Below are 115,343 nucleotides of genomic sequence, written 5' to 3'. Positions count from 1 at the left end.
GTATCGCCTTTATATCTCTTTCTGATTTACTTCCAAATATCTTGGCTAAAAATCCTAACATGTTTTTGTGTTTGTATAAAAATTAAATGATTGCCCACAACAACCAATCCAGTCTGTGAACACCGGTGCCTGAGGGGATTTAACAACCGCCAATGCGGCCACGCGTATCAATGAATAAAGATTTAAGGACTGTTATTTTTGGGCTTAGCGCGAATGGTAAGGTCGGCGACAATACTATTACGATGCGTATATTTTAGCAGACGAAGCGTTGGCTGAATGCCAATGGTTGACAGTGCGCTGTATGATAAGAAGAAGGGGTAAGTATGTGCATCGCCACTGCGCTCTGCCCGTGCGGCTACTTCATAAGCTGCAGATTGCTGCTTATTGCAATATTTTTCGGCAACAAGCCTAAGCCCTTCAACACGCTCGGCTTTTGCCAAATGTGCAAGACTGAAAAATACAAGAGATAGAGTAACAATATGTCTCATGCCGCCGGCAAATCTAATTTTAATCTTTCACATACCGAAATCTAAGCGGTATATTTGCGGTTTAGCGACATTTAAACCACACACACCAATGAATATATTGTTATTAGGATCAGGAGGCAGAGAAAGCGCATTTGCGTGGAAAATCAGTCAGTCGGAACATTGCAGTCAATTGTTCATTGCCCCAGGAAACGGCGGCACCGGCGCTTACGGCAAGAATGTCCCCCTGAACATTAACGACTTCGAGGCAGTTAAACGTCTCGTAACAAAGGAAAATATTCAAATGGTCGTTGTAGGCCCGGAGGAACCACTGGTTAAAGGCATACACGATTTTTTCACAAACGATCCGGCAATTGCGCATATTCCTGTAATTGGGCCAAAAAAAGAAGGCGCTATCCTTGAAGGCAGCAAGGACTTCTCTAAGCAATTTATGGCACGTCATGGTATACCCACGGCAAGTTCGCGCTCCTTCACTAAGGAAACGCTTGCAGAAGGCATCGCTTATCTGCAGGATCATGCCCTCCCCGTGGTATTGAAGGCCGACGGGCTTGCGGCGGGGAAAGGCGTACTTATTCTGGAAAACACAGCAGAAGCCCAACAGGAACTGGAACTCATGCTTAGCGGCAAATTTGGCGAGGCAGGCACAACAGTGGTTATAGAAGAATTCCTGACAGGTATCGAATTGTCGGTATTTGTCCTTACAGATGGAGAAAATTATGTAATACTGCCTGAAGCAAAAGATTACAAGCGGATAGGACAGGGAGACACTGGCCTGAATACCGGCGGAATGGGATCGGTATCGCCGGTTCCATTCGCGGACGAAGCCTTTCTCAGCGAAATAGAGCAAAGCATCATCATTCCGACAGTGGAAGGGCTTAAGAAAGATGGAATAGACTATACCGGCTTTATCTTTTTCGGTTTGATAAAGGTGGGTGACAAACCTTATGTGATCGAATACAACTGCCGGATGGGTGATCCGGAAACGGAGAGTGTGATACCCCGAATTGAAAGCGACCTTGTGGAACTGTTCATGGCAGCGGCAAAAAAGAATCTTGACAACTTCAGATTGCAGATAAGCGATAAGCATGCAGCGACCGTTATGATTGTTGCAGGTGGATACCCTGGCGATTACGAAAAAGGAAAGGCTATCTCCGGAATAGAGAACGTAAGGGAATCACTCGTATTTCATGCGGGAACTTCATTGGAAGGCGGCATTGTTAAAACCAATGGAGGCAGAGTTATTGCAGTAACCAGTTTACAAGACGATCAGTTTCAGGCTTTACAGTCTGCTACAGCGGATGCCGCCCGGATATATTTCGATGGAAAGTATTTTCGTGAAGATATTGGGTTTGATTTGATATAAAAAAAGCCCTGGTTTCCACCAGGGCTTTTTTTATATAGAAACTTCGGCAGTTTATTTGGATGCTGATGCGCCCAACACTTCGGCAAGCTTTGATTGCAGTTCTTCTCCACGTATATTTTTAGCAATGATCTTTCCAGTAGGATCTATCAGAAAGTTAGCCGGAATGGCGCGGATACCATACATTTTTGATGCAGCGTTGTCCCATCCTTTTAGATCAGACACATGCGTCCAGGTCAGGCCATCTTTTTCGATCGCAGCCAACCATGCATCTTTTTTACCAGGATTGTCTAAAGAGACACCCAGGACTGTAAATTTCTTGTCTTTGTAAGTATTGTAGGCTTTTACCACGTTGGGGTTTTCAGCCCGGCAAGGGCCACACCAAGATGCCCAGAAATCTAACAGGACGTATTGACCTTTGAAATCTGACAGCTTAACCGGCTTATCGTTTACATCATTCTGCGTAAAGTCCATCGCCATTGCGCCAATGGCTGTCGCTTTACCTGCCGCAAGAAGCTGCGCCAGGTCTTTGCCTGATTGAGTAGCTTTCAATGAAGGGCTAAGCGCAGCGTATGCCTTTTCTACATCTGCAGCAAGCTCAGGCTCCGACGCAAGTTGCGAAAGCGCGGAGAGGCTGATGTAGGATTTTGGATTGCCTTTTGCAAAATTCAATTGTATAGGTTTGACCTGCTCCTGCAGAGACATATATTTATCGCGGAGCGCTTTTTCCTGTACCTTGCGCTCTTCGGGAGATAGCGCTGCGTATTGAGCATTCACCGCCATCATTTGATCCGAAAGTGACTTGGTTAAGGCCTTCAGTTTTTTTTCATCATCATTAACAACTGAACCGGTGATTACAATGTTCTTCAGAGAATCAGCGGCAGTTACTTTCATTGCCGCCGGCTCAATATATAGGGAAGCAAGATCGAGTCTCTCACCCTGGGCCGGCCGGTTTACGTAAGGATTTTTATTAAGGAACAGATTGCCTCTTGCGGGCTCAGCCAACGTGCCCTTAAAGCCAAACTTTCCGTTGCTTACGACAGCAGAATCTGTGACTTCCTCGCCGGCTGCCCGATAAACCAGGTAAACCTTATCTCCGGTTTTCAGCCCTTTAACGTCTCCGTTAATAGTAAAGGGTTTTTGGGCAAGCACCGCTAACGGCAACAATGCCACAGCGGATAATACTAATTTTTTCATGAGTTATTGTGTTAGTTCTTTTAAGTTAATCCAAATATAAGTCGGAATCAGCATAATAACGTAAAATATGCTGTAAAATTATAGTAGCTTTTGATAGGTGCGCCACCACAGATCCGGCATTTCACCTTCTACGGCAAGAGTATAATCCTCATAACGGCAAGGCACGAGATGAAAGCGTTCATTTTTCGATATTCCGGCAGGATACGGCACCTGCATCCACCAACGATCAGACTTCTTGCTTTTAACAAATAACATTTCACCACTTCCGTCGCTTAAACTTGCCCGGTATATCAGATACTGGGATTTCGGCACCAACGGAAAATCTTTTTTCCGATTGTAAAATCCATCGATGAAATACCATATAATCTGCGCCAGCAGCATGGCAGTTTGCCCATTTTGGTCGAAAGCGGGATTAAACTCGTAAAAACCTATTGAGGTAAGCTTATCGCTCATACCCGCATAACGCGAAATCTGGCAGGCCTGTTCACCATAAAACCCGTTAGGTCCCGCATTGGCATTCGCCGCCGCATCGGATGAGCGAACCGCGCCTATATCAAAACTGATCATGCTGGCATTTCTCAGTATCGGCTCAGTAAGTGAGATATCGCCGGAGAACTCTCCAAGGCGGTGAACATCAAAATAGAGCTTGCTCATTACTTTCAGACTTTCCTGGTTGACGAAGTAGGTCTGGTAGCCGATATTGCTGAAGTTGAAGAGGTAATTAGGTTGATGCAGCAGTATTTTATTGAGGTATGTATCGGATCTTGCTGCCAGACCTTCCCCATCTTCTTCATCCAAATCAAACTTACTGTCAACCACTACGAGATCCACTTTTTGCTCAAGACTTTCATAAGCAAGGTATTGAGCATAGGTGATGTCCTGCCCGCCGCCAATGATCACCGGAGTAATACTCAGTTTGATAAGTTCAGAAACTGTAGTCTTGACGGCCACATAAGTATCCGATATAGCCGCACCTGCTTTGATGTTGCCCAGATCGACAATTCTGGTTGGATTGGGTCCTTCATTGAGGCTATAAAATTTCTCCCGGAAATAGTCAGGCCCGAGTGCACAACCCTGGTTATTCACAGCAGCACGGTCATCCTGTACACCTATAAGCGCGATATCGTATTCCCCATCGGAAAGGTCAGGAAACTCGCCCGTATAAAATGTCACTTTAGCACCCATCTGACTTGACAAAAAGCCTCTTCCTGGTGTAAAGCTGTTGATATCCAGTGGTAAAAAAAAATCTGATAATGACATATAAGGCTTAAATGTATGCGGTCAAATATCTATTTTTGGGGGGATATTTTAACAAACATCCTAAAAAAATTGCAATGATATTAGTTACGGGTGCTACGGGATTTCTGGGTGCAGAATTGGTTCATCAGCTTACCCGTTCGGGCACGTATGTGAAAGCCCTTAAACGAGAGCATTCAACGATTCCATCTCTCATTGCGAGCAATAACGCGATCGAGTGGATAAATGCAGATATCAATGACGTGGCTAACCTTGAAGATGTCTTTAGCGGAATTACGCAGGTATATCACTGCGCTGCATTAGTATCGTTCAGGCCGGCAGACAAAAGCCGTCTGTTCAGGATCAACATAGAGGGAACGGCAAACATTGTAAATCTCTGCCTGCAAAATGGCGTGCGTTTACTTCACGTCAGTTCCGTGGCGGCACTCGGCGATTCAAAAAGCGGCAAAATGATCACAGAGGAAGACTTCTGGGAATATGGAACAAAAACGCATGCGTATGCTGAATCGAAATATGAGGCGGAAATGGAGGTGTGGCGGGGTATTGCTGAGGGACTGGACGCAGTGATCGTTAACCCGTCTGTGATCATTGGTGGCGGCACTGGATTTAACGGCAGCGGCCAACTGTTTAAGCTTATTAAAGATGGCTTCAGCTTCTACACAAGGGGGGCCACGGGACTGGTAGATGTCGAAGACGTTGCCAGAATCATGATCCTCGCCATGCAAAGCAATCATACTGCCGAACGATATATTATATCGGCCGAAAACTATCTTTATCAAAACCTTTTCAAAGAAATAGCTGATGGATTTGGCGTAAAGCCACCAACAATAGAAGCAAAGCCCTGGATGATGAAGGTTGGCTGGATGCTCGGAAAATTCCGGTCATTGCTAAGCGGAAAGTCCTCAAGCCTCACCCGCGATGCGATAAAGAGCAGCATTACCAAAAGCTATTACGACAATGACAAAGCGCGTAAAACTTTTAACATAACGTTTAAGCCGCTAAGCCAGAGCATTGCTGAGACATGCTCGGCACTTCAATTTAAATAACCACATGAAACAGAGAAACTTTTACATTATCGATTTTGACAGCACCTTCACGCAGGTAGAGGCGCTTGACGAACTTGCGCGGATCTCACTTAAAAATCATCCTGATCGCGAGGCAATATTCCAAAAAATCGAAGAGTATACGAATATGGCTATGGAAGGCAGGCTCTCCTTCGGGGAAAGCCTGAGCCAGCGGGTAAAATTACTTGAGGCAAACGAAGACCACCTTAAACAATTAATCACCCGGCTCAAGAAGAAAGTGTCGGCTTCCTTTTCACGAAACGCTGAATTCTTCAGAAAACATGCAGACGAAGTGCTGATTGTTTCGGGCGGATTCAAGGAATTTATAATCCCGGTCGTGAGCCGCTACCATATCAAGAAAGAAAATATCTATGCAAACACGTTTATAACGAATGGTGACGGGCAGATCATTGATTATGACCACGCAAATCCACTCAGCGAAGAGGGCGGTAAGGTAAAACTGATGCAGCAACTTGATCTCAAAGGCGACCTTTACGGGATCGGAGATGGTTATTCGGACTTTCAACTCCGGGAAAGCGGATTAATCAAAAAGTTCTATGCATTCACAGAGAACATCTCCAGAGCAAACATCATAGAAAAAGCCGACCATGTTACGCCAAGCTTCGACGAATTCCTATATGTAAATAACCTGCCGAGGGCTATCTCCTATCCTAAAAACCGAATCCTTTGCCTGGTTCTCGGCGATGCCGATCCGCTAAGCATCGAACTACTCAAGAAAGACGGCTTTTCCATCCGGCACAAACCTACGTTTGAAGAAAAATACGTCGCAGATGTGCATATGATCTTACTCGCTAATGGCGAAAAAATTGATCCGGAAACGCTGAAGCGTGCCGTGAAACTAAAAACGGTTGGGTATTTGGGCAACGCGCGAAACCGGGTAGATGCTGCGCTCTGCGTACAGCAAGGCGTTGTTCTCTTTGACGACCCTAAGGGCAACCCGCGCAACTACACCTTCATACCCAAACGTATGATCGACTTTATGAACACGGGCACCACCTATCTGAGCAGTAATTTTCCGAACCTGCAACTGCCGAGAATTGAAAGGTCCCACAGACTGATTCATATCCACAAGAACGTCCCTGGTATAATGGCCAAAATAAATACGGTGTTTGCCAAACATGACATTAACATTGTGGGGCAGTTCCTGATGACGAATCCGGAGATTGGATATGTGATTACAGATATCAATACTCAATATGACAAGCAGTTATTCAAATCGCTTAAAAAGATTGAACATACGATAAAATTCAGGGTTTTATATTAAGGTTATGCTTCGCTTTGTTAACTTTGATGCCACTAACTTATTTACATGGAGTTAACCCCTCAAATTATTGAAAAGCTGAATAAGCTCCAGGAGAAGTATGAGGCTATGGGACAGGACATGTCTGCCTACCTGGATGGCCTGCTTCATGCCGATTTTCTTACCTACTGGGATTATATACACCTGGATACCCTTCTAAGCCTTCAAAGCCCGAAAACCTCTTTCCCCGATGAAGAAATCTTCATCATGTATCACCAGATCACAGAGCTCTACTTCAAACTTGCGTTACATGAGTGCAAACAAATATCCGGACATCCGGAACTTAGCGTAAAGTTCTTCACTGATCGGGTGAAGCGGATCAACGCCTATTTCAACGCGCTGGTAACGTCCTTTGAGGTCATGGTAAACGGAATGGAGAAAGAGCAATTCCTCAAATTCCGGATGTCCTTATTACCAGCAAGCGGCTTCCAGTCGGGGCAGTACCGAATGATTGAGATAAGCGCTACTGAATTCATAAGGTTAGTAGACAAGAGTAAGCGGGAGGTGCTAACAGGAGCCTCCATTGATGAGCAGTTTGAGCACATCTACTGGAAATTTGGTGCTACAGAACTTTCCAGCGGAAAACAGACGCTCACGCTGAAGCAATTTATTGGAAAATATGCAGACCAGTTCCTGCAACTTGCTAAAGACCGGCAGCATACCAATTTCACAGCGCTTTACCGTAAGCTTGAAAATTCAGGCCAGGATCTATCGGAGCTGGCAGAAGAACTTAGAAAACTTGACATCTTCGTAAACGTTGAGTGGCCACTGTCTCATTATAAATCGGCCGTGAGGTATCTTGAGCGGGATCCCGTCGACATCGCCGCAACCGGCGGTACTAACTGGCAAAAGTATCTGCCGCCGCGCTTTCAGAAGCGGATCTTCTATCCTTTTCTTTGGACAGAACAACAGATGGACGAATGGGGAAAGGGCTGGGTACTAAGTGTTCTTAAAGATTTAAGGGCTACCAGCTGAGCCAGCTCATTGGTACTTAGGCTATTTATTGTTATTTTTGCGCTATATTATTTAAACTCATGAACGAGACGTTGGACATCACGATCACACAAGCTGATCAAAGCAGATTAACGGGAACTGATTTTTCGCAGTTGCCCTTCGGGAAAGTATTCTCCGATCACATGTTTATTGCTGAATACAAGGATGGCGAGTGGTCAAACCTGCAGGTCCTGCCTTACGGTCCTATTCCAATGAGCCCTGCTATATCTGCCTTGCACTACGGACAGGCAATATTTGAGGGACTAAAAGCTTATCGCCAGGCCAACGGGAAGATCAATGTTTTCAGAGCCGATAAAAATCACGAACGTTTTAATAAATCCGCTCACCGGATGGCTATGCCCGCCATCCCCAGGGAGATTTTTATGCAAGGCATCGCTGCGCTTCTTGATATCGACGAAAAATGGATTCCTTCGCAGGATGGATATTCCCTGTATATTCGTCCGGTGATGTATGCAACGGATCCTTATTTGGGCGTGAGAGCATCTGACACATATACGTTTGCATTGCTCACTACACCCACAGGACCATATTACAGTCAGCCACTTAAGGTTAAGATTGAAACTGAATATACACGCGCAGACGACGGAGGAGTTGGCTTTGCTAAAACAGCTGGTAATTATGCCCGCTCTTTATATCCATTTGCGGAAGCACAAAAAGAAGGTTATGACCAGCTTATCTGGACAGATGCCGCAACACATGAGTATATCGAAGAAGCGGGAACAGCGAACCTGATATTTGTGATCAATGGCAAGCTTGTCACACCATCAGTAAGAAGCACTGTTCTGGATGGGGTTACCCGCGACACTATTTTGACGCTGGCGAAGAAAGCAGGAATCGAAGTTGAAGAACGCCGTGTAAGCGTAAAAGAAATCATCGAAGGAATTAACGAGGGCTCTGTCACGGACGCCTTCGCCGCAGGTACTGCCGCTACGGTTACTCCTATTGGAGAGATTGGGTATCAGGGCTCCCTTTATAAACTTTCTGACCCGGCCTCCCGTACAATCTCATCTGGAATAGCTAAAACCCTTAACGACATCCGATACGGCCTCAGTGAAGACGAGTTTGGCTGGAACTGGACGATCTAAACCAAAAACACTTTATCACTCAAAAAGGCGCATTAACATTGCGCCTTTTTGAGTATTTTAGCCCTTTACTGCCGCAAAACCAAACAAGCCCGCAGCATATGAAAAGATTCTTTTTGATTTCCTGTATCATGTCTATTTTAGCATCCCCGGCCTCAGAAGTTCAGGCTCAGAAACGTTTAACACGGGAGCATATTTTTTCTGGCAAGCCCTCGCTAACCAAACGGACCGTCTACGTTGGCGGCTGGGCGGACGACAATCATTACATCGAAACGGATGCCGACCAGAAACGATATAAGGTGAATGTTAGTACCGGCGAGCGTAGCCCGTATACTTACACGCCTGAAAACACTCCGAACGCACCAATAGCCCGGCAAAGTGGAGACAAGAACATGACATTTTCACCCGATGGAAAATACATGGCCTTTACACGCAACAATGACCTTTACGCAATTGAAATAAGCACTGGAAAGGAGATTCGATACACAAATGACGGAACCGACGTAATTTACAACGGTTGGTCATCCTGGGTATATTATGAAGAGATACTGGGCCGCGCAACCAATTACAAAGCTTTCTGGTGGTCGCCGGACAGCAAGTACCTTGCATTTATGCGTTTCGACGACACCAAGGTGCCGATGTTCCCGATCTATGGGTCTAGCGGTCAGCACGGCTATACCGAACAAACCCGATATCCAAAAGCTGGCGATCCGAATCCTGCTGTGCGCGTTGGCTTTACGCCTGCAGGCGGCGGAACTGTTGTTTGGGCAGATTTTAACGAAAAAGACGACCAGTACTTTGGCACACCATACTGGAGTTACGATGGAAGCAGCCTGATGGTACAATGGATGAACCGGGGACAAGACAACCTGAAATTTTATAACGTAGATCCAATCTCGGGAGTAAAGAAGGAGATTTATGATGAAAAGCAACAAAGCTGGGTTGACCTTGACTACGACGAACGTGTGACATACCTCGGCGATAAAAAACACTTCATCATGAAAAGTGATAAAACCGGCTGGGCTCACTTTTATCTTCACACGCTGGACGGCAAACTCATCAATCCGATTACCAGCGGGAAATGGCAGGTAAGCAGACTGGTGCACGCAGATGAAAAGAACAGGGTGGTTTATTTTACAGCAAGAAAGGAAAAATCTACACAGCAGGACCTCTACCGTGTAGACTACGATGGCAAAAACCTTAAGCGGCTTACTTTTGGGGAGTATACGCATCAGATATCTATGTCTCCGGGCGGAAAATATTTTATCAGTACCTATTCTAATGTTAGTACGCCGCCTCAAACAATCCTGTTGAGCAATACCGGAAAAGTAATCAGACAAATTGCCAACAGCAAAGCCGACGATTTTGACCAATATGTATTTGGAAAAACCGAAATGATTACCATTCCTACTGATGACGGCTACAGTTTGCCTGCAGTCATTACCTATCCGACAGATTTTGATCAGACACGGCGTTATCCGGTAATCATGAGTATCTATGGTGGTCCTAACGCTGGCAATGTGAGCAACACATGGAAGGGAACGGGCAACCAGTGGTGGGCGAATGAGGGCATCATCCAGATATCTGTAGACCACAGGGCATCGGGTCAGTTTGGTAAAGAAGGTGTTGCGCTTATGCACCGCAATCTTGGGAAATGGGAGATGAAAGATTACACAACCGCTGCGAGGTGGCTTAAAGCAAAGCCATGGGTCGATAACCGCAAACTCCTCATCACGGGTCATAGCTACGGCGGATACATGACTTGTCTGGCGCTCACTATGGGTGCGGAGGATTTTGATTTCGGCTATGCGGGGGCTCCTGTGACCAGCTGGGAGTTGTACGATACGAATTACACGGAGAGGTTTATGGACACACCACAGGAAAACCCCGAAGGGTATAAAAATGCCTCGGTGTTGACATACGTAGACCGCTATAAGGGCCTTTTGCGGATCATGCATGGAGACATGGACGATAACGTACATATGCAAAACACCATTCAGTTGGTTGACAAACTCCAAAATGCCAACAAGCACTTTGAACTTATGATCTATCCTGGAGGAAGGCATGGATGGGGTGGAGAGAAGTCAGCACACGACAGGGCTGAACGGATCAGGTTCTATTATCAAAACCTGCTGGAAAAACCAGTACCGGAGCACCTATTGAAATAGGTGCTTCCTAGTCGCGCTTATGCAATCGCCTTCGTTCCCGTTCGGCTTTCTTCTGATTAAAGCGAGCTACAGCGGCCTTTATTTCCCGCTCTTTAGCCGGACTTATTCCTATACTAGACTTTATCCCGCTTAGAAGGGCTTTCCATGTAAATTTAAAGAAAGGACTGGCAGTCACTCTTTCATAGCGAATATTTGCTGTAACAAGTCGACCGGAAGCATCAGGATTGTCTGGGCGAATCACCACCGCATTTGCCAGAAAAGACATCAAACCATTTCTTACGAGCCGCTCCTGTTCTCTCTTCAGCAATTTCACAGACAGGTCTTTAAACAAAAGTTTCATGGTTCCGCGGGCTTCCTTATTGTTGGCCTGGATATCGAATTCGAGTTTCCCGATATTGCATTTCTTAATTTCGAGCATAGCCAGCGGCTTCGTGATCTGATTAAGCGCCCTTCCATCCATGGGCGCCAGTAACCCCTTGTAGCGAAAAGCGCCGTTGTTTGCCCTTAAGTCGAACCGGAAATGCACGTCCAGTTTGCCCTGCCCCATCAGGTAAGTGCTCAGATCAGCCCGCATAAACTGCTCGGCCATCGAGGAATTTGTGATATTCCTGATAGTACCGGACGTTTGGGTAAAGGTTATTTTCCCTGTCTGCAGGGTTTTCCTGCTGTATTCCGCATAACTCACATCGATATGCTCCAGGTTAAGGCGTTTAACCGTAATCTTTTTGTTCAGACGTCTTAGCAATTGATGCGGAAAATACCGCGCAGAAGTCGTATCGGGAGCAGCAGCTGCCCTATTGTTAAAGACCTCCACTGAACCATTGGAGAGGCTAACATCCCCGATAAACAACTCCCGCTTCCGCAGATAAAGCGGTAAATTAATGCCCTGCATATGGGCATCACTTACCCGGATATTAAAATCCTGATGCCTATTGAACATATGGACCACAGCATTTTGTAACGACAGCCGGTCAACATGAAGATCTTTATACTTTAAAAGCGTAAAAGGGTGAAAATCTTCCATGATGATGGACCCGATACTTATTTCATATGTGATTGATGGCTCCGGACGCTGCTTTGCAGGCCGGGCCGACCTAAGCGTGTCGCGGATGATGCGTATATCCTTCAGTACGGCGCGATGGGTAAGCACATTTGTGCGTATCTCTGAAAACTCCACTTTGTACAGACTGTCAGTGGCTTCAGCAACCAGTTGATTAAGGTGTTTCTCGACAACTGACCGGAATTTGATATTAAGGTATATGGTGACCGAAGCAATGACAACAACCAGCGTGACTAAAGTTATGGCTGCCCATTTCGCCACGCTATGTTTTTTCCATTTTCGTTCAGTCATGCTTCATTGTCCTTCACCTAATATACAGATAATTAGTCACGCTTCTTTTTTTTATCTGCTCTTTCCTTGCGCCGGTCCTCCATCTTATCCTTTATCTTCTTCAGCCCCTGTTCGGGGGTTTTTACGGGCACCACACCCAAGCCTACCGTTTCCCGAATACCGATAAACACACTCTTCCACATCATATTGAAGAAAGAGGCAGCCGGTGTTCTGGTAAAAGCCACCTGTGCGGTCCTCGGCGCTTCTCCTTTATCCGGGTTCTGATTTTTGATGAGTAGAGTATTAGCTAGAAACGAAAGCAGGCCCTTCTTCTTTTCCGGCTCGCCATTCTCACTCTCTTTGAGTAGTTTCACCTTCAAATCTGTATAGTAAAAGTTTACCCGCCCCGACGAGCCGCTGAGATTCGCGTTAATATTAAAATCTGCACCCTGCATCTTTCCCCGCTCTATTTCTACCAAACCCATGTTTTTAGCCATCGGGTTTAAAATCTTCATATCCATCGGCCCTATTTTCCCTGAATAGCTGAACGCAGCGTCCTTGTCGTTAAGATTAAAGTTAATCCGCACATCGATCTTGCTGGCCTTCATCACCATGGCGCTCAACCGCGCCACAGCATGGTTATTCTGTACCAAGGCTATGCTATCGTTAGTCACGTTCAAAATATCGCCCTTTAGATCCCAGAAATAAATTGTTCCGCGTTTTTGGCTAACAGGATTGTATTCGGTGTATGAAAGGTTTATGTTGTTTAGCACAACGCTGTCAATCTTTGTCGGAATCGGGATACGTCTTACAGCAACATGAGGAAAATTTCTTCCCTTGTCTAAGCCAGGAGGGGGCGGTAGTTCACGGTTAACGAAGATCTTAGGCCTGGCCGGACCAAGCTTCAGCTTCCGGACATGGAGCTTGCCGGAACTGTTCAGCAAACCAAAGTCTACCCCACTCAGCGTTATGGCGTCAAAGCTTAAATCGTAACGATCACGGCCATACTTATATTTACGAGTAAAGGCCAGGTCGGGATACTTCGGGATCATCCTGAACCCCTTAACGACGATTGACTGGTTGGCCGCCGACCCTCTTATCGTATCTACCTTCATCGTATACATAGTGCTGGAAGAGGTATAGCCCGCCAGTTTAAAACTGATATCCCTGGTATAATAGAAGCGTGTTGTATCAAACTGCGATAACGAGTCGATCAGTAAATCCTTCACAGTCACATTCAGGTGTTTTATAGCGTTCATTTTCTTTGCCCGATCCCCGTTTATGTAATCCACGTCTGCATCTATTATCTGAATAGCTTTTACATGGACCGACTTTAACACTGTCGATATACGTTGATATAAGCTGCGGTCGCCGCCAGAGGTATCCGGCTGCTTGACTACCTTATACCGGGTAACACGGACAGAGGGCTGATTCAGTACAATCGCATTCATCTCTATCCGCTTTTTAAAATATGCAGTCAGTATCGCCGTGCGGCTAAGCTTCAAATTCTTTAGGCTTACGTCAAATAGATGACCCGGCGCTCTTCCTGTCTTCTTTAGGCGTTCGAACACCGCCGTATCAGCCGTAAGCTTTACACTATCAAGCACTGCGGTACCGGTTAGCAGGTTTAAATGGATATCTTCGAAAGATATCCGGTAAAGACCATCCGAACCATCATACACCCCCGCTTTGATCTTCTCAGTCAGTATCGGCTTCCACTTTGCGCTGAAATAAAGCGCAACGCCCCCTGCCAGCAGAATCACCACTGCCAATACAATCCCGATCCATTTTAGGACTCTGCGCTTCGACGACCTTTTTTTATCCTCCATATCCCTGATATATCCTCAACACCATACAATATCAAGGCCATAATTCCCCTTCAGAGTTCCTTTGCCCGGTACCGGCTGAAATCGACGTCGCATACGGAGAAATAGCCCTGGGCATTTCCTGAGATATTTCCCGAAATATTGACCGGAACCCCAGAGAAAAGTCCGCTCCAATCCGTTTCCATAAAGGTAGAGTAGAGAAACCTGGCATACCGCTCAGAGAGAGAAATTTTGTAGATCGTCACATACTCATCCGGTTCCAGGAGGAACTCTCTTTTCAGATTGTCCAGCGGATAAAGCGAATTGGGAGATCCAAGCAAGTGTGTATAGCTATAATAACGGTTCTGATCAAACCTGGACGGGTTCCAAAAAGGGATATTGCCGTAAGTAATCATCCACTTATTTGGATTGAGATACCCAAATGTATGCTTCGGGATAGTGCCGGCGATCTTACCGTTAACCGCCCTGGCAGAGAGCGGAAGGAAATCATCCACGATATTAACCAGTTGACGAAGTGTGTCTACCGCAGTATACATTTTCCCATTATAGCTAATGGTCAGTTTATAAGCCCCATTGTAGTTCGGCGTGCGCCGGTAAGTGGCCGTGTACAATCCGGGGGCCGACTCTCTGAACACGATGTCGGCGGTGCCATCGAAAACACTTACATTGGCGTTACGTATAGGTACTGGCGAGGAATCGGGATGCGTTGAAGGCTTCATCAACCGGATAAACTGGCCAGTAGTAAGCGTATTTATACCGCCCTCAACTGCCAGTTCATAAGGTTGCCTGGGCTCGTTGAAGAACCCTTCCTGAGCCTTTTTACAAGCAGAAAGAAACGCGGCCAACGTCACGACCCAAAAAAATAATTTAACCCTCATCACTAGTGGCATCATAATTTAAAACTATAAGCCAGCCATGGATATATTCCAAAGCCATATTCATAACGGTTCCTCCTTCCTCCTGCATCCGGAGAGCCCAGATGGTAATATAATGGATTTTTTCGGTTATAAACATTGTAAATACCGGCAGAGATCGTATGCAGAAGTCGCCGCCCTTTTAACCCACCAGATTGAAGACGGTACTGTCCGGAAACATCCAGCCGGTTAAAATTTGGAAAGCGCGACTCATTTCTTCCCTCAAACAGCGGAACGTTTACGCCATCATGCTGATAATAGCCGACAGGAAGGGTAAGCGGCCTTCCTGCTGTGTAAACAAAAAATGCCTGCACACTCAGTGCCGCGTTAACGTCATACTTGCCCAGCATTTTAAACTCATGCGGGATATCATAGTTCGACACAAACGTATCACCTGAATTTATTCCGGATATCCGACGCTTTACTCTGGAATACGTGTAAGAAAGCGTGCCTGAAAACCTGCCCTCTGCTTTGCTAACCTCGCCCTCGATACCGTAGGCCTTAGCAGTGCCAGACCTGAGCTGCCCTCTGATATCCGGGTTCCTGATGATTTGGGCATGCCCTAAAAGCTCTAGTTGATTCAATTGCAACTTATGATAGCCGCCCAAACTGAAGCTATATTGCCCAGGGGCATACTTGTAACCAACAGCATAATGATCAGAACGCTGGGGTTTGACGAGATCTGAAGCAGGAATCCATGGTTCAAGCGAAGAAAAAGCAAGTACACTGTTCTGAACAAGCTGTAAATATTGAAAGTTTCGGTTGTACGTTACGAAGATACGCTGCGACGTGCTCGGCAGGTAGCTAAAATTTACCCTTGGCTCCGGGTTTATAAAAGTCTTAAGATCCTCGTCAAACACAGGATTGCCTTTAGCGTCAAAAATATTTCGTCTTTCCTGAGCATTCCTGAAAGCTCCTAGCCTCAAACCATAGTTCAACTCGAAAGACTTCCCGATGCCGATCTGCTGAGAGAAATATAGCGCAGATTCAATCGAGCGCTCGCGTGATATATTAAACTCAAAATTGCGCTGCCGATGCATCTCCCCGGGAGAAAACCTGTGGTACGTGGTAGAAGCCCCAAACTTGATCTGGTTATTCGGACTACGGTAATAGGTGTAATCAGCCTTTAAAGTTGCGTCGAGAATTTTGGTGTCCCACTGACTTTTCTCCGACAAGGTATCGGCATTCAGATCCAACCCGTTGCTGTAGTTACTGTAAATGGCTGATACGTTAAGAAATAGTTTCGAACTGATAATATGGTTCCAGCGCAACGTAGATGTAAAATTGCCCCAGTTGTTGGTATATGAATTTTCGCTCAAAAGTTTGTCCTGCCCCACATAAAATGAATAATAAAGACTATTGTCACGATTAAGTTTCACGTTCGTTTTGGCGTTTACATCGTGGTAAACCGAGTTCGGATTAAACAACTTAAACCGGTTTGGAATGATATCAAGTAAACTGCGCCGGTATGCCACCATAAACGAGGCCTTATCTTTCACAATTGGCCCCTCCGCAGCCAAACGAGCCGACATTTGGTTCAGCCCTCCGCTTAGGTGAAATTCCTTATTATTGCCCTCAGCCATCCTGTTAACGATTACCGAAGATAACCTGCCGCCAAAATTAGCAGGCATATAGTCGCGGTAAACCTGCACATTGTTCACAACATCAGCATTGAAAACAGACACCAGGCCGAAAAGGTGAGAGGGATTATATACGATAGCTTCATCAAGAAGAATCAGGTTCTGATCCGAGTTGCCTCCTCTTACAAACAATGCAGAGCTGCCCTCCGTAATGGTCTTAATGCTGCTATGCATTTGCAGTCGCTTCATCACATCCGTTTCGCCGGCATAATAAGGTGCGTTATAAAGCTGACTGCTCATCAGGTTATATTCATTCATAAGAATAGGATTGGGCGTAAGCCGCGTGGGCCGTATCACGACCTCCTGCAGATGGTGCGGCTGCAAAGAAAGCTCGATTTCCTGCTGGATACTTCCCGCAAGATCAACCATCCTTGCCTGGCGCTGGTATCCCGGATAAGTAATATACAGCTCGTAATTTCCCTCAGGCACAGAGATAGAATAAAAACCATACTGATTGGTTACAACGCCTACACTCAGCTCAGGAATCTGCACGGTAGCACCAATAAGTTCCTCTCCACTCGAAACGTCGCGTACATAACCATGTATGGTATGAATGTCGGGCGATTCCGGACCAATCACGATTTCATTACCTAGCAGCGAAAACTTAAGCTTACTGCCGGCCAGCAGCATAGTCAAAATGTGGCGCAGCGGAGTCTGATAAAACTTGAGCGATGCCGTGCGCTTTGAGCGAAGGCGATCCGGATCATAGACAAACCCTGCCTCGGTCTTCCTGTCAATTTCCTGCAATACGCTGATCAGCGAATCTGCCGGAAGATTAATAGTTATCTTTTGGTTCAGCAGATCCCGGCGCTGAGCAAAGGCGGCTGAACCCGATGTCAGGAGAAAGCAAACAACAAATGAAACAGAGAGCCATTTATTCTTCCGATAAAACATACGTATTCTGCACTTTGGTCACCTTACATTGTAAAGATGCAGAAATAACATTTAGCACGCCATCTAAAGTTTCAGAATGTATTTTTCCCGTCAGTTTCCTTGACCTCAGAGACTCCCCATTAATTTCGATCTTGTAACGGTAAACCCGTTCAATATCTTCAACCACTCTCTGTAGTGGAGTTTCAATAAACACAAAACGTTTGTCTACCCAGGCTTTATAATTAAGGTTCGTGTTGGTTCCGCTATTCAATTGATCAGTATCAAAATGATAAACACCGGTTTTGCCGGCCTCAAGCAACGCGCGCTTACCGGTCTCCCTATTTTGCATAACAACAACACCCTCGTCGACAGTAACAGAGGCCATGGTTCCTTTCTTCTGTATATTGAATCGCGTGCCTATGTCTTCCACCTCCAGACCGTCCATCTTAATCTTCAACTGGGGTCCGTTGTGCTTTTTAACGTCAACAAAAACCTCTCCCTCAAGCAACTCAACAACGCGATCTTCATTGAAGCGTGCCTTGTTGTATCTGATTTTTGTCTCCAGATTCACCGAAAGTTCCGTACCATCGGGCAGCACAAGATGGGAAACCTCCGAATAGGCTTCCGTATTGACCTCTACGATTCGGCTGCGCTGAAGAAGAAGAAAGCCCAGGGAAGCGATAAGCAAAACAGATGCTGCGACCGCATACCAGGTCGATCGCTTCCTGGCAGGCGGCAGTTGAACAACCACAGGCTCCTCAGTCTGTTCAAGCTTGCTTTCCAGCGATACCCACGATATATTCGCATCTCGACGGCTGCGATCATAAAGCCTTTCCATGTTGTGCTGCACGAAAAGCAAATCCTGATAAATCTCCTCATTCCGGTTATCCCTTCCCCTCCAGTCCACTAAAATTTTTTGATTAACAGGTGTGATATCGCCTTCCAATTCTTCAATTATCAGCGCGTATATCAGTTCATCCTCTGTTTCCTGGTTTTTCATAATCTATTATTTAGAGCGTTTTATGTATGAAAAGCATCAACAACATCATGATGCCCTCTTTATTGTTTTCCATATGCTGACGCAGCAGCTTAAACCCATAAGTGAGATGATTTTTCACAGTTTTTATCGAAATATCCATCTGATCAGCGATCTCCTGCTGTTTAAGTTTTCCAAACCGGCTCAGATACATGACCTGCCGGCATTTTTCCGGAAGCAGTTTTAAACCTTCCTCCAATCTAAGCAGCATCAAATCGTCTTCATCACCCCCCTCAGGCGAACTAACCAGTTCCGCAGGCTGTGCAGATAGGTAAGCCTCATGCTTCTGTACAGTCAACTTATCCTTCTTGATCACGTTAAGCGCCGAATTCACTACCGACCTGAAAAGGTATCCTTTCATCGTATACTGTATGTTTAATTGTTCCGCCTTATTCCAAACATTGATAAATACATCGTGCACAATCTCCTCGGCAGTCTGCATATGGCCAACATACCGGAAAGCCAGCGCAAACAAGCGCTGATAATACAATTTGTACAGCTGCTCAAAGACCACCTTGTCTTGGCACTTAATAGCCGCTATCAGTTCCTGTTCAGTTATTCTCAGCTGCCCGCGTTCCATTTTACTGTTGCTTTAGCGTGAGATAACCCGATATCTCCGGACTCATCAATAACGTGTTCACGGCCACAAACCACTGCCCTTTCAGTAAACTCCGTTCCTGTAGCGGTGTTAAACTGAACGATCCCGCAATATCCCTTCCGTCGGGAACTTTATCTTTGCTGTACACCTCTTTAATGAACAATCCCGATGAGCCTTTCGCTCCGCTCCTTAACGTAATCAACTGCGGTACCACATCATGATATTCCAGGGAATACACCAACACCTTCGTCCCTTCGTCATACGTGCCCTTTAGCAACGCCGTTCCTTCCGAAGCACTGTTTGTCCCTTTCTTGTCTATACGCGCCACAACAGCATAAGTACGCACAGGCGGCGCCGTCTTCGCTCCCTCTGCAATCAGCTTTTTCTCACATCCCGCCAAAGCAAACAACGCCAGCAGTACTATCGCCCTGCTTTTTTTATTCATCATCTCTAAGTATCTTAACCAAAGGCTAAAATACTAAAAGTTTAGAAAGCATTCATCACCTCCACCACCCTGTCAATCTCCTCCCGCGCATGGCAAAAAGAGATCGGCAAACTCAATGTACTGCGATGTATCAGTTCCGATACTGGAAAAGCTCCCTTTAATTTATCCCTCAGCGCATTTTGATGGTGCGGCGGCACCGGATAATGTATTTCCGTTTTAATGTTATTCGCTAACAAGTAAGCCCTTAGCTTATCCCTCTCGGGATGCCTCACGGTATAAATATGGTACACGTCCGTGTAACCTTCCTGCTTTAATGGTTTTATAAAATCAGCTTTCAAACCCTCATCGTATCTAGAAGCAAGCGCCCTTTTATGCGCGTTGATCTGATCGAGCGCAGCCAGCTTTACCGATAGAAAGCCAGCCTGTATTTCATCCAGCCGGGAGTTAATCCCAATATATTCGTTATAATACTTTTCATGGCAGCCGTAGTTACGTAGCGCCCTTATCTTCTCGGCCCTGGAAGTATCAGAGGTGAGCAATGCCCCCCCATCGCCCAGCGCACCCAGATTCTTGGTAGGGTAAAAGCTGAACGCACCAAAATCACCGAAGGTACCCGTCTTCCGACCCATAAACTCAGCCCCGTGCGACTGAGCACAATCCTCGATCACCCGCAGATCGTGACGTGCGGCAATAGCCATGATTGCCTCCATATTGCAAGGCTTGCCATATAAATGCACTACCATAATTGCCCTTGTCCGACTCGTTACAGCGGCCGCCGTCTGCTCCGGATCGATATTATAAGTCGCCAGGTCGGGCTCAACCAGTACAGGCACCAGCCGGCAGTGGTAGATGGCCAGAATTGTAGCGATATACGTATTGGAAGGGACGATGACCTCAGAACCCTCAGGAAAATCAAAATATTGCAAACCCAGCACCAGCGCATCGAGCCCTGAGGCCACAGAAACGCAGTGCGCACTCCCGTTATACCGGGCAAAGGCCTGTTCAAACGCACGGACCTTATCACCCAGAACAAACCAGCCCTTGTTCAAACTATCAGTAAAACTTTGCTGATAAGCTTCCATGAACGGCTTATTCAAGGCGTGAAGATCCTCGTAAGCAATGTCCTGGCCGGTAAGCGTAGCGGTTTCCATTATATGGCGCACTTGATGCGATATGGCGTATAAATGTAATCACTCTGTTCGAAGTAAGCCGAGGCAAGCACCATCAGGATGGCGTCGTCGCTAAAACTATGCATCGTATGCCAGTCGCATGGCTGTATAATCAAACACTTATCCGGACTATCCAGCAGATATGAAGACTCCTCAATACCATTATCATTGTAAATCACGCAGCTACCCCGCAAACAGATCGCGGCCTGAACAGTTTCATGATGCCGGTGCCCTCCACGTTCAGAATTGTCTACGCCATAGATATAAAAAATGCGTTTGATATCAAAGGGAACAATTTTCTCGATCACGGTCAAATTGCCCCGCGTGTCCGTAAATGTTTTCAGATTGATCAGTGAAGCCATAGCATATCAATTCAAAAAGCCGTAAGTCAGTGCATTTTTCTTGTACAGGTTTTTATAATAGCCACGTAGAAAAAATACCAGCGCGCGACCAGGAACAGATTTAATCCACTGCAGATCATCGGTGATTTCATGAGCGTTCACATTTCTGTTGATCAAACGCGCCACCCGTTCCGCCTTATTTAACTGTCGGATATATGGCCTGTACACATATTTAACAGCATTCCTGAGGAGCGTATAGCAACTGCCCGAAAGGCTGTAAATATCTTTAGCTGTATATTGAAACCCGTGGTAATGATAAAAGATGAGGTCGAACGTATTGCCTGATGCAATCTCTTTTCCCCGCAGGCGACCATCCTTTATTGAGAGTTTATATTGCTGAACATTCCAGGGGGCAACGCCACCCCCCAGATGTTTCAGCACGTGAACGGTACTAAATTTTTGCTGCCAGTCGTCAAGATATTTTTGATCCCCGAATTTACCATCCTCACAACGGCTGTAGCACCATTCAATACATTTATTCACCCATTCATCCAGTACCTCCATACCTTCGGGCGTAGATTTAAAAGTCATAAACTGCACGCAGTAAACCCCACTCATGGCAGTCTGGTCATACTTAGGCGTATAGCGGTGCGGTGTAATCAACACCGATTTATCCCCCATTTCATTAAGCAGGACCTGCGGATCACTGAAAAACATTAGGTCAGCATCCACATAGGTGCAGTGGTCGAGCGCATAAGTCTGCAAACAATACTTAATCGTCGACGATGCACAGGTCCAGCAATATTCCCCAGCTGTGCGGTCATTCTTAACACTCAGCAGGCGCTCATTTTCGAAGGCATTCAGGCTTACAACGGTAGCATGAACAAGTCCGAGTCTGCTCAGCACCTCATAACAGTGGTCATCAAATGCAAACACATACAAATGGAAACTTGAACAGTGTTCTTCGAGCGACTGGTACATGGCCAGGCCCCTTGACAAATAAGTAGAATTAAAAAGCGTACAGAAATTTAGCATACCTATATTCAACTAAGTGGATTCGACGAATTAACCAGATAAAAGCCCTTGCCATAACCCTGCGGTTTGCCATCAATAAGCAGGTTTTCCTCGCCTTGAACATAAGAGGGGAACTCAGCGATCAAGGTATACTGCGAAAAGAAATGTGCTAAAAACCGCTCCTGGTTAAGGAACCAGGCAGGATACGTTGCCTCATATATCGACGGCGGAACGACCTGCAAAGTAAGCCGGTCACGCTTCACATGATGAACCGCCGTACGGTCGAACAGCAGGAAAGGAAAACCATATCCGGCCAACCGGTCCAGAAACTCATGAGGATGCTGCAGGTACTGTACAACACTCGAAAGCAGCACCAAATCTACCACTGTGCAGGAAAGACATTCCTCAATACTGTTAAAGAATTTTAGTCTTTCATCCTCAAAATCGCGCTTGCCCACCGCAACAAAGTGCGGCTGCTCAACCACATTCCAGCTGGCACAGGTCGCCTCCGGCAAATACCGCCTCAGCTGAAAGTAGCTGCTTCCCAGCGAACCGCCAAAATCAAGTATATGCAGTGCCCGGCCACTCGTTGCCGCACTTGCAAGAATATAACCTAGTATCGAATAAGGAATCTCAGGCTCGTCAAACAGCGCAGAATCGCGTTCGTAAACCGCCTCTCCCATCTTTACCTTCATCAGCGCAGAACCAACCCGGTCAAGAATCACGTCCTGATCATAACCACCAGACAACGCGCTGACAGCGTCCCAGGAAGGGTAGTCGCCAGACCAGCCCCAGTCGCTTTTTTTACGCTTTGACAAAAGTGCTTTGAACATATTTGGTTATGCTTTTACTTAAAGACAACCACATTTGCACAAAGTCCTATATCACCCAATAAAATTTTTAAAATCGTCAGGATTTAATTCCGATCCATTGATGCCGGTCATCACCTCGGCAAACAATCGGACAGACTTAATTCTGTCTTCGAGCGAATATGTCGGACATACGACAATAAGTTCATCGACCCCCGTCTCCTCAAGAAATTCCCGGACCTGTCGTTCAACCGTTTCCTTACTACCCACAAACGAGAATTTCAGCATCTGTTGCAGCGAAGGGTGGCTCAGCAACTCAAAGTATTCATCCGTCATATCAGTTGGCGGTTGTAGCGGCTGAGGCATTCCTGTTAACACGCCCATAAACATCCTGATTATGGTGGTGAATAACCTTTGCGCCTCTTCATCCGTATCCGCGACAAAAACATTGATGCCTGCCATGGTATAAGGCGCTGCCAAAAACTCAGAAGGCTTAAACTCCTCCCTGTAGATATCCAGCGCCGTAAAAAGATGTGTAGAAGCAAAATGGCTTGCAAAAGCATAGGGCAAGCCTTTCTTGGCAGCCAGATGGGCGCTATCCGTGCTAGATCCAAGGAGGTATAATTCCACATCCGTACCCTCTGCAATCGCCGCCCTAACCTTCGAGAACTTATTCTCTATGGAAAAATAATCCTGAATCTTTTCCAGCTCACGCGGAAAAGCATGCGCAGCCCTCATAAAATCTGATCGTATCGCCTCTGCAGTCTCCCGGTCTGTGCCTGGTGCCCTCCCAATCCCCAGGTCGATGCGCCCGGGATATAAATGAGCAAGCGTACCAAACTGTTCAGCCACCACAAGCGGCGAATGGTTTGGAAGCATAACACCCCCCGAACCAACCCTTATCTTATCTGTGTTCTCAGCCACATAGCCAATCAGCAAGGACGGTGCACTGCTTCCAATGTAACCCGAGTTATGATGCTCTGCAAACCAAAACCTTTTATAATCAAACCGTTCCGCCTCTTTCGCTATCACCAGCGAATTGTTCAGCGTCTCCTTTATTGTACTTCCCTTAGGAACAATTGCAAGTTCCAAAAGCGAGTATTCCACATGATGTTTAGCCATTTCAATAAATCTTCTGCTAGGTAAAGTTCGCCAATAAAATGCCAAAGAAAGCCACAGAATTTCAATATTACAGGACTTTGTCCTACATTAGAGAGAACAATAACCAAGTATATAATGAGCAGTTACAAACCAGAAGGATACAATTCCGTTTCGCCCTATCTTATCGTTACAGGCGCCGAGAAAATGATCAACTTACTGATTGAAGTCTTCGGCGGCGTACCTACCAGAAGATTTAATACCCCCGAGGGGAAAATTATGCACGCAGAAGTCAAAATACAGGACTCCATTGTAATGATATCAGAAGCTAGTGCGCAGTATCCGCAAAACAATACTCTTTTGCACGTTTACGTAGAAAACTCCGACGAAACCTACCAGCGCGCACTTGCCTTTGGCTGCGAAGATCAGGGAGCACCCAAAACAGCCGAAGGCGATTCAGATAAACGCGGCATGTTTAAAGACTTTGCAGGAAACCTCTGGGCAGTGAGCACTCAGCAGTCCTGATTTTGCAATAATCGAGAACCATAGCGTATTACTCCCAACAATCGACATTAGTGCTGTCCTTAAGTGCCAGCAACTTACCAAAACCTGCAAGCTTTTTCTCCGAAGGCTTACAATCGACCTCCCGGCTCTTCACATGCTCCGGCAGTGGGTTGTCAGATGCATGCGATCTTCGCTCATACGTTTTTTGGAGGCAGAGCGCCAGCTTGCCTCCAACAACATATAAGCGCTTTTCCTTAATATCATCTTTGGTAGCGCCCTCCGCAGCCTTTCCTGATTCAAAACTCCAGGTCGTCTCAGTCAAATGTGCAAAATATAGCTTGTTGCCACTAACAAAATACTGGTCTACCGCCGAAAAGTGACTGTATTCACTATAGCTATGCCGAATCATCCGAAGCTCACCCTGTTCAGAAAAATAAGTCACCGTACCCGCCCGTTCTCCAGAACAGTCATACTCAAACCCGGTCGAATCCAGCACACCCTGCCGCAACTTATGAGCCGTCTGGCTATAAAATTTTTTAACCTCATCAATAGAACGGGGCGTGCCGGCTAGCAAACTATCATTAGCTACAGCGGCAACCGAGCTGGTATCAGGAAGAGCCTTAACCTCACCAGCCTCACGCTGTACGCACGAGAAAAGCAAAGGGCACAGCAAAAAAATCAAATAGTTTTTCATAGTTAAAAGCTGGTAGCAACAATTAATCCAACTACCACCTTTCTCGTCTGTTCTCAAAGAAAATCTTCTCTGTGCGGCGTAAAGGAGTCTATGAGCACGCCAGGTTCCAGGCAAACACACCCATGAATGGAATTGGGTGGCACATAGTAACCATCGCCCGCTGCAATAACCTGCACCGTATCTCCAATCGTCATCTCAAATAAACCACTTGCCACATAAGTAACCTGTGTATGCGGATGTTGATGAAGCTCCCCGACGGCACCCTTTTCAAACTGAGCTTTTACCAACATGATACTGTCGTTATAGCCGTAAACCTGCCTTTTGATTCCGTTTCCTAAATCTTCCCAGGCAATCTCCTTCTCGAACTGAAATAAATCACTTTGCATAAGTTAGGATAATGGCGTTGCTTTCGATTTCTTATAAAAGAACCTACCTGCTTCAAACATAAACAAGGCCAGCATAAACAGCGCAACAATAAACCACGATGCGCCCAGTACAACGCGAAGGAAGAGCACCTCAAAAGTGCCCCAGATCAAAAGTCGCCTAAGCAACTGAATTAGAGGGTTAACAGGCTGAAATGAGTTTTGCATATCTAAATTTAGTAAAAACATTGCATATCTTAGTCGACCATGACAAATTCAGCCATTAACCGACTTGAACGGCTCACTGAGATAATTCCAAAATTATTAAGAGAAGTAGATGAAGCCGCGTTAAGCGACAAGCCAAACGCTGCAAAATGGAGCAAAAAAGAGATCATTGGGCACCTCATTGACAGCGCGGCCAATAATCATCAGCGGTTTGTTAGAGGTCAGTTTGAGGATACCCCACGCATAACTTACGACCAAGTCTTGTGGAACATAGCCAATCGTTACCAAGACGTGAATATTACGCAACTTATCACCTTCTGGGAATCCTACAATAAACAACTCGTAAGTCTGTTAAGGAACATCCCAGGAGACAAGCTCAACAACTGCATAGATACAGGCGGGGAATATCCTTTAACAATCGCCTTCTTGATTGAGGACTATGTCGAACATATGGAGCATCACTTAAAACAGGTCATTCATTATGAATAAACCACGTAAAATATTTATATATTAGTGTAACCAAATAAAGTACCCATATGAAATTAAAATTAACGCTTTGCACATTCCTATGCGCACTCCTTTCCGCAACAACCTTTGCACAATCAGCAACTAAAAACGCTTCCCACATCGGAACCTGGAAACTCATTTCACAAAAAGTCACTTATCCGGACGGGCAGATATTTACAGGCGACAGCTCAACCGTATTCCAGCGGAAAATACTTACACCAGCCACCTTTGTAGTCGTTATAGAGAAGAAGATGGCAAACTATGACAACAAAAAGCTGGCTACCTCAGTTGCAGGTGGGCACTATACATTAGTAAACGGCAATTACGAAGAACTCACAGAATACGCCTCCTTCAAAGGGTTCGAAACCATGAAGGTGAACTATAAACTCAGTATAGAAGACGGCAAATTGCACACCGTAGGTACAGTTGGCGAAAATATCATATACGACGAGCTGTATATTAAAGAAGATTAGTCTCTGCAACCACAAGTTCCTAAAACGTTATCGAATGCAATTAGGAAATTCAAAATACACGCTCCAGCAAATCATGAGTAGCCGCACACAGTGGGAGCACCTGATCATCATCACGGGCGCTTTTACGCTTTCGATGTATGTCATGTATTTCCTTTGGGACCCTTTATATTCTGGGCGATTTATATCGGTGACACGAATGGAAATCACCCGTTGGTTCATTCAATAACCAACCTCATCGGCGACCGCCTTGCCTTCATGTTGCCGCTCATATTCTTAAGCTATCGCTTATACAGAAATCTGACAAAAAGCAACCTATCCCGGGCAAAATCCTATTTTGTAGCCTCCGTTCTAATCGTAGTATTTCACCTGTTCAGAGCGTATGCCTTAAATTTCCTTTTAACACCACTAATATATTGACGACCAATTTAGTGACTTAGAACTTCCCCGCAGTTAACCTGCCCGCTTACTCCGGGCACGATTGCGTAAATATTTCCAGGCTGCTTCGCTTCTTTCTGTACATTTATCACCTACATTCGTCAGGGATCATCTAAAGCTACGCAACAAATAACCAATTAATTTTTAGCTCTTTATGAAAAACGACTTAAAAACCTGCTTCCTGTTACTGACTTGCCTGGTCATGGTAGCAAATACGGCATCAGCACAAAGTAAAAAACGTAACGCACTGTCTGCAACGCCCTGTATGGAGGTGCTTCACCTGTTCACCGCAGCCAATGTGCCGTCTATGGCGCCGCAGGAAGAAGCTTCGGTAATTATCACCCCGGGTGAGGAAGCGCCCGCAAACCTGCCCGGCAAAGGCCTGGCTCAGCATTCCATGCTGTATGTAGGCGAAAACAATACCCGCATGTGTTTAGTCCATAGTGGCAAAGTAATTTGGACTTATCAGACCGGTAAGGGATATGAGTACGACGACGTGTGGATGATCTCCAACGGAAACATTCTCTTTACCCGGATGAAGTACGTGGCGGTGATTACACCCGACAAAAAAGTGCTCTGGAAAAAAGATTTTGCAGAAAGCGGCCCGGATCATGCTGAAGTGCACAGCTGTCAGCCCATTGGTCTTGACAAGATCATGTTTATCGTCAACGCGGCTAAACCAAAGCTGTATATCGTTAATTACATCACCGGAAAAACCGAGGTCGAACGTGAAATACCCTATCAAAATGCTGATGTGCGTGGTGTGCATGGCCAGTTCAGACGTGGCAGGGTAACGGCACAGGGAACTTATCTGCTTTCGTATTTAAGTCAGGGAAAGGTTGTGGAATACGACAAGGATTTTAAGGAAATCTGGCGTTATAAAACTCCAAAACCCTGGGCAGCCATTCGCCTGAAAAACGGTAATACCCTGATCACTGATGAGAACGAGTGGCGCAGTTTCGAGGTCACCGCCAAAAAGGAAACGATTTGGGAGTTCAATTGCAAAACTGACCTGCCGAAAAAGTATCAGTTTGCTTCAGCTCCCCAAACCTGCACCCGGCTGGCCAATGGCAACACCATATTCACCTCGCGCGGACAAAACGGCAAGGGTCCGCAGATGATCGAGGTTACAAAAGACAAGAAAGTGGTTTGGGTACTGCATGATTGGAAATCCGTTGGCGACGGGACTGCCGTACAGGTACTGAATGATCCGGGCGTCCCTGAAATACCCGGTCAGTCAGAGCATTGATCTGCTGTTCACAGGAAATCACCAATTATTCCGCAAAATCTCCCGCCTGCTGCTTGCTGACAGCAAAAAGTCTTTAATGCCCCACAAATTTCTCTTCGATCTGCTCTAATGATTGTCCTTTGGTTTCGGGCAGCATGCGATACACAACAATAAAGGCTATCAAACAAAAGAAGGCGAAGAACCAGAATGTATTGGCTGTGCCCACATTCCGCAGTAGCATTGGTGTTAATTGGCCCACAATGGTATCGGCAACCCACATCACCATAATGCTGATGGCCATTGCCCTGCCTCGGATCTTTCCGGGAAAAATCTCCGAAGCTACGACAAACTTCAGCGGTCCTATCGAAAAGGCAAAACACGCAAGGAATGCCAGCACACAAATGAGGAGCACAAGACTGGTGGTTGCCCCCATATAAAAGCAAAGGCCAGTCAGAAACAGCGCAACGGTAGCGCCGATCGTGCCGAAGATATACAATGGCCTGCGCCCCCAGCTATCCACTTTCCAAATAGCAACTAGCGTAAACAGCATGTTTGCCAGTCCCAGAATGATCTGGCTCATCAGGGAGTTGCTCAGGCTTAGTCCCGCATCGCTTAATATGCTGGGCCCGTAATAAATAATGGCGTTGATACCGCTGAACTGTGAAAACAAAGGCAGAAAAATACCTATCAGCAATGCTTTACGCATTCCGGGTGCAAGGAGTTCTTTATAGCTACCCTGTGGTTCGCTGGAAGTGTGTCTAGACTGAAGCCATCTCGGACTTTCAGGCACGTATAATAAGCCGACCAGGAAAAGCAGCGCCGGTATCAGCGCCACACCGAACATGCCACGCCAGACCTCGTCTATAAATAACCAGGCGAAGGTACCCCCCTGTGAGGCGTCATCGGCAAGCGCATAATTCAACAGTCCCGCATTGGTCAGATAAGCGAGCAGTATCCCAAAAGTCAGCGCAAGCTGATAATAGGTTACCAGTCGCCCCCTGATATTCGCGGGGGCAATTTCAGAAATATACAACGGCACCACGTTAGAAGCTATCCCTATGCCTATACCTCCGAGCAGGCGACAAGCAATCACCGTTGAAAGTGAAGGCATAAAGGCACAGCCGGCAGCGGAGACCAGGAACAGGACGGCCGACAAAAGCAACAGGGCCCGTCGGCCAAACCGGTCGGCCAGTTCACCGGAACCGGCAACGCCGATAATACAGCCCAGCAATGCGGACGACACAAACCAGCCCTCCTGGACGGAGTTAAGTACGAACTGCTTCTGCACAAGTGGCAATACACCCGAAACAACGGCCATATCAAAGCCGAAAAGCAGTCCGCCCAGCGATGCCACGGCGGTGATCAGACCCAGGTTAGGGATCTTGGTTGTGTTGTTCATATCCATGTTATATTTGGTTTAGGTTTTGGCTTGTCTGCTTAAAGCTGACTGAAATCCGGTTTTACAAAAGCTTTTACCACCTTAGCTCTCTGCCCCCCTTCATTGTGTAGGGTATAGCTCAGGGCCGCAGCTGGAACAGCGAAAGTTTCGGCATAATGGAAGCGCGATGTCGTGCCGTCTGCCGTAGTGATGGTCAGGCTTGTACCCTCCACCAGCATCAGAATATGGCACAGACCATTGGTTTCCACCACCATCGTGCTGTCGAATTCCAACCGGTGTACATCATAAAAATGCTCCGCATGTGTAGGCAGATGCACCAGTTGCCAGTCACCTCCTTCATCAATCACCTGTGGCTTACTGATCAGCTCATCCTGCACCTTATTGCCTTTGCGACTGAAATCAAGGTTTTTAAAAGCATGATCTATATTGATCGGCCGCGGCATTCCAGAAAGATCCAGCCTCACCCAATCGTATACCTTAAAGGTAAAAATGTAAGGCGTCGCGCTGATCTCCAGCACCAGATTATTTGCGGCAGCACTATGCACCGTACCGTTCGGGATTAAAAAGAAATCATGTTTCTTAGCCGGATGAAGCTGCACGTAGTTAAGCACGTCTATCTCTTCATTGTGAGCCAGACTGTATTCGAGTTTCTCCCTGAATTGCTCAGGCTTGATATCTTCCGTAAAACCAAGGTAAACACCCGCATCTTCCTTGGCGTCTAAAATATAATAGGTCTCGTCCTGCGTAAAGTTCTCCCCAAAGGTTTCCCGGATATAGTTTTTAGACGGATGGCATTGAATCGAAAGGTTGCCTCCATCCCAGGTATCCAGAAAATCGAAACGGATCGGAAACTCTGTTTTAAACACATCGGCATGCTTGCCCAAAACAGCCTTGTGATCGTGGAACATCAAACAGTCGAACGACACCTCCAGCAAATTGCCATCACTCTCAAACACGATCCCGTTCTCAGGAACGATCATCTCGAACGACCAGGCGTAGTTTACTTCCGACTTGTCCAGTCCCTCAATCCTCTCCTGCATCCAATGCCCACCCCAGGCGCCAGGCTCAAACCACGGCCGCACCCGGAATACCGAGCGACTAAGTTTGGTCAGACCGTCGGCCAGATCGGGGTAAAGCAGCCAATTCACCGACTGATCCCATTGGGTGTCGGCCATTACAGCAATCTTAGAAAGCAACTGCTGCTTATAAGCATTAAGTACCACCCAGTCCACAAAATAGGCCCGCTTATACATGTGTCCGGATTCTTCTGCCCGCGCTGCACCAAAATTTGTAGCTTTGCCAGCCCGCATACGGTATTGCAAGACGTTTTTAGGCAAATCGATATATACCACCGGTGCCTCCCAGCCTGCCAATGTGGCTCCTGTGCCAACAACGATGTTCAGGTCATATCCTTCGGCCGGGCGCACTGCTTTAAAAGCATCCATATCAAAGAAATCTTGTATCTGCAGGGTCGACTTAGTCCCCCACACAGAATCACCGCTGCCCAGGAAGGGTTGCACCATTCTGTCTATTTCCCCAGCGGCACGCATGAAATCCGCAGCCAGCACCCAGTTCACTCTTTTTCCGATACGCTCAAATGCATTATCCAGTTCATGCTGAACTACGGCCCAGAAAACACCGTTAAATCCGTCGATCACAACGGCATCATAACCGCTCATCCAGGCAGCCAGGCCGTCATAGCCAGAATGAATTTTACCAGAGCCAAGCTGGTGGAATGGAAAAATATCGTAGGCTGCGATGTCTGATCTGTTTGAAATGTTCTGTGGTAATGTCGGTTTTCGATCAACCTCCTTGTCAGCCGAAGCTGGGTTGTTACTTTCTGCTTGTGCTATGTCGTACATCTCTCTATTGTATCGGGTTATTTTAAACGATTTTGCATGTATGTACAAACATAAAGACTATGGAATCAAAAACAAATTTTAATTTATGTTTATACATGCGTTATTATTTAAGTCCCTGATGGCGGTCCACAGCACCCCCGCTTCTCCCCTGAAACTGGAAGAACCTTTAGGCTGATTATCGGGCGTGTACCACTCATAAAAGCCCTTGTTTTTGATTACCCTTTCCAGCATCGGTGTGATGGCTTCCCTGGCCTCGTCCAGCAGGCCGTAGCGGATCAGTTGTATCACCATCCGACCGCCAAACCAGGTCCAGTCGCCACCATTCTGATAGGAATAAGGTACCATGCCCGTGTTCTTGAAGGTGCCCACTGGATATACCGGATAGATGGTGAGGCCAATAGAGGAAGCATTTGCCTTCCTGACATTCTCCTGCATTCTGACATAAGCTTCCCTGATTTCCTTTTTAGTAAGCAAATCTGCTTCAATCGCAGTGGCAGTTCCACCGTGATAGTATACCTCCGACTCATCGAAATCGGCCGGAAACGGAGAGCCCTCAAGATAAATATGCGGCCTGAACTTCCTTTTTTTCCTGTCCCATAAATGCTTACGGATGTTCGTCTTAAAGCTTGCCAGTATACGCTGCCAGTACCTGCGGTCATTTGAGTTCAATTCTGCGAATTCCAAATAGTCCCTGAGCGCTATGAGGAACATGGCATTATCGTAGATATCGATGCTTCTATGTGAACTGCTGTCTAACACCACGCCCCAGTTATGCTCAGGCTGTACATCGCCCCAGTCTACAGTCGTTGCTCCCCAGAGCAGGCCATGCTTTTTATCGAAACGTTCCTTCAAGAGAAATTTAAGGGCATTCGCCAGCCTGTCCTGAACGCTGGCACCCGCGATGTACTCCGAAAGAATACTTCGGTCGCCAGTAGCCCGGATATACTTGGCAATAGCCTGTATCAGCGAAGTCTCCTGGTCTGTTTCCACCGTATTCTTGTGCCCGGCATACTGCGGAAGCAGGTCAGAATAGTAGTATGCATATCCTCCGTTCTTGGTCTTAGGGATATAGCCATCCAGGATAGCACCATCGGGCTGCTGAAATTTAAGAAAATTTAGCAGGTGTACCTTATTCGCATCGCGGTCGTTGACTATGCAAGAAACCTCAATAAAGGTATTCAGATCTCGGATCCAAACCTCCCCGTATCCGTCGCCCGCTGTAAACCCGGTCCTGACCAGGCGCTCGGCCATCACTTTGACCGAATCTGCCATCTGTCGTAGCGGCGTCTGGCCCGCAACCTGCGCAAAGGCCGCCTGAAATGTGGCCAGCCCGATAAAGGTGGCCATTAAACGTAATGACATGCTCTGTACTTTTCTCATCAGTAATATTTTAGTAAACGATGCTTCCTGAAGAACGTAACCTCGCCCTAACTCGCAGGCTGAGTGGCATATCTAGCTTTTCGTCCGACGCGTCGGCTTCTAAACAGTTCCCCGTGCGCCTTTTCATCAGATAAAACTTACCATCAACCGACACAATGTTCGGACATTTAAACATACAACTAAAGTTAAAGCTTTCACATACAAAAACCAGCATGATATGAGCTCAAAAGAGAAAGGCCTGTAAGCTCACGGCAAACCGAGGACCAGCAAACTCAGAACGTCTGTTGCCTCTTAAGGCTTGCTGCAAAAAAGAAGTCAGGAAATTTAAAGATTTATCAGAGCATCGTTGCTCAACTCTGCATTCTTAATAGAGACATTTACCGTATAGGTATCCCAATCAATGCTAAGTATCTTGTCGGTTGGTATGGCAACCTGCTCGTAGCCGGAAGCAAATACACCGTCGAGAACCAGGTAAGGGACCGACCAGTCGGCGGTATCGATAAGGAGATCCTTCACGCGGCCGACTAAGCCCTCCTCATTATGGACTTCATATTGAGATACATGCCGGAAACTGCGCAGGTGGGGATCAAAATTTGCCTGATTTTCTATCTTATTGTAGAAGGCTGAGGCCCCTTTCAGCATTCCTGACGTTGGATAGCCCATCCCGGCCCGGCCGTTCGATGGCCAGGAATAATAGTCGAACAAACTGGATTCCTGCTGCCTCGATACAGGCATGTCCATATCAATGTCGGGACTGTCTTTTACCTGTTCCTTGCTTAGTTTTACAGGAAGTTTACCCTGACTGACTTGCTGCCCCCCATCAACCGCAACCGGCGAGATCAGCACTTTGCGCTGAAAAAGCCAGTTTCCGGTATCCACCACGAAGTAACGCAATGTCCAGTTGTGATCGTCGAAATAAACGTCCTTTACGCTACCAATCTCCCCGTCGGAAGCCGAGAGCGTAAACTTTAAAAGCTGGTGTGCATATACTAACATCATATTCTTTTAGTTAAAGACTATTTTTTGCTGCCTTTAGGTGCAAGGGTCAAAAACATACGCTTTCCTTCAAGTTTCGGCATAAGTTCAACTTTGCCGTATTCTTCAAGCGCCTGGGCAAATTGCAGCAGCAAGATCTCCCCCCGCTCCTTATAAACAATTGAACGACCCCGAAAGTGTACAAAAGCTCGAACTTTTTCTCCGCTCTGCAGAAAAGACATGGCATGCTTAAGTTTAAATTGAAAATCGTGATCGTCGGTGTTCGGACCGAAGCGGATGTCTTTAATTACCGTTTGCTTGGTTTTTGCCTTGATTTCCTTGTCTTTCTTTTTCTTCTCGAAAAGGAATTTATTGTAGTCGATGATGCGGCAAACGGGAGGTACCGCTTTAGGGGAAATCTCTACCAGGTCGAGTCCCTGCTCTTCTGCCATTGCCCTTGCGGTAGTTATTGGGTACACCGCTGGTTCTACATTATCACCCACTATCCGCACTTCTGTTGCGGTGATGTGTTGGTTAATTTTGTGTTCTGCTTCTCGCTTTACGGGAATACGTGGTCCCCTGTTTACAGGTTTTCTTTTTAAAGCCAAATTGAATGATTTAGTGGTTAACAAAAAAATTAATAATTCCCCCACATTAGCCATCGTATAAAACATGTAACTGCGGGAGCTGCCCTATTCAAGGAGGGGCAATTTGGAGTGCTTTTTAAGCCGATAATTACAAATATAGCATTTTTCCCGGAATTTGTAGCCACCGCGTAGCTAGTGAGTCCGCCATGAGTCCGCCATGAGTCCGGGGTGAGTCCGCCTTTTCCCTGAAAAAAGGCGGACTCATGGCGGTACCATTATGGTGGCAAAGCGCACTCACCTGCCATCAGGTAGCCACCTAATTGCGCGTTGGAGGATCATCAGTTTGAAGATCCGCGATATACTGATTCTTCAAATGATGGTAAAACGAATGCTTATCGATAAGGATAGCAGCTACACTGGAAGTCATTGCGGCCAGGATGAGGTGAAATATTACGCCGTGTCGGTCCGTCATTTCCAGCACCAGGATAGCAGAAGTGAAGGGCGACCGTGTTACACCGGTCAAAAATCCGACCATGCCGGAAAGGATCATCAGATTGGTATTGCTTTCACTGAGTTCCATCCAGCCCGACAGTACTGAGCCGATACTGGCCCCCGATGCAAGCGAGGGCGCGAAGATACCGCCTGCAGCACCGGTAGTGAAGGAAAGTACCGGGCCAATTACACGCAGCACGGGCGTATACCAGGGCAGGTACTTACTGTCGGTGAACAGCGTGTGCTGTATAATCTCCTTGCCCGAACCGAGTACATCATAGCTGACCAGCGTGGCCAGTGTGCCTAAAACTAAAGCCACGGCACCTATGTAAAGTACATGCTGGTGGGTAAATTTGAGCTTCGCCTTCCACTTCATGCCCCATAGTATAAGTTTAGACATGATAGCACCCAGGATTCCGGCAAGCACGGCAACTAAAATGATGCCTAGAAAAATGAGTTTGGAGGCCTCCGAGACTTTTGGATAACCGAGATAAAGATAAGGCCCTATGATGGCCTGGGCCGTGAGGCCTGCAATGATTACAGAAGAGAAGATAGCCGTCTTAAAATAACTGAAATGCGTTTTGGTAAGCTCCTCGATGGCAAATACGATACCTCCGAGCGGCGTATTGAAGGCGGCTGCAAGTCCGGCCGCAGCACCGGTGGTGATCATGTTTTTGCGGGCAATCTTGGGCCACCAGGGAGGAAGAAGTTCGTTGACCTTTCGGAATAGCGAAGACGCAATTTGTATGGTGGGGCCCTCCCGACCTATTGCGCCGCCGCCGGCTGCCATAATGAGGCTGGAGGCGATCTTCACAATGATAATTTTAACGCTGAGCAGGCGGTCAACCTTGTCTTCCGTTTTTGCTCCGGTTATTTCAATGGCAGCAATAACCTGCGGTATGCCGCTACCTTTCGCATTGGGCGCATAGCGGAGCACGATCCACCAGGCCAGGAGAAAACAAAAGGGCATTAAAATAAAAAGTGCCCAGGGGGCATAGCTAATAATGATTTTCGAGACCGATTCTGCAAGTCCGAACAGTTCAGCATATGCCACCGCAATCAGGCCGGTAAGCACCGATGCGATCCAAAAGGGAATAGCCTGCAGTATCGTACGCTTATACGCCTGATTATTGACCCGGTCGAAAGCATTTTTGAGATGCTGGCGTATTTTCTGGAACAGGGATCCCGACATACGTGTAAAGGTAATAAAAACCGGGCCAAGTGTTCCGCGAACTCAGTCGACCGAAACGGTGAGTCCTTCCTGCTGCAGGATTTTACGGTATATTTCCATTTCTGTAAAAGAGCCTTCCAATACAGCGCATTTGCCTTCATTGTGGACTTTCCATGCAATCTTCTCGGCCTGGTTTTCGGAATAATCAAGGTACTTCATCATGCAGAAGATGACATGATCGAAGGTGTTGATGTCGTCATTCCACAGGATCAGGCGGTGGACGGTCTTCAGCGAAGTCAGGATTTCCTCAAGGGTAAAGGTTTCTTCTTTGGTTTCTGTAGACATGCACACAAAATTACTTTATTTGAAAACAATATCACAGGGAAAGTTATTTTTGCGCAAACGACAACTCCAACCAAATATGATGCAACGTTCCAAAATTGCCGGCATCGGCTACTATGTCCCTGATCATGTGTATACGAATAACGACCTCGCCCGGTTTATGGATACCGACGATGCTTGGATACAGGAACGCACTGGTATTAAGGAACGGCGTTTCGCGGACCGGATGGGGGAAACGACCACGACCATGGGCATTGAAGCAGCGAAGATCGCCATCGGTCGGGCTGGCATCACTCCTCAGGATGTGGATTTCATCATTTTTGCGACGCTTAGTCCCGATTATTATTTTCCCGGCTGCGGGGTATTGCTGCAACGGGAAATGAAGATGCGGGAGATCGGCGCGCTGGACATCCGTAACCAGTGTTCCGGTTTTGTGTACGCGCTTTCGGTGGCCGACCAATTTATACGCACGGGGATGTACAAAAACGTTCTCGTGGTGGGCAGTGAAAAGCATTCTTTTGCAATGGACTTTGAGACGCGAAGCCGTAACGTCTCCGTAATTTTTGGTGATGGGGCGGGCGCAGTAGTGCTGCAGCCGGCAATGGAAGAGGGTCAGGGTATACTTAGCACACACCTGCACAGCGACGGTGCTGAAGCGGAACTTCTGGCCATGTATTACCCCGGTTCGCATGCGAATAAATGGCTGGAAGGGAAGCCGGGCTTTCCAGACCAGGAGTTGGGCGGACTGTTCCTTACACCTGAACAACTGGAGCAGGGCGCAGCGCTGCCGTATATGGACGGGCCGGCCGTGTTTAAAAAAGCTGTGGTTAAATTTCCAGAGGTGATAAAGGAAGCACTGAGCGCAAATGACCTCTCCCCGGCCGACATCGACCTGCTGGTGCCACATCAGGCCAACCTTAGAATCAGTCAGTATGTACAGCAATTGCTGGGTCTGCGTGACGCACAGGTATTCAATAACATTCAGAAGTACGGCAATACCACCGCAGCCTCGGTACCCATTGCTTTATGTGAAGCCTGGGAAGCAGGGCTCATCAATGATGGCGACCTCGTTTGCCTTGCGGCTTTCGGATCAGGCTTTACCTGGGGGAGTGCGCTTATCCGCTGGTAGAAAGCTGTCCCACATCTCATCCGGAATGGCTTCCATACCGTTAAACTGACCTGCGCCCTGCAGCCACTCACCTCCGTCTATGGTGATCACCTCCCCGTTAATATATCCGGCAAAATCGCTGATGAGAAAGGCAGCCAGATTGGCCAGCTCCTGGTGTTCGCCCACACGCTTCAAAGGCACGCGGTTCTTAAAATCAAACTTCTCCGCCAAATTGCCGGGCAGCAAGCGGTCCCATGCTCCCTTGGTAGGAAACGGGCCCGGCGCAATAGCATTGGTGCGGATGCCATACTTGCCCCATTCTACGGCGAGCGAGCGCGTCATGGCCAGTACCCCGCCTTTGGCGCAGGCCGAGGGCACCACATAGGCCGAGCCTGTGAAGGCATAGGTGGTTACGATATTGAGCACGCTGGCTGGCTGCTGTTGGCCAATCCAGTGCTTCCCAAAGGCCAGAGTACAGTTCACAGAGCCTTTTAGCACAATATCAATGACAGAGGAAAAGGCGTTGGCCGACAATCGCTCGGTGGGTGAGATAAAATTACCCGCCGCATTATTCAACAGCGCATCAACCTTGCCGAAAACACGCAGGCTTTCACTGAGCACATGCTCAACCTGTACGTAGTCGCGCACATCACAGGCAATGGCCAGTACTTTCCCGCCGGTAGCTTCTTCCATTTCGGAGGCTGTTTGCTGCAATACATCCAGCTTTCGGCTGGTGATGACAAGGTTGGCGCCAAGCTTTAGAAAGTAGGTGCCCATGGCTTTGCCCAAGCCTGTGCCACCGCCGGTTACCACAATGGTTTTTCCCTTAAGGGCGTCTTCACGCAGCATAGGTTCGTTATACATGGCTATTTACGCTGAAGGTTGTCGATGATAGTTTTCAGGATGCTTCTTGTGGCGGGCGACCACCACTGCTGCAGCATGGCCGACAGCTCTTCACTTTGGTCGGCCCTCAAGGCGCTGATCAGATCTTTCCGGATATGCATTTTGCTTTGTGACCAGGTGTTGCCTTCCATGGCCATGTACCTGCGGGCGCGCCGCTCAGCCGCGGTGATGATACTGTCAGGGTTCACGACCTCATCTACCAGTCCTGCCTGGAGTGCTTCGGCGGGACTAAACAACCGGCCGTCCAGCAGGCTTTGTGAGGCTCGCGCCTCTCCCAGCCAGAAGGCGTAAAGCCTGAAGATGCTGTTCGGCACAATGATGCCTACGGGCACTTCGTTGAGCCCAATAATAAACTGGCCTTCGGCCATCACCCTGTAATCGCAGGCCAGCGCAATGATGCAACCGCCTGCAGGGCTATGTCCGTTTATGGCAGCTACCAGGGGCTTTTTGAATGCTACGATTGCAGCGGCGAAGTTCAGGAACTGTTTCCAGAACTGCTCGGCCTCGGTGGCTGTATAGTCGTAAAGCTCGATGAGATCCAGTCCGGCGGAGAAAAAGTTATCTTTTCCCCGTATGATCGCCCCGCCAATAGCGGGGTCGCTGTCTATATTCTTCAGCATGTCTGCCAGTTCGCCAATCATTTCGCCGTTCAGGGCGTTAGACTTGCCGCGGTCGAGCGTGATCATAGCCAGGCGGTCTTTTATGGTTACTTGTATATTCTTCATCGTTGCTACTTTACTTCGTAATGGTATATGCTCCGGGCCAAATTTCCTTCCAGGTCAATCCCCTCAACCACAATACGGTAAATGCCTGGCTTACTGCTGTTGTAAAAACCAAAAGCTCCGCGGCCTTCATTGTCGGTAGACACATGCGGTTGCCAGTATACGGTAGTCCGGAGATCTGCCGCTGCCTGAGGTGTTCCGTACTTAGGCACATAGAACTCCCGGGGGGTGTAATACCCTTTAGCGGAATATGTAGTAATTCCCGGCGCCGCTACCAGACGGGCAGAGCCACCGCCGCGCTTCGTGGTGATCACGAGCACACCGCCACCGCCTTGCAAACCGTATATTGCGGTGTAATTGATGCTTTTGAGTACCTCTATGCTTTCGACATCGAAGGGGTTAATATTGTCCAGAAAATCGGGTTCCATCATCATACCATCGAGCATGATCCGCATGGGCTGATTGCCGTTTCTTAGCAAATAGGCCATCCCGTTACGGATCATCAGTCCGGCTACACGGCCTTGCAGGCATTGGGACAAGGTATTGCACATAGACAACTGCTCGGCCGTGATGATGGCGTCGGCATTGCCCGCTCCGTTCAGGTTGGATGAGTTCTTCGCTTCGTTTTTCTTCTGCACAATGTTGACCTCGTCGAGCACGATGGCCTTCTGGATGAGTCCGCGTTTTCTAAGTTCATCGAACACATTACTGCTTGCTTTCAGGTAGGCCGACAAGGCGTCCTGTACATTGGGCGTGATATCGCCACGATTTTTATTCCTGGTTACGGGCTGTCCGGGCTGAGGGTCCATGCGGATCTCTACATTAGCTCGGTTCTTGGCATTTCTGGCCTGAACCACAAAGGTTGTACTGTCGGGAAAAGCCATCCCCTTGAAACTAAACCGCCCCTGGGCGTCTGTAACCGTATCGGCCGCAAAGAAACCGCCGCTGGTAGAAAACAGGGATACCGTACTCTGCGGCGAGGGCTTGCCTCCGGGAGTAACAACACTGCCGTTTACCTGCAGGTCCTTTTCTGGTTTGAATGCCATCACTGGCTCAGGGCCATTGATAATATCGCGCCAGCGGAAACGCCTCCAACCCTGAGTAAGCATCAGGTGATCCAGTCGCTGCGCTGTTTCCTCATCATCTTTGAGGAAATAGCTGTTTGGTTGCTCAATGTAACCGGGGAGGTCTGACGACAAAAGCAGGCTGGTCAGAATATTCGTCTCGTTCGCTTCATCAGGCGGCACTACCGAAGTGTTAGTAACTGACACCGAGAAACTTCCCTGTACTGGTTTGCCTGAAATACTTGCGCGGAGCTGAACCGAGACGCTGTCGCCACCCGCGTATTGCTTTTTTGCCGTATTCACCTGCAGGTCGATGCGATTATTATTGTTCTTCACAAACACCAGCCGCTCGCAAACGGGTTGATTTGCAGGGTTGAAAAGAGTTAACTGTACAATTCCGGCCGGCAGGTCCTTTTTGGGGATATTTGCCGTGAAGAGTTGCTTTTCGGCATTGGAGCGTGCAGTAAAATATACGTTGCCGTTATGCTGGGTAACCAGTTTAAGCTCGCCGGCAACCTGCATTCCGGCACTGATAAGGACACGTACGCTGATGGCTTGAGGTGTTTGGTTTACGGAAAGCACATAGCCGTTGGCCAGCGCACGTGGCAATCTGACCCGATGCTCTTGTCGGCCGCTGTCGGACCGGACGATCGCAGTGTATTCCTGTCCCGGCTGAGGGTTCAGCATAAAACTGCCCATGCCCAGATGCGCTGTCCGGAAACTGGAAATTTCATTACCGCGAGCGTCTACAATCAGACCACTGATGTCCTCGCCCCTGCCAGATGGGTTTAAGGCCTTAACGCCCACTTTGCCGGGCAGGTTTTCGACCAGGTTGCCGCCTTCAGGGAAAAACTGGACATCGATTTGGGGGGCATTGCCGGTTTGAGGTGATTTTACTGCACTGCTGTGGGGCGATGAAGCACCAGAGACCGCCGCGCTTGCTTGTCCTATCTTTATTGTTTTGTCGAAGAAGTATTCCGGGCCTGCATTGCGCATCCAGCGGGTATAGGCTCTGACGCGATAGTTGCCCGCAGCAAGTGAATCGGGGAGTTTAAAATCTCCCCAGCCAATGCCAGATGTGAGGGCCACTTTGCGCTGCTGCCTGATTGAATCAGATTCGCTGATCAGCTCGACATACAGCGCAGCACTGATGGTTGATAAGGCGGACGTACGTGCGTTTATGACATAGGCTTTAAACCATATATCTTCACCGGCGGTATAGTAGGGCTTATCGAGGTGAAGGTGTACTTTTTCCTGAGCATACTGTTCGTTATAAGCCGCGAGCCTTGAAAGCAGCGCCGTAAATGGATCGTCCTGTATCTTTCCCGAAAAAGCCAGACAAAGGCTCAGGGAGATCAGCGCTGCTAAAGCTGGCTTAAATTTCATATTCAGTGCATCAGGTTAAAACTTATTTTTCCACATCATACTTTCCACAGGCCTGGTGGTCTTGTTGTTATATTTTGCGTTGCTTTTGGTATTATACATAGTGGCAATATCGCCCTCTACCTTAAAATAGATCAGTTGTCCAATTGGCATCCCGGCATATACGCGTACCGGCTGCGCACAGGATATTTCCAGTGTCCAGGTATTGCAAAAGCCCACGTCGCCTTTACCTGCTGTAGCATGGATGTCGATACCCAGCCGGCCGGTGCTCGACTTGCCTTCCAGGAAAGGGATGTGTTTGTGCGTTTCTGTATACTCTAACGTAACACCCAGATATAAAGTGCCCGGCTGAAGGACATATCCCTCTTTTGGTATCTCGAAATGATCGATCTGATTATGTGCTTTGGCATCCAGTACGCGGTCTTTATAGGTAGCGAGGTACTTTCCGAGGTGTACATCGTATGAATTGGTGCCAAGGCACTCTATCTTAAAGGGTTCTATAATGATGTTCCCGTTGTCAATTTCTTCAAGAATGCGTTTGTCAGATAGTATCATTTTACAAGTATTTGGACGAAATTATGATTAATTTAAGATACTTTTGCATAGATTTCTAAAAGAGATGCCGGTAGTTTTTAATAAAGATATCGACGATGATACCATGCTCGCCGTATGGAAAATCGAAGAAACGGAAGCTGAACTTCTTGCGAGCCTCCAGCTCAGACAGCACGAACACGATGTTATTGCAACCCTGAATCATGGCAAACGTTTGCTGCACTGGCTGAGCACGCGAGTGCTGCTCAGGAAAATGCTCAACACTGCTGAATATATTGATTGCCAGCTTGATGAGCATGGCAAACCTTACCTGCCGGGTTTGGGCTATCATATTTCACTGAGCCATTCTTACGATTATGCCGCCGTAATGGTGGGCAAAACGCGGAAAGTTGGTGTGGATATAGAACTTATCAAACACAAGATCAAAGGCATACGCCATAAATTTCTTTCTGATTCGGAACTGTCGCAAAAGCAGATTGGGGACAACACGGAGGGCTTGTATGTATGCTGGTGCGCGAAGGAAGCCATTTACAAGTGGAATGGACGTAGGGGTCTGGAGTTTAAGCAGGATATCCACATAAAGCCTTTCAAGTTGAAACAGGAAGGTACGCTCCGGGCTGTGGCCGACTTACCGGAGGGACCGGCAGAACTTGAAGTTACATATTTTAAAATGGGCGGGGATTATATGCTGGGCTATGTCGTCGGTTAACAAAGAGGTTAATTTCTTGGACTGGGGCCTGCTGGACTATCAGGAGGCCTGGGACCGGCAGGAGGAACTTTTCAATGCAACGGTAGCTTTGAAGACACGCAACCGGACGGAGCAGCTTGCGTTACAAACACCGAATTACCTGGTATTTTGCGAGCATCCGCATGTATATACACTGGGTAAAAGCGGTAGCCCTGAAAACCTGCTGCTGGACGAGCTGGGGCTTAGGGAAAAGCAGGCAACCTATTATAAGATCAACCGGGGCGGCGATATTACCTATCACGGACCAGGTCAGATTGTGGGCTACCCTATTCTGGATCTGGACAATTTCTTTACGGATATCCATCTTTACCTTCGAACGCTGGAAGAGGCGGTGATCCTGACCTTGGTCGACTATGGTATTGAAGCCGGCCGGTACCCGGGTTACACCGGCGTGTGGCTGGATGCCGACAATGAGCGGGCGCGAAAGATCTGCGCTATGGGGGTAAGGTGCAGCCGCTGGGTAACCATGCATGGCTTTGCATTTAACGTGAATGCGGATCTGGACTATTTCAGACATATTGTTCCCTGCGGTATAGACGACAAAGATGTGACCTCTATGCAGCGCGAACTGGGCAGGCAGCTTGATATGGAAGAGGTAAAGATCCGGCTCAGAGGCCATATTGCCAGCTTATTTCACATGAGGCTGGTTGACACTGAGACTAAGGGTCAGACGCAGGGCGGTCGGTTGAACTATCTTGCGCTCGGCGATTCCTATACGATTGGCGAAGCTGTAGCATCCGGCAAGAATTTTCCGAGCCAGTTCGCGGATTTGATGGCCGATACGAAATGGCAGATCAGTGAACCTAGGATTATAGCTACCACAGGCTGGACCACGAGTGAACTGCAGGAAGCCATCGACGCCGCACAGCTTGTGTCCGGTTACGATATAGTGACCTTACTGATTGGGGTGAACAACCAGTATAGGGGCGAAGACCTGGAGAGTTACCGCAAGGAATTCAGGGTGCTGCTGGAAAGAGCGCTGAGCCTTGCCGGAGGGAAAAAGTCGGGGGTATATGTGATCTCCATTCCTGACTGGGGCCTTACTCCTTTCGCTAGAGAAAGTGGTCGAGATCTGGATGAAATCAGCACGGAAATTGACGCTTTTAATGCGGTTAACAGGCAAGAGACGCAAGATTTAGGCCTCAGTTATATTGACATCACACCAGATTCCCGGCTGGCCAAAAGCGATTTGTCGCTCCTGGCTCCGGATGGTCTACACCCTTCGGAAAAAATGTATGCCGCCTGGGCGGGGAAACTCGCGTCGGTTGTTTTAACTGCGCTCAGGTCAGCGCAGTAAGGTGGCTATAGTCTTTCACCAGGGTTCTGAGGAACTGCAATTCATTCATGCCTTCGGGAAGCGACAGTCCTAATTTAGTACTTACTCTTCCTGCCATAGCGAGTACGATACCAGGGTTTTTAGATAATTCGTAGGTACGGATGACTTCGTGAATCAATTCAATATCCCGGTCGCCCAGTTCGGTGACCACACTAAACACTGGCTGATAATCCTGCGCTTCTTCCTGAAGAAAAGCGATCTGACCGATTTCTGTCCGCTTTTCGGTTTTTATGACCGTTGTTCCAGCCGCAATGTCCCCTATACGTTGCTTTTTTTCGGAAAGCGCTACACAGATAAGTCCCCCCACCTGCGCGGTAAGCACGAAGTCGACAATCCTGAACAGCCAGCGTAGCAGGTATTGACCCAGGGTGGGTTGACCGCCGTCCAGGCTGATCACTTTGATCTTCATGATCCGCTTACCTACACTTTGCCCGTTCATAAAGATCTCGCACAGCAGATTGTAGAATACGTAGCATGCATAGAAAGCAATCATGAGGCCGATAGCCAAATATCCCGAGCCCTGGGTTTTGGCGGTAACGCCACCGATCATTAGCGCTATAAAACCGGCGATAAACATGGCCAGATCTATTAATCGTGCAACGATTCTTTCGCCAAGTCCGGCCACAGGATAGTCAATTTTGACGTGCTGCGCTGTATTAACGTGTACGGTTTCCATGAAACCAAACTTAAAATTTTTTAGTTGCAAAAATAATTTTTGTGCTTATTTTAACGGAATAAAACGCCCTTATGAGAGAAGCTCTTTTTGTTAAGCAAAATTCCGGTAAATGGAAGCGCTATGAGCAAATGGAAGCTGCTACGCCGGACGAGCTTGCGGAGCGTTTCGTAGAAATCACGAACGATCTGGCTTATGCCAAAACTTTCTACCCGCAATCTAAAACCACGGCTTATCTTAATGGCGCTGCCTCCTTACTACACCAGTCGATCTATAAAAACAAAAGGGAACGTTCGTCACGTATTTTAAAATTCTGGACGGCAGAGCTCCCGCAGCTTTTCTACAAACACCGCCTTGAACTGTTGTATGCCTTCATATTTTTCATGGTATTCAATGCTGTTGGCGTGCTGTCGGCAGCCTATGACGACACTTTCGTTCGCCTGATTATGGGTGATGCTTATGTAAATATGACGCTGGAAAACATCGCTGCAGGTGATCCTTTCGGCGTTTACAAACGCTCCGGGGAAATCGCCATGTTTCTGCGCATTGCGGCAAACAATGTCCAGGTTTGCCTTATGACTTTTGTTGCCGGAATCTTTTTCTCGATTGGTACGCTCGGTATCCTTCTTCGCAATGGCGTAATGATAGGTTCCTTTCACTGCTTTTTCTTTAGCCAGGGCCTGGGCGCGGAAAGTATTCTTGTGATCTGGATTCACGGGGTGCTGGAGATATCTGCTATTATTTTGTCAGGAGCGGCTGGCCTGGTGCTGGGCAGGGGACTACTGTTCCCCGAAACCTACAACCGGCGGCAGGCATTTATGCGCGGAGCGAAGGAAGGCATCAAGATCGCAATTGGTATTGTGCCAATCGTTATTGCCGCAGCATTTTTAGAGGGCTTCGTGACCAGGCACACAGAGATGCCATTAGGTTTAAGCATCAGTATCCTGGCTTTGTCGTTTATCTTTATATTATGGTATGTTGTTATATACCCCTGGAAGCTGGCAAAAAAGACTAAAACGCTATATCATGCAAAACAAGATTGAATTTAAGAAGGCCCGCGACTTTGGGGAAATGATCGGGGACACGTTTGTTTTTATCAAACAGAACTTTAAGCCGCTCATGCGCACACTCCTGTATCTTACCGGATTCTTCTTTCTGGCCGCGATTCTGGCGACGATGTTTCAACAACTGGATATGCGCAAGGAGGTTTGGGGCAGCGGTTATATGGATCCGACGAATCTTTCCATGGGCATGGCGGTAAAGTCTCTGACGGCGATGGTGTTTATGCTTCTTACTTATACAGCGCTTTACGTAACTGTTTTGAGTTATGTTGATCTCTATGTGCAAAAAGGAAATGTTGCCCCTGATAATTCAGAGGTTTGGGCTTATTTCAGATATTATTACTTTCGCCTGCTGGGCAGCAGCTTGCTGTGGACCATCATACTGGTCATTGCCTTTGTTTTGCTTGTTATACCAGCAATATATTTGTGGCCGATCATGGTTTTGTTCATGCCAGTGATGGTGATGGAAAATACTAGTTTTGACAAGGGCATGAGCCGTTCTTTCAAATTGCTGAAAGGGCAATGGTGGGCAAGCGCCGGCACATTACTCGTTTCTTTTCTTATCACGGCGGCCACGAGTCTTGTGGTGTCGGTGCCGAATTCCTTTCTGAATATTTTGAATACTTTTTCCCCGGAATCACGCGGGGGCAGTAACCTGACAATCATCCTGTCGTCTATCCTTCAACACCTTCCTGCATTGTTTTCCGTCATACCAATCATTACTTCAGCCTTGCTCTACTATAGCCTGGTGGAGAAGCAGGAAAATGCAGGATTGCTTGACCGAATAGATAAGTTTGGCGAAGAGCCTTTATGATGCGCAACGTTCTCCTGGCATTCATACTGTTCAGCTTTTTTTCTGGCAGCAGCGCTTGGTTGCACCCGGCCCGGACGGCAACGGCTCTGCCCGTGCCACTGGAGCGCATTCTTTTGCGAGAGTTCGATAAAAAGCGGATCGACACGTACCGCTTGCAAAAGGATTTCCGGTACGATGGGCAGGTACCGCTGAATGAAAACCTTCTTCAGAAGCTATGGCGGAAACTTCAGGAGCAGTTAGACAGACTCGGAGCCAAAACCGGAATCTTTACATGGCTTTACTATGTGGTATGGGCAACGGCTGTTCTGGTTTTCGTTTACCTGGTTCTTCGAATTTCAGGGCTGAATCTGCACCTGTTTACCCATACACCTAAAATTACAGCTGTGCCTTATCGGGAGGCAGAAGATAACATCCATGAAATTGATTTCGATCAGGAAATAGCGCAGGCGATTGACAGGGGGAATTACCGGGTGGCGGTACGTTTGTATTATCTGCTCAGCCTCAAAAAGCTTAATGAACGCGAACTGATCAGCTGGCAGGCCGACAAAACGAACCAGGTTTATCTGCGCGAACTTCAGGACGAGGCCAACAGGACGGCTTTCGGCCGGCTGACCAGCCGATTCGAGTATGTTTGGTACGGCGGTTTTGGCGTCGAAAAGTCAGATTTTGCACAACTCAAAACGGAGTTCGACCAATTTCACCGTAGCTTATGAACGGACAGCGTTTATATTTCATTGGGGGCTCTATCTTTGTGGTGGTATACCTGCTGGTACAATTTGCAATGCCAAGGCCTACCGACTGGTCGCCAACTTACCTCAAGGACGATAAGATCCCGTTTGGCTTATATATCCTGCGCAAAGAGTTACCTTCCATATTTCCGGGCGCGGATATAGTTGTTTCGAGAAATCCGGCTTACAACACCTTGAAAGAACGTCGTGGCCCCAAACTGAGTGTGGCCTACCTCGTCATCTGTCAGCAACTGAAATGGGCGGATACCGATTTTGAGGCATTGAAATCGTTCATACACCGCGGAAACCATGTATTTATCGCAACCGCCAATTTCGGAAGGGATTTAAGCGCCCGGTTCAATATAAGTGTTGATATGCCCGGAATAGTTAGTTCTGGTAAGCCCTTCAACTTTACAGATTCTGCCCTCCGGGAGGCAAAGCCGTTCGTGTTTGACCGTGGCGTAGGAGGTGGATATTTCGCACAGCACAATAAGAGCGCTAAGGTTCTGGCCCGGAATGAGGACGGAAACGCGACCTTTCTACGCTACAACATAGGCAAAGGCTCACTTCTTTTACTGGCCGACCCAAGATTATTGAGCAATTTCAATTTTATTCAGCCGCGTGGTGCTGATTTTGTAGCTAAGGCACTTTCACACGTACCGCAGGTGGGCACAGTAATATGGGATGAAAACAATACCCGCGGCAATGTCGACAATAGCGCCGTACTCAGGGTGATCTTTAAGTATCCCTCGCTTCGCTGGGCGTACTGGTTGGCTGTATCCGGCCTGCTGCTTTATGTGCTCTTTGAAATGAAACGACGGCAGCGGGTGATTCCGGTGATCGAAAAGCCGGCTAACAGTACGGTGGACTTCGTGACGACTGTAGGCCGCGTTTATTACGAGCGGCGCGACAACAACGATATCGCCCTTAAAAAGATCAATTACCTGCTCGAATTTATCCGCAGCCGTTATAGTCTTAAAACAAATCATATTAACGCTGAATTTGCAGGGACACTGGCCAAAAAATCAGGTGTACCTGATGCAGAAACCAGCCGGATGGCTGAACAGATCATTGAAATCCAGCAGGCTGACCGCGTTAATGATGTGATGCTTAGCAGTCTGAATAAAACTATAGAAAATTTTTATAAAAAAGCGCAATAAAAGCAATGGAGGAAGTATATCAGCAAAGAACAGATTTAACGCAGCTTAAGGAAGCCGTGAGCCAGATCAGGTCTAGCTTAAGCAGAGTGATTGTAGGTCAGCAAGAGGTGATTGACTTTTTAATCGCCGGACTACTCGCCGATGGGCATATTCTTCTGGAAGGGGTGCCGGGTGTAGCGAAAACACTCAGTGCCAAACTTGTAGCAAGAAGCATCGATGCTTGTTTTTCAAGGATACAGTTTACGCCAGACCTGATGCCGTCTGATGTTATAGGAACTTCAGTTTTTGATCCGCGTACTGCTTCTTTCGAGTACCGCAAAGGGCCTGTTTTTGGCCATATTATCCTGGTTGACGAAATAAACCGGGCGCCGGCAAAGACCCAGTCTGCGCTTTTTGAAGTGATGGAAGAACGGCAGGTCACGGTAGACGGAACTACGCACCCGATGGAAGAACCATTTCTGGTTTTGGCTACACAAAATCCTGTGGAACAGGAAGGTACTTACCGATTGCCAGAGGCACAGCTTGACCGCTTCCTATTCAAGATTGTGGTCGGATACCCAACACTTGAGGAGGAGACGGCCATACTGGTGAACCAGCATCAGCAAAAGCTTGAGGAGCAACTTGCAGCGGTACATCCGGTACTCAGCATCGCACAAGTCATGGCCAGCCGTGCCGTAATCAGGTCGCTGCATGTAGAACCCAAACTTCTGGAATATATTGCTGCTATTACGCATGAAACGCGCATCAACAAATCGCTTTATCTCGGCGCGTCGCCGCGCGCCTCGCTGGCTATGGTGAACAGCGCTAAAGCCTTTGCCGCGATGAATGGTCGCGATTTTGTAACACCGGACGACGTGATCCGCGTGGCTGCACCGGTGCTTGCACACCGCATCTTACTTACACCCGACAAGGAGATGGAAGGGCTTACTGCGGCAGACGTAGTTGCACAGATCATTCAAAAAATAGAGGTACCCCGATAACCGATGCGTGTGCAGCTCAAGGAAATCTTTATCAGGTACTATCAGGACCTCTTCCTGAGCAGGCGACTCTATGCGGGGATAGCTTGTACAGCAATGCTGTTCCTGCTAACATTCTTCCTCCCCGCCCTGAGCCGGCTGCCGGAATTGTTGTTCTTGGTGTTTATTATTTTGATAGCGGCAGACTTCATATTACTTTATGCTCAGCGCAAAACGATTTTCGTGGTCAGGGAGCTCCCCGAGCGACTAAGTAATGGCGATGAAAATGAGCTATCGATCTATCTGGAGAACTTTTATACCTTCCGGGTTAAGGTGGGAATCATCGACGAAATACCCGCTCAGTTCCAAAAGCGTGATCTTTGGTTCGAAACCATTTTAACTGCTGGCGAAAAAAAGCATATACAATATCTTCTCAGGCCAACTTCGAGGGGAGAATATGTTTTTGGGCGGGTCCGTCTGTTCTTACGTTCACCCCTTGGTTTGATTGTGAGAAGGTTCAATTTTGGTGAGGACACCGCGGTTGCGGTATACCCATCGTTCCTGCATTTAAGAAAATATGAACTCATGGCAATATCTGACCGTTTGAGTGAGATCGGCATTAAAAAGATCAGGCGTGTGGGCCATAGTCTGGAATTTGATCAGACGAGAACCTATGTTAAGGGCGACGATTACCGTACCGTTAACTGGAAAGCCACTGCCAGAAGAGGGGAATTGATGGTGAATACCTACACGGATGAAAAAGCCCAGCATGTTTACTGCTTAATTGATAAGTCGCGCAGTATGAAAATGCCATTTGAAGGTATGACACTGCTCGACTATGCCATCAACGCCAGCCTGGTCTTGTCGAGCGTTGCAATGGTTAAGCAAGATAGAGCCGGATTGATCACCGTGGCGGAACAGTCGGGTAGTGTGCTTGCAGCAGACAGGAAGCCTGTACAGCTTGGGAAGATTATGGCTATGCTGTATAGAGAGCAAACCAGGTACCTCGAGCTAAACATCGAGGCACTTTATACAAATGTAAGGCAAACGATAAAACAGCGCAGTCTGCTTATCTTTTTCACGAATTTTGAAAGTATGTCGTCCCTGAAGCGCCAGCTCCCTTATCTACAGCGCCTGGCGAGACACCATTTACTGCTGGTAGTCTTTTTTGAGAACACGGAATTACACCAGCTTATCATGGACCCGGCCTCTACAGTGGAGGACATCTATATCCAGACCATAGCGGAGAAATTTGCTTATGAGAAGAAACTAATGGTGATGGAATTGGCCAGACACGGCATACTCAGTATACTCACCCAGCCTAAAAACCTCACGGTTAACGTGGTGAACCGTTACCTCGAAGTTAAAGCCAGGCAAAGAATATAATTTATACCGTAGCCAGATCATCAAGCCATTTTTGATCCGTTGGGGACTTTGCCAAGCAGGGTGGTTAGTATGATATCTCCATGCTCATCTGCGAAGCCGGTCACCAGAAATTCAGACATGAACTTCCCAATCTGCTTCTTTGGAAAATTAATAACGCCAACGATCTGTCTGCCGATCAGTTCATGCTTCTGGTAGTGACTCGTAATCTGTGCGCTACTCATTTTAACACCAAAGTCGCCAAAGTCGACCTTTACTTTATACGCAGGTTTCCTAGCCTCGGGAAAATCATATACCTCCAGTATGGTTCCTGCTCTTAATTCCACCTTTTCAAAGTCGCTCCAATCTATTTCTTCCGCCATGCTGTAAATCTACAAATCTTTGGTCTCTGCCACTTTGTCATTTGCAATTATTTTTTTGTATTTTTGAACTTTTCAATATCTAAAAACCATTATGATTGATTTACAGCTGACAGACAAGACACATGATGAAGCGAGGCAGGGTGAGGCTTTAGTCATCGAGCCGCCGCGTTCGCGCAATGGACGAAAACTGTATATCGAAAGTTATGGCTGCCAGATGAATTTTGCAGACAGCGAAATCGTCGCTTCGATATTATTTGATCAGGGCTTTGAAACTACCGGTGACTATCAGGAAGCTGACGTAGTGTTTATCAACACCTGTTCTATCCGCGAGAATGCGGAGCAGCGGGTTCGCAACAGACTGTCGCAGTTTGGCGCGGTAAAACGACGTAATCCAAAGCTGATTGTAGGCGTACTCGGCTGTATGGCTGAACGTCTTAAATCGAAGTTTTTAGAAGAGGAAAAGCTTGTTGATGTGGTTGTTGGTCCTGATGCTTACCGCGACCTCCCTCAACTGATCGGACAGGTTGAAGAAGGCCAGAAGGCAATCAATGTGTTGCTGTCGCGCGAGGAGACCTATGCAGACATCAGTCCGGTACGGCTGAACGGCAACGGGATAACCGCGTTCATATCGATTATGCGCGGCTGTGACAACATGTGTTCTTTCTGTGTTGTCCCCTTCACCAGAGGCCGGGAAAGGAGCCGGGATCCGGAGTCGATTGTGGCAGAAGCCCGGGAACTTGTTAGCCAGGGCTATAAGGAGGTGACGCTGCTGGGTCAGAATGTAGACTCCTATAAGTGGAACGGTAAGGTCAATTTTGCACAGCTCCTGGAAATGGTAGCTCTGGTGAGCCCGGACCTTCGTGTTCGGTTCTCGACCTCCCATCCTAAAGATATCACGGACGAGGTGCTTTATACTATAGCGCGGCACGACAATATTTGTAATTATATTCATTTGCCTGTGCAGTCGGGCAATACACGTATCCTTGAACTGATGAACAGGACGTATACACGTGAGTGGTATATGAACCGCATCGACGCGATAAGAACGATCATTCCTGACTGTGCAATTTCTACAGATATCATTGCTGGTTTTTGCACGGAAACTGAAGAAGAACATCAGGATACGTTAAGTATGATGGATTATGTGAGGTATGACTATGGCTTCATGTTCTGTTATTCGGAACGTCCGGGAACGCTGGCGGCACGTAAACTCACTGACGATGTTCCGGAAGAGGTGAAAAAAAGAAGGCTGAGCGAGATTTTGGTAAAACAGCAGGAATCTTCGCTGTTCCGCTTGCAGCAATTCGTGGGAAAGACGGTGAGAGTGCTGGTTGAAGGCCCGTCAAAAAAGTCGGAAAAGGATCTTTGCGGCAGGAACGACCAGAATGCGATGGTGGTATTCCCTGCCACTGACGGCATTGAGGCCGGACAGTACGTATATGTGCAGGTAGACCGCTGCACATCAGCTACCTTGCTTGGCACAGCATTAATTTAGATTAGACACATGGATGTACAAGATATAAAGAACCGTTTTGGTATTATAGGGAATTCTCCGCTGCTCAATCGGGCCATAGATATTGCCAGACAGGTGGCGCCTACAGATATGTCTGTGCTGATTACCGGTGAAAGCGGAAGCGGTAAAGAAGTGTTCTCGCACATCATCCATCATATGAGCGCACGGAAGCACGGAACTTTTATCGCGGTAAACTGTGGCGCAATACCTGAGGGAACGATTGATTCGGAACTTTTTGGCCATGAAAAAGGCTCTTTTACCGGCGCTCATGAAGCGCGCAAGGGTTATTTTGAGGTGGCAAATGGGGGGACTATATTTTTAGATGAGGTAGCTGAATTGCCGCTTGGTACTCAGGCGCGCTTGCTCCGGGTTTTGGAAAGCGGGGAATACCTGAGGGTCGGCTCGTCGAAAGTACAAAAAACTGATGTACGCATTATAGCTGCTACGAACGTCGATGTGTATGAGCGGGTAAGATCGGGCAAGTTCCGTGAAGACCTTTATTACAGGCTAAATACCGTCCCGCTGCGTATTCCGGCCTTGCATGAGCGTAAAGAAGACATCTATCTGTTGTTCAGGAAGTTTTCGGCCGACTTTAGTGATAAGTACCGTAGCCCTGGCATTCATCTGGAGCCGGACGCTATTCAGATTCTTACGAATTACAGCTGGCCTGGTAACGTCAGGCAACTTAAAAACATCGCCGAACAGGTTTGTGTTCTGGAAAAGGACCGTGATGTAAATGGCACCGCGCTGCTCAATTATATTCCAAATGAAAGTGGGGCCAATTTGCCAATGGCAATAGGAAACAAGGGCGGCGGGGACGATTTTTCTGAGCGCGACATTCTCTACAAGGTTTTGTTTGACATGAAAAAGGATATGATGGAGCTTAAAAAGCTGGTCGCCGAGATTATTCAAAGTGGGGGCAATACGTCACATATCGTCGCTGAGAATCCGCATTATATCAATCAGTTGTACAGGGAGGTAGACCAACCTATGGGACTGGAGCCTGCGATGACCATACAGAAACCGATGCAGCCAGGTCCTGTAGACTATAATTTTACGCACGAGGCCGAAGAAGTGGAGGAATCGCTGTCACTGCTTGAAAAGGAGTCTGACCTGATAAAAAAGGCACTAAAAAAGCATAAAGGGAAGCGCAAATTTGCTGCGCAGGAGCTTGGCATATCTGAGCGTACCCTATACAGGAAAATTAAAGAACTGAACTTATAAGGTTATACCATGAGATATTTGTGTGCTATTGTTGTTTTGTTGGTTGTGGCCGGTTGTAAAATAGGCCTCAACGGCGCGTCTATACCGCCGGACATGAAGACTGTGAATGTACTGGTATTTGAGAACAATGCGCCCCTGGTGGTTGCATCGTTAAGCTCCCAGTTTACCGAGGAATTAAAAACACGAATCAGGAACCAGACCTCCCTAAGCATAACCCCTAACGATGCGCATGCGGTGTTTTCAGGAAACATAACCGGCTACGATATCAGGCCTGTGGCACTCCAGGACAATAACAACACAGGAAGAGGCAACCAAGCGCTGGCAGGTGCCAACAGACTTTCTATTCGTGTGCAGGTAAAGTACACGAACAACCTGAATCCGCAGCAAAGTTTTGAGCAGTCATTTGAACGGTATAAGGACTATAAGCCCCAGGGCAACCCGCAGGTACAGGAAACCGCTATCATTAGGGATGTCACCGCACAGCTAACTGAGGATATTTTTAATGCAGCTTTTGCGCAATGGTAGAGCAGGAAGCATATAACCATCTTGACTTTGGGCGGCTGATAGACAATCCCGGACAGGCGGCCCCAGATGATGTTGATGGGCTACAAGCATTCGTTAGTCGGTATCCGTATTTCCGGGCGACCCACCTTTTGCTTGCGAAAGCTACTTCGGACCGGTCAATCCACAACAGCCAGCTTGCGACCGCAGCGCTCTATAATGGAGGGGCTTTGGTACACGATATAATCTACAACCCGCATCGGCTGCGTAACTTTAGCTTTGTTCTAGAAAAGGCGCAGCCGCAACAACTTAAAACAGAACTTTCTGAGACGGATGTTATTGACGAGGTATATGAAGAAATTGCTGAGGTAGATATTCATTCCTTCCAATCGGACGAAAGCGATGATATTGCCGACAGCCTGCCTGAAGGCGTTAGTAAGGCGGATCCAATGCTGGAAAATATCGTAACGTCGGATTTTTTTGCTTTTCAGGAGAATTTCAAACCGGAGCCCGCTAGCGCGGAAGCCCAGCCTGAAGTTCCTGAAATTGAAGAATATTCTATCGAAGCTGAACTGGAGCAGGACACGGTAATCAGTAAGTATGACGATGATCGTCTTCCTTATACCTTTCTATGGTGGCTGGCCAAAACGAGGAAAGAACATGAGCAGATCTTTCAACCTTACGCAGCCCCGCGAAAGGATCCCTCTGCCGGAGCGAAAGCAACTGGGTCAGCCGGCCCTCTGCAACAGCAGTATGTGGAGCATATTTTTCACCTCCAGGGACCAATGGTAGATGATGAAAGACCAGCACCTGCAGCACAAAGGAGGCATAAGGGGGATGAGATCATTGAAAACTTTATTAAAAGCGAGCCTCAGATCACTCCACCCCGGCCTGAGCAGATCAATGTAGAGAATAAAGCTAAGAAGAGCGCCGAAGACCACAATGACCTGGTTTCCGAAACGCTTGCAAAAATATATATAGAGCAGATGCTTTACGATAAAGCCATCGATACTTATCGAAAATTAAGTTTGATGTTTCCGGAAAAAAGCCGTTACTTTGCCGATCTTATCCAATCTATAGAAAAGAAAATATAAAAAATATACGCTATGGTGTTTTTAATCATATTACTGATCGTTGTTTGCATCGCGCTTGGTTTATTTGTTTTGGTGCAAAATCCTAAGGGTGGCGGTTTAGCTACTGGCGGAGCCGGAAGTAACATGTTTGGGGTGCAACGTACCGGTGATGTTCTTGAAAAAGGCACCTGGGTGCTGCTGGCGCTGATTGTAGTGATCAGTTTGTCCATCACAACAATAGCTCAATCCGGCGGCGGTTCATCTGCAGGAAGCTCGAAGATTCAGGAGCAGCTTGATAAGACACCCACCCCTTCTCCTATTGGGAGCGGACTAAAGCCCGCTAACACAGCGCCTGCCGCCGGAGATACTACTAAATAATAGATAACCAACGATACTGGGCCCGATCATTAAGTTAATGATCGGGCTTTTTTATGTCTGCATGACACTCTGACACTAAAAATTCAGGGCACGCACGGCCATAGCTGACATAGTCGTGTAAATTTGGCAAATGAGCTTGCTTGGCATAATAACTGATATATTAGGGCTGCGTCTGGAGGCGCATTAATGTTAAACTAAAAAAATAAATTAATATCAAGTTATGGCTTTAAACCTTAAACCCATTTCAGGCACATCCAACAGAGTAATTGTTGAGCCTGCTGCGGCAGAAGAAAAGACAGCTTCAGGGATCTATATTCCTGATACTGCAAAAGAAAAACCATCAAAAGGAACTGTAGTGTCTGTGTCAGAAGAAGATTCAGAGGGCAAAAAACCAACAGTTAAGGTTGGCGATGTGGTAATTTATGGTAAATATGGCGGTACTGAGTTCCCATATGAAGGCAAAGATTATTTAATTATGCGTGAGACTGATATCTACGCAGTGGTATCTTAAGGACATTTTATTAATTTAAGTTTTAAAGACAAATGGCAAAACAAGTAAAATATAACGTTGAAGCACGCGATGCGCTTAAGAGAGGTGTTGATACCCTGGCAAACGCAGTAAAAGTGACGCTTGGTCCAAAAGGACGTAACGTAATTATCGATAAGAAATTCGGTTCTCCTGCTGTGACCAAGGACGGTGTTACCGTAGCAAAGGAGATTGAACTTAAAGATCCGATCGAAAATATGGGCGCTCAGATGGTAAAAGAAGTTGCTTCCAAAACCGCTGACATTGCCGGCGATGGAACTACTACTGCAACTGTATTGGCTCAGGCTATTGTAACTGCGGGTATCAAAAACGTAGCTGCAGGTGCGAACCCAATGGACTTGAAGCGCGGTATCGATAAGGCGGTAGCTGCAATTGTTGACAATCTAAAATCACAGTCACAGACTGTAGGCGAAGACAACAACAAGATCAAGCAGGTGGCTTCAATTTCTGCAAACAATGACGAAGTGATAGGGTCACTGATCGCTGAGGCAATGGGTAAAGTTGGGAAAGACGGTGTAATTACCGTTGAGGAAGCAAAAGGCACAGAGACTGAAGTGAAAACTGTAGAAGGTATGCAGTTTGACCGCGGTTACCTTTCTCCTTATTTCGTAACTAACGCTGACAAAATGGAAGCTGAACTGGAAAGTCCTTATATTTTGATTTACGATAAGAAAATCAGCAATATGAAGGAGCTACTCCCAGTTCTCGAGAAACAAGTGCAGACTGGCAAACCTTTGCTAATCATTGCTGAGGATCTTGACGGCGAGGCTTTAGCTACTTTAGTAGTCAACAAGATCCGCGGATCACTGAAAGTTGCTGCTGTTAAAGCTCCCGGATTCGGCGATCGCAGAAAGGCAATGCTTGAGGATATCGCTATCCTGACTGGCGGTACTGTGATCTCGGAAGAGAGAGGTTACAAACTTGAAAACGCAGATCTTTCTTACCTGGGTACTGCAGAGAAAGTTGTTGTTGACAAAGATAACACAACTATTATCAACGGTTCAGGCCAAACAGAAGACATCAAAGCCCGCGTTAATCAAATCAAAGCTCAGATTGAGACAACTACATCTGATTATGATAAAGAGAAACTGCAGGAGCGCTTAGCTAAACTGGCTGGCGGTGTTGCGGTACTGTATGTAGGTGCAGCTTCTGAAGTTGAAATGAAAGAGAAAAAAGATCGCGTAGATGATGCTCTACATGCGACACGCGCAGCGGTTGAAGAAGGTATTGTAGCTGGCGGAGGTGTTGCGTTCATTCGTGCTATTGAGTCGTTGGAAGGCATGAAAGGTGCTAACGACGATGAGACTACAGGTATTGCCATCGTTAAACGTTCTGTGGAAGAGCCTCTTCGTCAGATCTGCCAAAACGCAGGTATCGAGGGTTCAATCGTTGTACAGAAAGTTAAAGAAGGTACAGCTGATTACGGGTACAACGCGCGTACTGATGCATACGAAAACCTGATCGCTGCCGGTGTAATTGACCCAACTAAAGTTGGCCGCGTTGCGCTTGAAAATGCAGCCTCTATCGCAGCTATGTTGCTGACTACTGAGTGTGTGTTAGCGGACGATCCGGAAGATGCTCCTGCAGCTGGTGCTGGTATGCCTCCAATGGGCGGCGGCGGCATGGGCGGCATGATGTAATATCATTTCAGATAAATACAAAAAAGCCTGCATCTTCTGGTTGCAGGCTTTTTTGTATGCAAGTATTTAGAGTGGAATAACAATAAAACTGCTTAGTTTTGCGGGATGCAAAGGGAACAGATCTCGGTATTTGATATTTTTAAGATTGGTATTGGTCCGTCGAGCTCACATACGCTTGGCCCGTGGCGTGCTGCACAGCAATTCACAACCTCGCTTAAGGCTCAGGGTGCACTTGAGCAGGTGGAGCAAATAAAGATTCTTTTATATGGCTCGCTTGCTAAAACAGGTAAAGGCCACGGTACTGATATTGCTATTCTTCTTGGGTTGGCTGGCGGCGATCCGGTGACTTTTGATGTCAATGCCATTGATTCGACCATTGCTGCAATCCGGAACGACCAGCTACTTAAGCTGGCAGGAGAAAAATTACTTAGCTTCGATTATGAGACCGATCTGATCTTTCTTTTTACAGAAAGCCTCCCCTTCCACCCTAATGCAGTCACCTTCCAGGCGTTTTTGAACACAGGAAGAGCGATATCGGAAACCTACTATTCCATTGGCGGTGGTTTCGTTATTAAAGAAGGCGAGGACAGAAACGAGAAAGAACAGGTGGAGCTTCCTTTCCCGGTTGAAAAAGCGGCGGACTTGCTACACTGGTGCCTCACTACCGGGTTGAAGGTGTCTGAGGTCGTAATGGAAAATGAACTTGCTTGGCGGCCTGAAGCAGAAACGCGCAAAGGAATTCTACAACACTATACCGTGATGCGGGACTGCATATACCGTGGCTGCCATACCCCGGGATTTCTACCTGGAGGGCTGAGCGTAGCACGCAGGGCGGTAGCTTTAAATAAGCGCCTCATGAGCGGGCGGAGTTACACCGACTATGAAAGCTGGGTACAAGCCATTAGATCGGGCGGAAACGGCTTTAATTATACACTTGACTGGGTAAGCTGCTTTGCATTGGCAGTCAACGAAGAGAATGCTTCTTTCGGCCGTGTGGTTACCGCACCTACGAACGGGGCGGCCGGTGTGATTCCTGCGGTGCTTCAATACTACATTACTTTTTGTAATGGCTTTTCGGATGAGAGGATCACGCAGTTTATTGCCTGTGCTTCCGAAATAGGAAGCATTTTTAAAAAAGGCGCGACAATTTCTGCTGCAATGGGCGGATGTCAGGCAGAAATTGGAGTATCGTCTGCCATGGCGGCAGCGGCGCTTACGGAATGCCTCGGAGGATCACAGCGACAGGTGATGATGGCTGCTGAGATAGCAATGGAACATCATCTGGGGCTGACCTGCGATCCGATTGGCGGGCTGGTTCAGATTCCTTGCATTGAACGGAACACGATGGGTGCTATCAAAGCCATCACCGCAAGCCAGCTTGCGCTTCAGAGTAACCCGGATAAAGCCAAAGTAAGCCTGGATGCCGTAGTCAACACCATGTGGGAGACCGCCTTAGACATGAACTCCAAGTATAAAGAAACCTCCGACGGGGGTCTTGCTACCAATATCCCGCTTAGTTTGCCGGAATGTTAATATTAATGCCTTGATTCGGTAATAAAATAGTTACTGCTTTCTTTTTTAAACGAACTGGCCGTTTCTTTGTCCCTCTAAAACACAAACGGGAGACCTAGATGAATAAAAAGACAATTAAGACACTATTACATTTCCTTATACTATTCTGCTTTGCCGGCGCAGTCCAGGCTTTTGCCCAAGCGCCTGCAGATGGTTCAATATCTGCTAAGGTCACCGACGCCTCTACCGGAGAGACGGTACCTTTTGCCTCTGCCGTTATACTTAACAGACAGACTAAAGCTGTAGTGAAGGGTGCTCAGTCTGACGCAAACGGCAATTTGAACATCGTCGGAATTCCTGCCGGTTTTTATACCTTCAAAATTAGTTACATAGGGTATCAAACCATGGTGCGCGATTCTGTCGCTATTGGTAATACACCGGTGAACCTTGGGACCATCAAGATGAAACCATCAGCCGGCACGGTGTTGAATGAAGTCAACGTTACCGCACAAAGGGCTACTATGCAACTGGGCATTGACAAGAAAGTATTTTCAGTTGATCAAAGTTTGGTTAGCGAGGGCGGGTCGGCCTCTGATCTGCTCCAAAACGTGCCTTCGGTACAAACGGACATAGACGGAAATGTAAGTCTCAGGGGCTCAAGCGGCGTACGTGTGCTGATCGACGGTAAGCCATCTGCAATAGCAGGAGGGAACGTCGCCCAGATCCTGCAATCGATACCTGCCAGCTCTATTGAAACAGTAGAGCTTATCACGAATCCTTCGGCGAAATATGATGCCGAGGGCCAGTCTGGCATCATCAATATTGTTCTTAAGAAGAATAAAAAACTTGGCCTTAACGGATCTGTTGCCTTAACTGCAGGAAATCGAGATAATTATAACGGTAATGCGAGCCTGAGTTTCCAAAATGGCAAAATTAATGTATACGGAAACTACGGTTATCGCTACGGAAACCGTTTAGGAGGAGGATATAGCAATGTGACGTATTCTGAAACAATAAACGGCAGCAATGTGGTTACCGGTTTTGCCGATCAGACGACAGACTCGCGTTCTCTTGACAAAAATCATAACTTAAAAGGCGGGCTCGACTACACGATTGACGCAAAGAATGTGCTAAGTTTTTCTGGTGGATTCAACATAAGGGATAACACTCAGGATGAACTTCTGCGCGTAGACCAACTTAATGCTTCAGGCGATCCCATTAACCTGAGCAACCGTAAGAACGATAACACGAGGTCGGGAGGCAGTTATGATCTCAGTCTTGACTACAGCCGGAAGTTCAGCAGGCCTAAAGAAGAATTGACGGCTAACGTCAGCTTTTCGGAAGGCACTAATGACAATTTCCAGTTTTACTCAACGGATGTGTTGTTCGGGGCTGATGGTGAAGCACCGTTGCAAACCGACGGAGGCGGCATCAACAGAAATTATGTTGGGCAAATCGACTACACGCTCCCTATTGGAGAAACCGGAACCTTCGAAGCGGGCTACCGAAGCCAGATACGTATCTCTGACGACGCCACCTATGCGGATCGTCTTAATGAGATCACTGGAGTTTACTATACCGATCTCCAACTGACAAATAAATTTAACAATAAAGATCAGGTGCACGCGCTCTATCTGAATTTCCGGAAACAGGTGGGCAATTTCGGCTACCAGATTGGTTTGCGAGGTGAAGATGCGAGATTAGATACAAGGCTGGGGACTTTTGATTATACCGGCGCGTTAAACTATACACCGGGCAAGGTAGATTATACGCGCATCTATCCAAGCGTGTTCCTGACGCAGAAATTCAAGGGTGAGCAGCAGGTTCAACTCAGTTACAGTCGCCGTGTAAACCGTCCGCGCGGGTGGGACACCAATCCGTTCCTGGATGTATCTGATCAGCTGAACTATAGACGAGGCAACCCTAATCTTCGGCCAGAGGATGTTCATGCGTTTGAACTAAGCTATAGTAAATACTGGTCGAAGGTTACGCTGACCTCAAGTGCTTATCTGAGACAAACGAACGACGTGATCCAACGGGTGCGGACTTTATATGAGGAGATCCCCGGCGTTACGCTTACCACGCCGCAGAACCTGACCAGAAGCATCAACAGCGGACTAGAGCTTATCGGTCGTGTCGATGTAGCTAAGGCTTGGAATTTTACTGGTAACGTGAACCTTTATCAGGCACACATAGATGCGGTGCCCGAGTTCGGTCTGACAAAAACATCAGGTTTCAGCTGGAATGCTAATCTTACTAATAACTTCGTGCTCCCTTACGGGGTTACGCTTCAGATAAAAGGAGATTACAGGGCACCAGAGGTGATGTCGCAGGGGAAAAGAAATGCCATGTATGCGGTTGATGCGGGTGCTAAGTATGATTTTAAGAACAAGCGCTCATCGCTTAGCCTGAATGTACGCGATGTGTTCAATACCAGAAACTGGAGCATGACCACGACCGCTGATAACACGACGATCGATTTTAAGCGCAGAATGCAGGGCACAATGGCCAATCTGACTTATTCGTATCGTTTTGGGCAAACTGATTTTAAGCCAAAACGAAGCAGGAAGCCTGAAACACAAGACATGGGCTCCGGCGAAGAACCTTTTTAAGTTTTCTTATATTTGACTCATGGAAGAGACCAATCCCTGGACTACTATAGCAAGTCATAAGATTTATGAGAATAACTGGATAGGCCTGACCGAACATCAGGTGATCAACCCATCCGGAGGAAAGGGAATTTACGGCGAGGTTCATTTTAAGAACCTTGCTATTGGCATCTTGCCTTTAGATGAATCATTGAATACATGGATTGTTGGTCAGTACAGATTTCCCCTAAAAGCCTACAGCTGGGAGATTCCGGAAGGCGGCGGCCCCCTCGATACTGACCCGCTTATAAGCGCACAGCGTGAACTGCTGGAAGAGACCGGAATAACGGCCGGGGACTGGCTTGAAATACAACGGATGCATTTATCCAACTCTGTAACCAATGAGTTGGCGATTATTTATATAGCCAGAGGGTTGAGCCTGGGCGATGCTGAGCCTGAGGAAACCGAGCAGTTAATTATACGAAAACTTCCTTTTTCAGAGGTATATCAAATGGTATTGAACGGGCAGATTACCGACAGCATGAGTGTTGCCGCAATACTGAAAACCAAGATCATGCTCCTGGAGGGGCAGCTGTAATGATGAATAAGGTATTAGGCTACATCTTTAGTCCGTTATTCTATATTGCCTTTTTTTCATTTCTGTTAATATTCCATCCCATACAATGGATTTGCTACCGGGTGTTTGGTTACAAGGCGCATAAGAAATCGGTGGATATACTGAATTTTTTTCTCACTTATAGTGATTTGCTAATGGGTGCCTCCGTGAGCTTCCGAAACGACCATGAACTCCCTTTGGGCAGGCCGATCATTTTTATTGCCAACCATCAGAGCATGTACGACATCCCCGCATTGATCTGGTTCCTGAGGAAATATCATGCAAAATTCATTTCAAAAATTGAACTTACCAAAGGTATCCCTTCCATATCGTATAACCTGAAATACGGGGGCGGCGCCAATATTGATCGCAAAGACAGCAAACAAGCTATTTCCGAGATCATCAAGCTCGGCCGGCGAATGAAGGAAAACAACTGGTCAACAATGATCTTTCCTGAAGGCACCCGCTCCAAAACAGGTCAGCTAAAACCATTTCAGGTTGGCGGCATTGCAACCCTGCTCAAGATAGTACCGCAGGCTTTAATTGTCCCGGTAGCCATAGAAAACTCCTGGAAGCTCGTACAATACGGAACCTATCCGCTCAGCTTTGGCGAACGGTTGCGATGGACGGTACTTACTCCAATTGAGCCTGCGGGTAGGCCGGTGGAAGAGGTGGTTGCTGAGGCCGAAACGGCTATCAGAATGCAACTTCGCCAGGTTATCGCCGACAGCTAGATATTTTTATTTTCGATACGTCTGAAAAATTCGTCCCGATATGTATCTCCTATGGGAATCACCTTCCCGCAGATTGAAATTCGGCTTCGTTCAATGCTTTCAATCTTGTCTAGCGATATGATATACGACTTATGCACACGTATAAAATGATTGGCCGGCAAAGTCTCCTCCATCCTTTTCATATTCTGCAATGTAATGACCCGTTCTGCCTTTGTGTAAATAGAGATATAATCCTTAAGCCCTTCGATATATAGGATGTCTTCCAGCGCGATTCGCTGAATTTTATGTTCGGTCTTTACAAAAATGAAATCCTGCACAGGAGTCGAAGCCGCGGGAGGTTTTACCGCAGGCAGATGGGGCGATTGGATGACCTGCACAGGACTTACAGGTGCCGCCTTGGCATGAACCTTTTCAACAGCCTTATAAAACCTATCAAACGCTATCGGTTTTAACAAGTAATCGGAAACATTGAGATCGTAACTTTCAAGTGCATATTCAGAGTAAGCGGTGGTAAGAATGAAGTGAGCCTTGGCGTTGGCTATTTTTAGGAACTGTATCCCTGTAAGTTCCGGCATTTGAATATCGAGAAAAACCAGATCAATGCCACCAGCCTGAACAAGTTGCAGCGCTTCAATAGCATTCTCCGTTCTTGTAACAAGTTCAAGAAAGGGCACCTTGGATACGTAATCTTCAATGATATCAAGGGCGAGCGGTTCATCATCAACCGCAATACATTTTAATTTGATCATATGTCTAGCATTAATTCGCTGGTGTAGTGCGTCGCCGTATTCACTATGTTTAACTTGTACCTATCAGGATAGAGCAGTTGCAACCGACGCTCCACGTTGTTTAGTCCGACGCCTCCCATTCTGTCTTTGTTGCCATGGCTTTTTTTGTTGCTAATGCTGAAATGCAATATTTTCTGATTAGCGATAATATTGATCCGTATTGGATTTTCGGGATCGTTTGCAACCCCATGCTTAAACGCATTTTCAACGAAAGAGATAAGAATAAGAGGGACGATCCGTTGGTTATCAATCTCGCCGCTCATCGTCATGTCTACGTAGGCACCGTCTCTGAACCTTAATTTCTGTAGCTCTATAAAACTTTGCACATATTCAATCTCCTTGCTAAGAGAAACCCAGCTATCGTTGCTTTCATAAATCATATATCTCATGATCTCAGAGAGCTTCAGGATCGCGTCTGCGGTTTTATCAGACTTTTGGTAAGCAAGCGAATAGATATTGTTCAAAGAATTAAAGAGGAAATGAGGATTAAGCTGAGATTTCAGAAACTGAAGTTCCATCTCCCTTTTCTCGTTCATCAGGTTGCGCTGTGCGCTTTCATTACCAAACCAATCGATAGCAAACTTCAGCAGTGAACTAACAACGATAAAAAAGCCGGAAAAGAAGACAGACTTTACCGCAAAGCTCTCCAGGTCCTCACGCATAATGGTGTTGCCGTCCATACGATGTGTTAGTACCAAGTCGATGTTGAGACTGGCCAGGAACGTTTTAATAAATGCCATGACGGCAATAACAAGGAAGATTGCAAAAACATACACTCCATATCGCTTCTGCTCTTGGATCAGCATAGGTATGAGCAGGGTGTAGTTGATATAAAATATCGAGAGGTTGATCACCGCATAGTAACCATATTTGATGACGATATCATAGCCCCCCAAATTTTGCCCTATTGCACCAACAACGGGCACAATGGCCATCATAAGCCAGAAAATCAGGTGAACGGTAAAAGCACTTTTATTCTTCATATCGGGTTCGGGGCATCGACGAACTGGCGATTTTAATCTACCAATACGGCAAATGTTCCAATTTACGACAAAACTACCGTTTTTACCTGTTCATCTAGAATTATATATGCTTCGTCTAAAAGATTTTAGTGGCAATTTATATTTCATTCTCTTTGTTTCATCAAAACTCAACGATTATGAAAACGTCACCACTTTACCAATCTGTTTCACCCTTCCTGCTGTTGCTGGTACCCGTGTTTATCGTAATGATACTTACGCTGGTAGCTCACAACGCAAATACCGTAGGAGAAATAGAGGCCGCTGGGAACAAGCAGGCCGTAAGTAACAACATGATCGTTCAGGCAGGCACTTCCGCGGTTAGGTAACCGGGTGGCTCTGCGGCACAGAAATTGTAAAGTTTAGTTTTTAGTTAATAGTAAATCTGGCAGGTGGATACCTGCCATTTTTTTTGCAATCACCTCAGCAACAAAATATTATTAATAATATTTTAAAAACTAAAATATTAGTTATACGTTTGTACTAAAGACTTAGTTGATGGCTTATTGCGCAGTTTGCCGTTACGGGTCTGTAACCTAATTATAAGACTGTATGGAAATAAAAGATTTAACAAAAGCAGAAGAGCAGATCATGCAAATCTTATGGCAGCTCGAGAAGAGCTTCGTCAAGGATATCATCGATCACCTGCCCGAGCCCAAACCTGCTTACAATACCGTATCCACAATCGTCCGGATACTCGAAACAAAGGGCTTTGTAGACCACGAGAACTTTGGCAAGTCACACAAGTATTATCCACTCATCAGCAAAGAGGATTATAAACGTCACGCCACCGAAAAGCTTCTTGGAGGTTACTTTGAAAACTCCGTGGAAAGCATGTTCTCGTTCTTCGTAAAAGAGGAGAAACTTGACTTGAACGATGTTGACGAAATTCTCAAAATGATTAAGGACCTCAAAAACCGACCAAGATGACCTGGGCACACTATCTTCTACAAGTCAACATTTACCTGGTGGTATTTTATGGCTTTTACAAGCTCTTGCTAGATAAAGAGACCTACTTTACTTTGAACCGAATTTATCTGTTATCTGCAGGTGTCTTTTCACTGGTTATACCATTCTTGAGAATAGAGTGGTTTGTATCACAGCCGGCAGTTCAGCCTGTATACACCGGCGCCGTGCAAATTAATGATTATCTCGCCCAGGTGTCTTTAGCAGAAGCTCAGCCTGAGACATTCGTCTTGGGGCAATGGCTTGTGGTCATTTATTTCACAGGCGTAACGTTTGTGATAATCAGGCTTGCTTTACGTTTGCTATCGGTCAAAAAGATGATAAGACAAGCGTCAAAAGGAAACGCTTTTTCATTTCTCAGGGCCAAAGTAGTAGATCCTGCACTTCCCGGACACAACACCATAGAACGTCATGAAGAAGTACACATTAGACAATGGCACACGGCCGATCTGATATTCTTTGAGCTACTTTCTGCAGTCGCATGGTTTAACCCTGTGACATATTTATACAAAAAAGCGGTGCAGAACATACATGAATACCTTGCTGATGAGGCTGCTGCAAAATTCCAAGGTGATAAAGAACAATATACGCTGTTGCTATTGAGCAAGGCATTCAAAATTCCTCAAAGCGAGTTGGTCAACAGCTTTTTCAACAAATCATTAATCAAAAAAAGAATTTTTATGTTACACAAACAGAGATCACGGAAAATTGGCCTGATCAAATATGGCCTTTTCCTCCCACTTTTCGCCATTGCACTTGTGATGTCATCCTCCACCATTAGAGAGAGTGAACAGATCAAGGCTATCACTCACGAGATCCCCCTAAACGAACCTCTTAAAGCTGCTCAGCATGTAGTAAAATACGCGCCATTTATACAGGAAAGAAAGGAAAATCTCAATGAATACATTGCCCGGCACACTCAAAACGATAGTATTCAGAACGATTGGAAACCTTTCTATACACATCTTATGCGAAGCGTACGATATGCTCCATCTGCACGTGAGCAGAGTCTTCAGGGTAACAGTACGATTAAATTTACGGTTTTGGCCGGATCAGTTTCGGATATAGGAATCGTAGGTAAAACGCTTGGCGGCGATTTAGATCAGGAGCTAATGAAGGCGATTTTAAGTTACGAAGGGTATAAACGAATTAAAGAAGGGAAATATATTATCACCTGCGAATTCTCACTTGCAGGAGTATCCACAAATAAACACAACACAAATATAGTTGACCTGGCCGGATATGAGCGTCTGCAGAAAGTACATATTCGCGGATATGTAGACTCCTCCCCCAAAAATGTCCAAACGAACGATACGGAGGATTCAGTGAAGGGTGGCGACAACGTTCCAGATACCAAAATCTACGACTTTGTTTCCCTTGAAAGGCAACCTACGTATCCGGGCGGGTTTGAGCAATTCTACGAGTGGGTGCAAAAAACGATCGTTTTCCCCGAAGAAGCAAAGCGAAACAGCGTGAACGGCAGGGTGTACCTCTCATTTGTAGTCGAAAAAGATGGCACGTTAACAGACATAAAAGTTGAGCGCAAACTGGGCTATGGCACAGATGAAGAAGCGATGCGGGTGCTTAGTAACAGTCAAAAATGGATTCCTGGTATGCAAAACGGGGAAGTTGTCCGTGTGAAATTCAACATACCTATTTTATTCTCAGCAGCGAAAGAGGCTAAACCGCCTGTAGCAAATGTGGAAGAACAGCTCAACGGAAAAGTGCAGGGCCTTCGTATCGAAGCCAGGAAAACCGGAGCAAATATGATCAATTTGAAAGACCTTGAAGGCCCAACCAGTCCCTTATATGTCATCGACGGTGTCCGCTTGAAAGCGATTAACAACGGAAAAGAACGAGTTTCGCCACTAAGCAACATCAATCAGAACCATATACTCTCCATAGAGATTCTCAAAGATGCAACTGCAGTCCAAAAATACGGGACCGACGGAAAGAACGGCGTCATTGTTATTACGACAAAAAATGCCAAAGGCAAACAGAAGCAAGACTAGTTATTAATGCCTCAAAACAAAGCCCGGCTTAATATAAGCCGGGCTTCATTAATGTATTCCCTTGTCTCGTAGTATAAAACTATTAAATATCTTCCTCAGATACAAATTTGGCAGAATAAAAGTCTCGGTTCATTCTGGCAATGTTTTCCAAAGAGATGCCTTTGGGGCATTCCACTTCGCATGCACCCGTATTTGTACAGTTACCGAACCCTTCTGCATCCATTTGCGCTACCATGCTTTGTACTCTCCTGTAACGTTCCGGCTGACCCTGCGGTAACAACGCCAATTGTGAAATTTTTGCTGACACGAACAACATTGCCGAGGCGTTTTTGCAGGTGGCTACACAGGCTCCGCAGGCAATACAAGCCGCAGCCTCAAAAGCTGCATCAGCTTGAGACTTAGGAATAGGAATAGCATTTGCATCCTGGGCATTACCTGTATTTACCGATATAAAACCGCCAGAAGCAATGATGCGATCGAACGCAGATCGGTCAACCATGAGGTCTTTGATAACCGGAAAAGCCTTCGCGCGCCAAGGCTCAACCACTATGGTGTCACCGTCCTTGAACGAACGCATATGTAACTGGCAGGTCGTCACACCTTCCTTTGGTCCGTGCGGCCTTCCATTGATAAACATTGAGCAGGCGCCGCAGATTCCCTCGCGGCAGTCGTGATCAAATACGACAGGCTCTTCGCCTTTTGCAATAAGATCTTCATTCAGCACATCAAACATCTCAAGAAACGACATATCCGGTGAAACATCAGAGACTTTGTAATCTACCAGCTGACCCTTAGCTTTATTGTTTTTCTGACGCCAGATTTTTAACGTCAAATTCATATTTCCTGTACTCATAATATTGAGATTTGGTACTCCTATTTATAACTTCTTTGTGCAACCTTAATGTTTTCGAAAGCCAGTTGCTCTTTATGCAAGGCAAAGGTTACATCACCTGTGTATTCCCAGGCGGCCACATATGAATAATTCTCATCATCGCGAAGCGCCTCACCTTCCTCTGTCTGATACTCTTCCCGGAAGTGACCACCGCAAGATTCATTTCTGTTCAGCGCATCCATACACATGAGCTCTCCAAGTTCAATGAAATCCGCAACACGACCGGCCTTTTCCAATTCCGTGTTGAGCTCATTTGCTTCACCGGGTACACGCAAATCAGTCCAAAAATCCTTACGCAACTGCTGTATCTCAGCTATAGCTTCTGTCAGTCCCTGTGCGTTACGCGCCATTCCGCATTTGTCCCACATAATTTTCCCAAGCTTTTTATGGAAATAGTCGACCGACTTTGTTCCTTTGATTGAGAGGAACTTGTCAAGCGTCGCCTTCACATTTGCCTCTGCTTCCACAAAAGCGGGGTGGTCAACCGGGATTGGTTTTGTAGCCAGCTCTTTCGATAGATAAGCACCAATGGTATATGGTATAACAAAATAGCCGTCTGCCAGACCTTGCATCAGCGCAGATGCACCAAGACGGTTAGCTCCGTGATCAGAGAAATTCGCTTCGCCAAGCGCATAAAGACCTGGCACAGTAGTCATGAGGTTATAATCTACCCATAGTCCGCCCATGGTGTAGTGAACTGCCGGATAAATACGCATCGGCGTCTCATACGGATTTTCTCCCGTGATCTGTGCGTACATATCAAACAGGTTACCATATTTCTCCTTAATTACTTCCCTGCCTAAACGCATGCAGGTTTCCTTATCCGGATTATGGATATTATGTTTATTGGCCTCAATTCTGCCATAACGTTCGGTATTTGCGGTGAAATCCAGGTAAACAGCTAATTTGGAATTTCCTACCCCATAACCTGCATCACAACGCTCTTTAGCTGCACGTGATGCAACGTCACGAGGAACAAGGTTACCAAACGCGGGGTATCTCCGCTCCAGATAATAATCTCTTTCATCTTCAGGGATATCCGTTGGTCTGCGGTTATCATCTTTTTTCTTAGGAACCCAGATACGCCCGTCGTTACGTAACGACTCAGACATCAGGGTTAACTTCGACTGATGATCGCCCGACACCGGGATACAAGTTGGGTGAATCTGAGTATAGCAAGGATTTCCGAAGAATGCTCCCTTTTTGTGTGCCTTCCATGCAGCAGTCACGTTACTGCCCATTGCGTTCGTAGACAAATAAAATACGTTGCCGTAGCCACCGCTGCACAACAGCACGGCGTGGCCAAAATGACGCTCCAACTCGCCTGTAAGCAGGTTACGTGCAATAATACCGCGGGCTTTGCCGTCAACAACCACAACATCGAGCATTTCATGACGTGAATACATCTGAACTTTTCCCATGCCAACCTGACGCTCAAGCGCGCTATAGGCGCCAAGCAAAAGTTGCTGACCTGTCTGGCCCGCTGCATAAAACGTCCGCTGTACCTGCGTACCACCAAATGAGCGATTGTCAAGCAAACCGCCATACTCTCTTGCAAGTGGAACACCTTGAGCCACACATTGGTCAATGATGCTCGTGCTCACTTCCGCCAAACGATGTACGTTTGCTTCACGGGCGCGATAGTCGCCACCCTTTATAGTGTCATAAAACAGGCGATAAACGCTGTCCCCATCATTCTGATAATTTTTTGCAGCGTTGATTCCGCCTTGCGCTGCAATCGAATGCGCACGTCTTGGCGAGTCCTGAAAACAAAAGCACTTGACTTTGTATCCCATTTCAGCAAGCGTGGCCGCCGCAGAAGCTCCGGCAAGTCCAGATCCCACCACAATGATTTCAATACTGCGTTTGTTGGCCGGATTCACCAAAGGCATCGAAGAGCGGAGCTTAGTCCACTTCTCAGTTAGTTCCCCTTCAGGTATATGTGCATTTAATTCTGCCATTTTATTCAACTTAAGATCAACGATTATTTAATAAATCCAAAATGCATTGCAATCGGCATAGCTGCAAAAAGCAGGGAAATGATGATGGAGTACCACACACCAACAGCCTTTATGATCGGCGAGTACTTTTTATGGTTCCAACCCAAGGTCTGAAAAGCCGAAGCAAACCCATGCAATAAGTGATAAGCCAGAGATATCATGGCCAGTACATATAACAGCACAATCCACGGATTTTTAAATGTTTCAACCATAACCGCGAACAAATCTTCCTGCCCCCTCACATCGGTGGTCGGGATACCGGTAAAACGCGACACAACCCAGAATTTCGATATATGAACAATGAGGAAAATCAATAAAAGCGTTCCAAGCAAGCCCATTGATCTGGAATACCATTTACTATTGGCCTTCCCGTTGGTGACCGCGTATTTCACCGGTCTTGCTGCCTGGTTCTGCGCTGCAAGATTATAGCCCTGATAGATGTGAAGAAGCAAACCTGCAAACAAAACGATCTCCATAGCCCTAATTATCCAGTTGGTAGCCATAAAATGGGCACCCATGTTAAATGTCAGTCCACCATCGTTCACGAATATGAGTGAATTGAGAAAGCAGTGCACAATTAAAAAAGTGATCAGGAACAGGCCCGTAATGCCCATAATTAATTTCTTCCCTATAGATGAGGAAAGTGCGTTTCCGAAACTAGCCATTTAAGATTTATTTTTTAGTTCTGTTGTGCAAAAGTATTTAATTAAAGAATTATTTAGTAAATACCCGGGGCAAAATAGCGGGAAATAAGCTATTTAGAAACATTCTAAAACTAGGCTGTATATGCAAAATAAAACGGGAGACCAATAATCAGTCTCCCGTCCAAAAAATTAATTAATCAGAGGTACTTAGAACGTGAAGCTGAACGAACCTCTGGCACTCACCCCTGATATCGTGTTTGTACCTGAGCTGGACATAGCAGCCTTTACATCACCCGCACTGTTTACCGGCTTTCCGTTCACGCTGGTGATCACTAAACCTTTAGGGTCCCGGAACGAATCAAATGCTTTTCCTTGTTCCACATTAGTCACAATCACTCCATTTTTAACCCCAAACTTCGCCTTCATGTCGGCAGGTGCCGGAGCAAATGATGCGCCCAGACGCTCTACCCTCGTGCCTGATGCCGAAGCTGTTGAAGTGTTCACGCCAACACTGCTTTCACCCTTTAGAGTTACAGTAACATTCTTCATTTGTCCATTTCTTGAATAAGTGAGTTGCACTTTATCACCTGGACTCATACGGCCGATCTTTTCCTGAAGATCAGGTGAATCGTAAACGACATTCCCGTCCACTTTTTTGATGATGTCTCCTTTTTGCAAGCCAGCTGCAGCAGCTGCACTATTCGGCATTACCTCACTCACATATAGCCCGGTGATATCTTTTACGTCAAGTTTTTCAGCCTGATCAGCGTCAAGCGGAGCGAAAGACACGCCTATATAACCACGTTTTACTGCACCATACTTTCTGAAATCATCCAGAATCTTTTTTGCGAGGTTAATCGGAATCGCAAAACCGTATCCTTCATTCGTTCCGGTTCTAGACGCAATAGCCGCATTGATACCGATCAATTCTCCGGCAGCGTTCACAAGGGCACCACCGCTGTTACCGGGGTTGATCGCCGCGTCAGTCTGTATAAACGATTCAATACTGCTTGGCACAGGTGCCTTTCCGGTACGCTGATATTCTTCATATTCCTGCTCTGTCATTTCCCTGTTTTGTGCCAGTATACCAATGCTCCTTGCTTTGGCACTCACTATCCCTGCGGTAACAGTTGTCTGTAAGTCCAGCGGGAAACCTACCGCCAAAACCCACTCACCAATCTGTACATTATCTGAGTTACCCATTCTGACGGCCGGCAGATTGTTCGCCTCAACCTTAATCAAGGCAAGGTCCGTATTAGCATCCTTACCAACCACTGTAGCACTTACTTTTCGGCGGTCTGACAAAATCACCTCAATTTTTGATGCATTGTCAATCACGTGATTGTTGGTCACAATGTAACCATCCGGCGTTAATATCACACCAGAGCCAGACGCTGCCCGCGGAACAGAAGGCATCCTTCTACCGCCCCTGCCGCCAAAAAAGTCTTCAAACATATCAAACGGCGAAGCACTGCGTTGCGCAGCGCCGCTTCCATAACTTGTCTTAATGTGAACCACCGCGGGTGAAACCGCAGCCGCGGCCTCCACAAAATCTATCGTGCCCGCTGAAGACAACTTAGGATTATTAGCAAAGATCACTTTCTGTTGTTCTTCGAATGATAGCGCATCCTGCTTTGGCTCGAGCATTTTGTAGCCGCCAATTGCCGCCGCACCACCTATGAATGCCGCAAGCACAATTACTCCCATTTTTTTCATCTCTATCCTGTTTATCGTCATACTTTTATAGCTGTTAATCATATCATTCTCATTATATAAGGCCGATACATTTTCTTTTGTTTCATTTATTCAAATTTAATACCATAAGAACGATATTTGCATCAGTAACACGCCATCAATTCTGTTAAAAAATGTTAAAAGGCCGTTACAACAACTAAATGGAAATCCAATTCTATAAATATCAAGGTGCCGGAAACGACTTTATCTTAGTAGACAACCGGTCACAGACCTTCCCTTCCGGCAATCACGAAGGCATAAAAAAGCTGTGTGACAGGCGTTTTGGCATTGGGGGCGACGGGTTCATGCTCCTGCAGAACCGAGAAGGCTACGACTTCGAAATGGTATACTATAACGCTGATGGCCGACCCGGAACCATGTGCGGAAATGGGGGCCGATGCATCGTCTCCTTCGCCCGCTTTCTTAATATAGCCGAAACCGAGACAAACTTTTTGGCAGTAGACGGACCGCACTATGCCAAAATTTCAGAATCAGGGGAATGGATTGACCTTCAAATGATTGACGTTGACGCAATTGCGAAAGATGATACCTCCTGGGTTTTAAATACTGGATCCCCGCATTATGTCCGGCAAACGGCCGACTTGGCCACCTACGACGTTTACAATCAGGGGAAAGCCATTCGCAACAACGACACTTATCGCGCAGAGGGCGTAAATGTCAATTTCGTCGAAGATATGGGGAGCCATTTATTTGTCCGAACTTTCGAACGTGGTGTAGAAGATGAAACTTATGCCTGCGGTACAGGCGTAACCGCTGTTGCCTTAGCTATGGCGGCATACAAAGGCCAAAAAGGAGCCATCGAGACGCCTGTAAAAGTATTGGGTGGTGATCTGACCATAAGGTTTGACTACGACGGAAGCCGCTTTTCCAATATCTTCCTTTGCGGGCCAGCTAAACAAGTTTTTCGGGGCACAGTTCAAATCTGAAAGACTGGCGCTAGTCCCGATCCGCCAGATAAGCCGCTAATCCGATCTTGATCTCGCCAAATGTAAACTTATTGCCGAGATGAGTTCTTATGGGCGTTATATTAACGGTTTGCAATACTTTTATGGCCTGCACAATTTTCTGAAGCTTTTTCGGTCCGATGATGTCCTCCGCATTTATCTCCTGTGTAGCCACATAATGCGCCAGATGCCCTTCAATAGTAGCTGCAACCATCTTCCGTTCAGCAGCTATTTCGGCAACGGTTTTCCCCTGCTGAAAGAGCTCTAGCGACAGCGCTTTGGTGTCTGCTTTATCTTTAGGTTTAACCGCCTTACCCTTTGCCGAGCCCGCTTTCTCCATTTGTATTGCGCGCTCTTCAGTGTTGATCAACTCATTTACGTGAGTCTTGGTAAATTCATCCCCTTTCAGCATCGCCCTCAACAAGGCCTCGGCTTTCTTAATTCTCTTCACCTGTTCAAAGAAGTTAGCTTCCATCTCCTGCAGTTCCTTTAGATAGGCCGCCACCTGCTTGTCCTGTTTTACGAGCTCAACCCGTTCAAATATACGCGCTGAAAATTCCGAGAGGCGGGGAGTGAAATAGTCGGCCGCCGCCTTCACCCGGTCTAGCAGCGCAGACAAAGCGTCGGGCGATGCCACCTGCGTCATTCTCCTGATCTGCTGCAGAAATTTTAGGGCATGTGCTTTCAGTTCACCAAGATCTTTCAACAGCTCAGCGGCCCACCGTGCATGCTTTTGCTTGGCCGATTTACTAATATCTTTGGTATACGAATGAACGTGTTCATACACGTAATTGTCCAGTGGCGTCAGATCAAAGCTTTCGAGCAAATAAGATCTAAGGTAATGTTCCGTCTCGGCGAGCATCTGGGCTTCCAACTGTTCCACTACGGGTTTATTTCTTGAATAGGAACACACATTATGGTCCTGACGGATTCCAGAGCTCTGGAGCCGGGAGGTCAAAATCAGGCCTTCAAGTGATCTGAGCCTCGACAAGGCGACATAAATCTGACCCGGCGCAAAAGCACTTCCGATGTCAATGATGGCCTTGTCGAAGGTCAGCCCCTGGCTTTTATGCACCGTAATCGCCCAGGCCAGCTTTAGCGGGTACTGCGTAAACGTACCGATAAGCTCCTCTTTTATTTCTCCGCTCACCTTATCCGGACTATACCTGAAATTTTCCCATTTATATTTTTCAACCACAATTTTATCCCCGTTTTCGTCGGCCTGCACTTCAATACGATCAGTTTCAAGGTCAGTCACCGTAGCAATCTTACCGTTGAAAAACCGCTGTTCCCCGCTCGGATCGTTCTTTATGAACATGACCTGCGCGCCAACCTTAAGCTCCAGACTGTAATCCGCTGGATAAGCATAGTCACTGAACTCGTCTTCTACCTTGGCTACATACTTGAAAACACGGCCTCCAAGGGAGTCCAGGCTCTCCTTATTCAGCCCCTCGGCCTTGTTGTTGTGCGTGGTGAGCGTAATATATTTTTCATCAGGAGAGGGCCTGAAGTCCGGGCGGTAATACCTGTCCAAAAGCGCCAGGTCTTCCGGGCTTACTTCGTTGTTCCTTAAATTATTCAGCAGATTGATGAACGTATTATCTGCCTGGCGGTAAATCTTCTTCAATTCGATATACACAGGCGGATGCTGCTGCAAAGCCAATGCGTCAAAGAAGTAGACGCTTTTATAAAACTGCCCCAGCAAACCCCATTCCGTCGGCTTTACAACGGGTGGCAGTTGATGAAGATCACCAATAAAAAGCACCTGAACTCCTCCAAAACTGTTAGCGTTTCGCCTCACATAGCGCAGCATCATATCAGCGGCATCGAGAAGATCAGCTCGAAGCATACTCACCTCGTCGATAATCAAAAGCTCCATATCGGTCAGCACCTTACGCTTCGCAGCATTCATATTCAAATGGCGCACTATGGACTGCGGAGTATGATAGTTAGCACTTAAATCCGCCGTTTCGGTATTTGGCTGTTTTGGAAGATAAGTACCGAAAGGCAGCTGGAATAAGGAGTGGAGCGTGACGCCTTGGGCGTTAATGGCAGCAATCCCTGTCGGCGCCGCTACTACTGCCTTCTTGTGCGTTTGCGCAATGAGGTTACGGAGAAAAGTGGTCTTCCCCGTCCCGGCCTTACCGGTGAGAAAAATATGTCTGGAGGTGTAGTTAACGTATCTTGCTGCCAATTGAGCAGGCCCGGCGGTTTCATCTTGCATTATTAGCAAAGTTAATAAGAAAAGGTCACTTGACCCTGATCAGCAGATATCCTTCATAAGCAGGCTGCGCCTCGGGTTCATCAGGCTTCGCGTCGCCATGATAAAAAGAAACACTCGTTAGCTTCAGACAATAGTCATAGCCTGCGGCCGATGCGCATAGCGAGAAATATTGCTCCGGCAGACTAAAGCTATCGCCGGAAAAATGAGAAGCTGCGCCTTTCTGGTAGATCTTGCTTAGCTTATTGAATGCACTCGTCAAATCTAGTTGTACTACCTTGGCCGTACCGATCTGTAAATGAAGTTTCCCCGCCGCGACGTGCTCTACTACAACCGGAACACTGCCTATTTCCGATTCCCTGCGCGACGAATAACCATTCACGGGAATCACGTAATCGTAACCGCTTACCTGAAGGGCACCGCCTGTTGGCTTCAGGACAACATACCGCATCACTTCATGAGGCCTCGTTACTTTAAGTATGGCAAATGCTGAATCCTTTTGCGCGGCCAGCCGCGTAAAGCGTGGGGTGCTTTCAGTAGCCCGCAATATTCGCTGCTCAACATCTGCCAAATCCCTCTTCGTAAAGGCCTGCAAAGCCGGTAGCCCATGCATGTCAACAAGATAATCAACCACTCCTGCCCGTTGGGCTACATCTTCTTTGTCTTTCGATGCCATAAGCTTTTTTAAGCGGCTCTGCTGCGAGAAGCGCGACAGCGAGGAAGCGCTTTGTGGACCGTAGACTGCCAGGAGTGCCAACACGCAGAGACTAACCGGAATCAGCATGATGTTCTGCTTTCTGCTAAGCAGAAAGTAAACCGTGATAAAGGCGAGCCATAAGGCCAGAATCACCAATAGATATCTCGGCTCTGTAACACCATAACGGCTTACCCGCGCCCATACTGCAAGCAGTAGTAAAATGACAAGCGGTATCATCATCACATAGAAAAACCGGGAAAACAGTCTTATCCACCCGTGGCCCTCCTGCGTGCGGATTGGATATACCAGCAGCAGCGATAATATGCCGAATACTGCGTAACCAAGGATCAGCATCGATACCAGTCCCTTCGGCAACTCCCCGTTCACAATGATCTTTAGTTCATACACCAGTAAAATCCCCAGATAAATTGCCATTAAGGGTATCAGAACATACTGCGTAAAAACTTTAAGTCCTTTAGGATACGCTTCCTTCAAATCACCCCGCACAAAAACCGTCGGAACTCCTGCAAGGAAAAACACTGTCATAAAGCCGGCGGCAACTATACTGAAAAGCGACAGGTACACCTTATAGCTGATCTGCACAGCGAAGAGCCCGTCCACAGCCGCAAGCGCGATCGCCAATCCTGCGTAAAGTACCGCAGCATATAACGCAGCGGTTAAAAACCGGATGAAAAGACTTTTATTATATAGCCAAAAGTCGTTTAAAGTCCCGCTACCGCCTGTAAAAGGTGCGAAAGACACCAGTAAATGGAAAGCAAAAGCCAGAAGTACAACCCGGTATTTATCGGCAGTAAACACTTGCGGATCCAGTAAAAGAAACAGACCCAGGCAAAGCAAGATAACCAACAGACGCATTGTCCATACCGGGCCGGCCGACCATCGCCTTGCTTCTGCGAAGAGGTCGGCCGACAACAGCAGCGCCAGCCCGAAATTCAACACAAGAAGTGATTTTATCAATACATCATTCAGCGAACCGTTACGAGAATCGAGACCGACAAGAAAGCAAAGGATCACAGAGGCGGCCACAGCAATCAGCACCTGTAAAGGAAATCTGCGTACAACCATACTGGCTTGCAACCAGAGCGACCTAACTGAAGGAAGTTTTATTTTCATGGAACCCATATCTAGCTTTTACATTTAACACTTCGGCCCTATTTCTTAACAAAGATTAACAATTTCAAATTATTGTTTAAGGCTATCTTGCAGCCGTAACCAAACTACATGAAGAAATTAACGTTGATGCTCTCAATATGGTGCGTCGCCTTTTGCACATACGGGCAAGGCCCGTATGCTGTAAAGGGCCAAATCACCGACACGGCGGCAACCTACCAGATGGTCAATACGACAATAACGCTCCTCAGGCAAAAAGATTCTACACTGGTCAGATATACACGGGCTGACGATCAAAGCCGGTTCAACATATCAGGGTTGACTTCCGGAAACTACATTCTGCTTGTCACCTATCCTGGCTATGCCGATTACTCTGAAATGTTTCGGCTCGACAGCGCCCAACAGCAAAAAGACTTTGGTAAAATCAATCTTATACTCAAAGCCACCCTCCTTAACGACGTGATTATTAAAGGCAGGGCTGTCGCCATACGTATAAAGGGCGACACTACAGAGTTTAACGCCGGGAGCTATGACATTAGGCCTAACGACAAAGTGGAAGATCTCCTCAGGCAGTTGCCCGGCATTCAGGTCGACAAAGACGGAAAGATCACCGCGCACGGACAAACCGTACAAAAAGTGCTGCTGGACGGCGAAGAATTTTTTGGCGACGACCCTACACTCGTAACCCGGAATATCCGGTCGGATATGATAGACAAAGTACAGCTCTACGATAAAAAGAGCGACCAGGCCACGTTTACCGGAATAGAGGATGGGGAAAAACAGAAAACCATTAACCTAACGTTAAAAGAAGATAAGAAGAAAGGACATTTCGGAACACTTGCAGCAGGAGCCGGGACAGATAATTTCTACGAAGCACAAGGCACTGCAAGCTTTTTTAAACAGAATCAACGCTTTGCAATGATCGCCGGATCGGGCAATACCGGCCAAAACAACATAGGCAACCGCTTTAGCGGTGCAGGAGCTGTGGAAGTCTCCGGCGATGGCGGGATTATGTCTTCCGGCGACGACTTTGAAAACTTCAACGGTGGATACAATGGTCAGGGTATACCAACGAATCATGTTGGCGGGGTCCATTTTGAAAAATCATGGAACGAAAATAAACGCTCGCTCAACAGCAACGCCAAAATAGGCTCTACCGGCTTGAGGGGAAATACCAACACCAGAAGTGTCAACACCCTTCCCACAGGCCTGATCAATACCGTATCCAGTCAGGATTTCGACAACCTGTCACTCAAAGAAAGTATTGATGGACGATATAAACACCAGTTCGACTCGACCTCGACCATAACCGTCACCATATCTGGCGGCATGGCGGATTCTAAAACACGGAATACGTTCAACACGATCAGCAGCCGTGCAGATAATACGCCCATCAACACTGGCTTTCGCAGCCTTGATAACGACGGAGAAGATAAGTCGCTTAATGCTTCGGTATTTTGGGCAAAAAGGCTGAAGAAGAAAGGCCGAACTCTTTCCGTAAATGTAAAGCAATCGCTGTCAGATCATCAGACCGATGGGTATCTGAACAGTAAAAACCAGTTCTTCGATAGCACAGGCGTCCTCAGCAGCGCACAGCAAGTCAATCAGTATAAAAGGAACCTCAACACCCGCTCGGCCTTCAACAGCAATGTCACCTTTACAGAAGCCCTTTCACCAAGCCTGGCCATTGTTGCAAATTATGGCTTTAACATCAACAACAGCAACTCTGACCGGCGATCTTTTAACCAGTCGGACGCCAACCGCTACGACATACTGGATTCCGTATTCAGCAACCATTTCGAATTAAATGAATACGGCAACCAGGGCGGCGCCTCGGTCAGCTATAATAAAGGAAAAAGCGGCCTCACCGCCGGTACACGTATCAGCGCAGTCCGGTTCAACCAACACGACTACTACACAGGAGACACATATAAGCGTGATTTTGTAAACTGGTTTCCTCAGCTCAACTATCAGTACAAAATTTCACAGCAAGGCCGTTTAACACTGAATTACAACGGAAATACTTCCCAGCCCCAACCAGAACAGATCCAACCCTTCCGGGAAAATACCGATCCGCTGAACGTGATCCTGGGCAATCCGGGCTTACGGCCTTCCTTCTCCAACAATGTAATGCTGAGCTATTCATCGTTCAAGATGCTGACCGAACAGTATATTCATGTATATGCTTCTTACAACAATACTTTTAATTCGATAACCAACAACACGGTAACGGATCCTGTATCCGGAGCCAGCACCAACCAGGCCGTGAACATTTCAAATAAAAATCCTAACGGCCTTACCATTCAGGCTGCGCTGAACAGAAAAATCAAGAGCCTGGATGCCATGGGAGGTGTTGAGTTTACCTTTATGAATTTTAACAGTTACGGAATGATTAACAACGTCCTTAACGAAAACAAATTCCTTGATATTTACGGTAATGTTAACCTGGCTAAATACAACAGCCGTTCCTATTCTTTCCGTGCGTCGGTAGGTCCGGCTTACACAGTGCTTTCATCATCTTTAGGCAATACGAGGAGTGCTAACTGGGGCATAGACGCCACCGGAAACTTTTCCGTTAACCTCCCCGGAAAATTCGAAATCAGATCAGACGCAGTTTATGCATATAAAACAAAAACCGAGGCTTTCGACCAGAACCTGAACCGGTTCAACTGGAACGCGAGCATCAGCAAAAAGTTCTTTAAAGCGGAAAATCTAAGGTTTACTGTACGCGGAAACGACCTCCTGAATCAAAACAAAGGGTTCAACCAGTCCATCAACGGAAACCTGATAGTCCAGAACAGGTTCACAAATATCAACCGCTATTTTTTGGGCAGTATAATATGGGACTTTAATAAAATGGGAAGCAATAAGAACTAACCGCATGAGAAAGCACATCACGATATTAATCACATTTTTAATGGGCAGCTTGTCTGCATATTCACAGCAGGCCCGCTTTCCAAAAAGCGGCTCCATTCTTTTCGAGAAAAAGGTCAATATGTATGCGCTTATCCGCAATGCTTCTTCCGCCGCGGGCGGCACCGATCAGCTTAGCGAATACAAACGGAGCAATCCGCAGTTTACTGTATACGAGAGCACTTTACTTTTCTCCGGAAACCGCACGCTATTTACGCCCGGACAAACTACGGCACAACATTACAGTGATTTATCCGGTTCCCAGCCAAACACCATTCTGACCGACCTTGCCGCGGGCAGGTTTACTACCGAGAAGAAAGTTTTCGAACAGACCTTCCTGCTGAAAGATACGGTCAGAAAGATCAACTGGAAACTAACAAGTGAGCGTCGGGAGATCGCCGGTTACGAATGCAGGCGGGCAAATGCTATAATTATGGACTCCATTTATGTCGTAGCATTTTATACCGATCAGATTCCGGTGTCGGGCGGCCCCGAATCCTTTCAGGGTTTGCCAGGTATGATTCTGGGCGTCGCGCTCCCGCACGAACACATCACCTGGTTTGCAAGGTCGGTGACCGACAAGGACATTCAGCCCTCAGCACTTCCGGAGCCTAAAAAGGGAAAACCGGCAGACATTTCGAGTCTGAGCAAAGCACTAAATGAAGTATTCAAAGACTGGGGACAGTATGCGCAGACTATGCTAAAATCTTTTCTGCTATAGCTAAACCGCAGTATCTTAGTTGACCAGTAGCTTATATCCTTTACCGTGAACGTTCAGAATCTCTACCCGCGGATCCTCACGCAGGTACTTTCTGAGCTTGCTTAAGAAAACGTCCATGCTGCGGCCATTAAAATAGTTATCATCGTGCCAAATGCTCAGCAGCGCCTCCTCGCGGGTCAGCACCATATTTCTTTTTAAGCATAGCAGCCTTAACAATTCCGCTTCCTTTGTCGACAACTTCTGCTGCTGCCCTTTGTATCCGATCAGTTGCGATGTGAAGTCAAAGGTGTAGTCTCCTATTTCAAAGAAAGTCTGCTGCACCTGCTCCTCGGGGGCATCCTTCACCGCCACTCGCTTAAGCAGAGCATTGATCCGCAGCAGAAGCTCTTCAATACGGAAGGGCTTAGTAATGTAATCGTCGCCGCCCAGACTATATGCCGAAGTCTTATCCTCCATCATCCCTTTTGCCGTAGCAAAAATGATCGGCACGTTTTCATCTATCTTGCGGATTTCCTTGCCGAGTGTAAACCCATCCTTTTTTGGCATCATTACATCCAGGATACACAAGTCAAACCGATCACGGGTAAAGGCCCGCAACCCCTCTTCACCGTCGGCACACAACACAACATCAAACTTACCTTTTATATCCAGATAGTCCTGCAGCAGCAGTCCCAGATTAGGATCATCCTCTACAAGTAAGATTTTTTTCATGCGTCCTTAGTTTTAGTTATTGGTAAGCTGATTTCAAATAATGATCCTTTATCCTTTTCACTATGCACCTTCACAGCGCCGTTCATCTGCGTAATAATGTCCTGCACATAATTCAACCCCAGGCCAAATCCCTTCACATCATGAAGGTTGCCTGTCGGCACCCGGTAGAACTGATCGAAGATACGTTTGGACTGCTCCCTGGTCATCCCTATACCTTTATCTGCCACCTCAATCACCAGGCTCCTGCTCGTGTTTCTAGTCCGGATACTGATCTGCGGCGCGTCTGCACTATACTTGTTCGCATTATCGATCAGGTTATAGATCACGTTAGAGAAATGAAGCTCATCACCATAAACAACCGGCTGCTCGGCATCAAGCGCCAACTTTACTTCAGCATTGCGCTTTTGCAGCTGCAAACTCATGCTGTCCGTTACCGCCACGATCAGCTCATTGATATTGATCTCGTGATGTTCCAGTTTAATTTCCTTCTTCTCCAGTCTTGCGATACTCAATACCCTTTCAATATGATTACCCAAGCGCACATTTTCATCGTAGATGATGCCGGCCAACCGGTTAATCCGCTTTTTGTCTTCCGCAATTTCCGGGTCTTTAAGCGCTTCACTGGCAATCATGATTGTTGCAACCGGTGTCTTAAATTCATGCGTCATATTGTTGATGAAGTCAGTCTTCATCTCCGATATTTTTTTCTGACGAACGATGGAATACAAGGTATAAGAGAAAATGAATACGAGCACCAGAAGCAAACCGGCTGAAGACGCCATAGTGACACCCATGTTACTCAATATGAGAGAGTTCCTTTTAGGGAAATACACGTAGAGCATCCCAGGATCACCGAAGAGGTCGTTGCTGAACAGGGTAGTCCTATACGTGTCTTTTGGCAAAGCTTCCTGATCTGAATGAGCCGCCTTATGGTATAATACCGTGTCTTTCGTAGCCATCTTTAACCAGAAATCGTACTGCAGATCTACATTACGGTTCGCAAGTTCCTTTTTCAGCAAGGTATCCAACACATCATGCGGAACACGTTGATTCACCGGGATATACTCCTGCTGCATTTCTTTAGCCACATCAGCAATAAGGTTCAGGTTATTGCCTTCCAGTACCACGGTGTCTTCCATCAGTAGTTTCAGACCTTCCTTATACTTTTTTTCCGCGGCCCGGTCTTCCATACTATATCTCAAAGCATCCTCCGGCCTTACCCGCTCCAGCGTAATCACAATTGGATTCAAATTTCTGGGATTAGTAGCCAGGTACCGTATGCTATCTGGAAGCCTCAGCGAAGAACTGGAAAAGGTTGGCTTTCTGGGCATGTTGATGGTCTGATTAATGTTACCTCTCACATTGCCATACTCATCCCAAGCTACATCCACCTGTACCTGTAGCGGCGATTTGCCTTTGTTCTCCGTATTTGATATCGCCTGAAAAACATCTTCACCAATAATGCGGGCATCGAGAAAAGCTGCACGTAACATACTGTCGCGCACATTCAGATCCGCGTAAATCCGCTTCTCGCGCTCCTGCATCCTGCGTTCCTGCTCCTTCTTATAAAGCTCTTTATAATCCACGATTTCCTGAGCGCGATCCCTGAAATCCTTCTCGCGAGCTTCTTTAATCTCATAATCCTTTCTGGTGAGGTGCATGGCTGCATATTTCTTCTGCGCTTTCTGCACAACGGCATTCAGCGCCTCATTCACGCTCTGCTCAAAAAGCTGGGACTTTAGATTATACGCCTCCCTGATGTAATACAATTGCATTACAAAAACCCCGAGCAATGCAACGGTCATGAGCGCTGTAATCAGCCAAAGACTCCTTTTCTTCATATCGATATCTACTCAAAAATAACGAAGCGATGAAAGAAATGGTTTTATTTAACAATATTTAACAGATATATTTATGGCATGTGTAAAAAGTTAATCCTAACCGTATTTGTCCTGCTAACTGCTGCTACGGAGTTATCCTTCGCGCAGCAAAAAGAATCTGAGAAGACCTGGATGCTAACCTATTTTCGTCAGCGCTACCCAACGCGAATAGAAATTGATGCCAAGGGCAAGACAGTAGAAGTTCCTTTGCCAAATCCGATGGCAATAGAGCGGCTGCATATTGCATTGTCGACCGACGGACGCCACTGGAAAGCGCTCAACGACAACAAGCCCGTGTGGGACCAGTTTATGCGCGACCAATATATACACAAGGGGCCCGACGGACTATGGCGGCTGATTGCGACTGGAGGCGGAAGCAACCGTGAAAACAGGCGTGCACTCGGACCAGCCTGCACCTATGCCACGTCGACCGACCTGGTCAACTGGAAACTGGAAGGTTATCTCCATCTGATGAAGGACGTAAGGAACGATACGGGTGCACTTGTGCGGAACATCTGGGCGCCTGAATTTTATTATGACGAAGACACCAAGGAATATACCTTGTTCTGGTCGTCCACATTCGAAGACGCCGGGTGGAAGAAAAGCAGATTATGGTACTGCAAAACGCGCGACTGGAAAACTTTTACTCCGGCAAAAGTGCTTTTTGCTCCACCCTATTCTGTCATCGATGGCACAATGATCAAAGAAAAAGACACCTATTACCTCTTCCATAAAGAAGAAGAATTTGGCGTTAAAACCGGAGAGCGCCGGGGCATCAGAGTGGCCACCTCAAAAAATATTGAAGGCCCTTACAAGATTCATGAAGGCCCGCTTAATAAGGGACAGATTGCGCCAACCATCACCGAGGGACCAAGCGTAATGAAAGATCCGCTGAAAAAAGGATGGCTACTGCTGTACGACTACCCTATGGTAGATAACTACGGCGTGTCCTGGTCGCCCGACCTCTTCAACTGGTCCGTGGTCAAGGAGGCAGCTATGCCCGAAGATGCCCGCCACGGGAGTGTTTCGTTGCTTACGCCGGAAGAGGTGGAGAGGCTTAGGAAAGCTTTTCCATAATGGAGGATTTAAGGCCGGTCTTAACCACCTATGCCTACAACATTACGGGCTCTTTTGAGGATGCGCTTGACATCGTGCAGGATGTCTATGTGAAGTTTATGGAAGCCGATCAGCGGTTGATCACAAACGTCCCGGCCTATCTAAAAAGGATGGTCATCAATACGGCGATCAACTTTAAAAAAAGGCAGGAGAGACTCCTCCGCGACTATCCCGGCGAATGGCTTCCCGAACCGGTCTCAGAAATCGGAGCAGACACAGCGATCAACCGTAGAGAGATATTATCCTACTCCCTTATGGTCTTGCTTGAGCGCTTAAACCCGCAGCAGCGCACCGTGTTTATACTCCGGGAGGCGTTCGACTATGATCATAACGAAATTGCCGATTTGCTGGGCGTCACAGAAGAAAATTCCAGACAGCTCCTGAGTCGTGCCAGAAAGTTAATAAAACAGCCAAGCCCTGCAACCGGAAGCAGAACCTCTTCAGCGTTCCTGCAGCGTTATATTGAGACTCTAGAACGCGTTGACCCGGCACAACTGCTGGATTTGCTTACCGAACAGACTGTCGTGATCGCCGATGGTGGCGGGAAGGCCAGCGCAAGCCTTAACCCTGTACGCGGCCGCGACAATAGTTGTGCCTACCTTAGCGGCATTTACCGTAAGTTCTATCACGACAAGCCGCTGGACTATGGTACTGTCAACCATCAGCCAGCATTGTTTCTTTATGATAACGGAATCCTCACCACCTGTCAGATCTTTACGCTGGATGACACGGGCAAAATAGCAGAAGTGTTTATTGTACGCAACCCTGATAAATTAAAGCATCTGCAAAAAATATGCTGACCTTGTCACGTTTCCGGATTCCCGTTTGTCATTAGGGCAAAAAATAGATTATGGAACGTATATCTTTTAACACCTTGCCCAAAGGTTTCTATGCATCACTGATGCAGGTACAAAACTATGTCGACAAATGTGGCCTCGATTTTAAAATGCTCGAACTGATGCGTATGCGGGTTTCGCAGTTGAACGGCTGCGCCTATTGCCTCGATATGCATTACAAAGAAGCCATACAAGCCGGAGAAGATCCCCTAAGGCTCATTTCCGTTTCCGCATGGCGCGAAACAAATTACTACAGTCCGCAGGAGCAGGCTGTACTTGAGTTTGCCGAACGTCTGACACTGATGCCTCCGGGCGACCATAATGACGACATACATGATAACTTGCGGAGACATTATGAGGAAAGCGAGATAGCCAACATCACCTTGGCTGTGGCACAAATAAACACCTGGAACCGCATCGTCAAATCTTTCGGCCCGGAACCAGGCAAATACCAGGTTCCAGCCCGAGAGGCAACAGCATAGAAAAATAAGCGTTATCTTAGTGGATGCAATTACCACAAATGAAAACGTATATATTTCTGCTGACCGCAATGCTGGGCTACGGCCTGGCGGCGAAGGGGCAGACCAAAAATAAAGCGCCACAGGTAGACTATATCATGATTGACGGCAAAAAGTCGCCAGCTACGGTTTACCTAAATCCTGGCGAGAAGTACCTTATCAAATTATCGGTTTCCGATCCGGAGAAGGACAGCCTTGCTGCCCGTTGGAAATTGTTCTCTGAAGAGGAACTTAGCGCTGCCGACAAAGAAAAAAGAGCGCCGGTTCCCATACCTGATATGGTGACCGGCGCTTTACAAAACATTATGCTTGACGTCCCCATACAAGCGGGGCACTACCGGCTTTTCTTGTATGTAACGGATAGCCACAAGAATGTAGCCAGCCACAGCATGCCCCTGGTGGTACTTAAATGATTATTTTCTTTCAGAAGTCAGTTGTTTAAAAACCTTAATCTCCTTTTCGCTAAAAGGAGTTCCGTCTGTACGGTAAAGATCATGAAACCACAATTCCGGTTCCGGAAAAGGCTCTCCGGGTTTCAGCACTTTTCCCTCGGCCCGCCGCTCATTTAAACTAATGTTCTTGCCATTTTCGCGACGGCTCGTCCACGGCCACACTGTCGCGCTCTTGCCTGACACAAAACCCCAGTTAACCGCGCCGACGTTATGCTTTTTCAAAATCGGCAGGCAGTCTTCAACAGTACTTCCCTGGGTACGGGCCAGCCATTCCGTCATGATAATCGGACGGCCTTCAGTCTGATAGTTTTTAATCACACGCTCCAAAACTTCTGCATTTTCATAGCTGTGCACAGAAAGAACATCAGCGTTAATCCGGTTCATCTTGATGTTCATCTCGCCCAGACTGCCTTTGGCCGTACCGGTTATGGGCTGTGATGGGTTTATCTCCCTGGCCCATTTCCAGGATTCGTACAAGAGTTTATTAGACAGATCGCCAATGCCGGCGGCTTTTTCAGCACCATCCAGATTGTTACCACGTCCCGGTTCGTTGTATAGCTCCCACATGAGCACCCTTTTGTCGTTTTTGAAATGCTTCATTGTCTCCTGAACGTAGCCTTTCAACTGCGCCACCTCATTTGCACTGGCCTTACCTTCCGCAAACCGCACCGCCAAGTCCCTCGCCGGGGAGTTCACCCAACCCGAATTGTGATAACCAATAACCGGCAGCGGCTGCACACCAAGTGCGGGATTCGGAAAATGGCAATCATCAAAAAACACAAAGAATGGCCGTATACCGTATTTCTGCGCAATATTTAGAAATTGATTCATACGGTTGTAAAGCCCCTTTTTATCTGAAGCCCAAACCATATCGTGAAGAAACACGCGCATGGTATTCATACCAATCTGCTGTGCCCAGCCGAATTCTTTCTCTATCGTCTTCGGATCCCAGGTCGAAGCCTGCCACATTTCAATTTGATTAATGGCCGTCGCAGGCAAGTAGTTTGCGCCAACCAGCCAGGGTTGTGCCGCGTACCACTGATTTGCTTTTTCTTTGGTCCATTGTCCCGCTACGGGTTTCAAATAATCTGGCGTCTGCGAACGCGCGCCCATTGTACAAAGCAGCAGCACTGCCAGTAATTTGATCTTAGATTTCATAAGTATATTTCTGTTATTTGTTTAACCGAGGCAGACTGTTCCACCAGGCCATGAGTTCTTTTTTAAGCTTTCCCGCAACTTGGGGCTTCTTTTCGCTAAGGTTAGTGGTTTCATTTTTATCCTGAACAATGTTATACAACTGCAAATCAGAGCCGTCACTATTCATAAGCAGTTTCCACTCCCCTGAACGTACGGCCAGATTCGGACTCCTGTGCGGAGCTTTCGGATACCTGTAGGCAATATCGTTTCGCCCATACTCCCAAAACATAGGCCTGTTGCGGAGCGAGGGCCCTCCGGTAAAAACAGCGCTGCGGTCCAGGCCATCACCGGCATATTTCGCGGGCAGTTTCACACCAGCCATTTTAGCCAGAGAGGGTAACAAATCGATCGCATTAACTTCAGAGCGGTTGTCCGCCCTTCCCGCGGCGATTTTTCCCGGCCAGCTAATAATGAAGGGCATACGTGTGCCCCCCTCATAAAGCGATAATTTAGAGCCCCTCAGACCGCCGTTCCTACTTCCCCGGAAACTGGGCAATGCGCCGTTATCACTCGTGAAGATGATGATCGTATTCTCCAGTTCGCCCATTTCCTTTAAACCGGCCACCAACCGGCCAATTTGTACATCCAACTCTTTAAGCACCAGTTTGAATGGCATCTCATCTTCATGACCCATCGGAAAGTTCCCGGTATAGCTGTCATCCCTGCGTGGCACCCAAGGCGTATGCACATCATCCGGCCAGAGGTTAACGAAGCAGGGCTTACCTTTATTAGATTGCATAAACTTCAAGGTTTGATCGACAAAATACCGGGTTCTGTCCCACCGTTTTATGCTGTCCTTATCCGACCAGATCCAGTTGGTGGCAGTAATCAGCGGGTCGGGATCGGGACTTTCATATGTACTGATGTGCGCATCGAAACCATAGGCTTCAAATCCTGGCGCGTTGCGCACATCCCGGCCGCCGCCCAGATGCCATTTCCCAAAATGGCCAGTAGCGTAACCGGCTGACTGAAACACGCGTCCCATCGATGGCGCTGCCGGGTCAAGGAAATCGGTCTGCTCCGCATCTCTGTTGTGCTTTTTATTGTCCAGATAGGTTGTGAAGTTCCATCTTCCCGGATACATACCCGTGAGCATGCCCGCCCTGGACGGAGAACAAATCGGTGCAGCACTGTAATACTGGGTCAGCTTCAGCCCGTTCTTTGCAAGCGCATCAATATTTGGCGTAGGTACAAAGCTACCTCCAAATGCACCTATATCACTAAAACCCATGTCATCCGTCAGAATAACAATGATGTTTGGCTTCCGCGTTTGCGCATAGCTGGCACAAAAGATCGTCACTAGCACAGCAGCGAGAAAAACGCTGATCAAATTCCGTCTCATTTCTTTTTATTTACGTAAACCCTGTCCACCGCCGCCCCTTCATCACCTTGCTGTTTCATCCAATCATTCAACACGCCGGTAAACTTGCTGATCTGCCTTGCATAAGCAGGATTGCCGGCCAGATTGTTCAGCTCATAAGGGTCCTTTGATGTGTTATAAAATTCCACAGCCGGCCTTTTACTCAACCGGCTCGCTAAAAAACTAGCCGTCTCATCCGTCTTTGCCTTTTCCTGCCAGGAGTTCCACACGCCTAAGTCGCCTGGATTGTTATACCATTTAATGGAGTAAGTATTTTGCGGTGTCAGGTTTAAAATCAACTTATACCGACCATCCCTAACATTTCTGCTTGGATAAGGCGGACCTTCAGGTATGTTATTGTTCATCCCAAAAGCGTACGGCCGCGCCACTTGGGAGGAGCCATTCAGTACTTTTAAAAAGCTCCTACCATCAAGACTGTCTACGGGTCTGCCTCCGGCAATATCGATGATGGTCGGCGTAATATCTTCATACTGCACAATCGCATCGGTTTTCTTTCCGGGCTTTATTACGCCAGGCCAGCGCACAATCATGGAGCTTTTTTGTCCTGCGTCCCAGCAGGTCCATTTGCCGCCGGGAAACTGAGAGCCTTGTTCGCCAAGAAACATAAACACGGTGTTCTTATCCTGTCCGCTTTTCCGGAGGAGTTCCATCACATCACCCACCTGGTTGTCCAGCCTGCGGATTTCAGCCAGATATTTGCGAAACTGTGACCGTGTTTCGCGGGTGTCGACCATATACGGTGGCAACACCAGCTTGTCCGCATCAAATTCAGTAGGGTCGCCCAAATCCCATGGCTTATGTGGGTTTATGCTCATGATAAACAGGCAAAAAGGTTTATCGCCTGTGTTCATATAATTTTCAATCTCAATCAGCGAATACTCATCGGTGCTCGCCACACAGTTCGGCTGAAAGCCTGCTATAATATCGAATGGGAACACCGTTCGCGGCCTGGTACTGTGGTCCTTTCCGGTCAGGGCAACCCTGTAACCTTCCGCACCCAGATAATGCCCGATACTTTTCATACCAGGATGAACGGGCTTATGGTTTTGAAAGGAGCCATGCCTGATCGGGTACAGCCCGGTGAACAGAGAGGCCCGCGTAGGAACACAGGTGGCGTTTGAAGCATAGATGTTATTGAACTGCAGCCCCTCGCCTGCAAGCTGGTCGATATACTTCGTACGGATGTTCTGCCCGCCGTAGCAGCTTAACTGCCGGGTATCCAGATCATCGGCCATAATGATGACCACGTTTGGCCGTTTTTGACTTTTTGATTGTGCAACCGACAGACAGGATGCTGAGATTGTTAAGAGCAGAACTAATAAATATGTAAGGTGCTTCATGGGTATGGATGCGGTCAGTAGCACTATTGCTACTACAAATAAAAACACTATCGAACAGCTATTTTATTCATTGTTTAGCCTATTTATCTCATTATCAACCCCAACCGACTCTCTCAAGATAATCCGTTGTTTCTCAATTTTGATCTGTTCCTTAAGGCGGCAATATACTCAAGTGGCGACTGATTAAAGTGGCGCTGAAAATTCTTACCGAACACCGTCTGCGACTTATAACCCACAATCTCAGCGATTTCAAAAATTTTATGATTGTTTTCGGCCATCAGTTCAACAGCCTTCTTTAAGCGGGCTTGAGTAACGATATCTTTGATCGGTACATTCAGCAAATGCTTTATCTTCCGGTAAAGCGTTGGGCGACTCATATGCATATGCTGCGCAAGGTCATCGATGTCGAAATCACTGTTGCCCAAGTGGCGCTGGATGTATTCGTTAAGCTTTTTCAGAAATTGTGCGTCCGACCTGGACTGCTCTCCAAAACTGATGTGGCTGAAAGGATCATGTACAACGTGATCTCTGATCTTCGACCGGTTTTTTAGCAAGTTAGCAATCTGTACCATTACCAGGTCATGAGAAAAAGGTTTTTCAATGTAAGCATCAGCACCATGCTTAAGTCCCTCAATTTTTGCCGTAATTGTATTCCTTGCTGTGAGCAGAATTACCGGAATGTGGCAGTATTCAACGTTCGACTTGATTTCTGCACATAATTCAAATCCGTCAATGCCCGGCATCATCACGTCGCTGACCACCAGATGAACAGGATATTCCTCCAGAAGCGCCAGCGCCTGATTTCCTCCAGGCGCGGTAAGTACCGTATACTGCTCTGAAAGCACCTCCGAGAGAAATTGCAGTAAATCTGTTTCGTCATCTACAAGCAGAATCGTTTCATTCATATTATCGTGTTTTCAAACGTTCTAAATCAAACTGAATTTTTTGGTGTACAGGCAATGCCAGCTCAAAAATATTTATTTCAGCATTTACAATGAACATCAGATTGCCCTCGTGAAGTTCGGCTAAATATTTCGCGAGGGAAAGCCCTATGCCTGTACCATGAATACTGTTTTCGTTCTTGATCCTGTAAAAGGGCTCAAATATCTTTTGCCCGAACCGTTCCGGGATTACATCACCGTCGTTTTCTATCCGAAACTTGAAAACATCCGTCGTATCATCCGGTGTAAAAAGCCTGATATATATATGTTTTTCGGCATATTTGCCCGCATTCGATATAAGGTTGCTGATAATCTTGGTAAAGGCTTCTTTGTCGACATAGGCTTTTATATGGCGCTCAGGCAGATCCAGTTCGACAACCAGGTTTCTCTCTTTGAGCTGTGAAGAGAACAAATTCACTTGTTCCAACACCAGTTGATTGATATCTGCGGAGACAAAATTCAGGCTGAACTGGTACAATTCCGTTTTCCGGAAATCAAGAAGTTGTGAGGTGAGTGTGATCAGCCTGTTGGTATGTTTCTTCACCAGTTTCAGGTTTCTGCGTACCGTAGGCACGTCTTCAATTTTACTAAGCGCCCAGTCAACCGGCCCTTTTATCAGCGTTAGCGGTGTTTGAATTTCATGGGCAATGCTCGTAAAAAATTCAATTTTAGCCTGATATACTTCTTTTTCCTTCTCGAGTTCGAAAAGCTGCCTTCTTCGGCGGTTTTTGTTCTCGATACTTTTATGATAAAAGTAAACGATCGTATATATGACGGCGCAGACCAGCAGACCATACAATACATAGGCGATGATGCTCTTCCAGAAAGGCGGTGAGATTCTGATCGTCAGAATACGTTCAGGCGTTTCCCAGAGACCGATATTGCTTTTGGCCTGAACAATGAATTTGTAGGTGCCGGGAGACAAGTCCGTGAAGTAGGCCTTCCTGTTGCTGTTCATATAGGTCCAATCTTCGTTTAAGCCCTCCATTTTATATTTATACCGGATTAAACCGGCTGCCGAATAATCCAGGGCAGCAAAGGCAATATCAAAAGTCGACTGATCGTATGTGAGCTCTACCGTATCTGAATAGATTGCTGGCTTCTGAAAATGCTTGTCATGCTGCTCGTCGGCTGCTTTGCCTTCGCCAACATGTAATGAGGTAATGTAAAGCGGCGGAACCGCCGTCTTTACCTTCAGGGAATCCGGGTGAAAGGCAATCATTCCCTGAACCGAACCAAAGTACATCTTGCCTGCTTTATCTTTGTAAGCAGAATTGTAGTTGAACTGATCTGTAAGCAAGCCATTGGATTTTCCGTACACATGAAATTGCCCCGTGTTAAGATCCATGCAGATCAGCCCCTTCAAGCTGCTGATCCAAAGATTCTGTTTCCCGTCTTCTAACACCCGGAAAATATTATTCGTCGGAAAGCCAGACCTAGTTGAGAACCGCCTGAACGTTTTCCGGTCCTTCGACAACCTGATCAGTCCCCCGCCTTCCGTGGAAAGCCAAAGGCTATGTTTCGAGTCTTCATAGATCCCATGAACAATATCGTCGCCGGGTGACAGGTCGCTGTTTTTCTTGAAACTGATATTTCCCCGCTTTCCGCTACGTGGATTATAGTAAAATACGCCGTTCGCATAGCTTCCCGTATAGATGGTGCCTGCATGGTCTTCAGCGATCGCAAAAGCGAAAGACTTATGAGGAATATGTGGAAACTGCCTCAGCCGTTTCTTTGTCCGGTCGTATTCAAACACTCCGGCAGCAGTGGTACCTACCAGTATCCGGCCGGTGGAAGTCTTAAAGATCGACATTACGAAAGCGTTCGAGCTGTTTTCAGGATACTGTACAATGGGATGCCGCTCAACTACCTTTCCCGAATGCCTGTCGAGCACCTCAAGTCCCTGCAAAAACGGGCCAGCATAAATACGGTCATCTACCGCCAGCAGACCATGAATATTCGGATAAGAAAGGTCTGAGGGCAGCTTCCCGTTCGATATATGGGCAAACTCGCCGGTCGCCGGATCAAACCTGTTAATTCCAGCATCCTCCGTCCCGATCCAGATATTATTGTCTTGATCCTCGCAAATTTCACGTATGGCATTTCCGGAGATCGAGTTAGCTGAACTCAGCGGAAAGAACTTTTCGAATGCATTGTTTTCTTTCGACAAATAGTTCAATCCTCCGAAAAAAGTCCCTGCCCATATTCCCTTTCTCCGGTCCTGGAAAAGCGTGTAGACCGCATTATCACTGAGTGAATACCGGTCACCTGCTCGCTTGCGGATATTTGTATGCGTTTGGTTCAGGGCGTCATAAATAAATATCCCCGACTCGGTTGCCAGCCAGTATTTTCCGTCAGACATCACCTTGATATCCCTTACATAAACATGTGTACCATCCGGATTTTTTGTCAGCAAGGGCTGGATTTTCTCTGATTTTGCATTATAACGAAAGAAGCCCCGTCTCGTGCCGATCAGCAGGCCCTCTTTTACGGGAAGAATGCGTGTGACAGGTGTTGAAGCGAGTGGATCTCCGGGCGCTTCGATATCCGTTCGGAAAAGCTTTGATCCGCTAATGCGAAGCGTTTTTAGTTTACCTTTCGCCGTACCGAGCCACAAAACGTCGCGCTCGTCGAAACCAAATGCCGATGCAAGCACGCCCGTGTTGATGTCCTTTTTTGTGCGGTATCTATAAGAATGTATCCTGCCGCCGGCTACCATCCAAATATTATCCGCACTGTCAGACTGTATATTGGTAATGGTAATCGCCCGAAAAGCCGCCCGCTCAATCTTTTCATTAAGCGGATCGAATATGAAAAGGCCCGCTAATGTGCCGATCCATAACCTGCCTGAGCGGTCTTCGTGTAAAGCGCTGATCGAGTTCGCGCCCGACCGCTCATCAGGCATAACGAAATTCCTGAAAGCAATACCGTCGAACCTACTCAGTCCACCCTTAGTGCCAACCCAGATAAAACCCTTACGATCCTGTGTAATTGCGGTAACGGAATTGTGCTGCAGCCCTTCATCGGCCTGAAGCCGCTCGAAATAATGATATTGGGCATGGCCAAAGCCCGAAAGACAAACAAGGCATAAAACAACAAAAGCCCGCTTAATTATATTCCCGCTACAGGTTAGCATGCTAAATTTGGTCATATTGGTTTAGGATGCGGGCGGAACGACTTACACCTGTTTCAAACTTACATAATATTTACGGTCAAACACCCAGACACGACAAGCATCCGGAGCCTCCCGGTACGCGAATGAGACAAAACAACGAATCATTGACCGGAAACATCGAAAAGAAAAAGCCGCCTCTGTTCAAAGGCGGCTTCGGTGGTTAATTTGTTTATTTAAAAAAGATCTTTATCGCTTAGAATGGCAGGTCGTCATCTTCGCCCGGTGCACTGTTCAGATCTGCAGGGGGCGCATACTGCGGTGCAGGTGCTGCGGCAGCAGTATTGGTCAATGTGTTAATACGCCATACTACCAAACTGTTAAAGTACGAAGTCTTGCCTGTTTTATCAGTCCACGGACGTCCGCGAAGGTTAAAGGAAACTTCAACATCATCCCCTGGCTTTAAGCTGTCAAACAATGCTGTTTTATCTTGCAACGCCTCGAACCTGATATATTCAGGATAAGTCGGGTTCTCTGCGTATTCAACAATCAGATCACGCTTTTTAAAGGTCTCACTCACCTGCTGCAGCGCACCAATTTCGTGCACTTTTCCTTTTATTTCCATATCGAGTACTATTTTTATTCTTATCCGAAAGTCAAATCTCTATATTTTTATTGATAACTTTGTAGAATAAATTATGCAAGTTTTCCACACGAAAAGCAAGGTCATCATCACTTGCAACAAGCGCCTTTCCCCATATCTGATTGAAGAGGTTAAAGAACTCGGTTTCACGATTGTGCGCGATTTCCCTACCGGATTAGAGTTAAACATAACCCTTACGGATTGTATAAAACTTAATCTGAACCTGCGCTGTGCCAGCCAGATCCTTTACCAGTTGAAACATTTCACGGCCCGCAACCCGGAAGAGCTTTATTCGGAGCTAAGGGGATTGGCATGGGAGGAACTTATTGACTTTACCGGATATTTCTCGGTGACCTCCAACGTGGATAACCCAACCATCACAACGCCCTTGTTTGCCAACCTGAAAGTTAAGGATGCCATTGTGGACCGCATTAAAGATAAAAAGGGCGTACGCCCCAACTCTGGCGCTGATGCCAATAAAACCGTGGTACACCTGTACTGGAAAGACAGTGAGGCAGATATTTTCCTCGACACATCCGGCGAAACCCTGGCCAAACACGGATACCGTAAAATCCCGGGAAAGGCACCGATGCTTGAGGCACTTGCTGCAGCTGCAGTTCTGAGCACAAAATGGGACAGAAAATCGCCTTTTGTGAACCCGATGTGCGGTTCAGGCACACTGGCTATTGAAGCTGCCCTGATTGCAACGAACCGACGTCCGGGCCTCTATCGCATGAATTATGGCTTTATGCACATAATCGGATACGACGAGCAGGTATTCTTCGCCGAACGAAGAATACTAAAAGATCAGATCGTTAAAAACCCGGATATCCATATTGTGGCCAGTGATATCTCGGAAGACGCCGTTGAAGTGAGCCGTAAGAATGCAAAGACCGCAGGTGTCGACGGACTGATTCAATTTGAGGTGTGCGACTTTGAGGAGACCCCGGTACCGGAAACCGGTGCCGGAGTGGTTGTATTTAACCCTGAATACGGCGAGCGCCTGGGCGTGCATTCTAAACTGGAGCTCACTTACAAGCGCATGGGCGATTTTATGAAGCAGAAATGCAAAGGTTATTTTGGTTACATCTTTACAGGAAATCCCGACCTGGCTAAGAAGATCGGCTTAAAGGCGGAACGAAAGGTAGAGTTTTACAATGGTAAACTTGATTGCCGTATGTTGGAGTATGAGTTATACGACGGATCAAGAAGACTGAACACTGACACGGTAGCCACCTAGTAGGTAGTGAGTCCGCAGTGAGTCCGCCATGAGTCCGGGGTGAGTCCGCCTTTTCCCAGAAAAAAGGCGGACTCATGGCTTAGACAACGGCGCCATAAGGCAGACTCACCTGAAACTAAAATACCTCTCATTAAATCTGCATGCCTTTTTTTTTCGTTCTTATGCTTAAGAACATTTATTTGTATGAAAGACCTTATCCGGGAGATGACCAAAAATGTGGCCACGAATATCAGAAAAGTTCGTGAGCACAAGCATTATACACAGGATTACCTTGCTACGAAGCTTGGCATCTCGCAAAACGCATATAGTAAGATCGAATTAGGATACAGCAAAATATCTATAGACCGGCTTTTTAATATTGCTATCTTGCTCGAAGTTGAGGCTACTGTTCTTTTAACCACGGAAGCAAAGGACATCATCCAGCGTATTTCCAGGAAAAAGTAGCGCAACTAGACAGTTTTATGGGGCAAATTATCGCGAACACAATTTCCTACGTAAAAAAGCAATTGGCTGACGCCGAGGCAGGGCACGATTGGCTGCATATTGAGCGGGTTTACCGCAACGCGTTAAACATCAATTCCACCGAAAAGGGCGACCCCGTGGTCGTCGCGCTTGCAGCCTTACTGCACGACATTGCGGACAGTAAGTTCTATAATGGCGACGAAGAACTGGGTCCCGACATGGCGCGCAATTTTCTCGTGTCGCAGCAAGTCAGTCCGCAGGTCATCGAACACGTTGTTCTGATCATTCGAAATTTGAGCTTCAAAGCAAGCCTTGGCGGCGTTACGTTTCAATCCAGGGAACTGGATATCGTGCAGGATGCTGACCGCCTGGATGCCATTGGTGCCATAGGGGTTGCCCGGGCCTTCACGTATGGCGGTTTTACAAGCCGGGTGATGTATGATCCGGACGTAATGCCGAACCTTCACATGAGCAAACAAGAATATAAAGCGGCGAAGGGGCCTACCATCAATCATTTCTATGAAAAGCTTCTGCTGTTGAAGGATTTGATGAGAACTTCTGCCGGCAAGGCAATGGCAGCAGAAAGACACGAATTTATGCTCAGATTCCTGGAGCAGTTCGGGAAAGAAGCCGGTCTGCCCAAATAAACTAGTAATCCCAGGAATAATCAGCTAACCATATTAGCATTTTTGCTATATTTGTTAGCTAAACACCTGGCTATGGACTTCGACCGGATCAATCAGAAATTAGACATCCTTGCAGATGCTGCTAAGTATGACGTCTCGTGCTCATCGAGCGGCGGGACTCGAAAGAATGACAATAAGGGTTTGGGCAACAGTCACGCTTCTGGCATATGCCATACCTACACGGAAGACGGGCGCTGTGTTTCCCTGCTCAAGATATTGCTCACCAATCACTGTATCTTTGATTGCGCCTATTGCGTGTCGCGAAAGAGCAACGACATACAACGGGCTGCGTTTACGGTAGAGGAAGTGGTATCGCTGACCATTAACTTCTACCGGAGAAACTATATCGAGGGCCTTTTTCTGAGTTCGGGAATTTTCAAAAATGCCGATTTTACCATGGAGAGGTTATTAAGGGTGGTCAAGAAACTGAGGCTGGAGGAAGGGTTTAATGGTTACATCCATCTGAAGACAATTCCGGGTGCTAGTGATGAGTTGATCAGGGAAGCAGGGCTGTATGCCGACCGGATGAGTATAAACCTGGAGATGCCTACGGAAACCGGCTTAAAACTTCTGGCGCCGGATAAAAGTCATGCCGACGTGATTAAGCCGCTCGGCCTGGTGCAAAAGCAGATCGTTCAATATGGCGAAGAGAAGAAACTGATTAAAAGTGTGCCCAAATTTGTGCCTGCCGGCCAAAGCACACAAATTGTGGTAGGCGCTACGCCGGAAACCGATAAAGACATTATGCATACCGCAGCGGCTTACTATCGGGAGTTCTCTTTAAAAAGGGTTTACTACTCGGGCTATATCCCGATCAGTTATGACAGCAGACTGCCGGTCATTGGCACTCAGCCACCGCTGACCAGGGAAAACAGGTTGTATCAGACCGACTGGCTGCTGAGGTTTTATGGATTTCACGTAAATGAGTTGCTAAATGACCAAAATCCGCACCTCGATATCGACATTGACCCTAAATTGAGCTGGGCGCTTAGAAACCTGCAGTGCTTTCCGGTAGATCTGAATACGGCAGCTTATCAAATGATTTTGAGGGTTCCGGGCATCGGCGTTGATTCTGCAAAAAAAATCGTGGCTGCCCGTCAGTTTGGGAAGCTTCGAATAGATCAGATCAAAAAGATCGGTGTTGCGTATAATCGCGCCCGCTACTTTATCCGGTGCGCAGACTCCCCCTACCAGATGAAGGAATATCAGCACACGCAGATCAAATCTTTTATTCTGGCTGAAAGCGAAAGCAAATACCTGAAGGTAGCTCAAAACCAAATGACTTTGTTTTAGAGGATGAGGCACGCCACCTGCATATTCATTATTGACGGAGGCCTTGAAAGCTTGCTTTGCGCCGTGTTTGAATGGTTTGAGCGCAAGCCTGGCAAGGTGATGCTCAAACTGGCCGACCGCTACCAGCCCGATGCGTTCGGACAGGTCTTTACGATACACCGGGACGAAAAAAAGGCTGGACGTGTTTGGGCAGGCTTACAGCGCAAACTTTCTCCGGCATGGCGCCGTAAGTTTTATGCGGCCTTCCTTTCGGAGCTCCCCGAAATGTACCAGGCGCTTTTTGACTTCGCCTGTACTATCTTTCAGTCGCCGGAAGCTGCGGAGAACAACTATGGGGATCCGAATGTGCTCAGCGTTTCCAAGACAGCGAAGATGGTGGAACGCGAAAAGCATAGAATGGAGGCATTTATCCGCTTCCAGCACTCGGCCGACGGCCTTTACTACTGTGGCATTGAGCCGGATTTTAATGTTATTCCGCTGATCGTAAAGCATTTCAGGGATCGGTATGCAGACCAGCGCTGGCTGATTTACGATCTTAAACGGCATTATGGCGTATGGTGTGAAGATGGCCGCCCTGAGCAGGTTAGCTTCGAAAGAGAGATGTATGACCGGATGACCAGACCAGGCGAAGCCCGGCTTTCCCTGACAGAAACCGCTTATGCCGGTTTGTGGAAAGGTTATTTTAACAGCACCAATATTCCTGCCAGAAAGAACACAAAACTGCATCTCAGACATGTCCCCAAACGGTATTGGAAATATCTTACAGAAAAGCAGTGATTATTGGTTTTAACTTGTAAATTGCTTACCCATAAGGACATTAAGATCATGAAATTAAGCATACTGGTTCTCATTACTGCGCTCGCTGTGGGCATATCAATTGGCTTGGTCAATTTCTACTTTCAACATAGTCTGTATTATATGCTGGTGTCTTTCGGCGCTTCTTTCCTTACAAGCTTTGTGGTGTTTTACTATCTTCTCGAGAAGTACATTTACTCTAAGATTGTCCTTATATATAAGTTGATCCACAACCTCAAACTGGGGAAAGACCTCAAGGACGCACTTGGCGAATATGTGAGCGCAGACCCGATTAACGATGTACAAGAGGAGGTAAAGGAGTGGGCAGGCGCAAAAAAAAGAGAGATTGACCTGCTTAAAAAACAGGAGCAATTTCGCAGGGAATTCCTTTCTAATGTTTCCCATGAATTTAAGACCCCGTTATTTGCGATACAGGGCTATATTGATACACTTCAGGACTGCATTCATGATGATCCGGAAATGGCCGAGGGTTTTTTGAAGAAAGCAGCCAACAATGTGGAGCGACTGAGCTATCTTATCAATGATCTGGATTCGATATCGAAACTTGAAACCGGCGAGATACCCATAAATTACGAGAAGTTTGATTTTGTGATTCTGGCTAAGGAGGTAATGGAAAGCCTGGAAGATAAAGCTGCGACCAAGGGCATAAAGCTCTTCTTTAAGGAAAAATACACGAACCCCGCTTATGTTCGGGCCGACCGCGAAAAGATCAGACAGGTGATGATAAACCTGCTGGACAACTCCTTAAAGTATGGTCGCCCGGAAGGATCTACGGCCATCAAGATCTTTGAATTGCACGACCAGTACCTGATTGAAGTTACGGATGACGGCATGGGCATAGACGAAAAGCATCTGCCACGGTTGTTTGAGCGGTTTTACCGGATAGATACCCATCGCTCAAGAGAAGAAGGCGGTACAGGTTTGGGGCTTGCCATTGTAAAACACATTCTGGAGGCCCATCAGCAGATTATCTCTGTGCGCAGTACCTTGCAGATAGGCACTACGTTTGCCTTTACACTGGAAAAAACCGGTTAGTGAGGGCCGGAGCAGAAAAACACAACAGTTAACATTAACTTAACATTGCGGTCATACTTTTGTATCATATTAGATCAAAGATGAATAGCATTTTCAAATTCTTCACACCGAAAGATAAAAAATTTCAACCGCTGTTTGAACAGGCGGGAAGTAACGTTCGCCAGATCTCTGAGGCTCTGCTGCTTGCACTTAGCGCCCCGGACCTGGAGAAGAGAAAAGAATATATTAAGGAGGTGGAGCGCCTGGAGCACGTGGGCGATGACATCACGCATTCTATTTTTCTGGAACTGAGCAAGAATTTCATCACACCTTTCGACCGCGAGGATATCCACTCACTGGCAAGTGCTGTTGACGATATTGCTGATTATATTCATGCTTCGGCAAGCAATATAGAGCTGTACAACATCACGAAGATTGCGGACCCCATGATTAAACTGGCTGAATTGCTGGTAGAGATGTGTACCGACCTGGAGAAGGCCATCAAGGAACTTAGAAGTTTCAAAAACATCCGTGTCATTGCTGATGCTTGCGTGAGGATCAACAGCGGTGAAAATCAGGCTGACTACGTTTGCAACCTGGCTATAGCACGTCTGTTCGAATTCGAAAAAGATGCCATCGAGCTGATCAGACAAAAAGAGGTGCTGCAAACACTGGAGCTGGCGACGGATAAATGTGAGGACGCGGCAAACGTGCTGGAGTCTATTTTGGTGAAGAACGCTTAATTCTTAAAAAATGGTAACTACCTTATTGGTTGTCGTAATAGTACTTGCTATTGCTTTCGACTATATCAATGGTTTCCATGATGCCGCGAATTCCATCGCGACCATCGTGTCTACCAAGGTTTTGTCGCCCTTCCAGGCTGTATTATGGGCGGCAGTATTCAACTTTGCAGCCTACTTTTATTTTACGGACCACAAAGTAGCCAATACGATCGCAAAAACGGTGGTAGAAGATTTCATTACGCTGGAGGTTATCCTTGCGGGGCTTATTGCGGCTATTTCATGGAACTTGTTTACCTGGTGGTTTGGTATACCTTCCAGTTCATCCCATACGCTCATTGGAGGATTTGCCGGAGCAGGGATGGCGAAGGCAGCCAGCATGGGTTCGGGCGTGATTTCGGCGATCAATATAACACCTATCCTAAAGGTTGTGAGTTTTATTGTCCTGGCCCCGGTACTGGGCATGCTTATTTCTGTGATCATATCTATAATCATCCTTCATTTGTCGAAGAACGCCAGGCCGTCGGTTGCCGAGAAATGGTTTAAGCGCCTGCAATTGCTATCATCGGCAGCTTTAAGCTTTGCGCATGGTGGAAATGATGCCCAGAAAGTTATGGGTATTATTTATGTAGCCATGGTAGCAGCCAATACGCTGAACACGGGCGACCCGATGCCGGAATGGGTTCCCATTTCATGTTATGCGGCAATTGCGCTCGGCACGATGAGTGGTGGATGGAAGATTGTGAAAACCATGGGTTCCAAGATCACCAAGGTGAACGCTTTTGAAGGTGTGGCAGCTGAAACCGCTGGTGCGGTAACGCTTGGTATCACCGAACATTTTGGCATTCCCGTTTCTACCACGCATACCATCACCGGGTCAATCGTTGGTGTAGGTTTATTAAAGCGGGTTTCGGCTGTTCGCTGGGGCGTTACGGTAAGTTTGCTATGGGCATGGGTACTAACCATACCGGTATCAGCTACGCTTGCAGCGCTTACCTTTGCTATAATTCATTACCTGTTTTAGTAGTTTATTACTACCGTAAAGGGCACCGAATCTGGAACATCGGTCCATTTGGTCCAATTCCTGATCAGCCGGACCGCCTCAAGATCATATTGTTTCGAAAGCCCGTGGACAACCTGAACGTTCACGGGCCTTCTGTTTTTTAAGGTGATCTGAAAAGTCGCAGAACTTCCAGCGGCAATCCCTGCTGAAAAGCGGTTTTCCTTGATAAGGTAAGCTTTAAGCTGGTTAATACCTGGCTGTGCCACTCCACGGATATTCAGTCCCGACACCTTTCCCTGCAGTATTTGCTCTATATTGGCGACCGGCACATCGGCGATCCCGCGTCCGGGTGCGGTAAGTGCATTACCTCTCACTGCAGATTTAGTGCGCGCCTGGTAACCACGAATGACCGGTTCTTCGGCTGTAAGACTGTCGGTCTTTGCAAGAACCTCCTGACTGATGCTGGCCGCAGCCAGCACAGCGCTATCGGACACCCGCGCGGCCACCGGCCCATCGTCGGCTACCGCCACAGTAATGGATGCAGCCGTGCTATTTTGCCTGGCTTCCGCAAGTTCAGGGCTATGCTTATCATCTACAGCTGTAGAGATCACGTTTGCGTTAACCGCTGTTTTATCCAGTGGCTCGGCAGGTTTACTCGTTGCCAGCTGTTCTTCGGGCCGGACAAGCTTGCCGGGAGCCTTTTTAGGTGAAATGGACACCTCCACCCGTTTTTCCTGGTTGGCCTGCGCGTCACGGTAATTGTTTTGCCTCATCCAGAAGGCAATACCAACCGCTATAAACAGTACCGCAGCGGTCGAGGCTATACTAAGCCTTTGCCAGGTGATAACAGAAGTCTTTTTGCTATTTTGCTGCTCGGAGATCCGCTCCTGAAGCTGTCTTTGCAGCAGGGATAATGAGTCGGCTGACCGTTTAGGCGAACGGCTTAAGCCGGCAAGTGCTTCGGCAACAAAGGGGTCCTCAAGCGCCTCGCGCTCCACTTTATTCATGGTCCGGGCGTCCAGCTTGCCGTCAAGGTAATCTGTTAAAATCTCAACGTCTAACCAATCTTTATTCACCACTGTTCCTTTCTATGCAAATCTTTAAATTACGTTTGCCGTTTTGAATGTAACTTTTAACCTTTTGCATATCGTATCCCGTCATGTCCGCCACTTCTTTATAACACTTCTCTTGTAAATAAAACAGATCCACACTTACGCGTTGCTCTTCGGGCAACTTTTCCATACACTTTTCCATGAGTGTAAGCTTTTGCTCCTTAACATCGTCTACATCAAGATGCACAATATCCTGATTTTCCACAAATGAATCTTCTAAAGATACTGTGCTGTGTCTGGATGTTCTGCGAAGCAGCATTAAACAGTGATTGCGAGAGAGCACATGCAGCCAACTCTTAAAATTATGGACCTCATGGACACGCAGCTTTACGACGAGTTCCTCAAATATCTGCATCACGGCATCTTTGCTTTGATCCTCATCTTTCAGGTAATTGAGGCATACACCGAACACCAGGTGCATGTACCGGTTGTAAAGAATACCAAGGGTTTCCAGATCGCCGCTGGCTTTATAGCTGGCAATCAAAGCGGCATCGTCCTGATCCCGGATCCTCGCAATGTTCTTTATAAATTTCAATAGATAGCTGCGGTAATTTCCTCAAGTATAAAAATATTTTTTGAAAGCATTGTGGAATTTCTGTCATGCCCACATCATTCCTGAAATCCAAATGTATGAAAAACCTGTTTTTACCTGCAATCATTATCATGCTGTTCACCGCCTTTAAGGTTCCGGGCGACTGGCAGACCATCAGCGGCACCGTAACCAGCGCTCAAGACAATCGCGGTCTGGAAAATGCCAGAATATCTTACGTGGTGCCCGGAGACCAGCCTAAACTGGCAGGCCATACGGACAGAACCGGAAAATACCAGATAAAGATACCGAAAACGGCTACGCAGCTCGTAATAGAACACATGAGCTATAACACTAAAACTGTGTCGATCATCGGTAGCACTTCGGTCGACGTCGTTTTAAGTACGTCACGCGTGACTAATAGTGAGGCGGCGATAAGAGGCCATTCGAAGGTGCGGGATGTGCCTGTAGCGAACATCCCTCAGCTTTTACAAGGAAAAGTTGCAGGCCTCAATATACAGAATGGGGGCTACCAGAGCGAGTCTGAGTCTTATGCTACGGTAAATGAGAGCGGATTCCGTTCGCCAACCCGGCAACCGCTGTCGACTTTTTCAGCCGATGTAGATGTTGCATCGTACAGCAATATGCGGAGGTTCCTTAACAACGGCTCCCTGCCTCCTGCCGATGCCGTTAGGATAGAGGAGATGATCAACTATTTTGACTATGCATACGAACAGCCGAAAGGCGGCGACCCGCTGAATATTCATACAGAAATTTCAAGCGCTCCATGGAATACCAACCATAAGCTGGTGCGGATTGGACTTCAGGGTAAAAAGGTAGAGACCGGCAACCTTCCTGAGTCCAATCTGGTATTTCTTATTGATGTGTCGGGATCAATGAACGCCTACAATAAGCTTCCCCTGCTGGTGTCTTCGCTAAAAATGTTAACCGATCAGCTTCGGGCGTCGGACAAGGTGGCTATCGTTGTGTATGCGGGGAGCGCTGGCCTGGTTCTCCCATCAACACCGGGCAGCCAGAAAATGAAGATCAAACAAGCTTTATCTCAGCTAACCGCAGGTGGCTCTACGGCCGGAGGACGGGGCATTGAGCTGGCTTACAACATTGCGTCGGAGCACTTTATAAAGGGCGGAAACAACCGTGTTATATTGGCTACGGACGGGGATTTTAACGTGGGCCCGAGCAGCGATGGGGATATGCTGAAGCTGATAGAACAGAAACGCAGTACAGGTATCTCACTTACTGTATTGGGATACGGCATGGGCAACCTTAAAGACAGCAAAATGGAGTTGCTGGCCGACAAAGGAAATGGGAACTATGCGTATATCGACAATATTAATGAAGCGCGGAAGGTGCTGGTGAACGCTTTTGGAGGCACCTTGTTTACGATTGCTAAAGATGTGAAACTGCAGGTGGAGTTTAACCCGTCGAGGGTACAGGCTTACCGCTTGATCGGGTATGAAAACCGTAAGCTTAAGGCAGGGGATTTTAATGATGACCGGAAAGACGCCGGGGATATCGGGGCCGGCCATCAGGTAACAGCGCTCTATGAAATTATTCCTGCAGGGGTGAAAAGTTCTTTCGCAGAAAGTGTAGATCCGTTGAAATATCAGCAGAAAGATAAACCGGCAGTGTATAGCAACAGCAGGGAACTGATGACCGTAAAGGTACGTTATAAGAAGCCTGATGGCGGAACAAGTAAAATGATCAAAAAGGCTGTGCTGGACATTCCGGTATCTTTTGCACGGACTTCAGAAGATTTTAAGTTCAATGCGTCGATTGCAGAGTTCGGCATGCTCCTTCGTCAGTCGCCCTATAAACAAAATGCGTCGTTTGAACAGGCCATCAGAAATGCCAGTGCAGGATTGGGAAAGGATCCTGAAGGTTATCGTTCTGAATTTGTGAGACTGGTGAAATCTGCTAAACTATTGGCCAAAGATTTGCTTGTCTTGGAAAGAACTGATGAAATCGATGAAAAGAATTAGCCTTGTATTAATCCCCCTGTTGATGCTGACCGCAAGCGGCTGTGATGTTCAGAGTCAGGCGCAGTTGGGTAACATTATTAAACAAATACCAACCGGAAAGCCGACAACCACAGAGATTGGACTGGGCCTTAAGCAAGCGCTTGAAATTGGGACAAGCCGGAGTACGGATCAGCTTTCGGTTAAGGACGGCTTTTTCGGAAATCTTGCGCTAAAAATTTTATTCCCCCCGGAAGCCCAGAAGATAGAGCAAACGCTTCGGAGTGTTGGCCTGGGCGCTCTGGCCGACAATGTGATTTTGAGCTTAAACCGTGCCGCCGAGGATGCGGCAAAAGAAGCAAAACCGATCTTTTTATCGGCCATTAAGCAAATGACCATAGCAGACGCCACCAATATTCTTTTTGGCGACAAAGATGCTGCTACGAATTATTTTAAGCGGGTTACTTCGGCTCAGCTGATGGAAAAATTTAAGCCCGTAATAGCCGGGAGCCTGAGTAAGGTTGGGGCCACGCGGTATTGGGGAGAGGCGGCGAGCCAGTATAATAAACTCCCGCTGGTCAAACCGGTTACAACGGATCTTTCTGCCTGCGTAACACAAAAAGCGATAGACGGGATATTTGCTCAGGTGGCGCTGGAAGAGCTTAAGATCAGGCAGGATATAGGTTCGCGGTCGACAGTCCTGCTGCAAAAGGTGTTCGGGTATGCCGACCGGAACCGGTGAGCGTAGATTTAGTCGGCACTCCAGTACGGGGTGTCACAAAAAAAGACTAATTTTACAGAACTAATTTTTATATAACTATTGGATTTTAAAGAATTTAACTTTAACCCGGATTTGTTTGAAGGGTTACAGGCTATGGGCTTTAAGGCTGCGACGCCTATACAGCAACAAGCCATTCCGCTTATACTGGAAAACAAAGATCTGATCGCGTGTGCACAAACCGGAACCGGGAAAACCGGCGCCTATTTACTGCCTGTGATGCATAAAATAACCCAGACACCGGAACGTCATAACAATACCCTGATCCTTGCGCCAACCAGAGAACTTGCCCAGCAGATCGATGTGCAGGTGGAGGCGCTTTCGTATTTTACGAATATCAGTTCACTTACCGTGTATGGCGGTGGCGATGGTATTGCTTACGAACAGCAAAAGCGGTCGATGCGTGAAGGAGTAGACATTATTATTGCTACCCCCGGCCGTCTTATTTCGCATCTTTCCTCGGGTGTATTAAAACTGGACCAACTGCAGCACCTCATATTGGATGAAGCCGACCGCATGCTCGACATGGGTTTCTATGATGATATTATGCGTATTGTAAGCTTCCTGCCTGCCAAACGTCAGACGGTACTTTTCTCGGCGACCATGCCACCTAAAATCAGGACCCTCGCCGGCCGGCTTTTACAGAACCCGGAACAGATCAGCATTGCTATTTCCAAACCGGCTGAAGGAATATCACAGCAGGTTTATATGGCCTATGATGAACAGAAAGTACCGCTGCTTACGGATATTCTAAAAGGCGACTTCAAGAGCATTATCATTTTTGCCTCGACCAAGGAAAAGGTGAAAAACCTTGGCAAGGTGTTTAGGGGGCTTAAGCTTAAAGCAGAGCCTTTCCATTCGGACCTTGGGCAGAAGGAACGTGAGGAGGTGCTCCTGCGGTTTAAGAACAGACAGCTTCCTATCTTGATCGGTACGGATGTGCTCAGCAGGGGTATTGATGTGGAGGGGATCGATCTAGTGGTCAACTTTGATGTTCCTCATGATGCTGAAGATTACGTACACCGCATTGGCCGGACGGCCCGGGCAGCCAGCAAGGGCACTGCGATAACACTCGTTAACCCGCGCGATAAACGTAAATTGGTAAGCATTGAAAAACTAATTGGAAAAACTATTGAGCGCATGACGCTTCCTGCCGAACTGGGTGAAGCACCATCAGATGCGCCGGAACCGAAATCGGCCCGACAGAAGCCCTCAGGTGAGGCCAGGCCTGAACAGGCGAACGGTAAGCCAAAGCGGAAGTTCTGGAAGAAAAAACCGGCAAAAAACAAAGGCCCACAGGCTTAAAAACTATAATTTTTAGCAGGATTTTCGTATCTTTACTGTATGCAGAATCTCCCGCCCTTAGCCGAACGTTTGCGCCCGCAAAGCCTGGATGAATATGTGGGGCAGCAACACTTGGTGGGTTCAGATGCTGTTTTACGAAAAGCCATTCAAAGCGGACAGCTGCCTTCTATGATTTTTTGGGGGCCTCCGGGGGTTGGTAAAACTACGCTTGCTTATATTATTTCGCAAACACTCGACCGCCCATTTTTTAACCTGAGCGCAATTAACTCTGGTGTTAAGGACGTGAGGGAGGTCATTGACAAAGCAGCGCAACTCAAGGGTGGTCTGCTGGGTATGCCGGTACTATTTATTGACGAGATACACAGGTTCAGCAAGTCGCAGCAGGATAGCCTGCTGGGTGCAGTTGAACGCGGACTGGTGACGCTGATTGGCGCGACAACGGAAAATCCTTCTTTTGAGGTTATATCGGCTTTGCTGTCGCGCTGCCAGGTGTACATCCTTAAGGCTCTCGAAGAGGAAGAGCTTGTTCTGCTGTTGCAGAATGCGATCAGCCAGGACGTTTTACTGAGACAGAAAAACATCCGGATAGAGGAGCATGAAGCCCTGATCCGCTTATCGGGCGGCGATGCCAGGAAGCTGCTGAACGTCCTCGAGATTGCAGTGAACGGAATCGGCGGCGAAACGGTTGTGCTGACGAATGAGCGTGTTTTAGCGCATGCGCAACAGAATATGGCCATGTATGATAAGGCTGGTGAGCAGCATTATGATATTATATCTGCTTTCATTAAATCCATTCGTGGCAGCGACCCTAACGCTGCCGTATACTGGCTGGCCAGGATGATTGAGGGCGGGGAAGATCCGCTGTTTATAGCCCGTCGCCTGTTGATACTATCTTCCGAAGATATCGGGAATGCAAACCCGAATGCACTTTTGCTGGCCAACAACTGTTTTCAGGCGGTTAATGTGATCGGTAATCCGGAAGCCAGGATTATACTGGCACAAACGGTTACTTATCTTGCCTCGTCGCCCAAGAGCAATGCATCTTATGAAGCCATCAATAAGGCGCAGGCGCTTGTAAGGCAGACGGGAAATTTACCGGTGCCGCTTCATATCAGAAACGCGCCTACCAAGCTGATGAAGAACATTGGATATGGGAAGGATTATCAGTATGCGCACAGCTTTGAGGGAAATTTTTCAGCGCAGGAGTATTTTCCTGAACAGTTGAGCGGCACTTTACTTTATAACCCGGGGCGCAATGCCGCCGAAGAGAAGCTCAGGGAAAAACTGAGGCAAAACTGGAAGGATAAATATAAATACTGATTATGCTGACGACATTTTTACATCACCAGTGGAAGGGCTTTTGGCGGTCGCAAAACCGGGGCGGCACCATTGCCGCACAAATTTTTATGGGTTTTGCCGTATTGTACCTTCTGGCCATAGCCTTGGTTATCGGCTTCTCTTTCGAAAAGATCATTCCCATGATGCTTCCTGGAAAGGATGTGATGCTGGTATTTAACGGGCTTATTCTTTATTATTTTGCGGTTGACTTTGTAGCCCGCATACAATTGCAGGACCTGCCCACCCTAAGTATTGTCCCCTACCTGCATTTGAATATTCCCAGAAGCAAACTAGTGTCTTTTTTAAACGTAAGGGCGGTGTTCACTGCATTTAATCTCTTCCCGCTCATCATTTTTCTGCCCTTTTGCGCGACGGTAGTCGCGTCCACACTCGGAGGCCTGGTTTCGGCTATGTATTGCCTCGCTGTTATAAGTTTGACCCTGCTCAACAATTACGCCGCCCTTTATGTAAAACGGCAAACAACAACTCATGCTTATCTGATCTTTGTGGTCATGGGCGTTGTAGCTGCGGTCGCGCTTCTTGAATACACGGGTGTATTTTCGATTGCAGGGCTATCTGACAGGCTGTTCAGGCTTATTGCCGCTACGCCTGTATTGGCTGTCATGTTCCCGATCTTAGCTATTGGCGTGTTCATTGCCCATGCAAGATATCTGCGTTCGAGGCTGTATGCTGAGGAACTAAGTGCGGGTACAGAAAAAAAGGTGAGCACTGATCTTCCTTTTCTAGGCAGGTTCGGAGAGGCGGGCATTCTCGCCGCGCTTGAGCTTAAACTGATTATGCGACACAAGCGGCCGCGGTCTGCGGTGATCATGAGCCTGCTCTTTGTCTTTTATGGCTTTCTGTTTTATAAGGAGAAACTTCTTGCAACGAACTCCTTCGGTGCAATGATTTTCGCTGCAACGTTCATGACCGGCAGCGCAATCAGTATATATGGTCAGTTTATGTTCGGATGGCAGGGCGCACACTTTGATGGTCTGCTGGCAAACCGGCTAAGCACAGTAAATTTTATACGTGCAAAGTTTCTGATCTTTACGGTCTCGTCTACCATCATTACCCTGCTTGTTTCTTTTTATGGTTTCATCGACTGGAAAATTGTGATGATCCAACTTGCCGCATATCTTTATAATATCGGCATCGGAAGCGTGGTGGTGCTTTATTTTGCCACGCGGAACTATAAGGCGATTGATCTGAGCAAGGGCGCGGGATTCAACTACCAGGGCGTGGGCGCGAGCCAGTTTGTTCTTATCCTTCCTTATTTCCTGCTTCCCTATCTCTTTTACCTCCCTTTTTCTATAGCGGGCCTTCCTTATTGGGGTTTGGCAGCGCTCGGAGCAGCCGGACTTGTGTGTTTGCTGACGAGGAGGTTCTGGATAAGATTTATTGTGAAGCAATTTGAGAAACAAAAATATAAAATCGCCGCTGGCTTTAGAGAAACATCATGATCCTGGAAATAACAGATTTAAAAAAGGTTTATGGCAACAGGACGGTTGTCAATATTCCATCATTGAGCATTACCGAAGGCGAAACCATCGGCTTAGTCGGGAATAACGGCGCAGGCAAAACTACGCTGTTCAGAATGATGCTTGACCTGATCAGACCTGATGAGGGCCTGGTGCTTTCCAGAGGCGTAGATGTGTCGGAAAGCGACGCCTGGAAAAAATACACGGCATCGTATCTGGACGAGGGATTCCTGATTGACTACCTGACCGCCGAGGAGTACTTCTTGTTTGTCGGAAGTCTTCATAACATAAATGAGGCCTCGGTTTTTACTTACCTGGAGCAGTATCAGGATTTTTTTAACGGCGAAATATTAAAGAAGAACAAGTATATCCGCGATTTCAGCAAAGGCAACCAAAACAAAATTGGCATAGCGGCGGGGTTGATGCAGAACCCGGATCTTCTTATTCTCGATGAGCCCTTTGCAAATCTGGACCCCACCACCCAGATTCGTTTAAAGACGCTTTTGAAGAGCCCGGATTTGAAACAACGCATGACTACGCTGATCTCCAGCCACGACCTTAACCACGTAACTGAGGTTTGCGACCGGATCATTTTGCTTGAGAAGGGCGTCGTTATAAAGGATTTCATGAAGGACGAGAATACGCTCAGGGCGCTTGAAAACTACTTTTCTGCTTAAGTGTACAGTATACTGGTCGCATTTACACGGGCTGAGGTCTGCGGTACTTAAAGGGAGCAAGCTAAAGGTTTTGGCACTAGGTTTGATTTATGGCGATCATAAATAGAAAAGTTATGACAACATCGAGATTTAAAATAGCCACTTTCAGTATGGCGATAGCCATCGGGGCGATGACATTGCAAGGTTGCGACAGTATGACCAAGACACAAAAAGGCGCGGGAATCGGTGCTGCAACGGGAGGTGTGATTGGTGCTATCATTGGAAAGAAAGCAGGTAACACGGCGGTTGGTGCAGTAATCGGCGCTGCAGTGGGCGGTACTGCTGGGGGTTTCATTGGTAAGAGAATGGACAAGCAGGCTGCAGAGATCCAAAATGCTATTCCGAACGCTGAAGTCATTCGTGAAGGAGAAGGTATTATTGTTAAGTTCGACAGTGGTATCTTGTTTGGTTTCGATAAATCGGACCTCACCGCACAAGCGAAGACTAACGTTCAGGCCTTGGCAAGTTCATTAAATCAGTATCCGAATACCGACATTAAGATCATCGGTCATACAGACAACAAGGGATCAGAAAGCTACAATCAGGGTCTTTCAGAAAGAAGAGCGGCAGCAGTTAAAGCTTATGCGATTTCACAGGGTGTGCCTTCATCGCGCCTGATCACAATTGGAAAAGGATTCTCTGAGCCTATTGCAGATAATGCTACTGAAGATGGGCGCGCGGCCAACCGAAGAGTTGAGGTGGTTATCGTTGCGAACGATAAGTTAATTCAGGAAGCGAAGCAACAAGGCAAATAATCGGCATTTCCATCTACCTATTGAAAAAGGCTCCATTAAGACAATGGGGTCTTTTTTATTTTTTAATACAGCTGGTTACTCGTATATGTCCTCGAAATAATGAATGGCCAGTGACTTTAGTAAAAGCTCCTGCTCCATTAATGCGTATGAAGGGACGGCTTTCACCAGCTTCCAATGGGGCCAGCCATCCTGGTCCAGACCCTCCAGTTCGTAAAAACCCATTTCGCTAAGCAGGCGGCAGGTAGCGATGTGCATGAGTTCTTCTTTTTGACGCTTGCTGTATTTGCCTGGTCCTCTTCCCAACTCCTGAACACCTATTAAAAACAAAACCACCTTCAAATCAGGTTCTTCAGATTCGAAATCTTGGGCGATCCTTCTTTGCAATTCTTTCCACTTGGTATGTATTTCTGCAGGCTTCATAATGCAAATGTACGACACCTTTCAGCTTTCTCGTTATAAATTAGCTTGGCGCTGGATGATTTACTATTTTTAGCCTATGAATAGACAAATAACTACAGGCCTGATGGCTTATGGCATGTCGGGGAAGGTGTTTCACGCTCCCTTTGTACATGCGCATCAGGGCTTCCATTTTCATGCGGTTACAGAACGCAGCAAAAAAGCTGCTGCAGGCGACTACCCCGGGCTAATTAGCTATGATACTATTGATGAGTTGATAGCCGACGAGCGCATCGAGCTGATGATCATCAACACCCCCAATTATACGCATTACGATTATGCAGCCAGATGTTTACGGGCGGGTAAGCACATCCTTGTTGAGAAGCCTTTTACCGCGACTTCGGCAGAAGCGCTGGAGTTATTTGCTTTGGCGGAGTCTGTTGGCCGGAAAATTCTTTTTTATCAGAACCGGCGCTGGGACAGCGACTTCAGAGCGGTTAGGGAGGTTATAGACAGCGGTAGACTGGGTAAACTTAACGAAGTTCACTTCCGCTACGATAGATACAGGGCAGCAATTGGCCCGAAGACTTTTAAGGAAGAACCGTATGCTGCAAGCGGCCTGATGTATGACCTTGGCCCGCACCTACTGGATCAGGCGATCAGTGTATTTGGTAAGCCGCTATCTTTTCATAAGATATTGGGAATGAACCGGGAGAACACGCGCGTGGATGATTATTTCTCTATCCATTTAAGCTATCCAGACAGCGTAAACGTGTTTGTGCACGCTAACTTATTACTGGCGGATCCTTTGCCGGCCTTTGTGGTCCACGGCAATCTTGGCTCACTTCATAAGGTGAGGGCCGATAGTCAGGAAGAGCAGTTGCTGGGAGGCATGAAGCTGGACAACGATACCT

At 47.1% G+C, this 115,343-nt stretch carries 108 protein-coding genes and 1 pseudogene (2 of these 109 only partly in view); 58 read left to right on the top strand and 51 right to left on the bottom strand.

Annotation, left to right across the window (positions count from 1 at the left end; all coding sequences use genetic code 11):
• Together secA and QEP07_RS12300 are read right to left on the bottom strand one after the other, a co-directional pair.
• Positions 1–61: the beginning of a preprotein translocase subunit SecA gene (gene secA, locus QEP07_RS12305; RefSeq protein ID WP_285010416.1), read on the bottom strand. Its footprint begins 3,251 nt before the window's first position; the window shows 61 of its 3,312 coding nt (coding positions 1–61); its start codon is at positions 59–61; its stop codon lies off the left edge, out of view.
• A gap of 121 nt (positions 62–182) precedes the next feature.
• Positions 183–488 carry a hypothetical protein gene (locus QEP07_RS12300; RefSeq protein ID WP_256002086.1) on the bottom strand — a complete coding sequence of 102 codons (306 nt, stop codon included), beginning with the start codon at positions 486–488 and terminating at the stop codon, positions 183–185.
• A gap of 88 nt (positions 489–576) precedes the next feature.
• Between QEP07_RS12300 and purD the strand changes: the two genes are divergently transcribed.
• A complete protein-coding gene (purD, locus tag QEP07_RS12295; RefSeq protein WP_285010414.1) occupies positions 577–1,848 on the top strand; it encodes a phosphoribosylamine--glycine ligase in 1,272 nt (423 codons plus the stop codon).
• 51 nt (positions 1,849–1,899) lie between these two features.
• Here purD and QEP07_RS12290 read toward each other — a convergent pair whose 3' ends face one another.
• Both QEP07_RS12290 and QEP07_RS12285 read right to left on the bottom strand, forming a co-directional pair.
• Positions 1,900–3,042: a TlpA disulfide reductase family protein gene (locus QEP07_RS12290; RefSeq protein WP_285010412.1), complete on the bottom strand. Its 1,143-nt coding sequence runs from the start codon at positions 3,040–3,042 to the stop codon at positions 1,900–1,902.
• A 78-nt stretch (positions 3,043–3,120) separates the two neighbouring features.
• A complete protein-coding gene (locus tag QEP07_RS12285) occupies positions 3,121–4,302 on the bottom strand; it encodes a formimidoylglutamase (RefSeq protein ID WP_285010410.1) in 1,182 nt (393 codons plus the stop codon).
• A gap of 74 nt (positions 4,303–4,376) precedes the next feature.
• Between QEP07_RS12285 and QEP07_RS12280 the strand changes: the two genes are divergently transcribed.
• The 5 genes from QEP07_RS12280 to QEP07_RS12260 all read left to right on the top strand — a co-directional run bounded on the left by QEP07_RS12280 (position 4,377) and on the right by QEP07_RS12260 (position 10,948).
• The gene (locus tag QEP07_RS12280; RefSeq protein WP_285010409.1) at positions 4,377–5,345 is read left to right on the top strand and encodes an NAD-dependent epimerase/dehydratase family protein; all 969 of its coding nucleotides are present in this window, start codon (positions 4,377–4,379) and stop codon (positions 5,343–5,345) included.
• A gap of 4 nt (positions 5,346–5,349) precedes the next feature.
• Positions 5,350–6,648 carry an HAD-IB family phosphatase gene (locus QEP07_RS12275; RefSeq protein WP_285010408.1) on the top strand — a complete coding sequence of 433 codons (1,299 nt, stop codon included), beginning with the start codon at positions 5,350–5,352 and terminating at the stop codon, positions 6,646–6,648.
• Between the two features lie 45 nt (positions 6,649–6,693).
• Positions 6,694–7,659 carry a tryptophan 2,3-dioxygenase family protein gene (locus QEP07_RS12270; RefSeq protein ID WP_285010407.1) on the top strand — a complete coding sequence of 322 codons (966 nt, stop codon included), beginning with the start codon at positions 6,694–6,696 and terminating at the stop codon, positions 7,657–7,659.
• Between the two features lie 59 nt (positions 7,660–7,718).
• Entirely contained in the window at positions 7,719–8,783 is a 1,065-nt protein-coding gene (locus QEP07_RS12265) for a branched-chain amino acid aminotransferase (protein ID WP_285010405.1), read from the top strand.
• A gap of 98 nt (positions 8,784–8,881) precedes the next feature.
• Positions 8,882–10,948 carry a S9 family peptidase gene (locus QEP07_RS12260; RefSeq protein ID WP_285010404.1) on the top strand — a complete coding sequence of 689 codons (2,067 nt, stop codon included), beginning with the start codon at positions 8,882–8,884 and terminating at the stop codon, positions 10,946–10,948.
• A gap of 7 nt (positions 10,949–10,955) precedes the next feature.
• Here the strand turns inward: QEP07_RS12260 and QEP07_RS12255 are convergent, their stop codons facing one another.
• Genes QEP07_RS12255 through QEP07_RS12200 form a run of 12 tightly spaced genes read right to left on the bottom strand, consistent with a single transcriptional unit; the run spans position 10,956 to position 24,065 of the window.
• Positions 10,956–12,299, bottom strand: a complete 1,344-nt coding sequence (locus QEP07_RS12255) for a hypothetical protein (protein WP_285010402.1) — start codon at positions 12,297–12,299, stop codon at positions 10,956–10,958.
• Positions 12,300–12,331: 32 nt separating this feature from the next.
• A complete protein-coding gene (locus QEP07_RS12250; protein WP_285010400.1) occupies positions 12,332–14,107 on the bottom strand; it encodes an AsmA family protein in 1,776 nt (591 codons plus the stop codon).
• 50 nt (positions 14,108–14,157) lie between these two features.
• A complete protein-coding gene (locus QEP07_RS12245; protein WP_285010399.1) occupies positions 14,158–14,997 on the bottom strand; it encodes a DUF4249 family protein in 840 nt (279 codons plus the stop codon).
• On the bottom strand, positions 14,994–17,552 hold the full coding sequence (locus QEP07_RS12240) for a TonB-dependent receptor domain-containing protein (protein WP_285010398.1): 2,559 nt from the start codon (positions 17,550–17,552) through the stop codon (positions 14,994–14,996). The genes QEP07_RS12245 and QEP07_RS12240 overlap by 4 nt, the downstream gene beginning before the upstream one ends.
• The gene (locus QEP07_RS12235; RefSeq protein WP_285010397.1) at positions 17,533–18,531 is read right to left on the bottom strand and encodes a FecR family protein; all 999 of its coding nucleotides are present in this window, start codon (positions 18,529–18,531) and stop codon (positions 17,533–17,535) included. The genes QEP07_RS12240 and QEP07_RS12235 overlap by 20 nt, the downstream gene beginning before the upstream one ends.
• 10 nt (positions 18,532–18,541) lie before the next feature.
• Positions 18,542–19,147 carry an RNA polymerase sigma factor gene (locus tag QEP07_RS12230; RefSeq protein ID WP_285010396.1) on the bottom strand — a complete coding sequence of 202 codons (606 nt, stop codon included), beginning with the start codon at positions 19,145–19,147 and terminating at the stop codon, positions 18,542–18,544.
• Position 19,148: 1 nt separating this feature from the next.
• Positions 19,149–19,613 carry a hypothetical protein gene (locus QEP07_RS12225; RefSeq protein WP_285010395.1) on the bottom strand — a complete coding sequence of 155 codons (465 nt, stop codon included), beginning with the start codon at positions 19,611–19,613 and terminating at the stop codon, positions 19,149–19,151.
• Between the two features lie 38 nt (positions 19,614–19,651).
• The gene (locus QEP07_RS12220) at positions 19,652–20,761 is read right to left on the bottom strand and encodes a DegT/DnrJ/EryC1/StrS family aminotransferase (protein WP_285010394.1); all 1,110 of its coding nucleotides are present in this window, start codon (positions 20,759–20,761) and stop codon (positions 19,652–19,654) included.
• A complete protein-coding gene (locus QEP07_RS12215; RefSeq protein ID WP_256002103.1) occupies positions 20,761–21,141 on the bottom strand; it encodes a sugar 3,4-ketoisomerase in 381 nt (126 codons plus the stop codon). Before QEP07_RS12215 ends, QEP07_RS12220 begins: the two co-directional genes overlap by 1 nt.
• A gap of 6 nt (positions 21,142–21,147) precedes the next feature.
• Positions 21,148–22,155, bottom strand: coding sequence for a glycosyl transferase (locus QEP07_RS12210; protein WP_285010392.1), 1,008 nt, complete (start codon positions 22,153–22,155; stop codon positions 21,148–21,150).
• 8 nt (positions 22,156–22,163) lie between these two features.
• Complete coding sequence (locus QEP07_RS12205; protein WP_285010390.1) at positions 22,164–22,967, bottom strand: methyltransferase, TIGR04325 family; 804 nt, start codon at positions 22,965–22,967, stop codon at positions 22,164–22,166.
• Positions 22,968–23,018: 51 nt separating this feature from the next.
• Positions 23,019–24,065 carry an LLM class flavin-dependent oxidoreductase gene (locus QEP07_RS12200; protein WP_285010389.1) on the bottom strand — a complete coding sequence of 349 codons (1,047 nt, stop codon included), beginning with the start codon at positions 24,063–24,065 and terminating at the stop codon, positions 23,019–23,021.
• A gap of 114 nt (positions 24,066–24,179) precedes the next feature.
• Between QEP07_RS12200 and QEP07_RS12195 the strand changes: the two genes are divergently transcribed.
• Positions 24,180–24,566 carry a VOC family protein gene (locus QEP07_RS12195; protein ID WP_285010387.1) on the top strand — a complete coding sequence of 129 codons (387 nt, stop codon included), beginning with the start codon at positions 24,180–24,182 and terminating at the stop codon, positions 24,564–24,566.
• 28 nt (positions 24,567–24,594) lie between these two features.
• Here QEP07_RS12195 and QEP07_RS12190 read toward each other — a convergent pair whose 3' ends face one another.
• Genes QEP07_RS12190 through QEP07_RS12180 form a run of 3 tightly spaced genes read right to left on the bottom strand, consistent with a single transcriptional unit; the run spans position 24,595 to position 25,829 of the window.
• Positions 24,595–25,239 carry a hypothetical protein gene (locus QEP07_RS12190; RefSeq protein ID WP_285010385.1) on the bottom strand — a complete coding sequence of 215 codons (645 nt, stop codon included), beginning with the start codon at positions 25,237–25,239 and terminating at the stop codon, positions 24,595–24,597.
• 53 nt (positions 25,240–25,292) lie between these two features.
• Entirely contained in the window at positions 25,293–25,625 is a 333-nt protein-coding gene (locus tag QEP07_RS12185) for a cupin domain-containing protein (protein ID WP_285010384.1), read from the bottom strand.
• A 3-nt stretch (positions 25,626–25,628) separates the two neighbouring features.
• On the bottom strand, positions 25,629–25,829 hold the full coding sequence (locus QEP07_RS12180; RefSeq protein WP_285010383.1) for a hypothetical protein: 201 nt from the start codon (positions 25,827–25,829) through the stop codon (positions 25,629–25,631).
• Between the two features lie 39 nt (positions 25,830–25,868).
• On the opposite strand from QEP07_RS12180, the gene QEP07_RS12175 reads away from it, so the two are divergent.
• From QEP07_RS12175 to QEP07_RS12160, 4 genes are all read left to right on the top strand, one after another.
• Positions 25,869–26,315, top strand: a complete 447-nt coding sequence (locus tag QEP07_RS12175) for a DinB family protein (RefSeq protein WP_256002111.1) — start codon at positions 25,869–25,871, stop codon at positions 26,313–26,315.
• A gap of 47 nt (positions 26,316–26,362) precedes the next feature.
• Positions 26,363–26,806 (top strand): hypothetical protein, encoded by a 444-nt coding sequence (locus QEP07_RS12170; RefSeq protein WP_256002112.1) that lies wholly within the window; start codon positions 26,363–26,365, stop codon positions 26,804–26,806.
• A 34-nt stretch (positions 26,807–26,840) separates the two neighbouring features.
• Positions 26,841–27,032, top strand: a complete 192-nt coding sequence (locus QEP07_RS12165) for a hypothetical protein (RefSeq protein WP_285010381.1) — start codon at positions 26,841–26,843, stop codon at positions 27,030–27,032.
• Between the two features lie 363 nt (positions 27,033–27,395).
• A complete protein-coding gene (locus tag QEP07_RS12160; RefSeq protein ID WP_285010379.1) occupies positions 27,396–28,490 on the top strand; it encodes a hypothetical protein in 1,095 nt (364 codons plus the stop codon).
• Between the two features lie 73 nt (positions 28,491–28,563).
• On the opposite strand, the gene QEP07_RS12155 is transcribed toward QEP07_RS12160, so the two are convergent.
• The 7 genes from QEP07_RS12155 to QEP07_RS12125 form a co-directional block, all read right to left on the bottom strand.
• Positions 28,564–29,874 (bottom strand): MFS transporter, encoded by a 1,311-nt coding sequence (locus tag QEP07_RS12155; RefSeq protein WP_285010378.1) that lies wholly within the window; start codon positions 29,872–29,874, stop codon positions 28,564–28,566.
• A 32-nt stretch (positions 29,875–29,906) separates the two neighbouring features.
• On the bottom strand, positions 29,907–31,730 hold the full coding sequence (locus QEP07_RS12150; protein WP_285010376.1) for a class I mannose-6-phosphate isomerase: 1,824 nt from the start codon (positions 31,728–31,730) through the stop codon (positions 29,907–29,909).
• 78 nt (positions 31,731–31,808) lie between these two features.
• Complete coding sequence (locus tag QEP07_RS12145; RefSeq protein ID WP_285010375.1) at positions 31,809–33,110, bottom strand: GH36-type glycosyl hydrolase domain-containing protein; 1,302 nt, start codon at positions 33,108–33,110, stop codon at positions 31,809–31,811.
• Between the two features lie 324 nt (positions 33,111–33,434).
• Entirely contained in the window at positions 33,435–34,109 is a 675-nt protein-coding gene (locus QEP07_RS12140; RefSeq protein WP_285010373.1) for a PRC-barrel domain-containing protein, read from the bottom strand.
• A 17-nt stretch (positions 34,110–34,126) separates the two neighbouring features.
• A complete protein-coding gene (gene infC, locus QEP07_RS12135) occupies positions 34,127–34,693 on the bottom strand; it encodes a translation initiation factor IF-3 (RefSeq protein ID WP_285010370.1) in 567 nt (188 codons plus the stop codon).
• A 295-nt stretch (positions 34,694–34,988) separates the two neighbouring features.
• Complete coding sequence (locus QEP07_RS12130) at positions 34,989–36,356, bottom strand: chloride channel protein (RefSeq protein ID WP_285010369.1); 1,368 nt, start codon at positions 36,354–36,356, stop codon at positions 34,989–34,991.
• Between the two features lie 42 nt (positions 36,357–36,398).
• Positions 36,399–36,680, bottom strand: coding sequence for an ATP-dependent Clp protease adaptor ClpS (locus tag QEP07_RS12125; RefSeq protein WP_256002121.1), 282 nt, complete (start codon positions 36,678–36,680; stop codon positions 36,399–36,401).
• A 76-nt stretch (positions 36,681–36,756) separates the two neighbouring features.
• On the opposite strand from QEP07_RS12125, the gene QEP07_RS12120 reads away from it, so the two are divergent.
• The gene (locus tag QEP07_RS12120; protein ID WP_285010367.1) at positions 36,757–37,806 is read left to right on the top strand and encodes a 3-oxoacyl-ACP synthase III family protein; all 1,050 of its coding nucleotides are present in this window, start codon (positions 36,757–36,759) and stop codon (positions 37,804–37,806) included.
• Here QEP07_RS12120 and QEP07_RS12115 read toward each other — a convergent pair.
• Genes QEP07_RS12115 through dcd form a run of 4 tightly spaced genes read right to left on the bottom strand, consistent with a single transcriptional unit; the run spans position 37,768 to position 42,412 of the window.
• The gene (locus QEP07_RS12115; protein WP_285010366.1) at positions 37,768–38,649 is read right to left on the bottom strand and encodes an SDR family oxidoreductase; all 882 of its coding nucleotides are present in this window, start codon (positions 38,647–38,649) and stop codon (positions 37,768–37,770) included. The genes QEP07_RS12120 and QEP07_RS12115 overlap by 39 nt on opposite strands.
• 2 nt (positions 38,650–38,651) lie before the next feature.
• Entirely contained in the window at positions 38,652–39,413 is a 762-nt protein-coding gene (locus QEP07_RS12110; protein ID WP_285010365.1) for an enoyl-CoA hydratase/isomerase family protein, read from the bottom strand.
• A 5-nt stretch (positions 39,414–39,418) separates the two neighbouring features.
• Positions 39,419–41,860, bottom strand: a complete 2,442-nt coding sequence (locus tag QEP07_RS12105) for a TonB-dependent receptor plug domain-containing protein (protein ID WP_285010364.1) — start codon at positions 41,858–41,860, stop codon at positions 39,419–39,421.
• Positions 41,861–41,875: 15 nt separating this feature from the next.
• Positions 41,876–42,412, bottom strand: coding sequence for a dCTP deaminase (gene dcd / locus QEP07_RS12100; RefSeq protein ID WP_256002126.1), 537 nt, complete (start codon positions 42,410–42,412; stop codon positions 41,876–41,878).
• A gap of 43 nt (positions 42,413–42,455) precedes the next feature.
• Here dcd and QEP07_RS12095 point away from each other — a divergent pair, with 43 nt between their 5' ends.
• The 3 genes and pseudogenes from QEP07_RS12095 (at position 42,456) to QEP07_RS12085 (ending at position 44,454) form a co-directional block, all read left to right on the top strand.
• Positions 42,456–43,118: a 4'-phosphopantetheinyl transferase family protein gene (locus QEP07_RS12095; RefSeq protein WP_256002127.1), complete on the top strand. Its 663-nt coding sequence runs from the start codon at positions 42,456–42,458 to the stop codon at positions 43,116–43,118.
• Positions 43,105–43,806 (top strand): annotated as a pseudogene (gene lipB / locus QEP07_RS12090) (lipoyl(octanoyl) transferase LipB); the annotation flags it as partial. The gene QEP07_RS12095 and the pseudogene lipB, both read left to right, overlap by 14 nt.
• A complete protein-coding gene (locus tag QEP07_RS12085) occupies positions 43,795–44,454 on the top strand; it encodes an SGNH/GDSL hydrolase family protein (RefSeq protein WP_285010751.1) in 660 nt (219 codons plus the stop codon). The pseudogene lipB and the gene QEP07_RS12085, both read left to right, overlap by 12 nt.
• On the opposite strand, the gene QEP07_RS12080 is transcribed toward QEP07_RS12085, so the two are convergent.
• A complete protein-coding gene (locus QEP07_RS12080; protein ID WP_285010363.1) occupies positions 44,438–45,169 on the bottom strand; it encodes an RDD family protein in 732 nt (243 codons plus the stop codon). The genes QEP07_RS12085 and QEP07_RS12080 overlap by 17 nt on opposite strands.
• 71 nt (positions 45,170–45,240) lie before the next feature.
• Between QEP07_RS12080 and QEP07_RS12075 the strand changes: the two genes are divergently transcribed.
• From QEP07_RS12075 to QEP07_RS12050, 6 genes are read left to right on the top strand one after another with little or no spacing between them, the layout of a single operon-like run.
• Entirely contained in the window at positions 45,241–46,209 is a 969-nt protein-coding gene (locus QEP07_RS12075; RefSeq protein WP_256002129.1) for a stage II sporulation protein M, read from the top strand.
• On the top strand, positions 46,193–47,041 hold the full coding sequence (locus QEP07_RS12070; protein ID WP_256002130.1) for a glycerophosphoryl diester phosphodiesterase membrane domain-containing protein: 849 nt from the start codon (positions 46,193–46,195) through the stop codon (positions 47,039–47,041). The genes QEP07_RS12075 and QEP07_RS12070 overlap by 17 nt, the downstream gene beginning before the upstream one ends.
• Positions 47,038–47,754 carry a DUF4129 domain-containing protein gene (locus tag QEP07_RS12065; protein WP_285010362.1) on the top strand — a complete coding sequence of 239 codons (717 nt, stop codon included), beginning with the start codon at positions 47,038–47,040 and terminating at the stop codon, positions 47,752–47,754. Before QEP07_RS12070 ends, QEP07_RS12065 begins: the two co-directional genes overlap by 4 nt.
• Positions 47,751–48,929 (top strand): DUF4350 domain-containing protein, encoded by a 1,179-nt coding sequence (locus QEP07_RS12060; RefSeq protein ID WP_285010361.1) that lies wholly within the window; start codon positions 47,751–47,753, stop codon positions 48,927–48,929. The genes QEP07_RS12065 and QEP07_RS12060 overlap by 4 nt, the downstream gene beginning before the upstream one ends.
• Before the next feature lie 5 nt (positions 48,930–48,934).
• On the top strand, positions 48,935–49,909 hold the full coding sequence (locus QEP07_RS12055; RefSeq protein ID WP_256002133.1) for an AAA family ATPase: 975 nt from the start codon (positions 48,935–48,937) through the stop codon (positions 49,907–49,909).
• A 3-nt stretch (positions 49,910–49,912) separates the two neighbouring features.
• Positions 49,913–51,271, top strand: coding sequence for a DUF58 domain-containing protein (locus tag QEP07_RS12050; RefSeq protein WP_285010359.1), 1,359 nt, complete (start codon positions 49,913–49,915; stop codon positions 51,269–51,271).
• A 20-nt stretch (positions 51,272–51,291) separates the two neighbouring features.
• On the opposite strand, the gene QEP07_RS12045 is transcribed toward QEP07_RS12050, so the two are convergent.
• Entirely contained in the window at positions 51,292–51,630 is a 339-nt protein-coding gene (locus QEP07_RS12045; RefSeq protein ID WP_285010355.1) for a tRNA-binding protein, read from the bottom strand.
• Between the two features lie 91 nt (positions 51,631–51,721).
• Between QEP07_RS12045 and miaB the strand changes: the two genes are divergently transcribed.
• The 11 genes from miaB (at position 51,722) to QEP07_RS11990 (ending at position 63,956) form a co-directional block, all read left to right on the top strand.
• Positions 51,722–53,125, top strand: coding sequence for a tRNA (N6-isopentenyl adenosine(37)-C2)-methylthiotransferase MiaB (gene miaB / locus QEP07_RS12040; protein ID WP_285010354.1), 1,404 nt, complete (start codon positions 51,722–51,724; stop codon positions 53,123–53,125).
• A gap of 9 nt (positions 53,126–53,134) precedes the next feature.
• The gene (locus QEP07_RS12035) at positions 53,135–54,367 is read left to right on the top strand and encodes a sigma-54 interaction domain-containing protein (RefSeq protein WP_256002164.1); all 1,233 of its coding nucleotides are present in this window, start codon (positions 53,135–53,137) and stop codon (positions 54,365–54,367) included.
• Between the two features lie 9 nt (positions 54,368–54,376).
• Positions 54,377–54,892, top strand: a complete 516-nt coding sequence (locus tag QEP07_RS12030) for an LptE family protein (protein WP_256002168.1) — start codon at positions 54,377–54,379, stop codon at positions 54,890–54,892.
• Positions 54,886–55,962 carry a DUF8458 domain-containing protein gene (locus tag QEP07_RS12025; protein ID WP_285010353.1) on the top strand — a complete coding sequence of 359 codons (1,077 nt, stop codon included), beginning with the start codon at positions 54,886–54,888 and terminating at the stop codon, positions 55,960–55,962. The genes QEP07_RS12030 and QEP07_RS12025 overlap by 7 nt, the downstream gene beginning before the upstream one ends.
• A gap of 12 nt (positions 55,963–55,974) precedes the next feature.
• On the top strand, positions 55,975–56,319 hold the full coding sequence (gene secG, locus QEP07_RS12020; protein ID WP_285010352.1) for a preprotein translocase subunit SecG: 345 nt from the start codon (positions 55,975–55,977) through the stop codon (positions 56,317–56,319).
• 220 nt (positions 56,320–56,539) lie between these two features.
• Positions 56,540–56,830, top strand: a complete 291-nt coding sequence (locus QEP07_RS12015) for a co-chaperone GroES (protein WP_256002194.1) — start codon at positions 56,540–56,542, stop codon at positions 56,828–56,830.
• Between the two features lie 32 nt (positions 56,831–56,862).
• On the top strand, positions 56,863–58,506 hold the full coding sequence (gene groL, locus QEP07_RS12010) for a chaperonin GroEL (RefSeq protein WP_285010351.1): 1,644 nt from the start codon (positions 56,863–56,865) through the stop codon (positions 58,504–58,506).
• A 105-nt stretch (positions 58,507–58,611) separates the two neighbouring features.
• On the top strand, positions 58,612–60,039 hold the full coding sequence (locus tag QEP07_RS12005; protein WP_285010350.1) for an L-serine ammonia-lyase: 1,428 nt from the start codon (positions 58,612–58,614) through the stop codon (positions 60,037–60,039).
• 98 nt (positions 60,040–60,137) lie between these two features.
• Complete coding sequence (locus tag QEP07_RS12000) at positions 60,138–62,630, top strand: TonB-dependent receptor (protein ID WP_285010348.1); 2,493 nt, start codon at positions 60,138–60,140, stop codon at positions 62,628–62,630.
• 19 nt (positions 62,631–62,649) lie between these two features.
• Entirely contained in the window at positions 62,650–63,204 is a 555-nt protein-coding gene (locus QEP07_RS11995) for an NUDIX domain-containing protein (RefSeq protein WP_256002206.1), read from the top strand.
• Between the two features lie 2 nt (positions 63,205–63,206).
• Complete coding sequence (locus tag QEP07_RS11990) at positions 63,207–63,956, top strand: lysophospholipid acyltransferase family protein (RefSeq protein WP_285010750.1); 750 nt, start codon at positions 63,207–63,209, stop codon at positions 63,954–63,956.
• Here QEP07_RS11990 and QEP07_RS11985 read toward each other — a convergent pair.
• Both QEP07_RS11985 and QEP07_RS11980 read right to left on the bottom strand, forming a co-directional pair.
• Complete coding sequence (locus tag QEP07_RS11985) at positions 63,953–64,705, bottom strand: LytR/AlgR family response regulator transcription factor (RefSeq protein WP_285010346.1); 753 nt, start codon at positions 64,703–64,705, stop codon at positions 63,953–63,955. The genes QEP07_RS11990 and QEP07_RS11985 overlap by 4 nt on opposite strands.
• The gene (locus tag QEP07_RS11980) at positions 64,702–65,727 is read right to left on the bottom strand and encodes a sensor histidine kinase (protein ID WP_256002215.1); all 1,026 of its coding nucleotides are present in this window, start codon (positions 65,725–65,727) and stop codon (positions 64,702–64,704) included. Before QEP07_RS11980 ends, QEP07_RS11985 begins: the two co-directional genes overlap by 4 nt.
• 176 nt (positions 65,728–65,903) lie before the next feature.
• Here QEP07_RS11980 and QEP07_RS11975 point away from each other — a divergent pair, with 176 nt between their 5' ends.
• From QEP07_RS11975 to QEP07_RS11965, 3 genes are all read left to right on the top strand, one after another.
• Complete coding sequence (locus QEP07_RS11975; protein ID WP_256002219.1) at positions 65,904–66,092, top strand: hypothetical protein; 189 nt, start codon at positions 65,904–65,906, stop codon at positions 66,090–66,092.
• 223 nt (positions 66,093–66,315) lie between these two features.
• Positions 66,316–66,693, top strand: a complete 378-nt coding sequence (locus QEP07_RS11970) for a BlaI/MecI/CopY family transcriptional regulator (RefSeq protein ID WP_285010343.1) — start codon at positions 66,316–66,318, stop codon at positions 66,691–66,693.
• Positions 66,690–68,741 (top strand): M56 family metallopeptidase, encoded by a 2,052-nt coding sequence (locus QEP07_RS11965; protein WP_285010341.1) that lies wholly within the window; start codon positions 66,690–66,692, stop codon positions 68,739–68,741. The genes QEP07_RS11970 and QEP07_RS11965 overlap by 4 nt, the downstream gene beginning before the upstream one ends.
• A gap of 82 nt (positions 68,742–68,823) precedes the next feature.
• Here QEP07_RS11965 and QEP07_RS11960 read toward each other — a convergent pair whose 3' ends face one another.
• The 4 genes from QEP07_RS11960 to QEP07_RS11945 all read right to left on the bottom strand — a co-directional run bounded on the left by QEP07_RS11960 (position 68,824) and on the right by QEP07_RS11945 (position 73,993).
• Positions 68,824–69,594, bottom strand: coding sequence for a succinate dehydrogenase/fumarate reductase iron-sulfur subunit (locus QEP07_RS11960; RefSeq protein ID WP_285010339.1), 771 nt, complete (start codon positions 69,592–69,594; stop codon positions 68,824–68,826).
• Positions 69,595–69,614: 20 nt separating this feature from the next.
• A complete protein-coding gene (locus QEP07_RS11955; RefSeq protein ID WP_256002230.1) occupies positions 69,615–71,594 on the bottom strand; it encodes a fumarate reductase/succinate dehydrogenase flavoprotein subunit in 1,980 nt (659 codons plus the stop codon).
• 23 nt (positions 71,595–71,617) lie between these two features.
• Positions 71,618–72,298, bottom strand: a complete 681-nt coding sequence (locus QEP07_RS11950) for a succinate dehydrogenase cytochrome b subunit (protein ID WP_285010337.1) — start codon at positions 72,296–72,298, stop codon at positions 71,618–71,620.
• A gap of 186 nt (positions 72,299–72,484) precedes the next feature.
• A complete protein-coding gene (locus QEP07_RS11945; RefSeq protein WP_256002235.1) occupies positions 72,485–73,993 on the bottom strand; it encodes a Do family serine endopeptidase in 1,509 nt (502 codons plus the stop codon).
• Positions 73,994–74,172: 179 nt separating this feature from the next.
• Here QEP07_RS11945 and dapF point away from each other — a divergent pair, with 179 nt between their 5' ends.
• A complete protein-coding gene (gene dapF, locus QEP07_RS11940) occupies positions 74,173–74,958 on the top strand; it encodes a diaminopimelate epimerase (protein WP_285010335.1) in 786 nt (261 codons plus the stop codon).
• Positions 74,959–74,968: 10 nt separating this feature from the next.
• On the opposite strand, the gene QEP07_RS11935 is transcribed toward dapF, so the two are convergent.
• Together QEP07_RS11935 and QEP07_RS11930 are read right to left on the bottom strand one after the other, a co-directional pair.
• The gene (locus tag QEP07_RS11935) at positions 74,969–77,200 is read right to left on the bottom strand and encodes a helix-turn-helix domain-containing protein (RefSeq protein ID WP_285010334.1); all 2,232 of its coding nucleotides are present in this window, start codon (positions 77,198–77,200) and stop codon (positions 74,969–74,971) included.
• A gap of 25 nt (positions 77,201–77,225) precedes the next feature.
• The gene (locus tag QEP07_RS11930) at positions 77,226–79,028 is read right to left on the bottom strand and encodes a DUF4153 domain-containing protein (protein WP_285010333.1); all 1,803 of its coding nucleotides are present in this window, start codon (positions 79,026–79,028) and stop codon (positions 77,226–77,228) included.
• 108 nt (positions 79,029–79,136) lie between these two features.
• Here QEP07_RS11930 and QEP07_RS11925 point away from each other — a divergent pair, with 108 nt between their 5' ends.
• Together QEP07_RS11925 and QEP07_RS11920 are read left to right on the top strand one after the other, a co-directional pair.
• Positions 79,137–81,902 (top strand): outer membrane beta-barrel family protein, encoded by a 2,766-nt coding sequence (locus QEP07_RS11925; protein WP_285010331.1) that lies wholly within the window; start codon positions 79,137–79,139, stop codon positions 81,900–81,902.
• A 4-nt stretch (positions 81,903–81,906) separates the two neighbouring features.
• Positions 81,907–82,659, top strand: a complete 753-nt coding sequence (locus QEP07_RS11920; RefSeq protein WP_256002247.1) for a GLPGLI family protein — start codon at positions 81,907–81,909, stop codon at positions 82,657–82,659.
• Between the two features lie 15 nt (positions 82,660–82,674).
• On the opposite strand, the gene QEP07_RS11915 is transcribed toward QEP07_RS11920, so the two are convergent.
• Positions 82,675–83,370 (bottom strand): response regulator transcription factor, encoded by a 696-nt coding sequence (locus tag QEP07_RS11915; RefSeq protein WP_256002249.1) that lies wholly within the window; start codon positions 83,368–83,370, stop codon positions 82,675–82,677.
• Positions 83,367–85,211 carry a sensor histidine kinase gene (locus QEP07_RS11910; protein ID WP_285010330.1) on the bottom strand — a complete coding sequence of 615 codons (1,845 nt, stop codon included), beginning with the start codon at positions 85,209–85,211 and terminating at the stop codon, positions 83,367–83,369. The genes QEP07_RS11915 and QEP07_RS11910 overlap by 4 nt, the downstream gene beginning before the upstream one ends.
• Positions 85,212–85,289: 78 nt before the next feature.
• Here QEP07_RS11910 and QEP07_RS11905 point away from each other — a divergent pair, with 78 nt between their 5' ends.
• The 4 genes from QEP07_RS11905 to QEP07_RS11890 are packed head-to-tail and all read left to right on the top strand — an operon-like array spanning position 85,290 to position 88,133.
• Positions 85,290–86,327 carry a glycoside hydrolase family 43 protein gene (locus QEP07_RS11905; RefSeq protein WP_285010329.1) on the top strand — a complete coding sequence of 346 codons (1,038 nt, stop codon included), beginning with the start codon at positions 85,290–85,292 and terminating at the stop codon, positions 86,325–86,327.
• Complete coding sequence (locus QEP07_RS11900; RefSeq protein WP_285010327.1) at positions 86,327–87,166, top strand: sigma-70 family RNA polymerase sigma factor; 840 nt, start codon at positions 86,327–86,329, stop codon at positions 87,164–87,166. The genes QEP07_RS11905 and QEP07_RS11900 overlap by 1 nt, the downstream gene beginning before the upstream one ends.
• A 50-nt stretch (positions 87,167–87,216) precedes the next feature.
• Positions 87,217–87,684 (top strand): carboxymuconolactone decarboxylase family protein, encoded by a 468-nt coding sequence (locus tag QEP07_RS11895; protein ID WP_285010325.1) that lies wholly within the window; start codon positions 87,217–87,219, stop codon positions 87,682–87,684.
• A gap of 38 nt (positions 87,685–87,722) precedes the next feature.
• Positions 87,723–88,133 (top strand): hypothetical protein, encoded by a 411-nt coding sequence (locus QEP07_RS11890; RefSeq protein WP_285010323.1) that lies wholly within the window; start codon positions 87,723–87,725, stop codon positions 88,131–88,133.
• Here QEP07_RS11890 and QEP07_RS11885 read toward each other — a convergent pair whose 3' ends face one another.
• The 6 genes from QEP07_RS11885 to QEP07_RS11860 all read right to left on the bottom strand — a co-directional run bounded on the left by QEP07_RS11885 (position 88,134) and on the right by QEP07_RS11860 (position 96,768).
• A complete protein-coding gene (locus QEP07_RS11885) occupies positions 88,134–89,330 on the bottom strand; it encodes a cellulase family glycosylhydrolase (protein WP_285010321.1) in 1,197 nt (398 codons plus the stop codon).
• Between the two features lie 13 nt (positions 89,331–89,343).
• Complete coding sequence (locus QEP07_RS11880) at positions 89,344–90,711, bottom strand: sulfatase-like hydrolase/transferase (protein WP_285010319.1); 1,368 nt, start codon at positions 90,709–90,711, stop codon at positions 89,344–89,346.
• Positions 90,708–92,090 (bottom strand): sulfatase family protein, encoded by a 1,383-nt coding sequence (locus tag QEP07_RS11875; RefSeq protein WP_285010317.1) that lies wholly within the window; start codon positions 92,088–92,090, stop codon positions 90,708–90,710. The genes QEP07_RS11880 and QEP07_RS11875 overlap by 4 nt, the downstream gene beginning before the upstream one ends.
• A 113-nt stretch (positions 92,091–92,203) precedes the next feature.
• On the bottom strand, positions 92,204–92,995 hold the full coding sequence (locus tag QEP07_RS11870) for a response regulator transcription factor (RefSeq protein ID WP_285010315.1): 792 nt from the start codon (positions 92,993–92,995) through the stop codon (positions 92,204–92,206).
• A 1-nt stretch (position 92,996) separates the two neighbouring features.
• Positions 92,997–96,182 (bottom strand): ligand-binding sensor domain-containing protein, encoded by a 3,186-nt coding sequence (locus tag QEP07_RS11865; protein ID WP_285010314.1) that lies wholly within the window; start codon positions 96,180–96,182, stop codon positions 92,997–92,999.
• A 217-nt stretch (positions 96,183–96,399) separates the two neighbouring features.
• Positions 96,400–96,768 (bottom strand): DUF3127 domain-containing protein, encoded by a 369-nt coding sequence (locus QEP07_RS11860; protein ID WP_256002283.1) that lies wholly within the window; start codon positions 96,766–96,768, stop codon positions 96,400–96,402.
• 73 nt (positions 96,769–96,841) lie between these two features.
• Here QEP07_RS11860 and QEP07_RS11855 point away from each other — a divergent pair, with 73 nt between their 5' ends.
• The 8 genes from QEP07_RS11855 to QEP07_RS11820 all read left to right on the top strand — a co-directional run bounded on the left by QEP07_RS11855 (position 96,842) and on the right by QEP07_RS11820 (position 104,061).
• A complete protein-coding gene (locus QEP07_RS11855) occupies positions 96,842–98,026 on the top strand; it encodes a THUMP domain-containing class I SAM-dependent RNA methyltransferase (RefSeq protein ID WP_285010312.1) in 1,185 nt (394 codons plus the stop codon).
• Between the two features lie 183 nt (positions 98,027–98,209).
• Positions 98,210–98,470: a helix-turn-helix domain-containing protein gene (locus tag QEP07_RS11850; protein ID WP_285010310.1), complete on the top strand. Its 261-nt coding sequence runs from the start codon at positions 98,210–98,212 to the stop codon at positions 98,468–98,470.
• A 17-nt stretch (positions 98,471–98,487) separates the two neighbouring features.
• Complete coding sequence (locus QEP07_RS11845; protein WP_285010309.1) at positions 98,488–99,135, top strand: HD domain-containing protein; 648 nt, start codon at positions 98,488–98,490, stop codon at positions 99,133–99,135.
• Positions 99,136–99,207: 72 nt separating this feature from the next.
• Complete coding sequence (locus tag QEP07_RS11840) at positions 99,208–100,467, top strand: putative DNA modification/repair radical SAM protein (RefSeq protein ID WP_285010749.1); 1,260 nt, start codon at positions 99,208–99,210, stop codon at positions 100,465–100,467.
• A gap of 3 nt (positions 100,468–100,470) precedes the next feature.
• Positions 100,471–101,244: a TIGR03915 family putative DNA repair protein gene (locus QEP07_RS11835; protein WP_285010308.1), complete on the top strand. Its 774-nt coding sequence runs from the start codon at positions 100,471–100,473 to the stop codon at positions 101,242–101,244.
• Positions 101,245–101,292: 48 nt separating this feature from the next.
• Positions 101,293–102,318 carry a sensor histidine kinase gene (locus QEP07_RS11830; RefSeq protein WP_285010307.1) on the top strand — a complete coding sequence of 342 codons (1,026 nt, stop codon included), beginning with the start codon at positions 101,293–101,295 and terminating at the stop codon, positions 102,316–102,318.
• A gap of 80 nt (positions 102,319–102,398) precedes the next feature.
• Positions 102,399–103,040: a DUF47 domain-containing protein gene (locus QEP07_RS11825; RefSeq protein ID WP_256002300.1), complete on the top strand. Its 642-nt coding sequence runs from the start codon at positions 102,399–102,401 to the stop codon at positions 103,038–103,040.
• Positions 103,041–103,050: 10 nt separating this feature from the next.
• Positions 103,051–104,061, top strand: a complete 1,011-nt coding sequence (locus tag QEP07_RS11820) for an inorganic phosphate transporter (protein ID WP_256002303.1) — start codon at positions 103,051–103,053, stop codon at positions 104,059–104,061.
• Here the strand turns inward: QEP07_RS11820 and QEP07_RS11815 are convergent.
• Positions 104,058–105,119: a hypothetical protein gene (locus QEP07_RS11815; protein WP_285010305.1), complete on the bottom strand. Its 1,062-nt coding sequence runs from the start codon at positions 105,117–105,119 to the stop codon at positions 104,058–104,060. The two genes, QEP07_RS11820 and QEP07_RS11815, sit on opposite strands and share 4 nt — an antisense overlap.
• On the bottom strand, positions 105,109–105,687 hold the full coding sequence (locus tag QEP07_RS11810) for an RNA polymerase sigma factor (protein WP_256002308.1): 579 nt from the start codon (positions 105,685–105,687) through the stop codon (positions 105,109–105,111). Before QEP07_RS11810 ends, QEP07_RS11815 begins: the two co-directional genes overlap by 11 nt.
• A 95-nt stretch (positions 105,688–105,782) precedes the next feature.
• Between QEP07_RS11810 and QEP07_RS11805 the strand changes: the two genes are divergently transcribed.
• The 7 genes from QEP07_RS11805 (at position 105,783) to QEP07_RS11775 (ending at position 114,033) form a co-directional block, all read left to right on the top strand.
• Positions 105,783–107,684 carry a YfbK domain-containing protein gene (locus QEP07_RS11805; protein ID WP_285010304.1) on the top strand — a complete coding sequence of 634 codons (1,902 nt, stop codon included), beginning with the start codon at positions 105,783–105,785 and terminating at the stop codon, positions 107,682–107,684.
• Positions 107,671–108,402, top strand: a complete 732-nt coding sequence (locus QEP07_RS11800) for a DUF4197 domain-containing protein (protein WP_285010303.1) — start codon at positions 107,671–107,673, stop codon at positions 108,400–108,402. Before QEP07_RS11805 ends, QEP07_RS11800 begins: the two co-directional genes overlap by 14 nt.
• Positions 108,403–108,480: 78 nt before the next feature.
• Complete coding sequence (locus QEP07_RS11795) at positions 108,481–109,743, top strand: DEAD/DEAH box helicase (RefSeq protein ID WP_285010302.1); 1,263 nt, start codon at positions 108,481–108,483, stop codon at positions 109,741–109,743.
• 39 nt (positions 109,744–109,782) lie between these two features.
• On the top strand, positions 109,783–111,063 hold the full coding sequence (locus tag QEP07_RS11790) for a replication-associated recombination protein A (RefSeq protein WP_285010301.1): 1,281 nt from the start codon (positions 109,783–109,785) through the stop codon (positions 111,061–111,063).
• 2 nt (positions 111,064–111,065) lie between these two features.
• Complete coding sequence (locus tag QEP07_RS11785; RefSeq protein WP_285010300.1) at positions 111,066–112,544, top strand: DUF5687 family protein; 1,479 nt, start codon at positions 111,066–111,068, stop codon at positions 112,542–112,544.
• Positions 112,541–113,239, top strand: a complete 699-nt coding sequence (locus QEP07_RS11780) for an ABC transporter ATP-binding protein (RefSeq protein WP_285010299.1) — start codon at positions 112,541–112,543, stop codon at positions 113,237–113,239. The genes QEP07_RS11785 and QEP07_RS11780 overlap by 4 nt, the downstream gene beginning before the upstream one ends.
• A gap of 113 nt (positions 113,240–113,352) precedes the next feature.
• Positions 113,353–114,033: a YiaD family glycine zipper/OmpA-like lipoprotein gene (locus QEP07_RS11775; protein WP_256002327.1), complete on the top strand. Its 681-nt coding sequence runs from the start codon at positions 113,353–113,355 to the stop codon at positions 114,031–114,033.
• A gap of 75 nt (positions 114,034–114,108) precedes the next feature.
• Here QEP07_RS11775 and QEP07_RS11770 read toward each other — a convergent pair whose 3' ends face one another.
• Positions 114,109–114,453, bottom strand: coding sequence for a hypothetical protein (locus QEP07_RS11770; protein ID WP_285010298.1), 345 nt, complete (start codon positions 114,451–114,453; stop codon positions 114,109–114,111).
• 76 nt (positions 114,454–114,529) lie between these two features.
• Here QEP07_RS11770 and QEP07_RS11765 point away from each other — a divergent pair, with 76 nt between their 5' ends.
• On the top strand, positions 114,530–115,343 hold the 5' portion of the coding sequence (locus QEP07_RS11765) for a Gfo/Idh/MocA family protein (RefSeq protein WP_256002333.1). It continues 206 nt past the right edge of the window; only the first 814 of its 1,020 coding nucleotides appear in the window; its start codon is at positions 114,530–114,532; its stop codon lies beyond the right edge, outside the window.

Origin of the sequence: Pedobacter faecalis, from assembly GCF_030182585.1 — a bacterium.
In the GTDB taxonomy this organism is placed as follows: domain Bacteria; phylum Bacteroidota; class Bacteroidia; order Sphingobacteriales; family Sphingobacteriaceae; genus Pedobacter; species Pedobacter faecalis.
The sequence above is the reverse complement of the archived record's forward strand: the minus strand, read 5'-3'. Positions and strand labels throughout refer to the sequence as shown.

Bases quoted from the DNA above. Each gene is read 5' to 3' on its own strand.
- QEP07_RS12245 (WP_285010399.1), bottom strand. From the start codon at position 14,997: ATGATGCCACTAGTGATGAGGGTTAAATTATTTTTTTGGGTCGTGACG.
- QEP07_RS11860 (WP_256002283.1), bottom strand. From the start codon at position 96,768: ATGGAAATAAAAGGAAAAGTGCACGAAATTGGTGCGCTGCAGCAGGTG.
- QEP07_RS11920 (WP_256002247.1), top strand. From the start codon at position 81,907: ATGAGAAAGCACATCACGATATTAATCACATTTTTAATGGGCAGCTTG.
- QEP07_RS11990 (WP_285010750.1), top strand. From the start codon at position 63,207: ATGAATAAGGTATTAGGCTACATCTTTAGTCCGTTATTCTATATTGCC.
- QEP07_RS12230 (WP_285010396.1), bottom strand. From the start codon at position 19,147: ATGGAACGCGGGCAGCTGAGAATAACTGAACAGGAACTGATAGCGGCT.
- QEP07_RS12000 (WP_285010348.1), top strand. From the start codon at position 60,138: ATGAATAAAAAGACAATTAAGACACTATTACATTTCCTTATACTATTC.
- QEP07_RS12260 (WP_285010404.1), top strand. From the start codon at position 8,882: ATGAAAAGATTCTTTTTGATTTCCTGTATCATGTCTATTTTAGCATCC.
- QEP07_RS12215 (WP_256002103.1), bottom strand. From the start codon at position 21,141: ATGGCTTCACTGATCAATCTGAAAACATTTACGGACACGCGGGGCAAT.
- QEP07_RS11800 (WP_285010303.1), top strand. From the start codon at position 107,671: ATGAAAAGAATTAGCCTTGTATTAATCCCCCTGTTGATGCTGACCGCA.
- QEP07_RS11880 (WP_285010319.1), bottom strand. From the start codon at position 90,711: ATGAGACGGAATTTGATCAGCGTTTTTCTCGCTGCTGTGCTAGTGACG.
- QEP07_RS12285 (WP_285010410.1), bottom strand. From the start codon at position 4,302: ATGTCATTATCAGATTTTTTTTTACCACTGGATATCAACAGCTTTACA.
- QEP07_RS11900 (WP_285010327.1), top strand. From the start codon at position 86,327: ATGGAGGATTTAAGGCCGGTCTTAACCACCTATGCCTACAACATTACG.
- QEP07_RS11870 (WP_285010315.1), bottom strand. From the start codon at position 92,995: ATGAATGAAACGATTCTGCTTGTAGATGACGAAACAGATTTACTGCAA.
- QEP07_RS11875 (WP_285010317.1), bottom strand. From the start codon at position 92,090: ATGAAGCACCTTACATATTTATTAGTTCTGCTCTTAACAATCTCAGCA.
- secG (WP_285010352.1), top strand. From the start codon at position 55,975: ATGGTGTTTTTAATCATATTACTGATCGTTGTTTGCATCGCGCTTGGT.
- QEP07_RS11950 (WP_285010337.1), bottom strand. From the start codon at position 72,298: ATGGCTAGTTTCGGAAACGCACTTTCCTCATCTATAGGGAAGAAATTA.
- QEP07_RS12060 (WP_285010361.1), top strand. From the start codon at position 47,751: ATGAACGGACAGCGTTTATATTTCATTGGGGGCTCTATCTTTGTGGTG.
- QEP07_RS12270 (WP_285010407.1), top strand. From the start codon at position 6,694: ATGGAGTTAACCCCTCAAATTATTGAAAAGCTGAATAAGCTCCAGGAG.
- QEP07_RS11770 (WP_285010298.1), bottom strand. From the start codon at position 114,453: ATGAAGCCTGCAGAAATACATACCAAGTGGAAAGAATTGCAAAGAAGG.
- QEP07_RS11955 (WP_256002230.1), bottom strand. From the start codon at position 71,594: ATGGCAGAATTAAATGCACATATACCTGAAGGGGAACTAACTGAGAAG.
- QEP07_RS11840 (WP_285010749.1), top strand. From the start codon at position 99,208: ATGGACTTCGACCGGATCAATCAGAAATTAGACATCCTTGCAGATGCT.
- QEP07_RS12005 (WP_285010350.1), top strand. From the start codon at position 58,612: ATGCAAAGGGAACAGATCTCGGTATTTGATATTTTTAAGATTGGTATT.
- QEP07_RS12140 (WP_285010373.1), bottom strand. From the start codon at position 34,109: ATGATGTTAGTATATGCACACCAGCTTTTAAAGTTTACGCTCTCGGCT.
- QEP07_RS12220 (WP_285010394.1), bottom strand. From the start codon at position 20,761: ATGGAAACCGCTACGCTTACCGGCCAGGACATTGCTTACGAGGATCTT.
- QEP07_RS12120 (WP_285010367.1), top strand. From the start codon at position 36,757: ATGATGCAACGTTCCAAAATTGCCGGCATCGGCTACTATGTCCCTGAT.
- QEP07_RS11820 (WP_256002303.1), top strand. From the start codon at position 103,051: ATGGTAACTACCTTATTGGTTGTCGTAATAGTACTTGCTATTGCTTTC.
- QEP07_RS12180 (WP_285010383.1), bottom strand. From the start codon at position 25,829: ATGCAAAACTCATTTCAGCCTGTTAACCCTCTAATTCAGTTGCTTAGG.
- groL (WP_285010351.1), top strand. From the start codon at position 56,863: ATGGCAAAACAAGTAAAATATAACGTTGAAGCACGCGATGCGCTTAAG.
- QEP07_RS11885 (WP_285010321.1), bottom strand. From the start codon at position 89,330: ATGAAATCTAAGATCAAATTACTGGCAGTGCTGCTGCTTTGTACAATG.
- QEP07_RS12045 (WP_285010355.1), bottom strand. From the start codon at position 51,630: ATGGCGGAAGAAATAGATTGGAGCGACTTTGAAAAGGTGGAATTAAGA.
- QEP07_RS11980 (WP_256002215.1), bottom strand. From the start codon at position 65,727: ATGAAGAATAAAAGTGCTTTTACCGTTCACCTGATTTTCTGGCTTATG.
- QEP07_RS12105 (WP_285010364.1), bottom strand. From the start codon at position 41,860: ATGAAATTTAAGCCAGCTTTAGCAGCGCTGATCTCCCTGAGCCTTTGT.
- QEP07_RS11805 (WP_285010304.1), top strand. From the start codon at position 105,783: ATGAAAAACCTGTTTTTACCTGCAATCATTATCATGCTGTTCACCGCC.
- QEP07_RS12115 (WP_285010366.1), bottom strand. From the start codon at position 38,649: ATGTATAACGAACCTATGCTGCGTGAAGACGCCCTTAAGGGAAAAACC.
- QEP07_RS11785 (WP_285010300.1), top strand. From the start codon at position 111,066: ATGCTGACGACATTTTTACATCACCAGTGGAAGGGCTTTTGGCGGTCG.
- QEP07_RS12195 (WP_285010387.1), top strand. From the start codon at position 24,180: ATGAGCAGTTACAAACCAGAAGGATACAATTCCGTTTCGCCCTATCTT.
- QEP07_RS12175 (WP_256002111.1), top strand. From the start codon at position 25,869: ATGACAAATTCAGCCATTAACCGACTTGAACGGCTCACTGAGATAATT.
- QEP07_RS11855 (WP_285010312.1), top strand. From the start codon at position 96,842: ATGCAAGTTTTCCACACGAAAAGCAAGGTCATCATCACTTGCAACAAG.
- QEP07_RS12030 (WP_256002168.1), top strand. From the start codon at position 54,377: ATGAGATATTTGTGTGCTATTGTTGTTTTGTTGGTTGTGGCCGGTTGT.
- QEP07_RS11825 (WP_256002300.1), top strand. From the start codon at position 102,399: ATGAATAGCATTTTCAAATTCTTCACACCGAAAGATAAAAAATTTCAA.
- QEP07_RS12070 (WP_256002130.1), top strand. From the start codon at position 46,193: ATGCAAAACAAGATTGAATTTAAGAAGGCCCGCGACTTTGGGGAAATG.
- purD (WP_285010414.1), top strand. From the start codon at position 577: ATGAATATATTGTTATTAGGATCAGGAGGCAGAGAAAGCGCATTTGCG.
- QEP07_RS12110 (WP_285010365.1), bottom strand. From the start codon at position 39,413: ATGAAGAATATACAAGTAACCATAAAAGACCGCCTGGCTATGATCACG.
- QEP07_RS11925 (WP_285010331.1), top strand. From the start codon at position 79,137: ATGAAGAAATTAACGTTGATGCTCTCAATATGGTGCGTCGCCTTTTGC.
- QEP07_RS12130 (WP_285010369.1), bottom strand. From the start codon at position 36,356: ATGTCGGGATCCCTGTTCCAGAAAATACGCCAGCATCTCAAAAATGCT.
- QEP07_RS11915 (WP_256002249.1), bottom strand. From the start codon at position 83,370: ATGAAAAAAATCTTACTTGTAGAGGATGATCCTAATCTGGGACTGCTG.
- QEP07_RS12290 (WP_285010412.1), bottom strand. From the start codon at position 3,042: ATGAAAAAATTAGTATTATCCGCTGTGGCATTGTTGCCGTTAGCGGTG.
- QEP07_RS12280 (WP_285010409.1), top strand. From the start codon at position 4,377: ATGATATTAGTTACGGGTGCTACGGGATTTCTGGGTGCAGAATTGGTT.
- miaB (WP_285010354.1), top strand. From the start codon at position 51,722: ATGATTGATTTACAGCTGACAGACAAGACACATGATGAAGCGAGGCAG.
- QEP07_RS11945 (WP_256002235.1), bottom strand. From the start codon at position 73,993: ATGAAAAAAATGGGAGTAATTGTGCTTGCGGCATTCATAGGTGGTGCG.
- QEP07_RS12240 (WP_285010398.1), bottom strand. From the start codon at position 17,552: ATGTTTTATCGGAAGAATAAATGGCTCTCTGTTTCATTTGTTGTTTGC.
- QEP07_RS11790 (WP_285010301.1), top strand. From the start codon at position 109,783: ATGCAGAATCTCCCGCCCTTAGCCGAACGTTTGCGCCCGCAAAGCCTG.
- QEP07_RS11905 (WP_285010329.1), top strand. From the start codon at position 85,290: ATGTGTAAAAAGTTAATCCTAACCGTATTTGTCCTGCTAACTGCTGCT.
- QEP07_RS12125 (WP_256002121.1), bottom strand. From the start codon at position 36,680: ATGTCTACAGAAACCAAAGAAGAAACCTTTACCCTTGAGGAAATCCTG.
- QEP07_RS11910 (WP_285010330.1), bottom strand. From the start codon at position 85,211: ATGAAGAAAAGGAGTCTTTGGCTGATTACAGCGCTCATGACCGTTGCA.
- QEP07_RS11960 (WP_285010339.1), bottom strand. From the start codon at position 69,594: ATGAGTACAGGAAATATGAATTTGACGTTAAAAATCTGGCGTCAGAAA.
- QEP07_RS11835 (WP_285010308.1), top strand. From the start codon at position 100,471: ATGAGGCACGCCACCTGCATATTCATTATTGACGGAGGCCTTGAAAGC.
- QEP07_RS11935 (WP_285010334.1), bottom strand. From the start codon at position 77,200: ATGCAAGATGAAACCGCCGGGCCTGCTCAATTGGCAGCAAGATACGTT.
- QEP07_RS11780 (WP_285010299.1), top strand. From the start codon at position 112,541: ATGATCCTGGAAATAACAGATTTAAAAAAGGTTTATGGCAACAGGACG.
- QEP07_RS11850 (WP_285010310.1), top strand. From the start codon at position 98,210: ATGAAAGACCTTATCCGGGAGATGACCAAAAATGTGGCCACGAATATC.
- QEP07_RS12160 (WP_285010379.1), top strand. From the start codon at position 27,396: ATGAAAAACGACTTAAAAACCTGCTTCCTGTTACTGACTTGCCTGGTC.
- QEP07_RS12205 (WP_285010390.1), bottom strand. From the start codon at position 22,967: ATGTTCAAAGCACTTTTGTCAAAGCGTAAAAAAAGCGACTGGGGCTGG.
- QEP07_RS12015 (WP_256002194.1), top strand. From the start codon at position 56,540: ATGGCTTTAAACCTTAAACCCATTTCAGGCACATCCAACAGAGTAATT.
- QEP07_RS12050 (WP_285010359.1), top strand. From the start codon at position 49,913: ATGCGTGTGCAGCTCAAGGAAATCTTTATCAGGTACTATCAGGACCTC.
- QEP07_RS12190 (WP_285010385.1), bottom strand. From the start codon at position 25,239: ATGAAAAACTATTTGATTTTTTTGCTGTGCCCTTTGCTTTTCTCGTGC.
- QEP07_RS12080 (WP_285010363.1), bottom strand. From the start codon at position 45,169: ATGGAAACCGTACACGTTAATACAGCGCAGCACGTCAAAATTGACTAT.
- QEP07_RS11965 (WP_285010341.1), top strand. From the start codon at position 66,690: ATGACCTGGGCACACTATCTTCTACAAGTCAACATTTACCTGGTGGTA.
- QEP07_RS11865 (WP_285010314.1), bottom strand. From the start codon at position 96,182: ATGACCAAATTTAGCATGCTAACCTGTAGCGGGAATATAATTAAGCGG.
- QEP07_RS11830 (WP_285010307.1), top strand. From the start codon at position 101,293: ATGAAATTAAGCATACTGGTTCTCATTACTGCGCTCGCTGTGGGCATA.
- QEP07_RS11845 (WP_285010309.1), top strand. From the start codon at position 98,488: ATGGGGCAAATTATCGCGAACACAATTTCCTACGTAAAAAAGCAATTG.
- QEP07_RS12185 (WP_285010384.1), bottom strand. From the start codon at position 25,625: ATGCAAAGTGATTTATTTCAGTTCGAGAAGGAGATTGCCTGGGAAGAT.
- QEP07_RS12075 (WP_256002129.1), top strand. From the start codon at position 45,241: ATGAGAGAAGCTCTTTTTGTTAAGCAAAATTCCGGTAAATGGAAGCGC.
- QEP07_RS12200 (WP_285010389.1), bottom strand. From the start codon at position 24,065: ATGGCTAAACATCATGTGGAATACTCGCTTTTGGAACTTGCAATTGTT.
- QEP07_RS12210 (WP_285010392.1), bottom strand. From the start codon at position 22,155: ATGCTAAATTTCTGTACGCTTTTTAATTCTACTTATTTGTCAAGGGGC.
- QEP07_RS12275 (WP_285010408.1), top strand. From the start codon at position 5,350: ATGAAACAGAGAAACTTTTACATTATCGATTTTGACAGCACCTTCACG.
- QEP07_RS12155 (WP_285010378.1), bottom strand. From the start codon at position 29,874: ATGGATATGAACAACACAACCAAGATCCCTAACCTGGGTCTGATCACC.
- QEP07_RS11890 (WP_285010323.1), top strand. From the start codon at position 87,723: ATGAAAACGTATATATTTCTGCTGACCGCAATGCTGGGCTACGGCCTG.
- QEP07_RS11970 (WP_285010343.1), top strand. From the start codon at position 66,316: ATGGAAATAAAAGATTTAACAAAAGCAGAAGAGCAGATCATGCAAATC.
- QEP07_RS12250 (WP_285010400.1), bottom strand. From the start codon at position 14,107: ATGGAGGATAAAAAAAGGTCGTCGAAGCGCAGAGTCCTAAAATGGATC.
- QEP07_RS12235 (WP_285010397.1), bottom strand. From the start codon at position 18,531: ATGAAAAACCAGGAAACAGAGGATGAACTGATATACGCGCTGATAATT.
- QEP07_RS12055 (WP_256002133.1), top strand. From the start codon at position 48,935: ATGGAGGAAGTATATCAGCAAAGAACAGATTTAACGCAGCTTAAGGAA.
- QEP07_RS12165 (WP_285010381.1), top strand. From the start codon at position 26,841: ATGCAATTAGGAAATTCAAAATACACGCTCCAGCAAATCATGAGTAGC.
- QEP07_RS12300 (WP_256002086.1), bottom strand. From the start codon at position 488: ATGAGACATATTGTTACTCTATCTCTTGTATTTTTCAGTCTTGCACAT.
- QEP07_RS11775 (WP_256002327.1), top strand. From the start codon at position 113,353: ATGACAACATCGAGATTTAAAATAGCCACTTTCAGTATGGCGATAGCC.
- dapF (WP_285010335.1), top strand. From the start codon at position 74,173: ATGGAAATCCAATTCTATAAATATCAAGGTGCCGGAAACGACTTTATC.
- QEP07_RS12145 (WP_285010375.1), bottom strand. From the start codon at position 33,110: ATGAGAAAAGTACAGAGCATGTCATTACGTTTAATGGCCACCTTTATC.
- QEP07_RS11895 (WP_285010325.1), top strand. From the start codon at position 87,217: ATGGAACGTATATCTTTTAACACCTTGCCCAAAGGTTTCTATGCATCA.
- QEP07_RS12085 (WP_285010751.1), top strand. From the start codon at position 43,795: ATGAGGCTGGTTGACACTGAGACTAAGGGTCAGACGCAGGGCGGTCGG.
- QEP07_RS12170 (WP_256002112.1), top strand. From the start codon at position 26,363: ATGAAATTAAAATTAACGCTTTGCACATTCCTATGCGCACTCCTTTCC.
- QEP07_RS11975 (WP_256002219.1), top strand. From the start codon at position 65,904: ATGAAAACGTCACCACTTTACCAATCTGTTTCACCCTTCCTGCTGTTG.
- QEP07_RS12065 (WP_285010362.1), top strand. From the start codon at position 47,038: ATGATGCGCAACGTTCTCCTGGCATTCATACTGTTCAGCTTTTTTTCT.
- QEP07_RS11985 (WP_285010346.1), bottom strand. From the start codon at position 64,705: ATGATCAAATTAAAATGTATTGCGGTTGATGATGAACCGCTCGCCCTT.
- QEP07_RS11995 (WP_256002206.1), top strand. From the start codon at position 62,650: ATGGAAGAGACCAATCCCTGGACTACTATAGCAAGTCATAAGATTTAT.
- dcd (WP_256002126.1), bottom strand. From the start codon at position 42,412: ATGATACTATCTGACAAACGCATTCTTGAAGAAATTGACAACGGGAAC.
- QEP07_RS12225 (WP_285010395.1), bottom strand. From the start codon at position 19,613: ATGATGAATAAAAAAAGCAGGGCGATAGTACTGCTGGCGTTGTTTGCT.
- QEP07_RS11930 (WP_285010333.1), bottom strand. From the start codon at position 79,028: ATGAAAATAAAACTTCCTTCAGTTAGGTCGCTCTGGTTGCAAGCCAGT.
- QEP07_RS12265 (WP_285010405.1), top strand. From the start codon at position 7,719: ATGAACGAGACGTTGGACATCACGATCACACAAGCTGATCAAAGCAGA.
- QEP07_RS12150 (WP_285010376.1), bottom strand. From the start codon at position 31,730: ATGTACGACATAGCACAAGCAGAAAGTAACAACCCAGCTTCGGCTGAC.
- QEP07_RS12255 (WP_285010402.1), bottom strand. From the start codon at position 12,299: ATGACTGAACGAAAATGGAAAAAACATAGCGTGGCGAAATGGGCAGCC.
- QEP07_RS12025 (WP_285010353.1), top strand. From the start codon at position 54,886: ATGGTAGAGCAGGAAGCATATAACCATCTTGACTTTGGGCGGCTGATA.
- QEP07_RS12035 (WP_256002164.1), top strand. From the start codon at position 53,135: ATGGATGTACAAGATATAAAGAACCGTTTTGGTATTATAGGGAATTCT.